108 protein-coding genes, 1 other RNA gene and 1 pseudogene (2 of these 110 cut by a window edge) are annotated in these 115343 nt (G+C 40.8%); 40 read left to right on the top strand and 70 right to left on the bottom strand.

Annotated elements, in window-relative coordinates; all coding sequences use genetic code 11:
* From CJ305_RS05505 to CJ305_RS05485, 5 genes are all read right to left on the bottom strand, one after another.
* A protein-coding gene (locus tag CJ305_RS05505; protein WP_223248806.1) for a DUF2157 domain-containing protein crosses the window boundary here: on the bottom strand, window positions 1–192 show its 5' end (the start). 744 nt of this gene lie to the left of the window's left edge; only the first 192 of its 936 coding nucleotides appear in the window; its start codon is at window positions 190–192; its stop codon lies off the left edge, out of view.
* Between the two features lie 103 nt (window positions 193–295).
* On the bottom strand, window positions 296–1276 hold the full coding sequence (locus CJ305_RS05500; protein WP_099645242.1) for a S41 family peptidase: 981 nt from the start codon (window positions 1274–1276) through the stop codon (window positions 296–298).
* Window positions 1277–1438: 162 nt separating this feature from the next.
* Complete coding sequence (locus CJ305_RS05495) at window positions 1439–2086, bottom strand: hypothetical protein (RefSeq protein WP_099645241.1); 648 nt, start codon at window positions 2084–2086, stop codon at window positions 1439–1441.
* Between the two features lie 162 nt (window positions 2087–2248).
* A complete protein-coding gene (locus CJ305_RS05490) occupies window positions 2249–2626 on the bottom strand; it encodes a hypothetical protein (protein ID WP_099645240.1) in 378 nt (125 codons plus the stop codon).
* A 94-nt stretch (window positions 2627–2720) separates the two neighbouring features.
* Window positions 2721–3284 (bottom strand): OmpH/Skp family outer membrane protein, encoded by a 564-nt coding sequence (locus CJ305_RS05485; protein ID WP_099645239.1) that lies wholly within the window; start codon window positions 3282–3284, stop codon window positions 2721–2723.
* Between the two features lie 116 nt (window positions 3285–3400).
* On the opposite strand from CJ305_RS05485, the gene CJ305_RS05480 reads away from it, so the two are divergent.
* Window positions 3401–4408, top strand: coding sequence for a hypothetical protein (locus CJ305_RS05480; RefSeq protein WP_189319394.1), 1008 nt, complete (start codon window positions 3401–3403; stop codon window positions 4406–4408).
* 86 nt (window positions 4409–4494) lie between these two features.
* Here CJ305_RS05480 and CJ305_RS05475 read toward each other — a convergent pair whose 3' ends face one another.
* From CJ305_RS05475 to CJ305_RS05465, 3 genes are all read right to left on the bottom strand, one after another.
* Window positions 4495–5217, bottom strand: a complete 723-nt coding sequence (locus CJ305_RS05475; protein WP_099645238.1) for a Two component regulator three Y domain protein — start codon at window positions 5215–5217, stop codon at window positions 4495–4497.
* A 394-nt stretch (window positions 5218–5611) separates the two neighbouring features.
* Window positions 5612–6343, bottom strand: a complete 732-nt coding sequence (locus tag CJ305_RS05470) for a hypothetical protein (protein WP_143469351.1) — start codon at window positions 6341–6343, stop codon at window positions 5612–5614.
* 172 nt (window positions 6344–6515) lie between these two features.
* Entirely contained in the window at window positions 6516–7184 is a 669-nt protein-coding gene (locus CJ305_RS05465; RefSeq protein WP_099645236.1) for an alpha/beta hydrolase, read from the bottom strand.
* Between the two features lie 102 nt (window positions 7185–7286).
* Here CJ305_RS05465 and CJ305_RS05460 point away from each other — a divergent pair, with 102 nt between their 5' ends.
* The 8 genes from CJ305_RS05460 to CJ305_RS05425 all read left to right on the top strand — a co-directional run bounded on the left by CJ305_RS05460 (window position 7287) and on the right by CJ305_RS05425 (window position 15109).
* Complete coding sequence (locus CJ305_RS05460; RefSeq protein ID WP_099645466.1) at window positions 7287–7712, top strand: PaaI family thioesterase; 426 nt, start codon at window positions 7287–7289, stop codon at window positions 7710–7712.
* Between the two features lies 1 nt (window position 7713).
* Window positions 7714–8829, top strand: a complete 1116-nt coding sequence (locus CJ305_RS05455) for a chorismate-binding protein (RefSeq protein WP_099645235.1) — start codon at window positions 7714–7716, stop codon at window positions 8827–8829.
* Between the two features lie 106 nt (window positions 8830–8935).
* A complete protein-coding gene (menD, locus tag CJ305_RS05450) occupies window positions 8936–10651 on the top strand; it encodes a 2-succinyl-5-enolpyruvyl-6-hydroxy-3-cyclohexene-1-carboxylic-acid synthase (RefSeq protein WP_099645234.1) in 1716 nt (571 codons plus the stop codon).
* Between the two features lie 74 nt (window positions 10652–10725).
* A complete protein-coding gene (locus tag CJ305_RS05445; RefSeq protein WP_099645233.1) occupies window positions 10726–11067 on the top strand; it encodes a DUF2853 family protein in 342 nt (113 codons plus the stop codon).
* Window positions 11068–11194: 127 nt separating this feature from the next.
* Window positions 11195–12031, top strand: a complete 837-nt coding sequence (locus CJ305_RS05440; RefSeq protein ID WP_099645232.1) for a CvfB family protein — start codon at window positions 11195–11197, stop codon at window positions 12029–12031.
* 137 nt (window positions 12032–12168) lie between these two features.
* Window positions 12169–13008, top strand: a complete 840-nt coding sequence (locus CJ305_RS05435; protein ID WP_099645231.1) for a 1,4-dihydroxy-2-naphthoyl-CoA synthase — start codon at window positions 12169–12171, stop codon at window positions 13006–13008.
* A 54-nt stretch (window positions 13009–13062) separates the two neighbouring features.
* A complete protein-coding gene (locus CJ305_RS05430) occupies window positions 13063–13584 on the top strand; it encodes a PH domain-containing protein (protein WP_099645230.1) in 522 nt (173 codons plus the stop codon).
* On the top strand, window positions 13577–15109 hold the full coding sequence (locus CJ305_RS05425) for a PH domain-containing protein (RefSeq protein ID WP_099645229.1): 1533 nt from the start codon (window positions 13577–13579) through the stop codon (window positions 15107–15109). Before CJ305_RS05430 ends, CJ305_RS05425 begins: the two co-directional genes overlap by 8 nt.
* Window positions 15110–15113: 4 nt before the next feature.
* Here the strand turns inward: CJ305_RS05425 and CJ305_RS05420 are convergent, their stop codons facing one another.
* The 6 genes from CJ305_RS05420 to CJ305_RS05395 all read right to left on the bottom strand — a co-directional run bounded on the left by CJ305_RS05420 (window position 15114) and on the right by CJ305_RS05395 (window position 26698).
* The gene (locus CJ305_RS05420) at window positions 15114–17525 is read right to left on the bottom strand and encodes an alpha-ketoacid dehydrogenase subunit alpha/beta (RefSeq protein ID WP_099645228.1); all 2412 of its coding nucleotides are present in this window, start codon (window positions 17523–17525) and stop codon (window positions 15114–15116) included.
* A 218-nt stretch (window positions 17526–17743) separates the two neighbouring features.
* A complete protein-coding gene (locus CJ305_RS05415) occupies window positions 17744–20587 on the bottom strand; it encodes a gluzincin family metallopeptidase (RefSeq protein WP_099645227.1) in 2844 nt (947 codons plus the stop codon).
* 96 nt (window positions 20588–20683) lie between these two features.
* On the bottom strand, window positions 20684–21373 hold the full coding sequence (locus CJ305_RS05410; RefSeq protein WP_099645226.1) for an LOG family protein: 690 nt from the start codon (window positions 21371–21373) through the stop codon (window positions 20684–20686).
* 28 nt (window positions 21374–21401) lie between these two features.
* On the bottom strand, window positions 21402–24233 hold the full coding sequence (gene uvrA, locus CJ305_RS05405) for an excinuclease ABC subunit UvrA (RefSeq protein WP_099645225.1): 2832 nt from the start codon (window positions 24231–24233) through the stop codon (window positions 21402–21404).
* A gap of 105 nt (window positions 24234–24338) precedes the next feature.
* Complete coding sequence (locus CJ305_RS05400; RefSeq protein ID WP_099645224.1) at window positions 24339–25415, bottom strand: DNA topoisomerase IB; 1077 nt, start codon at window positions 25413–25415, stop codon at window positions 24339–24341.
* Between the two features lie 197 nt (window positions 25416–25612).
* Window positions 25613–26698 (bottom strand): M42 family metallopeptidase, encoded by a 1086-nt coding sequence (locus CJ305_RS05395; RefSeq protein ID WP_449543896.1) that lies wholly within the window; start codon window positions 26696–26698, stop codon window positions 25613–25615.
* Between the two features lie 76 nt (window positions 26699–26774).
* Here CJ305_RS05395 and CJ305_RS05390 point away from each other — a divergent pair, with 76 nt between their 5' ends.
* The 11 genes from CJ305_RS05390 to CJ305_RS05345 all read left to right on the top strand — a co-directional run bounded on the left by CJ305_RS05390 (window position 26775) and on the right by CJ305_RS05345 (window position 35451).
* Entirely contained in the window at window positions 26775–27503 is a 729-nt protein-coding gene (locus CJ305_RS05390) for a DUF4294 domain-containing protein (RefSeq protein WP_099645465.1), read from the top strand.
* Window positions 27503–27655, top strand: coding sequence for a hypothetical protein (locus tag CJ305_RS19435; RefSeq protein WP_189319393.1), 153 nt, complete (start codon window positions 27503–27505; stop codon window positions 27653–27655). Before CJ305_RS05390 ends, CJ305_RS19435 begins: the two co-directional genes overlap by 1 nt.
* Before the next feature lie 111 nt (window positions 27656–27766).
* Window positions 27767–28306, top strand: coding sequence for a bifunctional pyr operon transcriptional regulator/uracil phosphoribosyltransferase PyrR (gene pyrR, locus CJ305_RS05385; protein ID WP_099645222.1), 540 nt, complete (start codon window positions 27767–27769; stop codon window positions 28304–28306).
* Window positions 28307–28331: 25 nt separating this feature from the next.
* Window positions 28332–29264: an aspartate carbamoyltransferase catalytic subunit gene (locus CJ305_RS05380; RefSeq protein WP_099645221.1), complete on the top strand. Its 933-nt coding sequence runs from the start codon at window positions 28332–28334 to the stop codon at window positions 29262–29264.
* The gene (locus tag CJ305_RS05375) at window positions 29261–29596 is read left to right on the top strand and encodes a ribonuclease Z (protein WP_099645220.1); all 336 of its coding nucleotides are present in this window, start codon (window positions 29261–29263) and stop codon (window positions 29594–29596) included. The genes CJ305_RS05380 and CJ305_RS05375 overlap by 4 nt, the downstream gene beginning before the upstream one ends.
* A gap of 76 nt (window positions 29597–29672) precedes the next feature.
* Window positions 29673–30587: a ribonuclease Z gene (locus tag CJ305_RS05370; protein ID WP_099645219.1), complete on the top strand. Its 915-nt coding sequence runs from the start codon at window positions 29673–29675 to the stop codon at window positions 30585–30587.
* A gap of 120 nt (window positions 30588–30707) precedes the next feature.
* Entirely contained in the window at window positions 30708–31352 is a 645-nt protein-coding gene (pdxH, locus tag CJ305_RS05365; RefSeq protein WP_099645218.1) for a pyridoxamine 5'-phosphate oxidase, read from the top strand.
* A gap of 11 nt (window positions 31353–31363) precedes the next feature.
* Window positions 31364–31849, top strand: a complete 486-nt coding sequence (locus CJ305_RS05360; protein ID WP_099645217.1) for a SixA phosphatase family protein — start codon at window positions 31364–31366, stop codon at window positions 31847–31849.
* Window positions 31850–31866: 17 nt separating this feature from the next.
* On the top strand, window positions 31867–33933 hold the full coding sequence (gene ppk1, locus CJ305_RS05355; protein WP_223248804.1) for a polyphosphate kinase 1: 2067 nt from the start codon (window positions 31867–31869) through the stop codon (window positions 33931–33933).
* A 3-nt stretch (window positions 33934–33936) separates the two neighbouring features.
* Complete coding sequence (locus CJ305_RS05350; protein ID WP_099645215.1) at window positions 33937–34836, top strand: Ppx/GppA phosphatase family protein; 900 nt, start codon at window positions 33937–33939, stop codon at window positions 34834–34836.
* Window positions 34837–34908: 72 nt separating this feature from the next.
* Complete coding sequence (locus CJ305_RS05345; RefSeq protein WP_099645214.1) at window positions 34909–35451, top strand: porin family protein; 543 nt, start codon at window positions 34909–34911, stop codon at window positions 35449–35451.
* Window positions 35452–35518: 67 nt separating this feature from the next.
* On the opposite strand, the gene miaE is transcribed toward CJ305_RS05345, so the two are convergent.
* Complete coding sequence (miaE, locus tag CJ305_RS05340; RefSeq protein WP_099645213.1) at window positions 35519–36100, bottom strand: MiaE family protein; 582 nt, start codon at window positions 36098–36100, stop codon at window positions 35519–35521.
* A pseudogene (locus tag CJ305_RS05335) lies at window positions 36100–37850 on the bottom strand (DNA polymerase III subunit gamma/tau). Before CJ305_RS05335 ends, miaE begins: the two are co-directional and overlap by 1 nt.
* 174 nt (window positions 37851–38024) lie before the next feature.
* Between CJ305_RS05335 and rnpB the strand changes: the two are divergent.
* Window positions 38025–38344: RNase P RNA component class A (gene rnpB, locus CJ305_RS05330), an RNA gene on the top strand.
* On the opposite strand, the gene CJ305_RS05325 is transcribed toward rnpB, so the two are convergent.
* Genes CJ305_RS05325 through CJ305_RS05310 form a run of 4 tightly spaced genes read right to left on the bottom strand, consistent with a single transcriptional unit; the run spans window position 38343 to window position 40742 of the window.
* The gene (locus tag CJ305_RS05325; RefSeq protein WP_099645212.1) at window positions 38343–38726 is read right to left on the bottom strand and encodes a hypothetical protein; all 384 of its coding nucleotides are present in this window, start codon (window positions 38724–38726) and stop codon (window positions 38343–38345) included. The genes rnpB and CJ305_RS05325 overlap by 2 nt on opposite strands.
* A gap of 17 nt (window positions 38727–38743) precedes the next feature.
* Window positions 38744–39301, bottom strand: a complete 558-nt coding sequence (rsmD, locus tag CJ305_RS05320) for a 16S rRNA (guanine(966)-N(2))-methyltransferase RsmD (protein WP_099645211.1) — start codon at window positions 39299–39301, stop codon at window positions 38744–38746.
* 3 nt (window positions 39302–39304) lie between these two features.
* Window positions 39305–40102, bottom strand: coding sequence for a DUF3822 family protein (locus tag CJ305_RS05315; protein WP_099645210.1), 798 nt, complete (start codon window positions 40100–40102; stop codon window positions 39305–39307).
* Window positions 40089–40742: a hypothetical protein gene (locus tag CJ305_RS05310; protein WP_099645209.1), complete on the bottom strand. Its 654-nt coding sequence runs from the start codon at window positions 40740–40742 to the stop codon at window positions 40089–40091. Before CJ305_RS05310 ends, CJ305_RS05315 begins: the two co-directional genes overlap by 14 nt.
* 116 nt (window positions 40743–40858) lie before the next feature.
* Here CJ305_RS05310 and CJ305_RS05305 point away from each other — a divergent pair, with 116 nt between their 5' ends.
* From CJ305_RS05305 to CJ305_RS05285, 5 genes are all read left to right on the top strand, one after another.
* Entirely contained in the window at window positions 40859–42292 is a 1434-nt protein-coding gene (locus CJ305_RS05305; protein WP_099645208.1) for an ATP-dependent DNA helicase, read from the top strand.
* Between the two features lie 3 nt (window positions 42293–42295).
* Window positions 42296–42859 carry a DUF4126 domain-containing protein gene (locus tag CJ305_RS05300; RefSeq protein ID WP_099645207.1) on the top strand — a complete coding sequence of 188 codons (564 nt, stop codon included), beginning with the start codon at window positions 42296–42298 and terminating at the stop codon, window positions 42857–42859.
* 13 nt (window positions 42860–42872) lie between these two features.
* Window positions 42873–43628, top strand: a complete 756-nt coding sequence (gene kdsB / locus CJ305_RS05295) for a 3-deoxy-manno-octulosonate cytidylyltransferase (protein ID WP_223248803.1) — start codon at window positions 42873–42875, stop codon at window positions 43626–43628.
* The gene (locus CJ305_RS05290) at window positions 43625–44161 is read left to right on the top strand and encodes a 1-acyl-sn-glycerol-3-phosphate acyltransferase (protein WP_099645206.1); all 537 of its coding nucleotides are present in this window, start codon (window positions 43625–43627) and stop codon (window positions 44159–44161) included. Before kdsB ends, CJ305_RS05290 begins: the two co-directional genes overlap by 4 nt.
* A gap of 146 nt (window positions 44162–44307) precedes the next feature.
* Window positions 44308–45324 (top strand): hypothetical protein, encoded by a 1017-nt coding sequence (locus CJ305_RS05285; RefSeq protein ID WP_099645205.1) that lies wholly within the window; start codon window positions 44308–44310, stop codon window positions 45322–45324.
* A 144-nt stretch (window positions 45325–45468) separates the two neighbouring features.
* On the opposite strand, the gene CJ305_RS05280 is transcribed toward CJ305_RS05285, so the two are convergent.
* From CJ305_RS05280 to rlmD, 19 genes are all read right to left on the bottom strand, one after another.
* The gene (locus tag CJ305_RS05280; RefSeq protein WP_099645204.1) at window positions 45469–46095 is read right to left on the bottom strand and encodes a class I SAM-dependent methyltransferase; all 627 of its coding nucleotides are present in this window, start codon (window positions 46093–46095) and stop codon (window positions 45469–45471) included.
* A gap of 12 nt (window positions 46096–46107) precedes the next feature.
* Window positions 46108–48312: a DUF349 domain-containing protein gene (locus CJ305_RS05275; RefSeq protein ID WP_223248802.1), complete on the bottom strand. Its 2205-nt coding sequence runs from the start codon at window positions 48310–48312 to the stop codon at window positions 46108–46110.
* A gap of 265 nt (window positions 48313–48577) precedes the next feature.
* Window positions 48578–49339, bottom strand: a complete 762-nt coding sequence (locus CJ305_RS05270; RefSeq protein WP_223248801.1) for a shikimate dehydrogenase family protein — start codon at window positions 49337–49339, stop codon at window positions 48578–48580.
* 46 nt (window positions 49340–49385) lie between these two features.
* Window positions 49386–50402, bottom strand: a complete 1017-nt coding sequence (locus CJ305_RS05265) for a DUF368 domain-containing protein (protein WP_099645203.1) — start codon at window positions 50400–50402, stop codon at window positions 49386–49388.
* A complete protein-coding gene (locus CJ305_RS05260; protein ID WP_099645202.1) occupies window positions 50392–51372 on the bottom strand; it encodes a DUF368 domain-containing protein in 981 nt (326 codons plus the stop codon). Before CJ305_RS05260 ends, CJ305_RS05265 begins: the two co-directional genes overlap by 11 nt.
* Window positions 51373–51473: 101 nt before the next feature.
* Window positions 51474–52883 carry a tetratricopeptide repeat protein gene (locus tag CJ305_RS05255; protein ID WP_099645201.1) on the bottom strand — a complete coding sequence of 470 codons (1410 nt, stop codon included), beginning with the start codon at window positions 52881–52883 and terminating at the stop codon, window positions 51474–51476.
* A 116-nt stretch (window positions 52884–52999) separates the two neighbouring features.
* Window positions 53000–54190: an aspartate aminotransferase family protein gene (locus CJ305_RS05250; protein WP_099645200.1), complete on the bottom strand. Its 1191-nt coding sequence runs from the start codon at window positions 54188–54190 to the stop codon at window positions 53000–53002.
* Window positions 54180–56015, bottom strand: coding sequence for an OstA-like protein (locus CJ305_RS05245; RefSeq protein WP_099645199.1), 1836 nt, complete (start codon window positions 56013–56015; stop codon window positions 54180–54182). The genes CJ305_RS05250 and CJ305_RS05245 overlap by 11 nt, the downstream gene beginning before the upstream one ends.
* 90 nt (window positions 56016–56105) lie before the next feature.
* Window positions 56106–56681: a CYTH domain-containing protein gene (locus CJ305_RS05240; RefSeq protein ID WP_099645198.1), complete on the bottom strand. Its 576-nt coding sequence runs from the start codon at window positions 56679–56681 to the stop codon at window positions 56106–56108.
* A gap of 51 nt (window positions 56682–56732) precedes the next feature.
* Window positions 56733–57776 (bottom strand): zinc-binding metallopeptidase family protein, encoded by a 1044-nt coding sequence (locus CJ305_RS05235; protein ID WP_099645197.1) that lies wholly within the window; start codon window positions 57774–57776, stop codon window positions 56733–56735.
* A gap of 133 nt (window positions 57777–57909) precedes the next feature.
* On the bottom strand, window positions 57910–59181 hold the full coding sequence (locus tag CJ305_RS05230) for an adenylosuccinate synthase (RefSeq protein ID WP_099645196.1): 1272 nt from the start codon (window positions 59179–59181) through the stop codon (window positions 57910–57912).
* A complete protein-coding gene (locus CJ305_RS05225; RefSeq protein WP_099645461.1) occupies window positions 59182–59670 on the bottom strand; it encodes a Fur family transcriptional regulator in 489 nt (162 codons plus the stop codon).
* Between the two features lie 24 nt (window positions 59671–59694).
* Entirely contained in the window at window positions 59695–61911 is a 2217-nt protein-coding gene (locus CJ305_RS05220; RefSeq protein WP_099645195.1) for a RelA/SpoT family protein, read from the bottom strand.
* An 82-nt stretch (window positions 61912–61993) separates the two neighbouring features.
* Window positions 61994–63226 (bottom strand): M48 family metallopeptidase, encoded by a 1233-nt coding sequence (locus tag CJ305_RS05215; RefSeq protein ID WP_099645194.1) that lies wholly within the window; start codon window positions 63224–63226, stop codon window positions 61994–61996.
* A 12-nt stretch (window positions 63227–63238) separates the two neighbouring features.
* Window positions 63239–64045: a TrmH family RNA methyltransferase gene (locus CJ305_RS05210; RefSeq protein ID WP_099645193.1), complete on the bottom strand. Its 807-nt coding sequence runs from the start codon at window positions 64043–64045 to the stop codon at window positions 63239–63241.
* A 34-nt stretch (window positions 64046–64079) separates the two neighbouring features.
* Window positions 64080–64988: a CPBP family intramembrane glutamic endopeptidase gene (locus tag CJ305_RS05205; RefSeq protein WP_099645192.1), complete on the bottom strand. Its 909-nt coding sequence runs from the start codon at window positions 64986–64988 to the stop codon at window positions 64080–64082.
* 12 nt (window positions 64989–65000) lie between these two features.
* Window positions 65001–65744, bottom strand: coding sequence for a DUF6048 family protein (locus tag CJ305_RS05200; RefSeq protein WP_099645191.1), 744 nt, complete (start codon window positions 65742–65744; stop codon window positions 65001–65003).
* Entirely contained in the window at window positions 65710–66204 is a 495-nt protein-coding gene (locus CJ305_RS05195; protein WP_099645190.1) for a DUF6452 family protein, read from the bottom strand. Before CJ305_RS05195 ends, CJ305_RS05200 begins: the two co-directional genes overlap by 35 nt.
* Window positions 66204–67616: a 23S rRNA (uracil(1939)-C(5))-methyltransferase RlmD gene (gene rlmD / locus CJ305_RS05190; RefSeq protein ID WP_099645189.1), complete on the bottom strand. Its 1413-nt coding sequence runs from the start codon at window positions 67614–67616 to the stop codon at window positions 66204–66206. The genes CJ305_RS05195 and rlmD overlap by 1 nt, the downstream gene beginning before the upstream one ends.
* A 244-nt stretch (window positions 67617–67860) precedes the next feature.
* Between rlmD and rocD the strand changes: the two genes are divergently transcribed.
* Window positions 67861–69141: an ornithine--oxo-acid transaminase gene (rocD, locus tag CJ305_RS05185; RefSeq protein ID WP_099645188.1), complete on the top strand. Its 1281-nt coding sequence runs from the start codon at window positions 67861–67863 to the stop codon at window positions 69139–69141.
* 68 nt (window positions 69142–69209) lie between these two features.
* Here the strand turns inward: rocD and CJ305_RS05180 are convergent, their stop codons facing one another.
* Window positions 69210–69692, bottom strand: coding sequence for an FKBP-type peptidyl-prolyl cis-trans isomerase (locus tag CJ305_RS05180; RefSeq protein WP_099645187.1), 483 nt, complete (start codon window positions 69690–69692; stop codon window positions 69210–69212).
* Window positions 69693–69790: 98 nt separating this feature from the next.
* Window positions 69791–71041, bottom strand: a complete 1251-nt coding sequence (pepT, locus tag CJ305_RS05175; RefSeq protein WP_394340042.1) for a peptidase T — start codon at window positions 71039–71041, stop codon at window positions 69791–69793.
* 125 nt (window positions 71042–71166) lie between these two features.
* Here pepT and CJ305_RS05170 point away from each other — a divergent pair, with 125 nt between their 5' ends.
* The 4 genes from CJ305_RS05170 (at window position 71167) to CJ305_RS05155 (ending at window position 78156) form a co-directional block, all read left to right on the top strand.
* Window positions 71167–74046 carry a TonB-dependent receptor gene (locus CJ305_RS05170; protein ID WP_099645186.1) on the top strand — a complete coding sequence of 960 codons (2880 nt, stop codon included), beginning with the start codon at window positions 71167–71169 and terminating at the stop codon, window positions 74044–74046.
* A gap of 120 nt (window positions 74047–74166) precedes the next feature.
* Window positions 74167–75183: a quinone-dependent dihydroorotate dehydrogenase gene (locus CJ305_RS05165; protein ID WP_099645185.1), complete on the top strand. Its 1017-nt coding sequence runs from the start codon at window positions 74167–74169 to the stop codon at window positions 75181–75183.
* A 239-nt stretch (window positions 75184–75422) separates the two neighbouring features.
* Window positions 75423–77201 (top strand): ATP-binding protein, encoded by a 1779-nt coding sequence (locus CJ305_RS05160; RefSeq protein WP_189319392.1) that lies wholly within the window; start codon window positions 75423–75425, stop codon window positions 77199–77201.
* An 88-nt stretch (window positions 77202–77289) separates the two neighbouring features.
* A complete protein-coding gene (locus CJ305_RS05155) occupies window positions 77290–78156 on the top strand; it encodes a hydroxymethylglutaryl-CoA lyase (protein ID WP_099645183.1) in 867 nt (288 codons plus the stop codon).
* Between the two features lie 93 nt (window positions 78157–78249).
* On the opposite strand, the gene CJ305_RS05150 is transcribed toward CJ305_RS05155, so the two are convergent.
* From CJ305_RS05150 to CJ305_RS05135, 4 genes are all read right to left on the bottom strand, one after another.
* A complete protein-coding gene (locus CJ305_RS05150) occupies window positions 78250–80709 on the bottom strand; it encodes a TonB-dependent receptor (RefSeq protein ID WP_099645182.1) in 2460 nt (819 codons plus the stop codon).
* Complete coding sequence (locus CJ305_RS05145; protein WP_099645181.1) at window positions 80687–82036, bottom strand: HTTM domain-containing protein; 1350 nt, start codon at window positions 82034–82036, stop codon at window positions 80687–80689. The genes CJ305_RS05150 and CJ305_RS05145 overlap by 23 nt, the downstream gene beginning before the upstream one ends.
* On the bottom strand, window positions 82036–83160 hold the full coding sequence (locus CJ305_RS05140) for an imelysin family protein (RefSeq protein WP_099645180.1): 1125 nt from the start codon (window positions 83158–83160) through the stop codon (window positions 82036–82038). Before CJ305_RS05140 ends, CJ305_RS05145 begins: the two co-directional genes overlap by 1 nt.
* An 87-nt stretch (window positions 83161–83247) precedes the next feature.
* Window positions 83248–84468, bottom strand: a complete 1221-nt coding sequence (locus CJ305_RS05135; RefSeq protein WP_099645179.1) for a DUF4856 domain-containing protein — start codon at window positions 84466–84468, stop codon at window positions 83248–83250.
* 195 nt (window positions 84469–84663) lie between these two features.
* Between CJ305_RS05135 and guaB the strand changes: the two genes are divergently transcribed.
* A complete protein-coding gene (gene guaB / locus CJ305_RS05130; protein WP_099645178.1) occupies window positions 84664–86136 on the top strand; it encodes an IMP dehydrogenase in 1473 nt (490 codons plus the stop codon).
* A gap of 181 nt (window positions 86137–86317) precedes the next feature.
* Here guaB and CJ305_RS05125 read toward each other — a convergent pair whose 3' ends face one another.
* From CJ305_RS05125 to CJ305_RS05115, 3 genes are all read right to left on the bottom strand, one after another.
* Window positions 86318–86845 carry an OmpH/Skp family outer membrane protein gene (locus tag CJ305_RS05125; protein ID WP_099645177.1) on the bottom strand — a complete coding sequence of 176 codons (528 nt, stop codon included), beginning with the start codon at window positions 86843–86845 and terminating at the stop codon, window positions 86318–86320.
* A 164-nt stretch (window positions 86846–87009) separates the two neighbouring features.
* Window positions 87010–87243: a hypothetical protein gene (locus CJ305_RS05120; RefSeq protein WP_223248800.1), complete on the bottom strand. Its 234-nt coding sequence runs from the start codon at window positions 87241–87243 to the stop codon at window positions 87010–87012.
* A gap of 2 nt (window positions 87244–87245) precedes the next feature.
* Window positions 87246–87692 carry an SRPBCC family protein gene (locus CJ305_RS05115; RefSeq protein WP_099645175.1) on the bottom strand — a complete coding sequence of 149 codons (447 nt, stop codon included), beginning with the start codon at window positions 87690–87692 and terminating at the stop codon, window positions 87246–87248.
* A 294-nt stretch (window positions 87693–87986) separates the two neighbouring features.
* On the opposite strand from CJ305_RS05115, the gene CJ305_RS05110 reads away from it, so the two are divergent.
* The 5 genes from CJ305_RS05110 (at window position 87987) to CJ305_RS05090 (ending at window position 94745) form a co-directional block, all read left to right on the top strand.
* Window positions 87987–88853: a peptidylprolyl isomerase gene (locus CJ305_RS05110; protein WP_099645174.1), complete on the top strand. Its 867-nt coding sequence runs from the start codon at window positions 87987–87989 to the stop codon at window positions 88851–88853.
* Entirely contained in the window at window positions 88837–90261 is a 1425-nt protein-coding gene (locus tag CJ305_RS05105) for a peptidylprolyl isomerase (protein ID WP_317043992.1), read from the top strand. Before CJ305_RS05110 ends, CJ305_RS05105 begins: the two co-directional genes overlap by 17 nt.
* A 3-nt stretch (window positions 90262–90264) precedes the next feature.
* Window positions 90265–91218, top strand: a complete 954-nt coding sequence (locus CJ305_RS05100) for an AAA family ATPase (protein WP_099645172.1) — start codon at window positions 90265–90267, stop codon at window positions 91216–91218.
* Window positions 91219–91465: 247 nt separating this feature from the next.
* Entirely contained in the window at window positions 91466–93730 is a 2265-nt protein-coding gene (locus tag CJ305_RS05095) for an aconitate hydratase (protein WP_099645171.1), read from the top strand.
* Window positions 93731–93848: 118 nt separating this feature from the next.
* Window positions 93849–94745, top strand: a complete 897-nt coding sequence (locus CJ305_RS05090) for an anti-sigma factor (RefSeq protein ID WP_099645170.1) — start codon at window positions 93849–93851, stop codon at window positions 94743–94745.
* Between the two features lie 66 nt (window positions 94746–94811).
* On the opposite strand, the gene CJ305_RS05085 is transcribed toward CJ305_RS05090, so the two are convergent.
* Window positions 94812–95546, bottom strand: coding sequence for an XRE family transcriptional regulator (locus tag CJ305_RS05085; protein ID WP_099645169.1), 735 nt, complete (start codon window positions 95544–95546; stop codon window positions 94812–94814).
* Window positions 95547–95988: 442 nt separating this feature from the next.
* On the opposite strand from CJ305_RS05085, the gene guaA reads away from it, so the two are divergent.
* The 3 genes from guaA (at window position 95989) to CJ305_RS05070 (ending at window position 99989) form a co-directional block, all read left to right on the top strand.
* Window positions 95989–97521, top strand: coding sequence for a glutamine-hydrolyzing GMP synthase (guaA, locus tag CJ305_RS05080; RefSeq protein ID WP_099645168.1), 1533 nt, complete (start codon window positions 95989–95991; stop codon window positions 97519–97521).
* 80 nt (window positions 97522–97601) lie between these two features.
* Window positions 97602–99581: a PBP1 and LysM peptidoglycan-binding domain-containing protein gene (locus CJ305_RS05075; protein WP_189319391.1), complete on the top strand. Its 1980-nt coding sequence runs from the start codon at window positions 97602–97604 to the stop codon at window positions 99579–99581.
* A 3-nt stretch (window positions 99582–99584) separates the two neighbouring features.
* Window positions 99585–99989, top strand: coding sequence for an OsmC family protein (locus tag CJ305_RS05070; protein WP_099645166.1), 405 nt, complete (start codon window positions 99585–99587; stop codon window positions 99987–99989).
* A gap of 177 nt (window positions 99990–100166) precedes the next feature.
* On the opposite strand, the gene rplT is transcribed toward CJ305_RS05070, so the two are convergent.
* The 21 genes from rplT to CJ305_RS04970 all read right to left on the bottom strand — a co-directional run.
* On the bottom strand, window positions 100167–100511 hold the full coding sequence (gene rplT, locus CJ305_RS05065) for a 50S ribosomal protein L20 (protein ID WP_099645165.1): 345 nt from the start codon (window positions 100509–100511) through the stop codon (window positions 100167–100169).
* 105 nt (window positions 100512–100616) lie between these two features.
* The gene (gene rpmI, locus CJ305_RS05060; protein WP_026753164.1) at window positions 100617–100814 is read right to left on the bottom strand and encodes a 50S ribosomal protein L35; all 198 of its coding nucleotides are present in this window, start codon (window positions 100812–100814) and stop codon (window positions 100617–100619) included.
* A 124-nt stretch (window positions 100815–100938) separates the two neighbouring features.
* Window positions 100939–101490 carry a translation initiation factor IF-3 gene (gene infC, locus CJ305_RS05055; RefSeq protein ID WP_099645164.1) on the bottom strand — a complete coding sequence of 184 codons (552 nt, stop codon included), beginning with the start codon at window positions 101488–101490 and terminating at the stop codon, window positions 100939–100941.
* Between the two features lie 22 nt (window positions 101491–101512).
* Window positions 101513–103459 (bottom strand): threonine--tRNA ligase, encoded by a 1947-nt coding sequence (thrS, locus tag CJ305_RS05050; protein WP_099645163.1) that lies wholly within the window; start codon window positions 103457–103459, stop codon window positions 101513–101515.
* Between the two features lie 189 nt (window positions 103460–103648).
* Window positions 103649–105217, bottom strand: a complete 1569-nt coding sequence (locus tag CJ305_RS05045; protein WP_099645162.1) for a carboxylesterase/lipase family protein — start codon at window positions 105215–105217, stop codon at window positions 103649–103651.
* A gap of 114 nt (window positions 105218–105331) precedes the next feature.
* Complete coding sequence (locus CJ305_RS05040; protein WP_099645161.1) at window positions 105332–105616, bottom strand: GNAT family N-acetyltransferase; 285 nt, start codon at window positions 105614–105616, stop codon at window positions 105332–105334.
* A gap of 4 nt (window positions 105617–105620) precedes the next feature.
* Window positions 105621–105827 (bottom strand): (4Fe-4S)-binding protein, encoded by a 207-nt coding sequence (locus CJ305_RS05035; protein ID WP_099645160.1) that lies wholly within the window; start codon window positions 105825–105827, stop codon window positions 105621–105623.
* A 96-nt stretch (window positions 105828–105923) separates the two neighbouring features.
* On the bottom strand, window positions 105924–106505 hold the full coding sequence (locus CJ305_RS05030; protein ID WP_099645159.1) for an RDD family protein: 582 nt from the start codon (window positions 106503–106505) through the stop codon (window positions 105924–105926).
* 11 nt (window positions 106506–106516) lie between these two features.
* A complete protein-coding gene (locus CJ305_RS05025; protein ID WP_099645158.1) occupies window positions 106517–107365 on the bottom strand; it encodes a hypothetical protein in 849 nt (282 codons plus the stop codon).
* Window positions 107366–107489: 124 nt separating this feature from the next.
* Window positions 107490–108179 (bottom strand): tetratricopeptide repeat protein, encoded by a 690-nt coding sequence (locus tag CJ305_RS05020; RefSeq protein WP_099645157.1) that lies wholly within the window; start codon window positions 108177–108179, stop codon window positions 107490–107492.
* A gap of 206 nt (window positions 108180–108385) precedes the next feature.
* A complete protein-coding gene (locus CJ305_RS05015; RefSeq protein WP_099645156.1) occupies window positions 108386–108967 on the bottom strand; it encodes an outer membrane beta-barrel protein in 582 nt (193 codons plus the stop codon).
* A gap of 45 nt (window positions 108968–109012) precedes the next feature.
* Window positions 109013–109567, bottom strand: coding sequence for a hypothetical protein (locus tag CJ305_RS05010; protein ID WP_099645155.1), 555 nt, complete (start codon window positions 109565–109567; stop codon window positions 109013–109015).
* 4 nt (window positions 109568–109571) lie between these two features.
* Window positions 109572–110297, bottom strand: coding sequence for a hypothetical protein (locus CJ305_RS05005; protein WP_099645154.1), 726 nt, complete (start codon window positions 110295–110297; stop codon window positions 109572–109574).
* A 4-nt stretch (window positions 110298–110301) separates the two neighbouring features.
* Window positions 110302–110568 carry a hypothetical protein gene (locus CJ305_RS05000; RefSeq protein ID WP_099645153.1) on the bottom strand — a complete coding sequence of 89 codons (267 nt, stop codon included), beginning with the start codon at window positions 110566–110568 and terminating at the stop codon, window positions 110302–110304.
* A 59-nt stretch (window positions 110569–110627) separates the two neighbouring features.
* The gene (locus CJ305_RS04995) at window positions 110628–111446 is read right to left on the bottom strand and encodes a hypothetical protein (RefSeq protein WP_099645152.1); all 819 of its coding nucleotides are present in this window, start codon (window positions 111444–111446) and stop codon (window positions 110628–110630) included.
* Between the two features lie 94 nt (window positions 111447–111540).
* Window positions 111541–111720, bottom strand: coding sequence for a hypothetical protein (locus CJ305_RS04990; RefSeq protein WP_099645151.1), 180 nt, complete (start codon window positions 111718–111720; stop codon window positions 111541–111543).
* A gap of 68 nt (window positions 111721–111788) precedes the next feature.
* The gene (locus CJ305_RS19430) at window positions 111789–111941 is read right to left on the bottom strand and encodes a TlpA family protein disulfide reductase (protein WP_189319390.1); all 153 of its coding nucleotides are present in this window, start codon (window positions 111939–111941) and stop codon (window positions 111789–111791) included.
* A 301-nt stretch (window positions 111942–112242) separates the two neighbouring features.
* A complete protein-coding gene (locus tag CJ305_RS04985; protein WP_099645150.1) occupies window positions 112243–113097 on the bottom strand; it encodes an SIR2 family NAD-dependent protein deacylase in 855 nt (284 codons plus the stop codon).
* On the bottom strand, window positions 113094–114134 hold the full coding sequence (locus CJ305_RS04980; RefSeq protein ID WP_099645149.1) for a ParA family protein: 1041 nt from the start codon (window positions 114132–114134) through the stop codon (window positions 113094–113096). The genes CJ305_RS04985 and CJ305_RS04980 overlap by 4 nt, the downstream gene beginning before the upstream one ends.
* A gap of 79 nt (window positions 114135–114213) precedes the next feature.
* Window positions 114214–114909 (bottom strand): hypothetical protein, encoded by a 696-nt coding sequence (locus CJ305_RS04975; RefSeq protein ID WP_099645148.1) that lies wholly within the window; start codon window positions 114907–114909, stop codon window positions 114214–114216.
* Between the two features lie 166 nt (window positions 114910–115075).
* Window positions 115076–115343 carry the final stretch of a DUF58 domain-containing protein gene (locus CJ305_RS04970; RefSeq protein WP_189319389.1) on the bottom strand. 1073 nt of this gene lie beyond the right edge of the window, so only the last 268 of its 1341 coding nucleotides appear in the window; its start codon lies beyond the right edge, outside the window; the stop codon is at window positions 115076–115078.

Here is a 115343-nt window from a genome sequence, read left to right as displayed (position 1 = left end):
TGCCCAATTGTAGGCAAAGAAGAAAATGACCCCAGTTAATGTAAAGCCTAACCCAAGGCTTATAAAAAAAACCTTAAGAAATTTTTGCCAGGATTTTTTGTTGCTGTAAACATGTTCGTCTAAAGCTTTAGCGACTTGCTTTTCAGAAATAGTGCTATTTCTATTTATGATGTGTATGTCTTTCCGGTTCACGATTAGAAATCATTTGTAAAAAAGGCGCTTTTTTCAAAAGATAGTTTGGAAGATAGTGAATTATGTATAGCGCATATATAATTTATACTAAGGTTTTTTTACATTAGTTGGATGACTCAAACCACTTTGATAATTCCATTTCTAGATCTGCTTCATTAGCAATTTCATATTGAGGTGTAATCCCTTTCCAATATTCTTTCTTTTTGTAGTCAGTCATTACACCAGAAGTAAGAATTAATACATCCCCATTTTTCAACGAAAAACTTTTATTTGACGTAGTATAACCAGCCGATTTATTTCCGATAAGCGAAACATTTGGATTACTCATTAAAGAGATTGCGGTTGCTTCTCCTGAACTCGCTGTATAGCGACTGATCAAAACAGCTATCTTTAAATCATTATTTTTTAACTGATAAGAAATAGGCTCCTCCACGAATTTTTTTGTTTGATTTGAAGAACCGTTAAATATTTGATCATTCTTTTTGCTCCATTCGATCAACTTATCATTTTCTGAGAAGTAACCTAGTACTTCGCTTTTTAGGAATGGTGTGAGTGAAATCAACATAGGCCACATATTACCACCTCGATTTTCTCTTAAATCAATAACCCAACCTTTTAATTCTTTAGAGTCTTGACTTTTGATATCGGCTATATTTTGGAGGATATAATTCTTTCCTTTCTCTAGTGTTGCTTTTTGATTTTTCCTTGAGTTAATAAATGTCTTAATGCTTAAATAGCCCAGGTTTTCTGGAATCTTGACAGGTTTTATTTTTTCATACGTGTGGGTTGAATTAAATTCTCCAACGATATATGACTTTGAAGTGTTATCGAAATAGTTTGTATGTTTTTCTCCATTTAAAGTTAAAGCTGTAATTACAGCAGAATCTTTAGATATAGTTGCGCTATTCCAGACTTTTTTCTCAAATGAATCCCAATCAATTGAATCCTTATGGATTGAATACTTTTTAAAATAGTTTATCATTTGCTTGATCGATTTTTCATCGTTTTTGCTCAATCCGGAATTTTGGAAATAAGCAGTTTGAATTGAAAATATCGATACCAATAAATACAGAATTACTTTCATGAATTGCAATATTTAAGCAGGGTAAGTTGCTTCGCTACCTAAACATACAAGTAGACAGCAATTTTGTTGGAAGCCTGAGGTATAATTATTTTCTGAAGTAGAGAGAAATAGAATTCGACCTTACGATTTTTATACGCAATTGCTTTACTATTACTAAAACAATTAAAATAGTATCTCCTTTGAGTTGACAACAATGGTTTTATCGTTGTTAAATTCAAATGTTACTCTAAAAATATAGGAATTGGCTTTTGTCTCTTTTTCATCAAAAGATATCAAAACGTATTCAGGAAAAGAATTAGCGTAACGTGTGCTAAATTCCTCAATGGTATGCTCGTACCTGGCAAAAGTGTGTTGACTAGTTAATTCGGGAGCTGGAATAAGCTTAACACGATCCGAATCGCTTTTTAATTTATAGAACTCTTCATCATTCTTTTTTATTTCGACCGAAATGTTTTCTATTTTATCGTAATAACTGATGATATATTCATAAATGTAGCCGTCATCCAGTTTTTCTATCGCTAGCTCAGAGAAATATTCTTTTAGCGTTTCACGGCTGCCGGATTTAAAATCAAAATAGATTAATATCTCATTCTTGTCTTCAAATTCATTTATGGGATTGGGTTTTATAACCGGAAAGTTGTCGGTGCTTTGATATTGAGTCGCATAAGCAATACTTATGGAATCGACAGTAACTCCCTTGTCAATTAGGGCCTGAATTTCAGGTGATGGAGCGGTTTCAAAACTATCATCATTTTTTTCATCACACGATAAGAAAAATAGGAAGGCAATAGCAAATAGTACGTTTTTCATAATAGAATCTTCTGTTTACATCTATAAGATCAAAAATTAACCAAATGGTTGCGTGTAATTCATGACTAACTTATCAGAAACACGTTTCCTGCTCAAAAACTTACTGAATTGAGCCGTATGCTACCAGAGCAAAAAAGAATAGGTTTACTTCGTAATTTAACCTTAATTAAGCTGTATATCGGTTATCACCAGCGTGTACTGCGCATCGTAAGTCTCCAGCTCTTCAAATGTCCAAACGTCATTGTCTATGGGCTGTTGCTGGTAAACTAAAACCAGTTCGCCCGAACTATCCTCAAGGTATAGTTGAATTTCATCGACAACAGAACCGGGAGAGACAAAGGTGTCTGAATTGGTATTTACAGCAATAAACTGGCTTTGGCCTACAGGGATCACCACCTCACCGGCAGTTTCAGAAGTGTATACCAGTTCTAGTGATGAACTGTTTTGAATGAAATATTCGGTTCTAAATATGGGATCTTCATCATCGCATTGCGTTGCCATAAGAAGGGGAGCCAAAAAAAGGAGTAGTACTTTTTTCATAATTTTTGTATTAATTATTTGATAACTAGATACTAAAATATTGAAAAGGTTGCGTGAATCTATTTTTCTGACTGCGAATAATTGGATTTTATATTTAACGCCCCGTTAGCGCCCGCTTTACGTCAGGCATCAGATCTTTACCTTTAGCCATTACCAAACCATTATCTTTTGACGAGTCTAACACATAGAGAAAGCCCAGATCTTCAGCGATTTTTGTAACCAGTTCGCGGGCTTTGATACGTATAGGACCGTAAAGCAGTTCTTTCTTTTCGGCGATTTGCTTCTCAATATTTTGTTGTGATTGTGCCAAATTGCGTTCCATCAGTTCCAACTCGCTTTTTCGCCTGGCGTCTTCTTCAGGGGACAGGGTAGGGGCTTCATCTTCATATTTTACAAAACGCGCCTGATATTCGCGGTAGGAGGTTTCAAAATTTTGCTGATAGGCTTGTCTGAGACGGCTGAGTTCAATCTCTGCCTGATTGTTTTCGGGCATTAGGGTATAAAGGGTTTCCATATCAATATGAGCTACCGTTCCCTGTGCAGAAGTCGCAGTAGACCCTAAAATTCCAAATAATAAAGCTATAAATAGGTTTTTCATAAAAAGTGTATTCAATTCAAAGCGATTAAGGTAAAAATACGGCTTATACTTTGATCTCATTAATAGACCGTTTTAAATCTCTGACGTTTCATAAAGTATACCATTTAACAAACTTTTCTTAAAAAAAGAGTCAGTGATAGGTCTTTTCGCAATTTTGTGGTCTAAACCTACGTATTATGCGATTACAATTATCCCTATTACTCGTTCTTGCAATTGGTGTAAGTTCACTTAAAGCCCAAAAGCTTGAATCTAAAGGATTCAAAGATTATTTTCCTATTGCTGAACGGCCCTTCTTAGCAGGAGGAAGTGGAAATAATGCCTATGAAAGTATTTTACTGGAGGCCAAACCCGTTGTGTATTATAGTATTTACAATGACATTCGCAGTGCTTTAAACCGGGATACAATTACCAATGGAGACGCGGTGTATTTAAGTATTCAGCCGCATTTACGTATCTATGACGAAAATTCAAAACCGGTTAAAACACCATCGTACAAATTTTTTATTGGATGGCAGTCTATCATTAAAACCGAAAACGACAATTTTCTTACCGCTGCACTAGAATCCGGGCATTACTCTAATGGTCAGAGCAAATCAGCATTCAGCACCGATTTTGCCGATAACAGCCCCGAAAGCAGGGCGCTATATGATGATATTACCGATGATACTGATCTTGCTGCCCTTCTGAATAGGGAATCCGGTAATTTTTCAACCAATCTTACGCGCCTATCTCTTAATTACCGCATCAATACCTTTGATGCGCGCAATTATATGCAAAAAGCGCATTCGTTTACACTTACGTATCAACTGTATCACAATCGGTTTTTGGGAGCTTTCAATTTTGGGGGTTATAATCCGGAGGATATTGATATTTATGGGAGGCATCAGGTGGAAGCCGGTTATGAATATACCGCTCACTTCAATAGCTGGCGCTATAGTGTGACCCAAAGGCTCTATTGGCATCCAGACGTACATCCTTCTGCAGATCCTTTTCGTTCTGAAACCAGTTTCTCTTTATATCCCTGGGATTCTGATTTTGGATTGATGGCGCGTTTTGTCTTTGGTTATGACGACTACAACTACCGCTTTGTAGATAGCTATCCCCGTTTTTCTGTAGGCTTCACCTGGGACTGGTTTACACCCTTTGTTATTAAACCGACTAAATTACAGGTTGAAGAAAACTAAAAGAGCTAAAAATAAGGAAGCCCGCACTTTCGTGACGGACTTTCTTGACCAACTTAAAACTAAATAATTATGATTTGGGGTATCGTTTATTCGTTTGAAGCGATAGTTGTTTTAGACTCAAATTTATTAAGTGCATAACCATCTGTATTGTTGTCAAAGTTATTTTGAGCTAAAGCGATAGACTTTAGATTAGGCATAGCATTTAAACCTTCTGGAAGAGCACCATACATTTCATTGTTTGAAAGATTAAGCTCTTTAAGATTTTGCAGTTTTAATACAGCCAAAGGCAACTCGCCGTTAATGTTATTGTCAAACAGATTTAATACCTGCAGATTACTTAAGTTTTCAAGTTTATCGCTTAAAGAACCACTTAAGTTATTGCTGGTAAGCATCAACTGCTCTAATTTATTTAACTGGTAGATAGATTCTGGTAATTTACCGTCAAGAAGATTACCGTTTAGAACAAGAACTTTAAGATTTTTAAGGTTTCCAATAGAAGAAGGGATAGTACCCTGTAATTTGTTGAAGAACATTTCTAAAGTAACAAGAGACTCTAAATTACCTAAAGACTCAGGTAACTGACCTCTCAAATTATTCATACTTAAATTAAGTCCAACTACAGTATTGTTTACAACACGTACGCCATACCAGGTAGACACATCAGCGTTAAGATCCCAAGTGTTATTCCACTCAGCACCGTTAGTTGCGTTGTATAAATCAATCAAAGCTTGTTTTTGAGAGTTATTAACCTCAGCAACAGCATTAAAGCTTAAGAAAGCGACTGCGATAAAAGTAATAATTGATTTCATATTGGACTTGTATTGTTGTTCTATAGCGTAAATATAATGCAGTTAAACCTTCAAATGCAAAAATATTCGTTGAAATACACAATTAGGAAGCAAAATCTTTACAATAGTTATATTTTACAAGTATTATTATATTGAAATTAGGAGTTTTTAGGTGTTTCATCTGGATTTTAACTTCGTCAAAATACACTAAAGAGTATTTCAAAATGATTTAATTAAAGAAAATTCCTACTTTAAAACTTTTCATTTACTGTGAAATAGGAATTGTCCTACTTTTTAATTTCCTCCTTTATATAATTGACCGTATTATAGTCTGAAAAGGGGTAAAAAAAAAGAGTCCGGCAACCACCCCGGACTCTCAACCAACTAAAAACTAACATGAAACAAAAAAACTAATCTAGTATGAAGCCATTATAACAGCGTCTGTTTGTTGAGGACGCTGATTAAGAAGTTTTTGAAATTCGCTTTGATTTTGAAAATTGTTATCGGTAAGAATCAATGTTTTGATTTCTGAAGCCTGTGCAAGGCTACTAGGTAATTTGCCCGTAAAATTATTTGCGGCTATGTTTACTTCCTTGAGTTCTTTAAGACGAAGCAGCGCCATTGGGAACTCACCGCTCAGGCAATTGTCAAAAACATTAAAAATTTGAAGTTTTCGTAATTTTAGAACATCACCGTGTATGGTACCGGTAAAATGATTGCTTGCCAGAAGTAAAACTTCAAGATTTGTATAGTCATATATATAATCCGGAAATTTTCCGTCAAAGTGATTTGAATTGAGCACCAAACGTCTCAGATTGTGAAGTTCACTCAACGATTGGGGTAATTCTCCTTCCAGTTGATTGAAGTATAATTCAAGAAAATACAGATTAGATAAATCTCCGAGACTTTCGGGTAAGCTACCTTTAAGATTATTACGACTCAGGTTAAGGCCTGTAACGCGATTGTTAGTAATCTGTACCCCATGCCATTGGGAAGGCTCGGCGGTAAGATCCCAGGTTATAAACCATTCGGGGCCATTGGTAGCGTGATAAAGTTCAATCAGGGCATCACGCTCAGCTTTGGGAATCTGAGCTTTCAGACTTAAGGCCATAAAAAAAGCCATAAGCATAAGTAGGTATCGGTTCATTCAAGTTGGGTGGGTTTGTTATGTTCCTCTAAGATACATACTTACATCTTTCATATGCAAATAAAATCGACAAAAGACACAATTTTTAACGAAATTATTCTTTCAGTAGTAAATGACATACCTACTCAGAGGCTTAATATCGGTCTAAAGCCGGTAGCTTTCCGGTATTCTGCTAGCGCTTGATGTTCTTCAACTTTTGTGTGATATCAATGAGTGTGGGCTCATGTACTTCGTGTGCACCTTCAAAATGTATAATCTCGGGGCCATTTGAAAAAATATGGTTAGCATAATCTACCTCATCACGTAGTCGTTCTTTGGTGATCAGGGGATCTTTTTTTCCGTAAACCAAAAAGGGATTATGCTTGCATAGGTTGGAAAAAGCATTTTCAGCAAACTCTCTGGGTATGCTTCCGGAATGTAAGATTATGTGGTCGAAGCAAATATTACGATGCTTTAGCCAACGCATCGCTACCGAAACTCCCTGAGAAAAACCCATAATAATAAGACGATTACCGGTTTTTAATTTCGGTTTTAATTCTTCCTCATATAAAGCATCAAGATACGCGTGATTATTGGTGATACCCAGTTTTCGATTTTCACGAGTGAGCCAGCACGCGCCAATATACGTGTAGCGTTTATCCTGATAGTACAAACTGGGAGCCTGTGGCGCAATGATATAGTTTTCCTCGGGATTAAGCTTTTCAAAATGTTCTATAAAATACCGACTCAAGTGACCCAAACCGTGAAAGACCACCCAAATATTCTCTGTTTTTTGAGTGAATTCGTTACGGGTTTGGTACGTGTTTGTAGTTCTATAGCTTAGTGATTTTTCTTCGTTCATCCTTAATGATTAAGTATCTTTACCTGCCTGTGCAAGTTAGTGAAATAGGCTTTTTATGAGCATTAAGAGCGCTTGTTAGGTTTTAATTATGAATTCAATGCTATGAATCAAGATACTAAAGAACAATTACTCAAAAAGGCCAATGCGATTTGCAGCAATACACTGATGGAAACATTGGAAATTACGTTTGTAGATTTAGGCAGTGATTATCTGGTTGCTAAAATGCCGGTTAGCCCAAAAGTGCATCAACCGGATGGTGTTTTGCACGGTGGTGCTTCGGTAGCCTTAGCCGAAAGCGTGGGAAGTGCTGCCAGCTATATGTTTTTGGACGCTGAAAACTTTATGATACGCGGCCTGGAGATTTCGGCTAATCACGTTAAAAGTATACGAACTGGTTTTGTATATGCCAAAGCCAGCATTTTGCATAAAGGCCGTACCACCCAGCTTTGGCAGATACGTATTACTAATCAAGAAGACCAGCTCATTTCGTTAGTCAAACTTACCACTATAGCATTACCCAAATCCTGATATGGACGCCTCATCGCTTTTTAATCAGTTGGATGAAGATTTTCTTCAAAACAGACCATTTGTAGCCTATCGCAAACCCGCTGCAGACTCCATTAATTACCTTGCCCAGCAGGATGATGAGCTGCAGGTTACAGCAGATTTTACCGAAAGCGGATTTGTTTTTGCACCATTTTCAGCTTCTGAACAGGCGGTTCTGATACCTGGGAAGCCTACAATCATTGCCTGTGATCAGTTAAAGGCCGAATTACCCGTCGACTCTTTAGAATTAGTAATTTCTGAAACCGAAAGGCAACAGCATTTGCAGCTGGTAGAACGTGCCGTGCAAGAGATCAACGAAAGTTCTCTGCAGAAAGTAGTGCTTTCGCGAAAGCAAATCGCCAAAATTTCAGATAGTTCTCCGGTTACCTTGTTTAATAGACTACTGAGTAAATATCCGGAAGCTTTTGTATATGTATGGCATCATCCTAAAGTAGGAACATGGATGGGTGCCACCCCGGAAACCTTATTGTCGCTAAACGGATATAAATTTGAAACCATGGCGCTTGCGGGTACGCAAAGATTTGAAGGTGATCTTAAGGTTAGCTGGGGTTTAAAAGAGCAGGAAGAGCAGGATTTAGTGACCCGGGATTTGATCTCAAGACTGAAAACTTTTGACCTGAAAAAACTGAATATTCAGGAACGCGAGACCTACAGAGCCGGCAGTTTATTGCATTTAAGAACCTGCATCACCGGAAGCTTCAATCGGGGATCGCTTGATCTCACACAACTTATTAGAGCTTTACATCCCACACCTGCCGTTTGCGGTTTGCCTCGCCTGGAAGCGCAATCCTTTATTCAGAATCACGAAGGCTATCCGCGTGGTTTTTACACGGGTTTCCTGGGCGAACTAAATATATTGGAAGATCAATCAAAAAACCGCAATCGCCGAAATGTAGAAAATCTTGCTTACAAAACCCTGAACCCGGTTACGCGTCTTTTTGTGAATTTACGTTGTATGCAGTATAAATCTGAGGCAAGTGAAATTTACGTGGGCGGCGGAATCACTAAAGATTCTATACCCGAGGATGAATGGCAGGAAACTGTAAATAAAGCACAAACTATTGCCAGTATTCTCTAGAGCTTTTGCTTTGTTGTAAATTTGTTATGGAATTATTCTGATCTTTTCAGAGGCGTTCAGAAAATTCTCATTGCCTTAAATTTTACCGGCAGATTAATCTGTTTATATGAATTACTCAAGTATACCTATTGCCCAGTCTGTAGTTTTATTATGCCTTGAAAAGGGCGTTGACCATGTGGTGATCTCACCGGGTTCGCGCAATGCCCCGCTAACGATTGGGTTTACTCAGCATCCCGATATTAAAACCTACAGTATTGTAGACGAACGAGCCGCAGGTTTTTTTGCTTTAGGTCTGGCGCAGCAACTACAAAAGCCAGTTGCGGTAGTTTGTACTTCGGGAAGCGCGGTACTCAACTATTATCCTGCGGTTTCTGAAGCATTTTACAGCGATATTCCGCTGGTGGTAATTTCGGCAGACCGCCCCATTGAGCGTATAGATATAGGCGATGGGCAAACTATAAGACAGCGTAATGTCTTTGAAAATCATATTCTGTATTCTGCAAATCTGTATTCGGAGTTTGTTACCGAATTCAGCATTGAAGACACCAAATTCAATCAAAAACAGCGCGAGGCGACCAAGCATAATCAACAGGAGATCAACAAGGCTCTAAATGAAGCTATAGTAAATCAGGGTCCGGTTCACATCAATGTACCTTTTTACGAACCCCTATACAATACCACCACAAAACGTCTGGTTGATCCTATTTTGGTTGATAAAGAAGTCAAAATTCAGGAATTGCAAGCCGAGCAGGTTAAGTCATTTACCGCAAAATGGAATGCCGCAAAGCGGAAAATTGTTTTGGTAGGTGTCTTGCAACCCAATACGATTGAGCAGGAGTTTTTAGACCGCCTTGGCTCAGATCCCAGTGTTTTGGTTTTTACCGAAACCACTTCAAACCTGGATCATCCTAACTTTTTTACACGGATTGATAACATCATCGGCTCGCTTGATGCAGACGGATTTACAGCCCTACAACCTGATATTCTGGTTACTTTAGGCGGAATGGTGATTTCTAAAAAGGTAAAGGCCTTTTTACGTAATTATCAACCTGAAGAGCACTGGCATGTAGATCCCAAAAAAGCCTACGACACTTATTTTTGTCTGAACAAGCATTTTAAGGTTCCGGTAAATCATTTCTGGGAACAGTTTTTAGCCCATACGCAACCTCAGGATAGCGATTATCAACACTATTGGCTTAAAATTCGGGAGCGTCGCGATCTGATGCATAAAAAATACATCAATGAGATGCCTTGGTGCGATTTTAAAGCTTTTGATCTCATTCTTTCTCAATTGCGTCCCAAGAGTTTATTGCAACTGGGTAACAGTTCTACGGTGCGCTATGTGCAGTTATTTGATATTGACAAAAGCTTAAAAGTATATTGCAATCGCGGTACCAGCGGTATTGACGGTAGTACGTCTACAGCTGTGGGCGCCGCGTTGGGAAGCGGTCTGCCCACTACTTTAATAACTGGAGACCTTAGTTTCTTCTACGACAGCAACGGTTTATGGAATCAATACATACCAAAGGATTTTAAGATCATACTCATAAACAACAGTGGGGGAGGGATTTTTAGAATATTGCCCGGGGATAAAACTTCAAACGCTTTTGAAACCTATTTTGAAACCACGCACGACCTCGATGCATCACACCTTTGTGCCATGTTTGGTCTTGATTACTTCTATGCAGATTCAGAAGACACTTTGGAAAATGCCCAGATGGCCTTTTATAACCAGACCGAAAAGCCCTGTTTGCTTGAAATCAAAACGCCCCGTACCGTGAATGATGAAGTTTTATTGGGTTACTTTGATTACCTGAGATAAGTGTTGGATTAGGTTTTTATTTTTCTGTATATTTAAAGACCTTAAACTTAATTAATTAAAAATTCCACATTCTTATGAGCAAAAGAGATGAAATGATCGCAAAATATGCGGCTGATTTAAAAGAAAAATTAAATCATAATGCCGATATGGACTTACTTACCAAAGTTACTATAGGCTGTGGTCCTTCAATTTATAATAAAGACTCTTCAACGATCTCTGCGGGTAGCGAAAGCGAACTGGAGACTGTAAAAAATAATTTCCTGATCAAAAAGTTAGGTCTTAAAGATAGTCCGCAACTTATGGAGGGTCTTCATAAGGTTCTTGATGACTATGGGAAATCAAACCGCAATAAGTACCGTGCTGTAGTATACTATTTATTGACTAAGCACTTTGGCAAAGAAGAAGTTTACAACTAAATCTCTTCGTAATAGAATAACGAGCCGTCCTTTTTGGACGGCTTTTTTAGTTTATATGGTTTTCGACAAAGCCGAAGGACTTTAATCCTTCGGTTTTTGCTAATTTTGAGCTCTTAAAAGAAGAACTATGCTGGCATTAGGAGAATACCACGATTTGATCATAGACCGCGATGTGAGTCCGGGTTTGTATTTGCGTGACGAAGAGGAAAACGAGGTGTTATTGCCCGGTAAATACGCGCCTGATGGTTTTCAGCTTGAAGATCAAATACGGGTTTTTGTTTATCTGGATAACGAAGAACGCCCGGTGGCTACGACCTTGTCTCCTTACATACACAAACAGGGTTTTGCCTACCTCGAGTGCACCGCAGTTACTAAAATTGGAGCTTTTGTAGACTGGGGTCTTGACAAGGAGTTGTTCGTACCTTTTTCAAATCAGGCTACCGAAATGAAGGAGGGTTCCTGGTACATTATTTACCTGTACCTTGATGAGCAAACAAACCGTTTGGTGGGTTCTTCAAAATTCAAGAATTTCCTAAGCAATGCCGAAGTCACTGTTGAAAAATTTGATAAGGTAGATTTACTGGTCTCTCATTTTTCAGAATTTGGCGCTCACGTGATTATTAATGAAAAGCACGAGGGACTCATTCATAAAAACACCATATTTGAAGATATTCGGGTCGGAGATCGTCTTCCGGGTTACATAAAGCGTGTACGGGAAGATAACAAGATTGATGTCCTGCTTCAGCCGGAAGGCTACAAAAGTGTAGAACCTAATGCACAGTTTATTTATGACGAACTTAAGCGCAACGGAGGCAGCCTGCCTGTGCACGACAAGAGTAGTCCCGAAGATATAAATGCCTATTTCGGTATTAGTAAAAAGTTATTTAAAAAGGCTATCGGTAGTCTCTATAAAGACCGGCAAATCGATATTACCGATACCGGTATTCGCCTAAAAAATCAATAAAACAACTTAATTTTCGTTTTGCGAAAGGAATAAACTTCCTCAGGATAAATCAGGAGGTATTCATAAAATAAAACTTTATTATTTTGTGTCCGGCTCAAGATTTTATTTGCTTTTGACGGAGCTAAAAAACTTCAACTATGCAGCAACCCGAGTGGAAAACGGTTAAAGAATACAGCGATATTACGTTTAAGAAATCAAATGGTGTAGCGCGTATTGCGTTTAACAGACCTGAAGTGCGCAACGCGTTCAGACCAAAGACTACTTCAGAACTGCTCGATGCTTTTCACATCGCGCAGGAAGATACTTCGGTTGGAGTGATTCTACTATCGGCTGAAGGTCCTTCGCCTAAAGACGGCGTTTATAGTTTTTGCAGCGGTGGCGATCAGAAGGCACGTGGAGATCAGGGTTATGTGGGTGAAGATGGATACCATCGCCTGAATATTCTTGATGTGCAGCGCCTCATACGTTTTATGCCAAAAGCGGTTATTGCCGTGGTTCCGGGCTGGGCGGTAGGAGGTGGGCACAGCCTGCACGTGGTTTGCGATTTAACGCTTGCCAGTAAAGAACACGCGATTTTCAAGCAGACCGATGCTGATGTGACCAGTTTTGATGGTGGTTATGGTTCTGCTTATTTGGCCAAAATGGTGGGGCAGAAGCGTGCTCGTGAGATCTTCTTTTTAGGGCGAAATTATTCGGCTCAGGAAGCCTATGAGATGGGGATGGTTAATGCCGTGATTCCGCACGACGAGCTGGAAGCTACCGCATACGAGTGGGCTCAGGAAATTCTGGCTAAATCGCCAACTTCCATTAAAATGCTCAAGTTTGCGATGAATCTTACCGATGACGGTATGGTGGGGCAGCAGGTTTTTGCCGGTGAAGCTACTCGACTGGCCTATATGACTGAAGAAGCAAAAGAAGGCCGCAACGCATTTCTCGAAAAGCGTAAGCCCAATTTTGATAAAAAATGGATTCCATAGACGGGAAATTGGTTTGTTTCCGGTATTTTTAGAGGGCATACTAAATTGTAATCTATGAATGTGACCTTTACAAATGCTCCGGTTGACCTCGACAGTCTTCCGGATTATCAGGAAATTGCCTACACCAAAGTTTCGGTTAAACGTCTTTATAAAGTGCTTTGCATTCAGGGTTTTTTACTCATATTGGCCTTAATAGGACTTTTTTTACTGCGAGAGGTTACAGACGTTCCGTATCTCATACCGGGACTTGGAGCCGGGATTCTGCTTCTTTTTCTGCTGTTAATGGCCTATCAGTATAAATTGCAGGGTACTTTGGGTTATGCTTTGCGGGAGCGGGACATCGCCTACAGACGCGGTTTTATTTTTGAGAAAATAACCATTATACCTTTTAACCGCATTCAGCATATATCAACTTCTGCAAGCGCCTTAGACCGAATTTTCAAAATCTCAAATCTCAACATATTTACCGCAGGAGGCTCAGGGAGTGATATCGATATTCCAGGCCTGACTCCTGAGTTGGCCGCGCGTTTAAAAGATAAGGTTGCCAATCATATTATTGACGAAAACGATGCCTAAAGCCTTTTCACAGCCTCAAACACAGTCTAAACTGGGTATTGTATTCATCTTCCTTGGGCAGTCTGTAAAGTTTGTGCGCATCTTTGGTGCGGCAGGGATCTATTTTATTTTAAAAGGTTTTGAGGCCGAAGCCAGGCTAGTGACTATTGCGCTTAGCATCTTATTCGGAGTTTTACTGCTTTTGCTGGGGTTTAGTTATGTGTCATTCCAGCGGTTTCGGTTTCACATTGATTATGTCAACCGGGAATTCATTTTGCAAAAGGGTGTATTTAATACCGAAGTAATCAGTCTTCCGTTTTCAAAAATTCAGCAGGTTTACTTTAAACGTTCACTGTTGCAGCGTCTTATTGGTGTTTACAGTGTCATTCTTGATACTGCCGGAAGCAGTGCGCAGGAAATCAACATTAAAGCCCTGTCTGAGTCTGAGGCCCGGGATTTACAGAAAATCCTAATGGAGGAAGTAGCCGCTGAAAAACAGGAGGAAACTACAGTACTCGAATCTACGCAGGAACAAAACTCCAGGGAAGATGCCGTTGCTGTACATAAGCTATCCGTAATCTCTTTGCTCAAGCTCGGTCTGACCAGCAACTACTTCAGAGGGGTTTGGCTCATTCTTATTTTTTTAGGTTCGATCTATCAACAGGCTGGCGATTTTCAATTAATAGAAGAGTCTCAGTACCAGGAAGGAATACGCGGTTATCTGGAGGCTTACAGTAAACCAGTGGAATTGTTAGTACTCACAGCACTGGTTTTTGTGGGCGTTTTTCTATTGGGGATTCTCATCTCAAGCATCGAGATTTTTATCAAGTATTTTGATCTCACGCTAAGGCAAACTAAAGATTCGTTAGAGCTGGAGATGGGACTGAAAACCAATACCAAAATCAGTCTAAAACCCAGAAGGGTCCAGTTGATGCGTATTGTGACTAATCCTGTTCAAAAACGATTGAATCTCAACGAGGCACAAATAGCCATTGCGAGTAGTCGTGATGATCTTCAAAAGTCACAAATCAGCATTCCGGGAATGCAACGTATGCAGCTTGAACGCGTAAAAAAATTCCTCTTTACCTACCGTATGCGCCCGGGAAGGGTATTTAAGCCGGCTTTTATTCTGTACATAAGGCTGATTATCACTGCCGGAATTCCACTACTTCTAACTGCAATTGTAGGATCTATTGTAGTGCCTAATTATATGGTAGAAATTGGGCTGGTACTAGTGATTATTTACGGCGGATTGGTTTTACCCTATCAATTCTTTTGGTACCGTGCATTATCCCTTGAAATCACACCCGAATTTGTAATAAAGCGCAAAGGCGTATGGACGCAAAAAACCGAAATTCTGGAGTTGTATAAACTACAGTCGGTAACGGTTAGCCAGCCTTTTTGGTACAAAAGTAGAGGATTATACAACTACACATTTCATACTGCCGGAGGAGATGTTTCCTTCCCGGTAACTACTTCAAAAATGCAGCGTTATATCAATTATGCGCTGTATCGGGTAGAGATTGATAAAAAAGCCTGGATGTAAAAGGTTATCGGATCGTTGGATATTTCTCCGGATTTACCTCGTGCATAATCTCATAGATTTTTTCAAAAATATCTTCTGCGGAAGGTTTAGAGAAGTAATCTCCATCTGTACCATAAGCAGGTCTGTGAGGTTTAGCGCTTAGTGTTTGCGGAGCACTATCCAGATGTCTAAAGGCTTTTTGCTCATCAAGAATATGCTGCAACAGGTAAGCTGAAGCACCACCCGGCATATCTTCGTCAACAACCAGAATGCGATTCGTCTTAGCGATACTTTTTACCGTATCGTGATTTAAATCGAAAGGCAGTAGCGATTGAGCATCTATAATTTCAACACTGATACCACTCGACTGAAGCTCTTTTGCAGCTTGCTCTACCAGTCTAAGCGTACTTCCATAAGAAACGACCGTAATATCAGAACCTTCTCTGATAAGTTCTACCTGACCAATGGGTGTTGTAAATTCTCCGAGGTTTGAAGGTAATTGTTCCTTTAGGCGATAGCCATTGAGACATTCAATAATTACAGCGGGTTCGTCGCTTTGCATCAGGGTATTGTAAAAACCTGCTGCTTTGGTCATATTTCGAGGCGTGAGGATGTAAACCCCGCGTAAAAGCCCCAGTAAAGCTCCCATTTGAGAACCACTATGCCAGATACCTTCCAGACGGTGACCTCGGGTACGTACAATAAGCGGAGCTGTTTGTTTACCGTGCGTACGGTATCTTAAAGTTGCCAGATCGTCACTAAGTGTGGCGATGGCGTATAAAATATAGTCAAGATATTGAATCTCAGCTATTGGACGAAGTCCGCGCAAGGCCATTCCAATTCCCTGACCTACAATAGTCGTTTCGCGAATACCGGCATCGGCTACGCGTAACTTCCCATATTTATTTTGTAAGCCCTCGAGCCCCTGATTTACGTCGCCAATGGTACCAGTATCCTCTCCAAAAACCAGACTTTCGGGATATTTGGTAAATAGGGCATCAAAATTATCGCGTAAAACAATACGTGCGTCAACCTTTAAAGCCTCGCTGTCATATTGTGGAGCAACCATAGGTACTTGAGTTGCCTTGTGGTCAAACTCATTATACACGTGACTGCTGTAATTAGCCTGTTCTTTAGAAATATAGGTGTTCACCCATTCTTTTAGATCCGTAATGCTTTCGCTTTGCTCCTGAGCCACAAATCGTAGTGCTTTTCTAGCTGCAGTAAGAACGTCAGACTTTAAGGCATCCTTTTCGTCAGCCAGGGTCTTCTTAATCGGATTTATAAATTGTCCGTTGGCACTTTCATTAACCAGAGCTTCAAGTAACTTTAAAACCTTCTTTTTTTCTTCTTTTATTGGGTTTAGGAACGCATCCCAGGCTTTACGTTTGCCTTCACGCACACTGCGTTTTATCTGCTTTTCCAGTTCCTGTAACTCATCATCTGTAGCGATCTGGTTATCAATCATCCATTCACGCATCTTCACATTACAGTCGTTCTCGCGTTCCCACTGTAAGCGGTCTTTACTCTTATAACGCTCGTGCGATCCGGATGTGGAGTGACCCTGAGGCTGTGTTAGTTCGGTAACATGCAGTAGGACAGGTACGTGCTCTTCGCGAGCGATTTTACCTGCCTGCTCGAAAGCATCAACGAGCGCCGGATAATCCCAGCCTTTAACGCGAATAATTTCAAAACCGGCTTCGGTTTCGGAACGTTGAAATCCACTCAGGATTTCAGATATATTTTCTTTGGTTGTCTGGTGCTTGGCGTGAACGGAAATACCATAATCATCATCCCAGATACTGATTACCATCGGAACCTGTAAAACTCCGGCAGCATTAATGGTTTCAAAAAACATCCCTTCAGAGGTACTGGCGTTACCAATAGTTCCCCAGGCGACTTCGTTTCCGCTTTGCGATAAACCTTCCTGATTGATACCTTCCACATTTCTAAAAATCTTGGAGGCCTGAGCCAGACCCAGTAGTCTGGGCATTTGGCCGGCAGTGGGAGAGATGTCGGCACTGCTGTTGTATTGTTCCAACAGGTTTTTAAGCTTTCCGTTTTCGTCAAGGCTGTGGGTTCCAAAATGCCCGCCCATTTGCTTTCCGGCACTCATAGGATCGCAATTGAGATCTGTATGAGCGTAAAGACCGGCAAAAAAGTTTTCGATTGTAAACTCATCTATCGCCATCATAAAGGTCTGGTCGCGGTAGTAACCTGATCGCCAGTCGCCTTTTTTAAAGGCCTTAGCCATGGCTAGCTGCGGTACTTCTTTACCATCGCCAAATATGCCAAACTTTGCTTTTCCGGTAAGTACCTCGCGACGTCCAAGCAGACTGCATTCTCTGCTGGTAACGGCAATTTTGTAATCATTGATTACAGTAGCTTTGAAGTCTTCAAAAGAAAGATCTGAAATAGGCTCTGGCGTTGTTTGCATATAGATGATGTCGTTTTTGTAAAAGTACAGAAAAATCCCACTACATACAATTCAATAATTTTTTAATAAAATGATAATTTTTTAATAAAAACCAATAAAAATGATTTTTCATCAATGTTAGTGGTGAAGCTGAACTTTTTAATGCGATAATGTAAATTCTAAGCCTTTTACGGAGGATGCGCTGTAATGATTTAATTAAAGTGCTTAAAAAGCGTGTTTTAATACCATTTTCGGGTGAAAAGTTTCAGCATTGTGCGCAGATCAAGTGTTACAATAAAACGAATCTTCTGATCGTAATTGGGTTGCGCAATTTCCCAACCCTTAGAAGAATAGACGGGAAAAAATAATTCGAAGTAATCTTCCACAAGTACCGTACGTATACCGCTATCGTATAAGAAACGTGCCGGATCGCGCTCATTTTTAACCAAACCAAAATCAACGTAACCGTGTATAAAACTCCATATTGTAGTACTGGCGTTTACCGATGTAAGCCATTGGTTTCCAAAAGGAGTATCTAATTTAGATTTAAAGCCTCCTTCTGCGATAATAAGTTGTTGACTGTAAATCCCGGTATCTTCAGAGCGTCCGTAATAATTATAACTGAAAAGATAGTCTGTAGGGCGGTCCAAAGCAAAGCTGAAATAATCCCCTTGCGAGCGGGTGTCATTATAGAGGAAGGTACCTCCAAAAAATCGAAGATCTAATTGGCGGTTGTTCAGGAATACTCTTCTGTATTTAGCAGTCACGGAGAATTTGCTAAACTTCTGAGAAAGCTCAAAATCTGCATTATAGGTTAAAGCATTAATTACTCCAGGGCTGCTGTTTGTGTATTGAACGTTAAATACACTGTAGTTGGGATCATCATTCTGAATTACATTAGATTCGTCGCGATACACATTTATATTTCTTACCGTCAGATATTGTCTGCGGTCTGATCTAAAATCGGCCTCCCGAAAGGCAAAAGTCAGAAATGGACTAAAGGTTTTGTACAGCGCATCGGGAGCATACGATGAAAGCGAGCCTCCCGCACCAAAACGAATAGCAAACAGATTACCTTCATCCAGATTCTGCGTATAACTGAAACCGGCACTTCCGGTTAGCTGATTGGATTTAAGGCCATACTGCGGCTCTATCTTATAACTAAAAGGTTTCTGCAGGATGGTTTTGTTATACATCTTGGCTCCCAGCTTGAGTCCATCGTAAAAGTTGTATTCTGCAACTGGCATAAAGAATACCTGGTTTTTAGCCGGGTCTTCCAGATCCTGAAAGAGCTTAAATTGAAAGGGTTTATTGACTCCTAAAAAAGGATTGACTTTTTTATAGTTATTCCGTCTGTTAAATTCAGGTATAAAACCTTCCTCATTTAAAACCACCCGATCTGCTCCTGGAGCATAGATCACAGTGTCTTTTTCTCCAACAAAAGGCTCAACCCAGGTTTCCGAAATCACACTGTCTTTATACATCGCGTAAACCGGCACGGGAACTTTGGCTTTGGTTTTATTGCGTACCTCGATGGCGATGGAGTCGCCACGCCGTTTTACCTCATTAAATTTAAAATCGATGGTTTTGCGTGTACTTACAAAATCATCAAAAAACCAATCCAGATTCTTGGGAGCTTTTTCACGCAGAATGGCTTCAAACACTTTAGAAGAGGTAAGCTTCAGTTTATTTTGGCTGTAAAAAGCATCAATACTCTCTTCTATAATTTGATCGGAGAGGTATTCTGAAAGGTAATTGAAGCCACTTCCGGCTTTATACGCGTTGGCAATATTCTTATTAAACTTTATCAGCGAATCGCTTGGTGTGGTGAGTGGCTGATCAAGATTCATACGTGCCATATGCAAATATAACAAATTGAATTGCTCGTTAAATTCCATCTCCGAAAGATGAAATTGTCTGGCTATCCAATATCGGTTTAAGGTGCCCACCACTTTAAGATTGGGATAAAAATGATCCATATACTGCATCATTGTATACATCTTAATGGCATCGGCTATCCAGCGGTCTTTACGCGGATTTATGTAGAGCGTACGATCTACATAATTATCTATGGTTGTCTTTAAAATCTTGAGTTCGTACTTGAAATCTTCGGGAAACGGACTCAGAAAATCGGGGAGCTGATTGAGACCGTAAACAGGATTGTCGCGATAGTCAATAACCGAAATCACCAATTTTTCAAACGGATAATCGCCTAATTTCTCGGTTAGAAAACCGGTAATCTTATCGATGATGATGGCTTCACGCTCCGGAATGACCTTTTTGTCTTTGATATTGGTAACTATTGTAAAGGCATCAGTCTCGGTAATATCGAATTCTGATTTTTTCCGCAGGTAAATCGTAGTATTGTTGCGGTTGTTCCCTTCAAGATGTACGGTTTTAAACTGGGCATTAGCCGAAAACTCTTCAGGCTGCATATCGAGCTCATTGATCAATTGAAAATCACTCTGAAACGAGAAGTCAATTGATAAATCGGTAGGGGCCATATACAGGTCATCCAGATTTTTATTGCTGTAGTACTGCCATTCTCCGTTATAAACGGCAGGTGCAATAAACCAATATTTTAAATTATAATCCCCGTTATTTAATACGCCATAACCCGTAAACCTGCTGTCAGGTACGCGTATGTTGTAGTGCATTTTGATTTTCTGAGACTCACCGGGCAACAGAGGCTTGTTCAGATTTACCCGAAGTATATCTTCAGCATCTGATAGTCTTTTGAATTTCAGGTTTCTGAAATTTTCATCAATGACATTGTTAATTTTTGATGAACCCCGGTCTTCCTCTGGGGCCAAATGAAACCTTCGGTCGTAATTTTCTTCAAAGCGCAGTCCGAGCTGGGAACGTTTGGAAGCAAAACTATTTGCCCAGTCGTTAAAATAAATAACATCCAGGGTGTCTGAAGAGGTATTGACAAAAGTAACGTCCTGCTGAATGATTAAAAGCCGGTTGTCCTCATCAAGTCGTACCGAAATATCCAGTCTGTTTTGAGCTATTCCAAATTCAGGTAGCACAAGCAACACCAGTAATAACGTCAAAGAAAACGCATTAAAGGATTTTTGCATAGAACAGAAGTTTGGGGTTATCAGAATAACAAATGAGTTTCAGATTATGTATCAATTAGTATACCTAACGCAAAAGAAACGGCTTTGGTTTTAAAATTAAAAGTTTGGACTCAGTTTATATTCCTTGTAGAAATTGTTAAGCACCTCAAGAACTTCATCTTCGGTATCCACTAAGTATAACAAATCAATGTCGCCAGGACTTATAGTTTCAAACGAATCGCGCAAGGTATTTTTAATCCAGTCAAAAAGCCCCTGCCAGTATTCGGTGCCTACCAAAATGATCGGGAAACGGTCAATCTTATGCGTCTGGATCAGGGTGATTGATTCAAACAATTCGTCAAGCGTACCAAAACCACCCGGCAGCACCACAAAGCCTTGCGAATACTTTACAAACATCACTTTACGCACAAAAAAGTAATCAAAGTCAATGCTTTTATCGCTGTCGATATAGGGATTATCGTGCTGCTCAAAGGGCAGATCAATGTTTAATCCTACCGAAGTTCCTCCGGCTAAGTGAGCTCCTTTATTACCGGCTTCCATAATACCGGGACCGCCGCCGGTGATTACACCATAACCGTTTTCCACGATTTTTTCGGCGATAGCCACAGCCAGCTTGTAGTACTTTTGATCAGGTTTGGTACGTGCGCTACCAAAAATAGAAACACAAGGCCCAATACGGCTTAGTTTTTCAAACCCGCTTACAAACTCGCCCATAATTTTAAAGATGGCCCACGAGTCGTTTGTTTTTATTTCATTCCAGCCTTTTGGCTTACTTTCATTTCTCATAATTAGGTATTCTCAATTTTAAAGCGGCTCAATTTAATTCATTTCGAAGGAATTTTGCCGTGTAGCTCTTCTTATCTTTTGCGACTTCTTCGGGCGTACCGCTGGCGACGAGCTGTCCGCCGTTTTTTCCGCCCTCATAACCAATATCGATAATGTGGTCTGCCATTTTTATCACATCCATATTATGCTCGATGATAAGCATGGTATTGCCCTTATCGGTCAGTCTATTTAAAACATCCATCAGGATGCGTACATCTTCAAAATGCAGCCCTGTTGTGGGTTCGTCGAGAATGTAAAAGGTGTTTCCGGTATCTCGTTTAGACAGTTCGGTAGCCAGTTTGATGCGCTGTGCCTCACCACCGGAAAGCGTCGTAGACTGTTGTCCCAGCGAAATATATCCCAATCCAACATCCTGAATGGTTTTCAGTTTTCTAAAGATTTTAGGGATGTGTTCAAAAAACGGCACCGCTTCGTCAATGGTCATCTCCAGGACATCTGCAATACTTTTACCTTTATACCGAATCTCTAGCGTCTCGCGGTTGAAGCGTTTCCCCTGGCAGGTCTCACATTCCACGTAAACGTCGGGAAGAAAGTTCATTTCAATTACACGGAGTCCGCCACCTTTACAAGTTTCACAGCGTCCTCCTGCCACATTAAAGCTGAAACGTCCCGGTTTGTAACCACGTATTAACGACTCGGGGATTTTGGCGAATAAACTGCGTATTTCGCTAAAAACTCCGGTGTAGGTCGCCGGGTTAGAACGCGGGGTTCTACCTATGGGCGACTGGTTGATGTCTATCACTTTGTCACATTCATCAAGGCCTTTGATGCTTTTATACGGCTCCGGTTTTTTGACGCCGTTAAAGTAATGCGCATTCATAATAGGGTAGAGGGTCTCATTGATGAGCGTTGACTTGCCACTACCCGAAACACCGGTTACGACGATCATTTTGCCAAGAGGAAATTCAACATCTACCTTTTTTAGGTTGTTACCCGTAGCGCCTTTGAGCACAATTTTCTTACCGTTGCCCTTTCGTCTTTTCTCGGGAACAGCGATTTCCTTTTCGCCGTTTAAATACTGCGCGGTTAGTGTATGCTGTTTTAAAAGTTGTTTTGGAGTACCCTCGCTGATTATTTCACCACCGTGTTTACCCGCGAAAGGACCAATGTCAATTACATAATCGGCACGCTCAATCATATCTTTATCGTGTTCTACTACGATTATAGAGTTGCCAATATCCCGAAGCGAAACCAAAGAATTGATCAGCTTTTCATTATCGCGCTGATGTAAACCTATACTGGGCTCATCTAAGATGTACAATACACCCACGAGCTGCGAACCAATTTGCGTCGCCAGGCGTATGCGCTGCGCCTCACCGCCCGAAAGGGATTTGGAGCTACGATTTAGGGATAGATACGTAAGACCTACATCTACCAGAAACTGAATACGAGTATTGATTTCCTTTAAAATTTCAGTAGCAATTGCGGTTTGCTTTTCGCTTAAATGTTTGGGGAGTTCCAGAAACCAGTCTTTAAGCTCCAGAATATCCATATGCGCAAGCTCGGCTATATTTTTTTCGCGTACGCGGAAGTATAACGACTCTTTACGCAGTCGCGATCCTTCACACTCGGGGCAAACCACTTTTTCCATGTATTCTTTCGCCCAGCGTTTCAGGGATGCCGAATCATTCTTATGATAGGTGCTTTCTATAAAGTTAGCTACCCCTTCAAAATCAATTTTATAATTGCGGCTAACTCCCAGGGTTTTAGATTCTACGGTAAATTTTTCATTTCCGCCATACAGAATCATATCCATCGCCTCCTTTGGGATGTCTTTTATGGGATCAGTCAATTTAAAGTCGAAGCGCTGCGCGATGATCTCTAATTGTTTGAAAATCCAGTTGCTTTTTTGGTTTCCATGAGGGGCAAGGCCGCCACCCTTTATTGAAAGTTCAGGGTCCGGAATAATCTTATCTACATTCACCACGCGCAACGTACCAATACCATTACATTTTGGGCAGGCACCTTTGGGTGAATTGAAGGAAAAATTATTTGGTTCGGGGTTGGGATAAGATATTCCTGAAGTAGGACACATGAGGCTACGGCTGAAATAACGACCCTCATTGGTATCGTGATCAAGCACCATCATCACATCTTCCCCGTGATACATCGCGGTATTGATGGTTTCCAGGATGCGCTTGTCAATATCCTGATTGTCTTCGATTTTTAAACGGTCAATTACAATCTCAATATCGTGGGTTTTGTAGCGGTCAATTTTCATGCCCTTTACAATATCGCGCACTTCACCGTCTACACGAACTTTCACAAAGCCCTGTTTGGCGATTTGCTCAAAAAGTTCGCGATAATGACCTTTACGGCTGCGAATAACCGGTGCCAGCACATTGATGCGTTTGCCCTGATATTCGGTTTTGATAAGATCTTTTATTTGCTCATCGCTGTAGCTTACCATTTTCTCGCCGGTCTCGTAACTGTACGCGTCACTGGCGCGCGAGTAGAGCAGGCGTAAAAAGTCGTAAATCTCGGTTATGGTACCTACGGTAGAGCGCGGACTTTTACTGGTTGTTTTTTGCTCAATTGCAATAACGGGGGAGAGCCCCTGAATTTTATCAACATCAGGTCGCTCGAGTCCGCCTAAAAACTGGCGGGCGTATGCTGAGAATGTTTCGATATAGCGGCGTTGCCCTTCGGCATAAATGGTGTCAAAGGCCAGCGAACTCTTTCCACTGCCCGATAAACCGGTTATCACCACTAATTTTTCCCGCGGAATCTGTACATCGATATTTTTAAGATTATGGGCGCGGGCACCATAAACCTCAATATATTCTTGTGTTTCTGCCATTTTCTTTTTCAAGTGTGCAAAGGTACTGTAATTGCGTGAAATTTAGTAGTCAACCCCAAACGGACTTAGTAGAAATCCGTGTTACGAATAGGTTAAAAATGTAGTTTAAATAGAAACCTCGTAGTTGCTGAGCATTTCTGCAATAACCTGTTCGGTTTTAGAGAAATTTTTCCGGTTTCTGAGGGATTTGTCTTTGAGTTTTTCAAAAGATTTAGTGATGCTTCCATCCTGATAAGCTTCCGGAATTACCGGATGCACATAGTAGTCACGGCACACACTGCGGGTATTGCCTAATCCCTCTGCTGTAGCATCGTAAGCTGTGATCAGGTTTTTGGCGTTTTGCTTTTCGTCCTCGACGTAACCCAAATCTCTGAGTGATTCAAAAAAGATCTTGGTCGCCGCCCAGGTTCTGAAGTCTTTTGCCGAAAACAGGTCGCCGCTCAGCTCGTGAATGTACTCATTAACCATCCCGCTGTCGATGTGATCTTTGTTTCCGTTTTCGTCATAAAACTGAAACAACTCCCAGCCGGGTATGTCTTCACATTGATTGACCAGCTCAATGAGTTGCTCGTCAGTAATAGCGATGTCGTGCTCCTTTCCTTTTTTACCTACAAACTTAAAACGCATTCCGCTTTCAGTGGTTTTTACGTGCCGGGTGCGCAGGGTTGAAAGTCCGTAGGTCTCATTATGCTTGGCATAATAGGCGTTGCCCACGCGTATATGTGTTTCTTCCATAAGCCGAATGACCAGTGCAAGGACTTTACGCCGCGTCATTTCGGGATCATCAAGATCAGCATCAACCTGTTTACGCAGTTGGGGTAAAACATTGGCAAAAGCAGCGAGTTTTAAGAATTTCGTTTCGTTGCGCAACTTATTCCAGCTCTCGTGATAGAGGTAGACTTTACGGTCTTTTTCGTCACGACCTACCGCCTGTAAATGTCCGTTTTCAGGTTCTGAGATCAGTACATCCTGCCAGGCCGGCGGAATCACCAGCTTTTTTATACGCTGCAACAGCGGCTTTGACTTTATGGTAATATCATTTTTGCAATAGCGAAAACCCTTGCCGTGCTTTTTACGGCAAATGGTAAGGTGCTCATCGGTCACGTAAATGAGATTGGCAAGTTTGGCAGCCTCTTGCGGGCTGTCGAGAATCTCCTGAAGTGTATCTTGGGTAATGGTCATAACCCAAATATAGCATCAATTAAAGCCTTGTCTTACTAATGAAATGATAATAAAACCCGCTCTTCTGCCAAGAAACTGTGAAATAACTTTCAGTAAAATTGAAAGTTGAGGTCTGATCATTTAGGCTAAAAATGAAAATACCCAAAGCACGAGTTGTGACTTCGGGTATTAGCATTGATGGTTAGCGTAAGCCTAAGTTAGTCAAAATAACTAAAACTCTGACCGTCTTTAATTTTAAGTACGCTTTCATAAATCATCTTAATCACATTTTCCACATCATCGCGATGCACCATTTCTACTGTAGTATGCATATATCGTAGTGGTAAACTAATCAAGGCTGAAGGTACACCGCCGTTGCTGTATGCAAAAGCATCTGTATCTGTACCGGTGGCACGGCTACAGGCAGCACGTTGAAACGGAATATTTTTCTCTTCGGCAGTCTCAATAATCAGATCGCGCAGCTTCTGCTGAATTGCTGGTGCATAAGAAATAACAGGACCATCGCCTATAGCAGCGTGGCCGTTAGTTTTCTTCTCGATCATTGGGGTAGTGGTGTCGTGGGTCACATCGGTTACGATGGCCACGTTCGGTTTAATGGTCTGGGTAATCATTTCCGCTCCGCGAAGACCTATTTCTTCCTGTACCGAATTGACCACATAGAGGCCAAAATCTAATTTATTGCCGTTTTCTTTGATTAAACGGGCTACTTCAGCAATCATAAAGCCACCCATACGGTTATCTAGCGCGCGGCAAACAAATTTATTTTTATTGAGGATGGTGAACGTATCCGGGTAGGTAATCACACAACCTACGTGAACGCCCAATTCTTCTACTTCCTTTTTGGTTTTGCATCCGGTGTCGATGAAGATATTGTCCTGTTTTGGAGCTTTCTCATCGCTTTTGTCGCGGGTGTGAATTGCCGGCCAGCCAAAAACGCCTTTTACGATTCCGTTTTTAGTGTGAATGTTAACCAGCTTTGATGGGGCAATCTGATGATCGCTACCGCCGTTACGTATTACGTAGATCAAACCATCGTCTGTAATGTAGTTTACATACCAGGAGATTTCATCAGCGTGACCTTCAATCACCACTTTGTATTTTGCGTCCGGGTTGATAACACCTACCGCTGTACCGTAGTTATCGGTGATAAATGTGTCTACGTAGGGCTTCAGGTATTCCATCCATATTTTCTGGCCTTCCCACTCGTATCCGGTAGGAGCGGCGTTATTGAGATAGGATTCTAAAAAGTCGAGGGACTTATCGTTTAAAATGCTTTTTGACATAATTTCAATTTTGTACGAAAGTAAGAATATTCATGCCAAAAGCATAAAGCAATCTGAGCGATTGTGTACTTTTGGAATGGTTTTCGATCTAATTAGTGAAAAGGAAAATTTGAAGAATTCTATATACATACTTTTTCTGCTTTTAGGCCTTGTTACAAGTGCTCAGACGACACCTCCAGAAGTTGAAACCGATACGGTTGAACCGCTTTATTATTATGTGGAAGGTGACAGTATTGCACGCTCAGCGATCTTTCTGGATGATGTGGTGGTGCTTGCACGTTTGAAGTTTAGCGACAACGATGCCAGACGCAGGTATTTGATTTTAAGACGCAAAACCCGAAAAGTTTGGCCCTATGCAAAACTGGCAGGTGAACGACTGGTGGAGCTTAATGCCCGGCTGGATGCAATGAAATCTAAGCGTGACAAAAAGCGCTACACCAAGATTATTCAGCGGTATGTGGAAGATGAGTTTAAAGAAGAACTTAAGAAATTGACCCGCACCGAAGGTCAGATTTTAGTAAAATTGATGTACCGTCAAACCGGTCAGACTACTTTTGAGCTGATCAAAAACTACCGAAGTGGTTTAAAAGCATTTTTGCTAAATACAACGGCCAGCTTTTTTGATATTTCGCTTAAAGAAATCTACGATCCGGTTAATGTGGAAGAGGATTACCTCATTGAAGACATTTTACAACGATCTTTTCGCGATAAGATACTAGAGCCTCAGGATCCGGCGATTGAATTGAATTTTCTGGAGTTGACCAATAAATGGTATAAAGCTAAGCCGAAGCAAGGTATTGATTGATGAAGCGTATCTTAAAAGAGAACTGGCTTTATATCGTCGCAGCACTCATCACCTTGTTTGGCCTGATAACCGGCAAGTATTTCTTCCTGTTTTTCGTGATTCCATTCGGATTCAATTTCTTTAAAAGCGATAAAAAAGACAAAGATGCCTGAATTTAAAGTCTGAGCGCCATTTCTCACATTCCGTTTTTAAACTCGCCCAGGCGTTAAAATTTCAATAAAAAAATAAATACCTTTGCGCATCCAAACACCGTTGACCGTACTATGAGCCAGAAAACGCTGCTTAACGCAAAAGAAATCAATATCATTCTCAATCGTCTGGCCTGTCAACTCATTGAAAATCACAAAGATTTTAAACAAACCGTTCTTATAGGGATTCAGCCCCGGGGAATTTATGTTGCTGAGCGTATCAAGAAGCTTTTGGAGACCGAATATAAGATCGAAAGCATCAAACTGGGATATCTGGATATTACTTTCTTTAGAGATGACTTTAGAAGAGGGGATAAACCTCTGGAAGCTAATAAAACCCGTATCGATTTTGTGGTTGAAGATAAAAACGTGGTCTTTATTGATGACGTTTTATACACCGGCCGAAGCATCAATGCTGCGTTGACAGCAGTACAAAGTTTTGGCAGACCCAAAAATGTAGAACTGCTTACCCTGATAGACCGGCGTTTTAGCAGGCATTTGCCCATTCAACCCACATACAGAGGGCGGCAGGTTGATGCAATTAATGAAGAAAAAGTCCTTGTAAAATGGGTTGAAAACGGAGGCGAAGATGCGGTTTACCTGGTTAATAAATAATTTAAGCCTAAAGAGATAATTAAAAATGAGCGAGCTTAGTGTCAATCACTTATTGGGAATAAAGTACATCACAAAAGCAGATATTGATCTCATTTTTGAAACGGCAGATCATTTTAAAGAAGTGATTAACCGTCCGATTAAGAAAGTGCCTTCACTTCGGGACATCACCATTGCCAACCTCTTTTTTGAAAACAGTACCCGTACCAAGCTTTCTTTTGAACTCGCTGAAAAACGGCTGAGCGCAGATGTAATTAACTTTTCTGCGGGAGCTTCATCTGTGAAAAAGGGAGAAACACTTATAGATACCGTAAACAACATTTTGTCTATGAAAGTAGATATGGTTGTGATGCGGCATCCCAATCCCGGAGCCGGAGTATTTCTGTCTAAAAACATTAAGGCCAGTATCGTAAACGCCGGCGATGGTGCACATGAGCATCCCACTCAGGCGTTGCTTGATGCGTATTCCATAACTAAAAAACTGGGCGAGATTGCCGGTAAAAAAATCGTCATTGTAGGCGATGTTTTACACAGCAGGGTTGCGCTTTCCAACATTTTTGCACTACAGCATCTTGGAGCCGAAGTGAAAGTGTGCGGACCAAAAACCTTAATGCCTAAGTATATTGAATCACTTGGTGTCAAAGTAGAATTAAATCTGAGAAAAGCTCTGGAATGGTGCGATGTGGCAAATATGCTTCGTGTTCAAAACGAGCGGATGGATATCAGCTACTTTCCTTCAACCCGCGAATATACCCAGCAGTACGGTTTAGATAAAGAATTACTTGACTCACTCAACAAGGAAATCGTAGTAATGCACCCTGGACCCATTAACCGTGGTGTAGAGATCACCAGTGATGTGGCAGATAGCAGTCAGTCTATAATTCTCAATCAGGTTGAAAATGGTGTGGCGATACGTATGGCTGTCATCTACCTGTTGGCTTCAAAAATTAAACAACAATGATTGTAACCGAAAAAGATACCTACACCATTCTGGGGGATGAGGAGGACGGAATCAAAAGCTTTGCTTCCTTCTTAGAATTCATTATTCCTAAGGCTTATTCTGAAAAGAATCTGGTAATTGATTTGTTGAAGTATGAAAAATTAAGTCTGGAAGATTTGTTGCTATTCCTTCCTGTTTCTAATGAGCAGCGGGCGGCTAACAAGTCTTTTGTGATTGTAAATAAGGCTGTTCATATTGACCGTGTTCCTGAAGAAATTATGGTTGTGCCTACTTTGGGAGAGGCTAAAGATGTCATTGAGCTCGAAGAGATACAGCGTGATCTTGGCTTTTAATGCTGCGGGCTAGAGGTTTTCTTGTCAAACACCCCGCTTTACCTTAACTTACCTCAAAAATAAGTGCTATTTTTAGATGAAGCTTACCATTCTGGGCTGTTATGCAGCCACTCCACGTACGTTTACCAACCCCACTTCTCAGGTTCTTGAAATAAGAAACCATCTTTTTCTTATTGACTGTGGTGAGGGAACTCAGGTTGAGCTACGCCGGAACAAGGTCAAGTTTTCAAAAATCAAGCATATTTTTATTTCGCATTTACACGGCGACCATTTTTATGGTCTGGTAGGTTTGATCAGTACCTTCAGATTGCTTAACAGAGAGAAAGAACTGCACGTATACGGCCCAAAAGGAATTAAAAAAGCTATAACCCTTCAGTTGAAGCTGGCTAATTCCTGGACTAACTACCCACTTTATTTCCACGAACTTGAAAGTAAAGAATCTCAATTGTTGTTTGAGGACGAAAAGGTTTCCGTAGAAACCATTCCCTTAAAACACCGTATCTACGCCAACGGTTTTCTGTTCAAGGAAAAGCCGGGAGAACGTAAATTGAATATGAGCGCGGTCCTGAAGCGAAAAATAGATGTTGTGTATTACAAAAAGCTTAAACGCGGAATGGATATGACCCTCGAAGACGGAACGGTGATTCCTAATGAAGAACTTACTTTAGATCCCAAGCCTCCGCGTAGTTATGCTTTTTGCAGCGATACGATCTACAAACCCGATAACTTACCACAGCTGCAAGGCGTAACGGTGCTGTATCACGAGTCTACTTTTTTGGAAGCTCATGCTAAACTGGCTCTGCCAACAGGGCACTCTACCGCTATTGAAGCCGGTAAGATGGCCCGGGATGCCGGTGCTCAGCATTTGATTTTAGGCCATTACAGTACAAGATATCCTGATTTAACGCTGTTTGCAAATGAGGCAAAAACGGTTTTTGATAACGTACTGACAGCAGATGACGGGAAGGTTTTTGACTTCAGTGAAGACTAAAAACCGGAGTTTTAGCAGCAAATAAATCTAAAGATTATAATCCATTTTAATTTATTGTAAAAGATACCGTTCTGCTTTATAACTTTAGGGCATTAATGTAAATTGCCAGAAAATACAGTTATGGCCGAAGATTTAAGCGACTACAGGAAATCCTATGAATTTAGTGAGTTAACCCGCGAGCAAAGTGCTTCAAATCCTTTTGAGCAGTTTCAGAAATGGTTTGAAGAGGTTGAGCAGGCTAAGGGTATAGATGAGGTCAATGCAATGACCGTTTCTACAATAGGTCTTGACGGTTTTCCAAAAAACAGGGTTGTGCTTCTTAAGAGTTATGATGCTGATGGCTTTATTTTTTACACCAATTACGATAGTGAAAAGGGTAGAGCATTAGCCGCAAATCCCAATATTTGTCTGTCTTTTTTCTGGCCCAATCTGGAGCGCCAGGTGATCATAAAAGGAACTGCTTCACGTGTAGATGAGGAGACGTCAACACAGTATTTCCATTCCAGACCTGAAGGCAGTCAGCTGGGTGCCTGGGTTTCCCCGCAAAGCGCAATTATTCCGAATCGTAAATTTCTTGAGGAACGTCAGGAAAAATTTGAAGAAGAGTTTAAAAATCAGGAAATTCCTAAGCCTCCACACTGGGGAGGCTACCGGGTAGCCCCTAATTCATTTGAATTTTGGCAGGGCAGACCAAACAGGCTGCACGACAGATTATTGTATACGCTTTCAGAATCGGGTTGGGATTGCAATCGTCTGGCACCGTAAATTTTAGTATTATGAAAACAGTTTATCTGGTAAGGCACGCCAAGTCTTCCTGGGAATATGATCTTCAGGACCACGAGCGTCCGCTTAACGACCGCGGCTTGCACGATGCACCCTTGATGGGAGCATATATTCGTGAAAGGATCGAATTACCTCAGTTAGTACTCAGCAGCGATGCGGTACGGGCAAAAACCACAGCAGTTCTATATCTTAAAGAGCTGGGTATTCCTGAAGAGCAGTTAAAACTTGATCACCGTTTGTATGATTTTGGCGGTACAAAACTGGATAAAGTCATTAAATCCTGTGATGATTCGGTCGATCGCCTAATGGTTTTTGGCCACAATAATGCCTTAACCTATTGGGTAAACCGATATGGAGATCAGGAAATTGATAATGTATCAACCGCTGCCTTTACAGCAATTCAATTCAAGGTAACTAGCTGGGCTGACATCAGTAATGGTAAAACCATTCTCTATGTTAAACCGAAGCAACTTAAATAATGGATAACAAAATCAATATGTCAACGCTAGAAGCAGATGAATCCCGATATATTAACCGTGAAATCAGTTGGTTGCAGTTTAATGCCCGCGTATTGCAGGAAGCGGCAGACGAGACGGTACCGCTCATTGAGCGCCTGCGTTTTGTAGGGATCTTTTCAAATAATCTCGACGAATTTTTCAAAGTACGCTATGCAACTGTAAAGCGTATTGTTGAAGCTGGAAAAAAAGGTCGAAGGGCTCTAGGTGTCTATGCAGCAGATGAGTTGCTGGAGAAGATCACTAAAATTGTTATCAAACAGCAGGAAGAAAGCCTGAATATACTGGATGACATTCACCAGCGATTGAAGGATGAAGGAATTTATGTTATCAAGGAAAACGAAGTTCATTTCCCGGAACATTCTGAATACATCAAAACATTTTTTACCGAGAAGGTGAGTCCGGCGCTTGTAACTATTGTACTTCGCGATGATCTCGAACTGCCGCGTATACAGGATCTGGAAGCCTACCTGACCATCAAAATGCGGAAAAAAGGTGTAAGAAAGCCTATTTACGCTTTGGTGGAAATTCCAAGTGAGTTAGATCGCTTTGTAGTACTTCCACAGGTAGATGGTACCGATTATATTATGTTGCTTGATGATTTAATTCGGTACAATCTGGATTCGGTTTTCAGCATATTTGAGTACGACGATATTTCGGCACACATGATTAAAATTACACGTGATGCCGAGCTTGATTTGGAATCTGATCTGGGTAAAAGTTTTATCGAAAAGCTATCTAAAAGTGTAAAGGGCAGGGAAGATGCAGAGCCGGTACGTTTTGTCTACGACCAGACCATAGACGATGCTACGCTTCAGTTTTTATTGACCAAACTGGGCATTGAGCAGTCAGACAGTATTATACCGGGCGGGCGCTATCACAACCGAAAGGATTATATGGATTTTCCAAGCTTAGGCAGAACCGATTTGCTCTATGCCAAACAAAAACCCCTGCTCATAAACGGAATCAGTCTTAATGACAGTATGTTTAAACGCGTTGCAGAAAAAGACTTTTTGCAGTATACGCCCTATCATACGTTTGCTTATGTGATTAAATTCTTAAGGGAAGCCGCATTAGATCCAAAAGTAAAAACCATTAAAATTACCATTTACCGTCTAGCGAAGCTAAGTCACGTGGCCAGTGCGCTTATTAATGCCGCTAAGAACGGGAAGGAAGTGACCGTGCAAATTGAACTGCGCGCGCGTTTTGATGAAGAATCTAATATGCGCTACGCGAAACAGATGCAGGATGAAGGCGTAAAGCTCATTTTTGGTGTTCCAGGGCTCAAAGTGCATAGTAAGGTTTGTGTGATTGAACGCCAGGAAGGACCGCGTCTTAAGCGATACGGGTTTATTAGTACCGGAAATTTTAACGGGATGACCGCACGTATTTATACAGATTATACCCTGTTTACCGCTAATAAACAAATCTTAAAAGATTTGGCTAAGCTATTCAATTTCTTCGATACCAATTACATAGTAAACACCTATCAACACCTTATAATTTCGCCACACTACGCTCGTAACAGCTTTTATAAGCTCATTGAAACTGAGATTAAGAAGGTGAATAATGGGGGCAAAGGTTACATTAGGCTGAAGCTCAACAGTATGTCTAACTACGCCATAATAGATCGTTTGTATGCGGCCAGTCAGGCGGGAGTGAAAATTGATCTTATCATTCGTGGTGTTTGCTGTCTGATTCCCGGAGTTAAGGGGATGAGTGAGAATATCGAATTGATCAGCGTGGTAGATAAGTTTTTAGAACATCCCCGGGTCATGATTTTTGGTGAGGAAGGCGAGGAGAAGGTGTTTATTTCTTCTTCAGACTGGATGACCCGTAACCTAGACAACCGGGTTGAAGTTACGTGCCCAATTTATGATGAAGATATCAAGAAAGAAATCATTGAGACGTATACCATTTGCTGGAATGATAATGTAAAAGCACGTCAAATTACTGCGGCTCAGGATAACGCGTATCGTAAAAATGATGAGGCGCCGCTTAGATCTCAGTTTGCCACCTATGATTATTACCTCAATAAACTCAGTTAAGTTATGCTTCAGCTAAAAAAATACGGTGCAATTGATATAGGCTCTAATGCGATCCGTCTCCTGGTGGCAAATGTCATTGAGTCTGACGGTAATGATCCGGTTTTTAGAAAAAATTCGCTGGTACGGGTACCTATTCGTCTGGGGGCTGATGTTTTTAAAGAGAAGCGTATTTCCGAAGAAAATATTACCCGAATGATTGACACCATGGAAGCCTTTAAATTGCTCATGCGATCCCATAAAGTGTCTGAATACAGAGCCTGTGCGACCAGTGCTATGCGTGAAGCGGAAAATGGCGATGAGGTTGTCAAGATCATTAAAAAGAAGACAGGTGTTCACATTAACATCATAAATGGAAATGATGAGGCTGCGATTATTGCGAATACGGATTTACAATCCCTAATCACTACAGACCGATCGTATTTATACGTAGACGTAGGTGGGGGTAGTACCGAATTTACGCTGTATAGTGGAGGAGAAGTGGTTGCCTCCCGTTCCTTCAAATTGGGAACGGTTCGTATTTTGGAAGGTTTGGTAGGTCATACGATTTGGGAAGAGGTTGAAAACTGGATTAAGGAGGTAACTAAAGGACACACTAAAATTGACCTAATTGGATCAGGGGGTAACATCAATAAAATATTTAAACTCAGCGGAAAGAAAGAAGGAAAACCCTTAACCTATTTCTATATGGTTAGTTTCTATGAATTCCTACAATCGTATACTTACGAAGAGCGGGTAATTGAGTTGGGTCTTAATCTGGATCGCGCTGATGTAATCATCCCTGCTACAAGGATTTACCTCTCTGCAATGAAGTGGAGCCGGGCTAAAAATATCCACGTTCCAAAGATTGGATTGTCAGACGGCATCATAAAATCGCTCTACAACGATAAAAGACAGGTTGTTTAGTACGAAACTAAAATTTATATTAATATTGTTTCGCCCAACTTATTGACTTTCAATAAACTTAAAACTTTAATTATGAAAAGACTTTTACTTGGAATTGCATTCCTTTTTGCGGTGGGTACTTATGCCCAAAACGTAAGATATGGAGTAAAGACGGGCATTAATTTTTCAACACTTCAGGGAGATGATTTTGACAATGCATCGGGGCGTTATGGTTTTGCTGCTGGATTTTTTGCACAAATACCATTAGGAGAAACACTTAAATTTCAACCTGAACTGTTATACTCAGGCCAGGGAATAAAACCGAACTCATTGCCGGGTAGTGTTTATGCAGAGCGTGCAGAGTTAGATTACCTGCAACTTCCTTTGTTGTTAAGCTTTAATGCAGGGAAAGTATATTTTCAGGTAGGTCCTCAGGTAGGTTTAGGAATTTGGAACTCATTTAACAATGAGACTTATAAAAACTACGACATTTCAGGATTGGCTGGTATTGGTTATCAGATTATGGATGGCTTGTCGCTTGAAGCACGTTACAGTATGGGCTTTCTCGATGTAGTTAATGGTCCTGCTGAAGGCAAAAACAGCTATTTTGCAATTATGGCTGCTTACCGTCTGTAAAACGAAATTTACCTTATAAAACAAAAAGGAGCTGTTTAACAGCTCCTTTTTGTTTTATAAGATTTACTTACCCGTGTATGGTTTGATTCTTACCAAGATCTTTCATGATGTCGGCTTCATAAGAGAGTAAATCGTTCCACTTAGCGTTGACTTCTTCTTCGTTGCCATATTTACGTGCAAACTTTAAAAACATCGTATAGTGATTGGCTTCGCTCACCATAAGGTTGTGGTAAAAAGTACGCAGTTCAGGATCTTCTAATTCTTTAGATAAAAGTCTAAAACGCTCGCAGCTTCGCGCTTCTATGAGAGCTGCGTAAAGCAGGCGATGTACCAATTGGGTGGTTCTGCTTCCGCCTTTGGGGAAAAATTGCAACAATTTGTTTACATAGAGATCTTTACTATCGTGACCCAGGGTATTGCCGCGTGCAATAATTTTATCGTGTACCAGTTTAAAGTGACTAATTTCTTCTTTAACCAAAGCAATCATTTCCTGCACAAGCTCAGTGTATTCCGGAAATGAAACGATCAGGGAAATAGCTGTAGAGGCCGCTTTTTGCTCACAGAAAGCGTGGTCTGTGAGAATATCATCAATATTCATCTCTACGATATTGACCCATCTGGGGTCTGTGGGTAATTTAAGTCCTAACATTAGATATCGAGGTCAAAAGTTTTACGTAACAATTCTAAATCGGGATTCTTATCCTTTAATTTTTCATACTTCTCGCGGGTGGTGTACGCGTATTTCCGCTCTGCAGACTCATTTACAGTTATGGCAATAACAATGTCGTAATTGCGCAGTTTCCGCTTTAAAAATTCCAGAAGACCTCCCTGTGCACGTTCCAGTTCAATCTTCATGGTTTCATTAGGAAATTCCAGATGAATGGTGGTACCTTCAAGTGTTGGAGTGTCTGTTTCCAGATTTGAAGCCAGAATTTTTTCACCTTTCTTCTGAAGTCGGGCCACATATTCCTTCCAGGCAGCCTGCATAGCTATTTCGCTAAACGGTTCTCGTGGGAGTTTACTGGCGTCAACTTCTTCAACCGTTTGTTTTTCAAGAATTTCCTTTTTCCGCTTTAAACCTTTTAGTGAAAGACCGGATACCGGTTTTTTGGCTAAAATAGGAGCAGATGCCGGTTTAATCGGTTCAGTAGGCTGAGTCTGTTCAGCATTACTTTCTACCTCTTTTTCAATAACTGCCGAAGCAGCTAAAGGTTCTTGAACTTGTTTTTGAGAACTGGTTGAGGCTTCTGGCTTTTGTGGATTTGCCGGCCGCACCGGAACAGCGTTTTTAAAATAACGCGCCGGAATTATGAAATCAGAGGCTTTTTTTTTTCTCCATCAAAAGTGATAGAGGCAAGCTGCATCAGGCAAAGTTCAACCAGTAACCGAGGATTGCGGCTGGTGCGGTATTTTAAATCACATTCGTTAGCCTTGTCTAGCGCCTGCATTAGGAATGAGGCACTTGTTTTTTCAGCCTGCTCCTTATATTTTTTCTGAGTGCCTTCACCAACCTCAAGCAGCGGGATCGTAGCTGTGTTTTTACAAACCATCAGGTCTCTGAAGTGGGATGCAAGCCCAGCGATAAAATGATGCCCGTCAAAACCACGGGATAGGATCTCGTTGAAATTAAGTAAAAGCTGCGGGATGTTATTTTCAAGCAGTAAATCGGTAATCACAAAATAGGTGTCGTAATCGAGTACATTAAGATTCTCGGTCACAGCCGCACGGGTAAGATTATTTCCGCAAAAACTTACTACGCGGTCAAAGGTAGAAAGTGCATCGCGTAAAGCACCATCTGCCTTCTGAGCTATGATGTGTAGGGCTTCTTCTTCGGCAGTAATCCCCTCCTGTTTTGCGATATCCACAAGATGCTCTCGAATATCTTTAACCGTAATTCGCTTAAAGTCGAATATTTGACAACGCGATAAAATGGTAGGGATGATTTTATGCTTTTCAGTAGTTGCCAGGATGAAAATAGCATGCTTCGGCGGTTCTTCAAGGGTTTTCAGAAATGCATTAAACGCAGCTGAAGAAAGCATATGAACCTCGTCTATGATGTAAACCTTGTACTTGCCCACCTGGGGTGCAATACGTACCTGATCTATCAAATTACGGATATCATCTACCGAGTTGTTTGAGGCCGCATCGAGCTCAAAAATATTGAAGGCGTAGTCCTCATTTTCATCTACCTGCTCATCAGCTTCCTGATTGATTTTTTTGGCTAAAATACGGGCACAGGTGGTTTTACCTACACCACGTGGACCTGTAAAAAGTAGAGCCTGAGCAAGGTGATTGTTTTTTATAGCATTTTCAAGCGTATTGGTAATCGCCTGCTGGCCTACTACATCTTTAAATGTAGCTGGGCGGTACTTTCGGGCTGATACAATAAACTGTTCCACAAATGCTGTTTTGAATGATTACCATTTAAGAAAATGGACTTGTGGGCAAATATAAATATACCCCGGGCAATATGCATAAGTAAAGGCTATTTTTACTAATGTCTTATCAACAATCTGCGCAAAAACGGATGCTTTAATAAGCTTTCAGTTCTTAAATAAGACTTACTTTTGCGGCAAGCAGACCGCCTTATCGCTTCAGGTCTTTTTGGGCTCTGAGGAGGAAAGTCCGGACACCATAGGGAGGCATAGCGGCTAACGGCCGTCTGGCTTAGTTTAAGTCAAGGACCAGTGCAACAGAAAGGATGTACAGGTAATGCTGTAGTGAAATCAGGTAAACTCTATGCGGTGCAATGTCATGTAAACCGGCAATTAAGTGTTTCCCGCGCGATGCCGGAGGGTAGACAGATAGAGCTTTTGAGTAATCAAAAGTCCAGATAAATGATAAGGTATTACTTCGGTAAGAACAGAATCCGGCTTACAGGTCTGCTTTTTTTATTGTGCCTCAACAAAGGTGTTAGCCCAATCAATCGCTTCCTTTAATGTTCCAAAAATCCGTGTTTTTTTGGTCATGAAATTCTTTTCAAAATTTGCCGTTTGCATTTTTGAGGCTGTTTCTGTAACTAATGCAACTCCAATCATATTATCTATACCCGAACAGTTTAGATAATCGATAGGGTTTACGTTAAAATCGTATTTCCGATTTGAGATGTAGATGTAGGGTTTTGACCTCCCGTAGTATTCTTCTAAAATGAGCAGCACTTCATCAAACAACTCCCGAGTAAGATAACAGCCTTCCTTTACCTCAGAAATCACATAATTTTTAGAGCAGGTAAGTTTTGTGAAACTCAACTCATATTCTTTTATTGCTACAGCCATAAAGCAAGAACTGAAAATTAAATATCGTTATTGGTATCGGGGTTCTTGAAAAAACTAAAGGCACTACCGCCGTATTTTCGAAGTTCATTAAAGTTACGAATATTCTGTAAATCAGTGTGTTTACTATGTTCTAAAATTAATGAGCCTTCCGGTTTTAGTAAGTTATTATCGAAAACAAGATTTACGATTTCAATAAACTGGCTGTCTTCAAAATCATAAGGTGGATCTGCAACGATGATATCATACGAATTGCTTTCGCGACTTAGAAAGACGTAAACATCAGACTTAAAAGTTTCTATCGGCATTTCAAGCTCTGTGGCGGTCTTATTAATGTATTGTATACAACCGGAATGGACGTCAACTGCGGTAATGTGTTGAACCCCTCTGGATGCAAACTCATAACTGAGGTTACCGGTTCCTGAAAACAGGTCTAACACGCGTAACGTACTGAACTGGTATCGATTTCTAAGAATATTGAACAGGGATTCTTTAGCCATATCAGTAGTGGGTCTGACCGGTAGCTTTTTTGGAGCGATAAGACGTCTTCCTTTATGAATTCCGCTAATAATTCTCATAGTTTAAAGGTATTGCAGGTAGGTGTTCTTCAATAAATTAGACTCGATTGCTGTTTGTTCTATACCTACGTGTCTGATGTAGTCATAGATGAGTTTGTAAACTTCATCATTTTCGGTAATTGAACCCTTAAGAATAATAGGATTTATTTCCGGATCAAGTTGTAGTTGCTCGTAGCAATACAAGATGTAATAGACACAATCTGCCGCGTTTTCATAATTAAATCGATTATTCAGCAGTAACTGATCGTTTTTTCGGGCAATGAGTGCGATTGAAGTTTTCGAAACATGAACAAACACTTCCTTTACATTTTCAGAAGCATTAGTATCACTTAAAACCGATTTTAAGAAAACAGTCTGGCTGTGATAGAACGTAAACGTTCCAAAATGATCAAAGAAAAAGTTGTTGATGTTCGAGAATGGGATGTAAACATTAATAAGCTTAAGTGCTTCCAATTCATCATAAACCGTGAAATCAGTTTTTAGAATTTTGGTATTGAACTTAAGGTAATCTGCGAGATTGTTCTGATCAAAAAGATATTCCGGTACTATAGTAAAAAGTTCATTGTCGTAGACAACAACAACTTCCTGAAAGGTATTGTTGAGTTGAGGCAGGGTGCTAAAAACTTCTTTTATTTTAACCAGAGCCTGCTCGGGAGAATGGATGTGTTCAAAATGAAAACGCTCTGAATCAACCAATCTGGAGTCTGAAATAGTTTTGATACAAAAAGAAAATCCATCCAAGCTAACTTGGATGGATAGTTTATGATTTTCAGGATCTTGCAGATTTTTATTCATCAGCATCCCCGTAACTCTTAGGCCAGTTACCGGCTGTTTTAACTTCGGTCATAGAACCAACGGTAAGATAAGCTCCGTTTACACCTTCAACAGAAAGAACCTGCTTTTCTTTAGCTACATAATCTTTAGGTTGATCGGCAAGTAAAATATCTTTTGAAACTTTGGCTTCAAAAACAGGAATTGGCACGTCACTTTTAATAATAGTACCGGCGTCCATTTCAAATTTAGCGTCAGCAACAGGACCCGGAACATTCATCATGGTCTTATAACGATCAGTTCCCTGGAAAAGTGAATCTTTAACAGAACGGAAACCTAAAGTATCAATGATTGTGATTTCCTTACGTGTATCTACACGGTATCTTCTGGTAGCTTCTTCATCCAATACCAAAGTATCGCGACGTTCAGTTAGTGTGAATTCTGCAGTATCAATAAATTCAATCAATTGATCAAAATCTTTAGCAAACTTACCGGTAAGTTGTCTATATGCTAATTGAGACTTCTGGATGTCTTTTAGTTTATCTACCGCTTTTTGATAGCGAACAACTTTAAGATCATTAAACTTGACTTCGCCATAAACAGAGTCAAAAAGTAAATATCCCAATATTCCGATCACTACCCAAAGTACTAACTGAATTACTATTTTCATTCGATGTGTGGTTTTAAATTTAATTAAGGTTATAAGCAAATCTACAATTTTTTTTTAATCGCTAAAGGATATCAGCCTAAATTTCCTTAGTATCTTTACAATCAAGATAAGCATACATGAAGCTAGACGAGCACGCATTTTATAAGCTTTTACTTCAGGATTTTCCCTTTCAACCTACCGAAAAACAAAACCTACTGCTGATGCAGTTGAGTAACTTTTTGTTTGACAGCAAAAAGGATAATTTATTCGTTTTGAAGGGTTATGCCGGTACGGGTAAAACCACTCTTATAGGGACTGTGGTCAAAAATTTATGGCACATTCGTATGTCTTCCATACAGATGGCTCCTACCGGAAGGGCTGCTAAAGTTATTTCGAGCTATAGTGACAAACCCGCTCAGACCATTCACCGTAAAATTTATTATCCAAAAAAAGAGCGGGGAGGAGCTGTTTCATTCACCTTACAGCGCAACAAACATCGCAATACCTTATTCATAGTAGATGAAGCCTCAATGATTTCAGACAATGCATCAGAATCAAAGCTCTTTGAAAACGGATCGTTGCTGGATGACCTGATGCTTTACGTATATAGCGGTCACAATTGTAAGCTGCTTTTAATAGGTGATGAAGCGCAGCTGCCGCCTGTTAAGATGGAACTCAGTCCTGCTTTAGACACCCAAAATCTCGGACTTCAATTTAATAAGACCGTGAAAAGCATAGAACTTGACGAGGTCATGCGACAGGCAGAAACCAGTGGAATTTTAAAAAACGCCACGCGTATCCGGGAATTTATGAATGATGGGCTTTACGAGGATTTTCGGTTTGATTTAAGTGGTCAGGACGATGTGGTGCGACTCATTGATGGACACGAAATTATGGATGCTTTGGGCGACTCCTATCGGGAGTACGGGAATGAAGGTACAGCAATCATCGTACGTTCTAATAAGCGGGCCAATCTGTACAACCAGCAGATTCGGTCACGCATTTTGTTTAAGGAAGAAGAAGTGAGTGCCGGAGATTATTTTATGGTGGTTAAGAACAATTATTTTTGGCTTGATGCCAAAAGCGATGCCGGTTTCATTGCAAACGGAGATATCATTGAAATTCTTGAAATATTTAGCATTAAGGAACTGTATGGTTTCCGCTTTGCGGAAGTCAAGGTCAAGATGACCGATTATCCCAATCTCGCACCCTTTGAAACGGTTCTTTTGCTCGATACCCTTACTTCTGAAACTCCTTCGCTACCTTATGAAGATTCAAACAGGCTTTATCAGGAAGTGATGAAAGATTATGAAGAAGAAACTTCTAAGTACAAGAAGTTTATGAAGGTGAAAAACAACAAGTTTTTCAATGCCCTTCAGGTAAAATTCTCCTATGCCATTACCTGTCACAAGTCTCAGGGCGGGCAATGGGACACCATTATGGTCGAGCAGCCGTATTTGCGTGACGGTATGAATAAAGATTACCTGCGCTGGTTGTATACCGCTGTGACGCGTGCCCAGAAAAAACTGTATCTTATAGGTTTTAAAGATGATATGTTTTTAGACAGTTAATTTATGGAGATCATTCTTAGTATATGTCTCGGGATTGGTCTGGCCGCAGCTGCCGGTTTTAGAATATTCCTGCCCTTACTGGCTTTGAGTATTGCATCGTATTATGGCTGGGTTGATCTAAATGAAAACTGGTACTGGTTGGGTTCCTGGCAAACTTTAATCCTTTTAGGTTTCGCCACAGTACTAGAATTGTTGGCCTACTACATTCCCTGGTTTGATAATGCACTTGACACCATTGCTGTGCCTCTTGCCAGTGTTGCGGGTACGATTCTCTTTTTTGTAACGCTGGGTGATTTTGAGCCCTGGGTTTCGTGGTCTTTGGCAATTATTGGAGGAGGTGGAACCGCCGGCCTTATTGCCGGAACTACGGCAACGGCACGTGCAGCCTCAACCACAACCACTATGGGCTTTGCAAACCCGGTCTTTTCAACTATAGAGGCTATTTTTTCTACAATCCTGTCTATTCTTGCTCTTATATTTCCTATTCTTGCGCTCTTTTTGGTCGTCTATATTATATACCGATTGCTGCGCTTTTTTAAAAGAAGAAAGCAAAAAATCGGCTACTAAGCTTTAAGATTTAATGAATACAAAACTGAGAACCATTGCGATGATTCCTGCCCGCTACGAGGCAAGCAGATTTCCGGGTAAGCTAATGCAGGACCTGGAAGGCAAGCCGGTGATTTTACGTACGTATGAGGCTGCTAAAGCAACTGCACTTTTTGACGAGGTTTATGTTGTTACTGATAGTGAAGAGATCAGGAATGCTGTTGAGCAGGCTTCTGGTAAGGTTATTATGAGTATTGCAGAGCACAGTTGCGGCAGCGACCGTATTGCAGAGGCCGTACAGGATCTGGATATTGATATTGTTGTGAATGTACAGGGTGATGAGCCGTTTACAAATGCGGAAGATATGCACAATGTACTTCAGGTTTTTTATGAGGAAGGAGCAGAAGATATTGATCTGGCATCCCTGATGACTCCTATGCGCGCAGAAAGCGAAATTGAAAACCCCAATAATGTAAAGGTTATTGTTGATCAGCATAATTTTGCATTATACTTCTCCCGGGCGCCCATTCCATATCCCAGAGACCGGGATATTGAGGTAACCTATTATAAGCACAAGGGCATTTATGCTTTTAGAAAAGAGGCGGTGCTCGATTTTGCCAGATTACCTATGCGCAATCTGGAGGCTTCTGAGAAAATTGAAGCCATACGCTATCTCGAGTATGGTAAGCGCATTAAAATGGTACATTCAGACAGCCCTGCAATAGGTATTGATACGCCTCAGGATCTGGAAGAAGCTCGTAATATACTCCGAACAAAAAAACAACAATGAAGTTTATAGCAAAAACCATTTACCGCCTTTTGGGATGGAAGATAGTAGGCCGGTTCCCGAAGGAAGTACAAAAAATGGTTGTTATTGCTGCTCCTCATACCAGCTGGCATGATTTTTATATGGGATTGCTTTTTAGGAGTATTATAGATGTGAAAGTCAATTTTCTTGGAAAGAAGGAACTTTTTCGTCCACCTTTTGGCTGGTATTTCAAAAAAGTAGGAGGGACCCCATTAGACCGCACGCCGGGACAGAATAAGGTCACCTACATTGCTTCACTATTTAAAGAACGGGAAACATTTCGGCTGGCACTTTCACCGGAAGGTACCCGCAAAAAAGTAACCGAATGGAAAACCGGGTTTTACTTTATAGCTCTTGAAGCCGGTGTTCCTATTTTGCCTGTCACGATGGATTTTGGTCAAAAGCAGCATCATATAGGAGATCTGTTTTATCCAACCGGAAATCTTGAAGCCGATCTAAAAACGCTGCGTCAATTTTTTGATGGGGTTGTGGGTAAAGTTCCTGAAAACAGCTAGAAACCGGCTTATCCCAGGTCATTACTTCAGGCTCTACGAATTTTGACAAAGCTAAAATTCCGTTAAAATTGAAATTATAGAAAACCGCAATCCGAAGCCTATACGTAGATATTCAAAATTAAATGTTTAACAAACACCAATTAATTATGAATACTAAGAACATACTGGTTTTAGGAATGATAGGAATCTTCGCATTGACTTCATGTAGTGATGATGATTCAGATGACATGATGCAGGAAGAGGTTTCTGCAAATCTTTACGCGACAAGTCACGCAAATGGAGACGTTACCCGCTACAATCTTACTACAAATTCGGTTACAACAATAAGCACTTCGGCATCAGATGCTGAAGGTATTTATTACTCCCCAGATGATGACAGCTTTACCCTTGCATCAAGAGGAATGACCCAGACTTCCCTGCAGACGTATGTGGGTATTAGTGATATCATTACAGCTACAATAAATTTAACGGTTGATATTTCTAGCCAGCCGGTGCTGCAAAACCCTAGAGATCTTGCTGTAAATGGTAACTTTTATGTAGTCGCTGACAGTCAAAATGCAAATGCCGGTCGATTTTTTGTATTTGAAAAATCAAATGGTTCTTTGACACTAAGCAGAACAATTACTACTGATTTTTCGGTATGGGGAATTGAATTTATAGGTAATGACCTGTATGCGGTAGTTGATAACACCAATGAACTTGCTGTATTTACCAACTTTTTAAGCAGTAATACGGCAGATGCAACTGTAAGTGCTTCTAAGCGTATCGCTATTGAAGGAATAGGACGAACTCACGGAATTGCTTTTGATGGCGGAACGTTAATTATGAGTGATATCGCAGCGGCTTCAGGCCCTGGTGCAGATACCGATGGTGGATTTCACGTGATTACCAATTTTATGTCAAAATTTAATGCTGTGGCAAATGGCGGAACTTTAGCTGTAGGTCAACAGATACGCTATGCTGGTGCAGCTACTATGATGGGTAATCCCGTAAATGTGGAATACGACGCCGCATCTGATACGGTGTATGTAGCCGAACTGGCCAACGGTGGTGGTCGTGTTTTAGCTTTCGGAAACGTTTCAACCGCAGGTGGTGGTAATGCTACTCCGGCGATTAATAACAGTTTAAGCGGAGTTTCTTCCTTATATTTTTATAGAGGATAGAATGTGTTAAAATTCAAAGGAAAGCGGTCTTTAAGGGCCGCTTTTTTCATTTGGCATAGCCAAAGCCTAATATACTCAGATCCTTTCCTAGGTATCAAAAATTTGTTTAACACCGAATGCTGAATCCACTTACTATAAAATCGTTTACTTGATGAATTGAAAGAAGTTTTTATTGAATTTTAATTCCGAAAATTTAAAACGGGCTTTTATGAATTCTAGGGCTTCTGATGTGTAGAAGAAGCTGTGCGTAAAATCATTTTTATACCACCAGTGTTCAAAATCAAGTTCGGGTTTCAATAAGTTGGTTTTGCAATACAAACAGCCACCAGGATTTAGTAAATCAGCTAATTGCTGAAAGCTTTCACCTGGATTATGAAAATGCTCTATGACTTCGCAGCATATAATGTAGTCATAGGTTTGTTTGAGGGCCTCTTTATTGGGACTGAAAAATAAATCGTAAGCTGTTATACCATATCCCTTTTCCTGAAGCAGTTCGGTTAAAACGGGATTGGGACCCGAACCAAAATCCAGACCAGCTTCATCTACGGAATGATTACGCACTATGGCATCGAGCAATGGCTCTAAGAAATCAATGTATCCGCTGTTAGCTTTATCGTTTTGATGATGTTGATAGCGCTTTTGTTCTGCATTGGCGGAAGGTAAATATTCAGCATCTAAAAAAACCGATGCACAATGAGTACATCGGTTATAGTTTCTATTTTGAAAATTTCCGAAAAAATAAGCGGGATGTTTACACAGGGTGCAAACCATAAGACCGAAGGATTAATACAGTGTTTTTAGCTTTTTGAGTTTGGCCTTCCAGATTTCGAGGGTTTTCTTATGCTCAGCAATATTCTTGTGCACCTCTTTTACCATTGGATTGTCATCGGGAACATGCTGAAAGAAGCCCAAGTTATTTTCCAGCTGATTAATTTCGGCTTTTACTTCATCAATTTTCTTAGAGATAAAATACCGCTCTTTATTAAGTGCCTGATCACCGTCTTCATCTGCAATCGCAGCAACACGGTTGTCGTATTTGATCAACTCAGACTCTTTTCGGCTTAGATCAAGTTTTTTAAACAAACCATCAAGTACTTTGTTGAATTCCTGCTCGATATTCTTTTTAGAATGCGGCACGCGACCCGTGTCTTTCCACTCCTTGATAACAGCCTTTATGGTTTTAAGATCTTCTTCAGGCTTACCGCTCAGTTTAAGTTCTTTAACCTTCTCTAATAAAGCATTCTTTTCTTCAAGATTGGTTTTTTCTTCCTCAAGGATTTCCTTTTTCTCAGCGTGCAGTTTATCAAAGAAATGGTTGCAGGCTTTTTTAAAGCGCTTCCAGATCTTGTCGCTGTCTTTGCGTGGTACGTGTCCTATTTTCTTCCAATCTGCCTGAATTTTTTTCATCAGGTCTATGGTAGCTTTTATGTCTTCGTTATCCTTGTTTTCTTCAGCGATTTTAACAAGCTCCATTTTTTTCTCCAGATTGGCATATTGCTCTTTTTTCTGGTCTTTGTAAAAGCCGTTTTTAGCACGGTTAAATTCGCGGGTAGCTTTTTTAAAGGCTTTCCATGTAGGCTCATTTTCCTTGCGGGGAACTTTTCCTATCTTAAAGAAATCCTCACGAAGTTCATTTACCGTTTTCATTTGCTTTTGCCACTCTCTGTGGTTTGAAGCAGGATTTGCAACAACTTTTTCAATAGCTGCGATAACTTCCTGTTTCTTCTCCAGATTTTGCTCGTGGATCTTATCAATATTTTTAAAGTAATCCTGACGGGCATCGTGTATTTTACGCGTGGCAGCACTAAATTTTTCCCAGATTTCCTCACGGTATTCGCGGGAAACCGGTCCTACCTCTTCCTTCCAGATTTTGTGTAGCATCTGAAGCTCTTTAAAAGCGCGATTCACATCGGGCTCCTGAGTAAGTTCTTCAGCCTGCTCAATTAACTTGAGCTTTTTGTCCAGATTTTCCTTAAAATCCTTGTCTCTGAACTCCCGGTTTAAATGCAGAAAATCGTAAAAGTTCTCAATATGATGATGGTAATTATTCCATACGAGATTATAGCGATCCCGGGGAATATTACCGGCATTACGCCAGCGCTCCTGAATGTCTTTAAACTTTTCAAAAGTGGTGTTGATGCTGTCTTCGCCTCCTAATTCATTCTTGAGCTCTTTGAGTTCTTCAATAAGCGCATTGCGGGTCTCCAGATTGGCATTAAGGTCTTTGCGTAAATTTTGATAGTACTGATTGCGCTTATCGCGGTACTCAAAATACAGGGAGTTAAATTCTTTCTTAAGCGGACTGTAATACCTGAAATCTATAATATTGCCACCGTCTTCAAGAAAACGCTCCTTAGCCTCTTCCTGCTCATCTTCAAACTTTGATATAAAAGCTGCGCGTAATTCGGATACGTGCTCTTTTATAGCCTGTATTTTATGATTATTGAGGAGGTATTTAAATTCTTTGATGAGCTCTTCCTTACTCATCTTTTCGTAGTCTTTCTTAGGGATTGAATGACGCTCTGCAGCAGACTCGTCCTCGCTGTCTTCATTTAAGGCGTCTTCCAGGTCTTCCGGGCTATCATCTTCATCAGAATCGTCTTCGGCAATAAAATCTTCATCTTCTTCGCCGTCCTCGTTTTCCTTTTTTGCCTCTTTTACGGTATCAACAGATTCTGTAACCAGCTCCTCTTCTTTATTTTCTTTGGTCTCGGTCTTTTCAGTAGGAATTGATTTTTCAGACTCAGGGGATTGTGCTTCTTCAAGACTGGCATTGCCGGTATATTCCTCAACCTCTTTAGGCTCATCTACGTCTTTCGCATCCTGAATTACATCAATTGATTCGGTTACCAATTCCTCATCAGTACGCTCACTATTTTGATCTTCAACTTCTTTGACTTCCGATTTTACAGGTTGCTGTTCCTGTTTTTTATAGGTTTCAGAAGTATGCTTTTCGTTTTCCTTTGTGCTATTCTTTTCTTCAGACATCTGTTTCAATGTTAAGGTTCTTTCTGGTTTATTTTAAGCTAAATTGATTACTAAAGCATCAATTTTCAGCTCAGGAGCATTTATTTTTCGCTAAAGTGAGCGAAAGAATAAAGCCTGCGTTGGAATGCTAAAGATACCATTAACTGTGCAAACCACAAGTAATTCTGACCGCTAATCCCGGTAGGGAAGTGGTAGCTGGCAGCAGAACAATTACCGGTGTTAGTTAAGTAACGTGTAAAAGTTTAGTATGTTTTGAAGCGTAAAATTATTTCCAAATTCTCCAGGCAGCTTCGGCTTGTTGTTTTAACATACTATAGCCGTTTGTAGTGATTGCACCCTGTGCTTTTCCATTTTTAAGAAACTGGGTTTCTTCAGGATTGTAAACCAGATCGTATAATAAGTGTTTTGGGGTAAGCTGTCTGTAAGATAGTTTAGGACACTCGGTTACATTAGGATAAGTACCTAATGGAGTAGTATTAATGATCAGTGTGTATTTGTTGAGAATTGCCGGGGTTAAATCTTCGTAGGCTAATTGTCCTTTCTTAGGGTTTCGGGAGACGTATTTGAAGGAAATGTCCTCCAATTCCAATGTATAAGCGACGGCCTTTGAAGCACCGCCTGTTCCCAGAATTAAAGCGCATTTATGACTTTGCTGAGAAAGAAAGGGTGCGAGTGATTTTCTGAAGCCAATATAATCGGTATTATATCCTTTTAGCCTGCCGTTATTAAGTCGCTTAATCACATTGACCGCTCCTATTGCGCTGGCATGTTTGTTCATCTCGTCGAGATACGGAATGATGGTTTGTTTATAGGGAATGGTAACATTGAAGCCCAAACACTCGTCTTCACGATCCTGAAGTACCTTACGAACATCAGCAATATTCTGACAGTCAAAATTTACATACGAAGCGTCAATATCGTTTTTCTCAAATTTTTCGGTGAAATACTTCCTTGAAAAAGAATACTCAATGTTTTTACCAATGAGGCCAAATTTTAGCATAAGGGCTTGGGGTTCTTGTAACTGCATGCGAAAATATTAAAATATTTAAGTAAAGCTCGACAATTTTAAGAAATCATACACGGGTGTTTTCCCCGTATTTACTTAAAGCCATTACACTTATAATTCCTAACAATATAAACAGTGCAGCAGTTATATTATGAGTTGAAAATTCGTGCGGAATATAGCGGTCGTAGTTTTGCAAAATAGGATCACCTACACGATCGTATTGAATCTCCCCCAAAGCATCACGCTCAAAAATAGGAGTCTTCCAGGGCCAGACGACACCAAGTGAACCCGCGATGAAACCGATTATTCCGGCATTTGTTTCATTTTTAAAATGCTTAAGCAGATAGCCTAAAAAGTTGGAAAGCGTCACTAAACCCGTGACCGATCCCAAAGTAAACATGGCCAAAACCTTGAGCAGACGCACGCGATACGGATCATCAATAAATGAAAAATCAGCCTGAACCAAGTCTGATAGGGTATCGTAAAGCGCATTAACCGAATCGACCAGCAACAGTACATAGTTACCCAGTAAAATAAGAATAAACGAACCTGATAAACCCGGTAGCGTCATTCCTGAAACTCCAATAATTCCGCAGAAAAAGACAAAGATAAGGTTGTCGTTTTGTGTAGCCGGCTCAAGTAGGCTAATGCCAATACCGGTAATAACACCCAGCGACAAGATTAAAATATTCCGATTAGACCAGTCATCAAAATCTTTGGCGATGTAGTAAATACTCCCTATAATCATTCCGAAAAAAGCACTCCATACCTGAAGCGGGAAGTGGTCTATGGCCAGGTCTAGCACTTTAGAAACACTAAAATAACTGATGACCATTCCCAAAATAAGCAGACTGAGAAACCGGCCGTTAGTGTAGCGTACAAAACTGCGAAAACGCCCGCCAATCAATAGTTTAAAGGCATTTTTATTAACGCGCTGCAAAGAATAAATAAATTCTTCGTAAAAACCGGCTACATACGCCACAACACCTCCTGATACACCAGGTACCTTATTAGCCGCGCCCATAGCGAGACCTTTGAGCACCAACCAGATTTTATCAGAAAGGGAGCGGTGTTTAAATTCCATGCTCGTTTTTCGCTTTTGCAAATCGTTCAAGCAGAAAAATAGTCAAAAACCCGATAATCATTAGTACCACAACCAGTATAATCTGCGGATTGCCATCAAAATTTTGTGGCAAAATGCTTTTTTCAATAAGAGGAACCTCGTGTCCTTCAGAATTTACGCGATACGACAGGACTTCTTTCCAGGGCCAAACTTTATTCAAAGCACCAATCATAAAACCGGTAAGCAGAGCCAGAGTAAGGTTTTGAAAATTTTGGAATAGATAGGTAAGCACGCGTGAAAAGGCTTTCAGACCCACGACGCAGCCTAAAACGAATAAGAGGAGTTTAAGAGCGGCATCTTTAAGGGCTTCAAAGTCAAATTGTAAGATAGCATCCACAAAATTGCGAACGGTACCCAAAACAATAGAGTAAGAACCCAATAATAATAAGATAAAAGAACCCGAAATCCCCGGTAAAATCATCGCGATTATCGCTATGAAACCCGATAAAAATATAAACCAGTAACTGGCTTGTGTACTTAAAGGTTCAGCAATGGTAATGTAGTAGGATACGGCAATACCGATTATTCCGGCAATAAAAACACCAACGGTATACGAGCTTATTTGCTTTCCGATATAAACAATACTTGCCACGATCAGACCAAAGAAGAATCCCCAAAGTAAAAGAGGATGATGATCAAGCAGGTAGGTGATAAGTTTGGCTAAAGAAAGGATACTCACAAGAATCCCCAGAAAAAGAGCCCCCAGAAACTTTAAATTGTAAGTCTCAACCACTTTTGAGAAGCCTTCCTGTTTCCAGACCGTAAAGATCCCCAAATCCAGATTGTCAATGGTTTTAATGAGCTCTTCGTAAATACCAGCAATAAAGGCAATAGTTCCTCCTGAAACACCGGGTACTACATCTGCAGCTCCCATCGCCAGGCCTTTTAGAGTAATGACTGCATAATTAAGCAGTGATCTGTTTTGAGACATGGATTCTTGGTTAGGTCTCAAATGTACTAAAGAAATCTATAATGGGAAGGTAATCGCCAGGTGAAGTGTCGGCTAAAAATTAATCCTGAGACTTTAATCGCTTACTTACCCGATGAATTGCTTTTCGCGCGCTTTATTTTTTCTACTACAGATTTTTTAGCGTAAACAAACGGAAACAGTTCTTCTAAAATGATATCGTAATCAGACTCCAGACGCAGCCCGTTTTCTAAATGAAAATGACCTTTGTTCTCCTCATTTGTGGAAAAGTAAAGTCCGGCAAGGCGAAATTCAATCTGTGCAGAATCGGGATAAAACTCCACAGCTTCTAACAGATTAGCGATTGCAGCTTCATTTTCGCCAAGATTAATCAGAATATCACAACGGGTAAGCCAGGTTTCCAGCTCATAATTGCCCAGTTCGAGGCTCTTTCGGTATCCTCGTTCTGCTTCCTCGTAGAATTTAAGGCGGTTGTTTATTTTAGCATAACGTTTCCAGTATAGCACATTTTCACTATCAATGTTGATCGCTTTATTGATGTAATACAGCGCATTTTGATAGTCCATCTTGCGCGTGTAGAAATCGGTGATTGCAATCCAGCCTTTATCCAGTAACGGATCTTCTTTTACTGTTTTTAGAAAATATTTAATGGCCAGATCATCACAGGCCAATTTTTGATAACACTTACCCATTCGCAAATAAGCGAAAGAAGTAGGATCATCAAGCGTTAAGGTAATCTGGTAATTTTCAATAGCCTCGTTATACCGGCCCAATTTTTCTAGCACTTTTCCCTTTTCAAAATAAGCACCAATAAAGGTATCATCACTTATAATGGCAAATTCATACGCGGCCAGCGCTTTTTCGTATTCTTTTAAATCGAAATATTGTTTACCTACCTGATGCCAGGCTACTTCGCAATACGGATTTTTATCTAAAAACATATTGAGGTAGTCAATAGCTTCCTCGTGTTGCTCCAGAAAATCGAAGCAGTAAATCACATTGTATAAGGCTGAATAATCTTCTTCGTCAACCTCAAGACACTTCATAAAGTTGATTTTCGCATTTTGAAAATCGTCCAGAAACAGGTATTCCATTCCAATTAATGAATAGATATCTGCATCGTCTTCGGTGATTTCAAGCGCCATCTCCAGCAATTCGATAGCTTTTTGATGATCGTCGCGTTTGGAATAAATATTTGCCTTTTGAATAAAAACTTCTTCGTTTTGGGGTTCAAGCTCATAGAGCTCTGCTAACAAACGGTCTGCCTCATCAAGTTTATTTTCAAAAATGAGAATTTCAATTTTAAATAACTTGAGATTTGAAGAGGAGGGATGCTGATCCAGACCCAGTTTTACGGCTTTCTTAGCCAAAGCAATCTTACCATTCTCGAGATAATGGTTCACAATATTCTCAAATTCATCCGAATCGAAAAAAAGAACATGATTGGTCTTTAACATAGATTCAAAACGGGTGAGCGGGAAATTGTCTTCTTCGTGTTCTTGATTGAATTTCATACACGTTGCTTTTAAAATTTCTGCCTTTATAAATTTAACAAGGATAGCAGGCGTACCTTGGTGACCTGTATATTGTTGTTAACAAATTAATCAACAACCAGGCCTAAAGCTTATTTTCAGGTTAAGTTAGACGTGATTTTGTCTAAAACCTTTATTAAAGTACGACATCCTTTTTCAATTTCTTCCTTAGAAATTGTTAATGGTGGCGTAATGCGAATAGCGCGGGCTTCAAACAAAAGCCAAAATAAAATAAGGCCTTCATCCTGAGCCTGAAGAATGGCCTGAGAGGTGATTTCAGCTGATGGCGTTAGTGCTGCAAGCATAAGTCCTTTCCCGCGAATTTCTTCAATCAACGGGTGAACCAAAAGACTTCTGATTAGCTTTTCCTTTTCTAAAGCCTGCTGCATCAAATTTTCTTCTAAAATCGTTTTGGTAGTGGCTAAGGCCGCTGCCGCAATGACAGGATGCCCGCCAAAAGTGGTAATATGGCCCAGTTTGGGGTTGTTTGATAACAATTGCATATGCGCTGTAGATGCGGTAAAGGCGCCAATAGGCATACCGCCACCCATACCTTTGCCCATAACCACAATATCTGGAACCACACTGTAATTCTCAAAACCGAAAAATGTTCCCGTACGGCCGAAACCCGGCTGTATTTCGTCAAGTATAAGCAGGGCGCCTACTTCTTCACAGCGTTTTTTTACTGCCGAAAGCCAACCTGAAGCAGGCTCAATAAATCCCGCACCTCCCTGAATGGTTTCAAGCACCACCCCGGCTGTTTGGGAAGTGATCGCCTCTAGAGCATCAAAAGAGTTGTAGTCTATATGTTTTATTCCCCCCACTAAGGGTCTGAAGGGTGCAATGCGCTCTTCAAAATTCATAAGGCTCAGCGCCCCAAAGGTATTGCCGTGATAAGCCTGATTTGCTGAAATAATCTCCTGCCTGCCGGTGACGCGTCTTGCAAGTTTCATTGCGCCATCTATAGCTTCGGTACCGCTATTTACCAGATAGGTTTGTTCCAGCGGATCGGGGAGGAGTTCTGCAAGCAATCTGGTCAACTCAACCGCGGGACTTTGAGCATACTCCCCATAAACCATAACATGCAGGTATTTTTCGCTTTGCTCCCGTATCGCATTAATCACATTAGGATGCCCATGGCCAACACTGGTAGCCGAAACTCCGGCGACAAAATCCAGGTAGGCCTTGCCAACGGTATCATAGACATAAGAGCCCTTGGCGTGAGAAACCTCCATAGCCAGCGGATGCGGTGTGGTCTGTGCCTGATATTTCAGAAAATCAGCCTTCATGAGTACCGTTTATAGAGTCTTTGACTTTTTCCTTTGGCAACTCCCGCAGTTGCGGAGTATCGGTATTGTCCTCCTCCTCATCATTTGCGCCGGGTTGTAAAGTGGCTTTGTCATTAACAGGCACACCAATACCCGGGGCGTCTTCCTCCCGGTTTTTAAAGTCGGAAGGTTTGAGTCGCGATGCTCCAGGAATATCTAATTTCTCTTCGGGAATGCTGTTGTCAAAGAAATCCTCTTCGATTTCAGGCAGGGGAATTCCCTGAATCTTGGTTAGCGTAAAGGGAGCTTCTCCTTTAAAAATATCTTCTTTGGTCAGCAGGCGTTCGTCTCCGCGCCAATTGAGCCCGGGAAACTCGCGCTGATCCTTCGGGAATTTAGTCAGTGGAAAAACATCTCCGTCTACCTGCCGCCATTTGGTCACTTCAACAAGTGCATTTTCTTCCAGAATTGCGGTAATGGATGCCGATTTACTTTTGTCAACCCCCTGAAGCACGCCGTCCTCACCACGCATAAAATTGATGCTTTCCGCATTTTTTACAATATCAATCTGATGCAGGGCATTGTCTTTAAAAGTACCAAAAAGCGTAACCCCCTTTACCTGATTATATCCTAACCTATCAGGTTGATCATATAAAGGAATGGTATCCTGCTGCGCCAGAAAGGCATTTTCAAACACGCGAAGCGAATCGAGTTGCTCGGTTTTGGTATTGCTTTTTAGATGAATGCTGTCACCGGTCATCTGGCTGAGACCGCTCCATAAAATGGGTTTGCCAATCATTTGGGTAAGGCCTGACTCCTGATTGATGTGTATTGAATCGCACTTACCGCTCAGGTCACTTTTAAACAAACGCACATTGTAATACCCTCGAACGATTCGTTTATCGGGAACTCCGGTCACCACAAGGCGGTCGCCGTGTACATAGACCGAATCCTGTTCCTGAACGGTAATCGCAACGGCTCTTTTGGTAATAAAAACCGAATCTTTCGCCTTATACACTTCGGCATAATGCCCTTTTATGATACTGCTGTTTGCTGTGTCAATTACCCGGATATTGTTTGTTGCCGAAGCAAAATTGGTAGGCCGGTCAAAGTAGAGACTGTCTCCAAAGACCGTCCGATTGTCATAATCAATACGCGAATTTTTTACAAAATACCCGTTATCATTGCGCGTATCGTAATAGCCTCGTTCGCAGTAAACCGTGCTGGTCTCGCTGGTAATGGTGGAAGGACCGTATAAATAAGCAACCCCACTTTCGGAATAAAAGTCAAGTTGTTCGCTGTCTATGACGTATTCCGGATTGGTGACTTTTACATTTTGAATAAACGAATATTTATCCTGATCTAAAAAATAGCGACCTATTTTACTGGTAATTACACTGGCTGTATCTCTAAGGGTACCACCGCTTCGGTAATAAGCCTGTTGTTTAATGCGGTCAAAGTAAAGGGTGTCTGTATCGAGGGTAGCTGTAGGCGTCTGTAGATTTACCTTCCCTGAAGCCCAGGCAAATTGCGTATCACCATTGTACTCGGCATAATTACTACGCATACTGATGGTGTCTCCCTGATTCATACGGACATTGCCAATGGCCCGTACAAAATTTTCATCTTTATAGTGAAAAGCCAGATCACACCACATCTCAATTCCTTCGTGAACGATGTATACCTGCTTGGTGTTTTTGTACATCACTAAAGCTCCCGGATATTTTTCTTCATCTATTTGTGAAATGTCTGAAGTGATATCCAGTTCTTTTCCTTCCTGTGCGAAAACCGAAAACGAAAGAAGAAAACTTGAGATTAAGAGGAATTGTCTTAGAAAACCGGGCATAGCGTATTTTGAGTTGCAAATATAACGGAAAAACCTCCGCCTGAAGTATGGCTTCTATCCAAAATTAGACCGTAAAACCTGATTTGAAAACTAAGCTCTTTTGGCACGAGCTTCTTTGATCATTTCGATATAGAAATCTTCAGTGAGTTGTTCTTTTGAAATCTGAAGTTGATCCAAAAGGCTGTAGAGTATTTCAAACAGGGAATCGGTTTCTGCCTTTTCAGGAGTTTGAGTTTCGATCTCAATAAACGAATCTTCTAATTCGTCAAAGCGTACCAAAGCGATTTCAACAGCTATTTCCTGATAGTACAAATTGAAAATTTCACAGTGCTTGGCATAATGAGCGGTTTTTACGTAACCCAGCTTAAATAGAATTTGTTCGGTATTGCCGTGATCAGTTACCAGAGTCTCATATTCGGGTTTTGAACGGGTGCGTCTTTCAAAGGCTGTATCTTTAAACGTAAGATAGTGCCTGGCTTCACCGGTATCGATAATGATTTTAGTACGCAGTCGAAACTCCTGATCTTCGCCTGTTAGCTGGTTATTTTTGTCGTAATACCGGTCATCATAGTCTAACCGCATTTGCGAATCTATCTTCAGTTTGAGGATTTCATTTCGGGTTTCCTGATAGTTCTTGAGGCGGGCAGTAAGTTCTACTTCGTACATAAATACATTTTGGGTGCATAAAATTAAAACTTTCGCCGTAAGGCTAAAAACCTATAATTGCACGACGTTGTGAATAAACTCGAGTTTTTGAATGACCGGTTCAGAAATCACAAAGGGATACAAATCTGCTTTACCCATGCTTCGGCTTAAGGAGTTTACGACATAGGTGAGTGGCAGGTAATGCTTGATGATTTTACGCATAGATACGCCTTCATAGGGATCAAAATCGCAGCTGATGTCGAGATTGTTATTTTTTTTCAGCTCGGGATCAATCTCAAGACCGAAATGATACGCAGTCTCCAGCATATCCATAATGTGTAAATAATGCGACCAGGTTTCTGCCCAGTCTTCCCAGGGGTGCATGGTAGCATACGAACTGATGTGACTCTCGCGCCAGTTGGCAGGTGGACCATCCTGATAATGCTTTTGCAAAGCCTCGCCATAATCTAAAGTGTCATCACCAAATAATTTTCTGAATTCACCAAGCACTTTTGGTTTTGGTTTAATGAGCGCATCCCAGTAAAAGTGTCCCACTTCATGCCTGAAATGGCCTAAAAGCGTACGGTAGCGTTCAGAAAGCTGTTCTTTTACATACTCGCGGTGTACGGCGTCTGCTTCCTGAATATTTAGTGTAATAAGACCGTTGGCGTGACCGGTTTTTACCGCGTTGGGATCGTTAGGATCTGATGCCAAAAAATCAAAGGTAAGATTCAACGTGTTGCCATCAATCGCAAATTTAACAGGCAGATTGAGACGATGCAGGTTGTAAAATAAGCGGCGCTTGGCGGCTTCGATCTTTTGCCAGTCGAGTTTATTCTCCGGAAAACTAAGATCTGGGATCATATGATTGGTGGCGCAGGCTTCGCAATACGTAGTGGGCGAATCTTCGGCTACCAACCAATTACAGGCATCCAATTGATAATTTGAGCAATATTTGAGATTTTTTGCGGTCTTGCCGGGTGTTTGCGCAGTCTCTGAAAAGGAAATCATTTCTTCGGCCTCAGGCAAATACCCAAGTTGATTACCACATTTTTCGCAGGACGTATTTTCAAAATACACCGGATTCTTACAATTAGAGCACTGAAAAATTTTCATAGTTGGTTGATTAAAAGCCTCGTAAATGTAGCCTTTAGCTTGTTAGGGTACTCCCAAAAGCCGCATAAAATCAAGCCAAAAAAAAAAGCCTGAACTCAGTATGTTCAGGCTTGTACTTTATGATTTAGCAGACCTATCTGTGAATGGTCTGGGTACGATCTGGTCCTACCGAAACAATTTTGATAGGAACATGAAGTTCTTTTTCCAGAAAATCAATGTAATCATTGAGTTCTTTTGGTAATTGTTCGTCTTCCTGCATTTTAGTCAGATCTTCTGCCCAGCCTTTCATTTCGGTATAAACAGGTTCTACATTTTCAGGCTCTATGTTGTATGGAAGGTGGTCAATAACTTCCCCTTTATATTTGTACTGGGTACAGATTTTAAGCGTGTCAAAACCACTCAAGACATCTCCTTTCATCATCATCAACTGCGTAACACCATTTACGCGTACCGCATATTTAAGCGCGACCAGATCTAACCAGCCACAACGACGTGGTCTACCGGTGGTGGCACCAAACTCATTACCCACACGGCCCATTGTCGCACCTACCTCGTCAAAAAGTTCAGTAGGGAAAGGACCTGATCCTACGCGCGTAGTATAGGCTTTAAAAATCCCGAATACTTCAGCGATTTGCCCCGGAGCAACTCCAAGACCTGTACAGGCTCCTGCAGCGGTGGTGTTTGACGAAGTTACATAAGGATACGTACCAAAGTCAATATCCAGCAAAGATCCCTGAGCACCTTCAGCTAAAATTGATTTTCCGGCTTGTTGTGCCTGATACAGATATTCTTCAGAATCGATAAAAGTAAGCGACTTCAATACTTCGACAGCTTTAAAGAATTCGGTTTCCAGTTCGTCAAGATTGTATTCAATCTTAGCGTCGTAGAAATCGATCATATCAATGTGCTTATCGCGTAAAGCGGTGTAACGATCTTTCCAGTCATCGAGTTCCAAATCTCCTACACGAATACCGTTACGCCCGGTTTTATCCATATAAGTAGGTCCAATTCCTTTAAGGGTTGAACCAATTTTGGCTTTGCCTTTTGAAGCTTCAGAAGCTGCATCAAGCAAGCGGTGCGTTGGTAAAATAAGATGCGCCTTACGGGAAATAAGAAGCTTTTCTTTGATATTGAGTTTAAACTTGGATAGGTTGTCTAGTTCCTTTTTGAAAATCACAGGATCTATAACTACGCCATTACCCACCAGGTTGATCGCGTTTTCGTGAAAAATCCCTGAAGGAATGGTGTGTAATACGTGTTTTATACCATCAAACTCTAAAGTATGTCCTGCGTTAGGACCTCCCTGAAAACGTGCGATGATATCGTAATTTTTAGTAAGTACGTCAACTATTTTGCCTTTTCCTTCATCTCCCCACTGGAGACCAAGTAGTAAATCTACTGCCATCTATGAATTGTTGTCTTCGGTTGTATTTTTTGTTGAATCTTCCGGTTTACGGTTACCGTAAAAATAAAGGGAGTGCTTGTTGATTTCGATATTGAAAACCTCTTCGATCGTTTTCTTGATCGACTGAATACGCGGATCACAGAATTCGATCACTTCACCGGTATCGGTTAAAATGACGTGGTCATGCTGCTTATCAAAATAGGATTTCTCGTATTGAGATTGATTTTGGCCAAACTGATGTTTGCGCACCAATCCGCAGGAAAGTAAAAGTTCAATCGTGTTGTACAGCGTTGCGCGGCTTACCCGATACTTTTTGTTTTTCATGCTGATATACAGCGTCTCGATATCAAAATGATCGTTGTAATTGTAAATCTCCTGCAGAATGGCATAACGCTCCGGAGTTTTGCGATGTCCATTCTCTTCAAGAAACTTGGTGAAGACGTTTTTAACGACTTCCTGATCTTTATTTATTGTTGCTTTAGGTACCATAATAGAGGGTGCAAATTTACGCAATTACAAGCGTATGACTTTATCGATACCGTTTATTTTTTTCAAGTTTTCCATCAGCCTGCGTAAATGCTCTTTGTTTTTAACAATAACCGTGATTTTTCCGTTAAAAACGCCATCATTTGTCGTAAAATTTAGATTGCGCATGTTCACGTGCATATGTTCTGAAATCTCACGGGTCACGTGATTTACCAGCCCAAGGGTGTCAATACCGGTAAGCTCAAGCTCCGCCTGAAAGTCCTGGGCAGAAGAATCTATCCATTTTGCCGGAATGATGCGATAGGCATAATTACTCTGCAGGGACAACGCGTTGGGGCAGTTTTGTTTATGAACCCGTATGCCTTCTGAAACGGTAGTAAAACCAAATACCTTGTCTCCCGGAATGGGATTACAACAGGGAGCAAGCGTGTAATCAAGCTTTTGCTCGTCTTTGCCAAAAACGAGCATATCAAACTTCTCGGTAATCTCGTCTTTGTCTACGTGCTCAGCAACCGGTGGTTTTCTGATTTTATTTTTAAAAAAACTGACAAAAGCATTGCTGCGTGAAGCAGCATACTCCTTAATCATCTTATTATCTATCGTACCTATTCCAACCCGGTAAAATAAATCGAGGCTGGTCTTAAGTTTAAAATAGATTACCATCTCGTTGATTACATTCTCATCAAGGGTAATTTTTTGAGAGCGCAATTTACGGGTGAGGATTACTTTGCCATCTTCAGCAATAGTTTTCTTCTCGTCTTTAAGGGATGATTTAATTTTAGCCCGGGCACGTGCCGTTGTGGCGTAATCTAGCCAGTTATTGTTGGGTCTTGCATGCTCGCTGGTAATGATTTCAACCTGATCACCGCTTTTGAGTTCGTGGCTCAGGGGTACAAGTTTCCCATTCACGCGTGCACCACGGGTGTGCATGCCTATTTCGGTATGTATGCTGAAAGCGAAATCAAGTGGCGTCGCAGCCTTTGGAAGGGATTTTAAATCTCCCTGAGGCGTAAATACAAAAATCTCTTTGTTGTACAGATTCAGCTTGAATTGCTCAACAAACTCAATAGCATTGGTCTCATTACCTTCAAGGGCTTCCTGAAGACGGTTTAACCACTGGTCGAGGGTACGATCTTCTTCGCTTTCTTCGGTGGTACCCTGCTTGTATTTATAGTGCGCGGCATAACCTTTTTCGGCGATCTCATTCATTCGGTCAGACCGAATTTGTACTTCGACCCATCGTCCTTTAAGACCCATAACGGTGATGTGCAGGGCCTCATAACCGGTTGATTTGGGTGACGAAATCCAGTCCCGTAGTCGGGTGGGATTAGGTCTAAAGTGATCGGTTATGATAGAATAAATCTTCCAGGCCAGAAATTTCTCATTTTCCGGGGTTGATTTATAAATGATACGAATCGCAAATTTGTCGTAAACCTGATCAAACGGAATGTTTTGCTTCAGCATTTTACGACGTATGCTGTAGATAGATTTTGGTCGGCCTTTAATATCGTAGTCTAAAACCTCTTTATCAAGCGATTGTTTAACCGCATTGGTAAACTCTTCAATGTACTGATCCTGCTGCTCTTTGGTCTCTTTCATCTTACGCGAAATGTCTTTAAACACTTCGGGCTCGGTGTATTTAAGGCCCAGATCTTCCAGTTCGGTTTTGATGTTATACAGACCGATTCTGTGAGCTAACGGAGCATAGATATACAGCGTTTCACTGGCGATTTTGACCTGTTTATCAGGCCGCATCGAGTCCATCGTCTGCATATTGTGCAAACGGTCTGCAATCTTGATGATGATTACCCTAACGTCGTCGTTTATGGTAAGCAACATTTTTCTGAAATTCTCAGCCTGCAACGAAACGTCTCTATGCTTCTTGAGATTGGAAATTTTGGTAAGACCGTCAACAATTCGGGCGACGGTAGGACCAAATAAATCTTCGAGATCGTCAAGGGTGTAAGAGGTGTCTTCAACCACATCGTGAAGCAACGCCGCAGCGATAGAAGTGGCGTCCATCCCAATCTCACTGGCGACAATGCGAGCCACGGCAAGCGGATGGAATACATAGGCTTCACCTGATTTACGGCGTTGATCTTTATGCGCGTCAACAGCCACCTCAAACGCTTTTCTGATCATTTTTTTATCATCATCAGAAAGGGTGCGATAGCTTATGCGCAGCAACTCTTTATATTGCCGGGTGAGCTCTTTGTTTTCTTCTTCTAATTCAACAGCAGTCATATTCTAAAAGTACAATTATATCGTAAAAAAGCAAGTGCATTTGCGACATCTCTTAGTCGAAAGATAAGCGGTTTTTTACAAACTAGGCTTTTAGATTTCGATACCGCTGAAGTAGGGTAGGGTGCGAGTAATGCAACTTTACATAAAGGGGGTGAGGAGTAAGGTTGCTCAGGCTGTTGCGCGATAATTTTTTTAATGAAGTGATGAGTGGCTGCGCCGCGTAGGTGTTTTTTGCAAAATCATCAGCCTGATATTCAAACTTTCGGGATAGTACGCTCATTAAAAATCCGGTAATTCCTGAAATGGGTGCGTATAAAATTCCGAAGGCGATAAGACCGGCGTGAAAACTGGGCTGCTCAACCCCGATAGCTAAAGAGAATACTTCCTGACTTACGAAAAGACCCAAAAGCCAAAGCGTAAAACCGGTAAGAAGCAACGACATAACTAAATTTATGACGATGTGATTTTTGCGGTAATGGCCCACCTCGTGCGCGAGTACAGCTACAATCTCTTCCTCTTCAAGATCGTTAATCAGGGTATCGTAAAGGGTTATACGTTTTTCTGATCCGAAGCCCGAAAAATAGGCATTGGCCTTTGTACTTCGTTTTGAACCGTCTATGACAAAAATATTGTTGAGTTTAAAGCCCACCGAGTTTGCGTAGTTTTCAATTTTATCGCGTAAACCACCAGCTCCTAACGGAGTTTGTTTGTTGAATAGGGGTACAATTAGCCTGGCGTAGAACATATTTGTTACCACAGCAAATACCGCAAAAAGAATCCAGGCATAGAGCCAAAAGAGATCACCGCTAATCTGGTAGAACCAAATCACCAAAGCCAGCAAGCCGCCACCCACCAAAATAGTCATCAGCAGGCCTTTCAATTTATCCATAAAAAACAGGGCAGGGGTCGATTTATTAAAACCGAAGCGCTCCTCGATCACGAAGGTTTTATAATACCCAAAGGGTGTGGTCAAAATATCAGAGCCCAGCATTATGATTCCAAAGAAAATAAGACCAACAACAATCTCATTAGTACTTACTGAACGGGCCAATTGATCTATAAAACCAAAACCATCAGCAAAGAAAAAGATCAGTGTCACCAGCAGCATAAAGCTTGATGTTAAAGCGGAAAAACGAGCATTTGCCTTTTTATAGTCCTGAGACTTGCGATAGCTTTCTTCATCATAAACATCGCTCAATTCCTCAGGAACGGGATCGTCAAAATGTTTTGCATTTAACCAATCTAGAAACTGGTCTACTACAAAACTAATAACGATAAAAGCGATGATGATGTAAAAAACAAATTGTGGGGTCATGGGTATCTAAAATTAGATGAAAAAGCCCCGTTGTCTTCGGGCTTCAAAAATGAGTATCGCTGCAGCTACCGAAACGTTCATGGAGTCGAGACTGCCCTGCATCGGGATAATGATATTTTGTTTTGATTCGACACGCCAGGTTTCTGAAAGTCCGTCAGCCTCAGTGCCCACTACAATGGCGCAGGCTTCGGTAAAGTCTTGCTTTTCATAGGAAATCGCTTCCTGTAAGATAGCCGCAAAAATGTTAATATTACTCTTTTTTAGGAAATTAATGATCTCTGAAGTACTTCCTGTTGCGATGGGAACGGTAAAGACGCCTCCCACACTAGAGCGTATGATGTTGGGATTGTATAGGTCTGTACGCGGATTAGCCAAAATAAAGGCATCGACACCGGCTGCATCTGCGGTACGCAATAAAGCGCCGATATTCCCCGGTTTTTCGGGCGCTTCAGCAATTAAAATCAAGGGATTTGCAGGTAATTGTAAATTCTTCAATTGATTGGTTTTCGCTTTCGCGGAAGCGATAATGCCTTCGGTTCCGGAGCGGTAGGCGATTTTACGGTAGACTTCCTCAGTCAGTTCAATTACTTCGGCCTTGCCAGAAAGTGCATCGAGTAAATCTTCCAGAAGCTGCGTTTCGACAATAGTTTTACAAAAAAACACGTGTTGAAAATTGTAACCTGCCTGTAAAGCGAGATTGATTTCGCGCATTCCTTCAATTAAAAACAAACCGCTTTTACGGCGCTCACGGGACTTTTCCTGTAGGCTTACAAGCTTTTTAATTGTAGGGTTTTGGGTGCTGCTGATGCTTTTATACATAAATGCAAAGATAGAAAACTAGCGATCAGACCGGCTATTCAATCTTCGAAGCTTTATGCAGGGTATAATGCTCTTCTAAAACTTCCAGAAGTGCTTCCCGGGAATAGCCCTCACCAGTCTTGCTATACAGTTTCAAATCAAGACGGTCATTATCGCGTACTTTAAGTGAATCTTTGGCATAAAAATGATCAATCAGCTCCTGAAGTTCATAGTTTTGGGCCTCCAGGCAAAGCAAGTTTCCTTCAGGGCTGCTGTCATACGTCATTCGGGTTGACCTATCGACTTCGAAGGCGATACCGGTGGTTTTAATAGAAACCTGCTCATCATCAACCAGTGATCTTTCCACATTGTGAAAAACCAAAAAAGAAAGCATAATCAGACTAAAATTATGCAGAAAATGACCTAAAAGTGCCCAAACAAACCCCAGCTTCAGTCTTAAGAAACTGAAAATTAAGCCCGCTACTAATTGTGGACCGGTAATAATAGGGGCCAGAACAAAAAATACCCAATCTACGTTTTCATAATTGCTTAAATGCACCAGGCCAAAAACGCTCGAAAACAGATAGACAATGACCCTCAGATGTTTTTTCCAAAAACCGGAAAAATCGGTTTTAAAAAGATAAGCAAGTCCGCGAAAGAGGTAATTACGCCTGTATTTAAGCGGAAACCTGAAAATAGTCTCCTCAATCAGCGGCGGCAAAATGGTCATGATTACAATCGCTTTCCAGAAAGGATACAAATCCTGATTCAGGAGGTTTTCATAATCTGCAGTAAGCGGCTCCAGAAAGCTGAGTAGGATGACAAAACCTATAGCCAGCAGTAAATCGTAGAAAATACCGCTAAAGAGAAACTTTAGTTTTTCCCAGAAAGAGACCGGAAGAACGGTGTCGTCTGGCTTGCTTATAAAACGGTTAATAATGCCTACCCTCGAAGCAAAACTCATAGACCTGGATTTCTATTTCTTAAAAATGGGAAGTAAATAACTTATAGAATATCCATAACCCGCGCCGTATACGTTGTCAAAGGTTATTTTGTTGAATCCCGGAGCATATAGGTTTGTGAAATCATCAGGTGCCTTTTGCGAAAGCATACGTTTCAGCTGCACATTCATACCCAGGTATAAGTTGTTGAGCACTTCTACCTGAATTCCCATTTGCAGCTCACCCCAGATCGCATTAAGCCCCGAATATTCTCTGGAAACCGTGCGTACATCGGGTTCAAAAAAGGTGACAGGATTGTAAATCGTGTACTGGTTTAAATCGGTTTTAAAGGAAGATACACCCACGTGAAGTCCTACGTAGATGAGGTTTGACATCCCCGCCCAGTTATTATAGGCGTTATAATTGATACCACCTTTAAGATACGTTCCTTGAATTTTTGCATCAAAAATGGCTTCGTCAAAGCTTTTGGTTTCACGGCCTATTTCTGCAGCGATGTAATACCGGTCTTTGATTCGAAAATCTCCAACCACAGCAGCGCCTTCATAATTGTCTTCTAAAAATGTGCGCAAGATTTTGCTCAGATCAATACCGGCACGCAGGCCGTACTTTTGGGTTGGGTTTTGGTCTACCAAAGTATCTGAAGCTCTGGTCTCCAGAGGTTCTTCAACCACAATTCCCTGATTTTCCTGAGCCAAAGCAGTGCTCAGGCTAAAGGAGCATAGACTAATGACTAATATATACCTGTGTAGTATCTTCATTTTCTACAGTTCTCAAGTTAATATTAATATCATCAATCCAGCGGGTTGCACCGGCATTGTTACGAATTTCAAGATTTGTAAAGATCACTCTGTACCCACAGGCTCTGCTGATGAAAACTTCCTGAGGAGTGTAAGTAAACGTCAGTTCGTCTACATCTTCAGGATCTTCTGCAGCGTCCGGGTTATCTGGATTTTTCTCAAAAAGCAGTACGGTAGCCGTAGTATCTGTGCGTAGCGGAACGTTTATGGTCGACGCATTACTATACGGAATCACTTTTGTGCGGTCTTTATTATAAATCGCAATATTGAGCGGTTTGCTTTCCAGCACATTATCGTTGCTCCTGAAACCAATGGTAAGGGTGGGAGTAGTGGGTGTACTTGCAGCACAAATATCATCCCGTTCACACGAGAAGGCGATAAGCGCAACCAGCAAGATCAATACGATTCCGTTTCTAAGCATTATTTAAGTTCTAGTAAAACAACATTTTCTACGTGATGCGTTTGTGGAAACATATCAACCGGCTGAACCTTTTTTATAGTGTAGTAAGGATCTAACAAAGCCAAATCACGAGCCTGAGTTGCACTGTTACAGCTTACATATACGATGCGCGGAGCTTTGATTTTAATAAGCTGCTCTACCACATCTTTATGCATTCCATCACGGGGAGGGTCTGTAATTACCACTTCGGGTTTGCCGTGTTGAGCCACAAAAGCTTCATTGAAGACATTTTTCATATCTCCCACATAGAACTCAACGTTTTCAATTCCGTTTAATTGCGCGTTTTCACGGGCAGCAGTAATGGCATCGGGTACGGCTTCAACCCCGATTACTTTTCCGGCTTTTTTGGCTACAAACTGAGCGATAGTCCCGGTCCCGGTGTACAGGTCAAAAACCGTCTCATTACCGGTAAGACCTGCAAAGTCGCGTGTGATTTTATACAGTTGGTACGCTTGTTCAGAATTGGTTTGATAGAAGGATTTGGCGTTGATTTTAAACTTCAGGCCTTCCATTTCTTCGAAAATATGATCCCTTCCGGCGTAGCAGATTACTTCCTGATCGTAAATGGTGTCGTTTCCTTTTTCGTTGATCACATAAAGGAGCGAGGTGATTTCCGGAAAGCTTTCTTTAAGATAATCAAGCACCAATTCACGGGATTCTTTTTCGTCAGCAAAAAACTGAATTAAAACCATCAGTTCACCCGTACTGGTTGTACGAATCATCAAGGTTCTCAAAAGGCCTTCCTGATTACGGGTATTAAAAAACGGAATGTTGTTTTTAGTAGCAAACTCTTTTACCCCGTTGCGAATGGCATTACTGGGGTTCCGCTGCAGCCAGCATTTATCAATATCTAGAATTTTATCCCACATTCCGGGAATGTGAAAGCCCAAAGCATTGCGATCTTCAATAATTTCATCGCTTTTTATTTGCTTTAGGGTGAGCCATTTGCTGTCGCTAAAGCTAAATTCCATTTTATTGCGGTAAAAATAGATGTCTTCACTGCCTGCGATTGGAGTAACCGGAGGAAGCTCCAGTTTCCCTAGTCTTCTGAGGTTATTTTCTACCTCGCGCTGCTTGTATTCAAGCTGAGCCTCGTACTGCATATTTTGCCATTTACAGCCTCCACAAGTACCAAAATGCTTACAAACCGGCTCTGTGCGTTTAGGAGATTCTTTATGAATGGCAATGGCAGAACCCTCGTAGTAGGCTTTGCGCTGCTTGGTAGTTTGTACATCAATAATATCGCCGGGCACTGCGTTGTTGATAAAAATAACGCGGCCGTCCGGGGCTTTTGCAATTGCTTTTCCCTTAGCGCCGGCATCGGTCACCGTCACGTTAGAAAAGACTTTTCTGGATTTCTTTCTTCTTGACACGCGGCAAAAATAGTATAATTATGATGATCTGCATCAAGCTTCAGCCCCGCATTTAAGGAAGCTTTAGCACTAAGTAAGCTAGAGAGTTACCGAATTTTTAATAAATTGCGAAAGCTTAAACAGGATGATTTCTCTCCTTTTAACAATGTTTTTAGTGATGTTTCTTCTGAAGTTATACTGAAATGTACTGAAGGCATTATCCAAGCAGGAATCATAGAATGCTTACCCTAAAATTTTTTACAACATGATTACTGAAGATCAACTCACTTCACAGGAAGCGATTGCCCTTGAAGAAAAACACGGCGCGCACAATTATCATCCGTTACCGGTGGTTTTAAGCCGGGGAGAAGGTGTTTTTGTGTGGGATGTAGAAGGTAAGAAGTATTATGACTTTTTATCTGCTTATTCTGCGGTAAACCAGGGACATTGCCATCCTGCCATCGTTGATGCGATGAACAAACAGGCACAAACGCTTACCCTGACTTCACGGGCTTTTCACAATGATATTCTGGGTCGCTATGAAGCTTTTGCGACAGATTATTTTAAGTTTGACAAGCTGCTGCCTATGAATACCGGGGCAGAGGCGGTTGAAACTGCGATTAAAATCGCACGTAAGTGGGCTTATGAGAAAAAAGGCGTGAAAGAACAGGATGCCCAAATTATTGTATGTGAAAATAATTTTCACGGAAGAACGACTACGATCATCTCTTTTTCTAATGATGAAGGTGCCCGTAAAAACTTTGGTCCTTACACCCCCGGATTTATAAAAATACCTTACGATGATCCCAAAGCTCTCGAACGTGCTTTGATCGAAAATAAAAATGTTGCCGGTTTTCTGGTTGAGCCCATTCAGGGAGAAGCTGGGGTGTATACGCCATCAGATGATTTTATGAAACAGGCTAAGGCGATTTGCGAAAAGCATAATGTGCTTTTTATCGCTGATGAAATTCAAACCGGAATCGCACGTACCGGTGCTTTACTGGCAGTTTGTGGTAATTGTACCTGTGAAGGACATTGCGAGCGTCAGGAAACCTATAGTCGTCCTGATATTTTAATATTAGGAAAAGCGCTTTCCGGAGGTGCCTACCCAGTATCTGCAGTACTGGCAGATGACGAAATAATGAATGTGATTCAACCCGGTCAGCACGGTTCTACCTTTGGGGGTAATCCGGTGGCGGGAGCGGTGGCAATGGCTGCCCTTAACGTGGTTAAAGACGAAAATCTAGCACAAAATGCCCGCAAATTGGGTGAATTATTTCGCGCTAAACTGAATGAGTATATTAAAGACAGTACTATTGTAAATCTGGTGCGTGGCCGCGGATTACTCAATGCGATTGTGATTAACGATACCGAAGACAGCAGTACAGCCTGGGATATCTGCGTAGCCTTAAAAGAAAATGGATTGCTAGCTAAACCTACTCACGGTAATATCATTCGTTTTGCACCTCCACTGGTGATGAACGAAGAGCAGCTTCTGGATTGTGTAGCAATTATTACGAAAACACTGGGTGATTTTGAAAAGTAGAAACCTGTTTTAAGATTAAATAAAAAAAGCGCCTCATAGGCGCTTTTTTTATTTAATATGCTTGGCAATTACTCAACGATTTCGATAAGTTCCACGTCAAAAATTAATGCGGTATTAGAGGGTATTCTTGCATTGCCAAAAGCACCGTAGGCTAATTTTGCAGGTAAAAATAAAGTGGCTTTTCCACCGGTTTTCATCAATCTGATGCCTTCACTAAAACCGGTAATAACATTGCTTAAATTGAATTCTGCCGGTGTTGTAGTCGTCTGGTCAAATACCGAATTATTCAGAAAATAACCTTTGTAATTTACCCTAACGGTTGAAGTAGCTGTGGGAGATTCTCCTGTTCCTTCCTCCGTAATGATATAATGCAGACCACTGGAAGTTGTCTGTGCGGTCAAATCATTAGCTTCTAAATAGGCTGCTATTTCTTCCTGGTTACGGGCAAATGCTTCGGCTTCGGTTTCTGTAGGTTGTGTGGGCCCTGCATCGTCACTTAATGAACAGGAAACAAATAAGCTGATAAACAGTAATCCTAAAAATGATTTCATAAAAAATTTAATTTTAAATAAGGTTGAACCGCATTCCGTCTATACCGGAATACTTAGCCTTTAGATACAAGCAGGTCAAAAAGGTTGCTTTTCAATCCTTATTTTTTTGCAGCCAATTCGGCTATTTTAATAATAACTTCAGTTGCTTTAAGCATACTTTCTACCGGAACATATTCAAATCTTCCGTGAAAATTATGTCCTCCCGCAAAGATATTAGGACAGGGAAGTCCCATAAATGAAAGTTGAGATCCGTCTGTGCCACCACGTATGGGTTTAATTATAGGTTCAACACCTACAGCTATCATAGCCTCTTCAGCCAGATCTACAATATGCATTACTTGTTCAATCTTTTCACGCATATTAAAATACTGATCTTTAATCGTGAGGGTAATCAGTTCCAGACCATACTGGCTGTTAATCTCTGTCGCAAGATTACTTAAAACTTCTTTTCGGGCCTCAAAATGCTCGCGATCGTGGTCTCGTATTATGTATTCAAGAACAGTTTCTTCCACATCACCTTTAATTCCGTTTAAATGAAAAAAACCTTCCCGATCTGAGGTGTGTTCAGGCGTTTCAAGTCTGGGTAAGGAGTTGATAAAGTCCTGTGCAATGTAGATGCTGTTAATCATTTTGCCCTTTGCATAGCCCGGATGTACGCTTTTTCCTTTTACAAATACCTTTACGCCTGCGGCATTGAAGTTTTCGTATTCCAGCTCACCAATTTCACTACCATCCATTGTATACGCCCAGTCTGCACCAAATTTCTTTACATCAAATTTATGTGCACCACGACCTATTTCCTCGTCTGGCGTGAAGCCTATACGAATAGGACCGTGCTCAATTTCAGGATGGTTTTTCAAATAGTTTACGGCCTCCATAATTTCAGTAATCCCCGCTTTATCATCGGCTCCCAGAAGGGTAGTTCCATCTGTGGTAATTAGCGTTTGGCCCTTATAATTTTCGAGTTCCTCAAAATCATCGGGACTTAAAACGACACCCTGCTCTTCGTTGAGAACGATGTCTTTCCCATCATATTCGCGAATAATCTGAGGTTTTACATCAGTTCCGCTAAAATCTGGGGTAGTATCGTAATGCGAAATGAACCCAATCACCGGGAGCTTTTTTGAACTGGTAGCGGGTAAGGTGGCCATAATGTACCCATTGTCATCAATTGTTGCATCGTCAAGACCAAAATCCAGAAGTTCCTGATGCAGTTTGCGAGCCAGGTCCCACTGTTTTTGCGTACTGGGAGTGTCAGAACTTTCGGGGTCACTCTGGGTGTCTATGGTTACATAACTGATAAAGCGATCAATGAGCGATTTTCTCTCTATTATAAATGTATTTTTCACACTATATTGGTCTTTTTGTTTATTTATTTCAAACGTTTACGTTAAAAAAATAGTTTTTTCTTAAAATTTCTTGAAAAAATAGCTACTTTAAACTCACTATTTCAAACTAACACAAAATTATAATTATGCAAAGAAACTTCACCATTACAGTTCTCTTTTCTTGCTTTATTTTATTTGTAGGATATGCACAGGATATTCAAGTATCCGGAACGGTTATAGATGACCAATCTACTCCGCTTCCTGGCGTGTCTGTTCAAGTGGAAGGTACAGACAAAGGAACCATCACAGATTTTGACGGAAACTACAGTATCGAAGTAACCAGCGGGGTCAATCTGGTTTTTTCTTTTGTAGGATTTGAAACCCAAACACTACGGGTAACAGGACCGGTACTTAATGTAACTATGACCTCGGGTGTAGCTCTGGATCAGGTTGTACTTATTGGTACCCGTAATCCAAGCCGAACAGCTGTAAACTCAGCAGTACCAGTAGACGTGCTGAGTGTTTCAGAAATTGCCGAAAGCTCACCGCAGATTACAGTAACCGAAATTTTGAATTATGCAGCACCTTCTTTTTCATCAAACCCACAAACCATTTCTGATGGAACCGATCACATTGCACCGGCTTCTTTACGAGGACTGGGACCTGATCAGGTTTTGGTATTAATAAATGGAAAAAGACGCCACAAAACGGCGCTGGTAAATACTAACGGTACTTTTGGTCGTGGCTCTGTAGGAACTGACTTATCCGCGATTCCAACCAATGCTATTGAGCGTATCGAAATCCTGAGAGACGGTGCCGCCGCCCAATATGGTTCTGATGCCATTGCAGGGGTGATCAATATTGTGCTTAAAAAAGCTACCAACCAGCTTGCTATAGATATGACTACAGGGGCAAACTTCACCAGTGAAAATTATGACGATAGTGTTGACGGCGAAAAAATTAATATTGGCGCTAATTACGGTTTGCCTATCGGCGAAAAGGGCGGATTTGTAAACTTTACGGGTAACTTCAACTTTAGAGGAGCCACAAACCGGATGCGTTCATTTAGCGGACAGATTTTTACAGGCTATAATTCAATTGAACGTGTAGCTAATAATGATGGTTTTGATCTTCTTGATTTACAAACCGATGTAGATGCAATCAAAGATTACGCTCAAAGTGCAGGATTACCGGCAGATGTACTTGCTCAGGTTAATGCAGCTAACAGCATCCCAGATTTGCGAACGGCGCTTAATTATGACAATACTGATACCGAGCTTGGTTTTAGAGGCCTTGATCGTAGCGATTTTAACATGCGAGTAGGTAATTCACAATTAAGAGGAGGTCAGTTTTTTGGAAACCTTGAAATCCCTTTAGGAGGAGAGGGTGATTTTAAACTGTATTCTTTCGGAGGACTCGGGTTTAAGAACGGTAATGCCGCCGGTTTTTACCGCTTACCTTTTCAATCCCGAAACGTGACTTCGGTTTATTTAAATGGTTTTTTACCGGAGATCAATTCAAATATAAAGGATAAAGCAGTTGCCGTAGGAATTCGTGGTAAAGTGGGAGAATGGAATGTGGACTTAAGCAACAATACGGGTATTAACGAATTTACGTATCGTATTAGTAATTCACTGAACGCTTCCTTGCTTAATTCAACGCCATTTGAAGCTGATGCGGGTGGTTACAGCTATCAGGAAAACACTTCAAACCTGGACGTAAGTCGTTTTTACGAAAATATTATGTCTGGTTTAAGTATTGCATTTGGTGCTGAATACCGTGTTGAGAATTACGACATCATTCCTGGTAAAGAGGTTTCTTATGCCCGTTATGATACTCAGGGAAATGTTTACGATCCTACCGATCCTAACAGTGTAGTTCCTGTAGACTTTTTTGGTAGCGGTCGTCCCGGAGGGATTCAGGTATTTCCGGGTTTTGCGCCGAACAACGTGGTAGATGCCTATCGAAACTCAGTTGCGGGATATCTGGATGTGGAAGCAGATTTTACCGATACCTTCCGTATGACCGGTGCTTTACGTTATGAGAATTTCTCGGATTTTGGCGGAACCTTAAATTTTAAATCTTCCTTTTTGTGGAAACTCAATGAAACCTTCAATCTCAGAGGTTCGGTACAGTCGGGCTTTAGAGCTCCATCGCTACACCAGATTTATTACAACTCTACATCTACCTTATTTGTAGATGGGGTTCCTCAGGAAGTTGGTATCTTCTCCAATACCTCCCGAGTTGCCCGTGTGCTCAACATAGCAGAGCTGAAAGAAGAAACCTCTCTGGGCTACACTGCCGGGTTTACGGCTAAAGTTCCAGATGCAAATCTTTCCTTTACAGTAGATGGTTACTTGATCAATATTGATGATCGCGTGGTTTTAACGGGTCAGTTTGGCCCCAATGGAGATCCCGAATTGCAGCGTTTATTCAGTCAGGCAAATGCCACACAGGCGGCGTTCTTTGTAAACTCTGTAGATACTCAGACTTCCGGTATTGATTTTGTTGCAGATCACAGTGCTAATTTGGGAACAGATCTTAGGTTAAAAAACACTCTTTCTTTTACACTGTCAAAAACAACCATTGAAAATATCAATATTCCGGGGCCGGTGCGGGATGCAGATCTTGCAGAAACCTATTTTGACCGAACCAGCGAGTTGTATATAGAGGCTGCTGTGCCTCGTACTAAAGGAAGTTTGACTAACAGTCTTTTTGTAGGTGATAAGTGGAATGTGTTTCTACGCAATACTTACTTTGGTGAAGTGGAAGAGGCAACCAATAATGTTGAACCAAATATTGATCGTATTTATTCCGGAAAAATAGTTACCGATTTAAGCGCGAGTTACCGCTTTTCAAAAGCGCTTAAATTTACCGTAGGGGCTAACAACCTGTTAGACGTCTATCCAGATATGGCAGACCCGGCATTTCAATCAGATGGGCGTTTTCTGTATTCCAGAAGATCTACACAGTTTGGTATAGATGGTCGATATCTGTTTGCCCGTATGAATATTGTATTAGACTAAAGTTTTTCAGAAACACCATTATTTAAGAAAGGCTCCTTTTTAGGGAGCCTTTTTTATATGTCTATTTCTTTTTGATTCTAAGAGAGGCACTGTATTTTTGAGCAGTTTTAGCACATACCTATGTACAAGTCAATCATTCGCCCCTTGCTTTTCAAATTTGACCCCGAAGCGGTGCATCATTTCAGTTTTAAAAGCATTGGCTTGATGCATAAACTGGGGGTTACCAAACTCCTTAAAAATCAGTTTCAGCTTGATGATCCGCGATTGGAACGGGAGGTTTTCGGTCTAAAATTTAAAAATCCGGTGGGGCTTGCAGCAGGTTTTGATAAAGATGCTAAACGCTATAAAGAACTTGCTGATTTTGGTTTTGGCTTTATTGAAATTGGTACACTTACCCCAAAACCCCAACCCGGAAATCCCAAAAAGCGACTATTCCGCCTTAAAAAAGATAGCGCCATCATTAACCGAATGGGATTTAATAATGGAGGAGTAGAGGCAGCCGTTGAACGCCTTAAATCAAATTCTGATGTTTTGATAGGGGGCAATATCGGTAAGAATAAAGTCACCCCTAATGCAGAAGCTTTTGAAGATTATAAAATCTGCTTTGAAGCGCTTTATGATTATGTAGATTATTACGTGGTTAATGTGAGCTCGCCAAACACACCTAATCTCAGAGAACTACAGGATAAAGAACCACTAACACAATTGCTTAGCGGACTTCAGAATCTAAACGCTAAAAAGCCAAAACAAAAACCCATTCTGCTAAAAATTGCACCAGATCTTACGGACTCCCAATTGCTCGATATTATTGACATTGTAAAAGAGACTCAAATTGCCGGAGTTATAGCCACAAATACCACCATAAGCCGTGACGGACTTCAATCTGAGGCAAAAGACGAAACCGGTGGATTAAGCGGTAAGCCTTTGACGCAGCGTTCAACAGCTGTTATTCGCTTCCTGGCTGAGAAGAGCGGAAAAGCTTTCCCTATTATTGGCGTAGGTGGAATTCATACTCCACAGGACGCCATAGATAAACTGGAGGCAGGAGCAAGTCTTGTTCAGCTTTACACTGGCTTTATTTATGAAGGTCCGGGACTTATTAAACGCATAAACCGCAAAATTTTACAGAAACTATAATAGCAGTTCTCGAAATTCGTTTAAATTTATAATTGCGAAAAGCGACCCCCTTTCATATTTATAATTACGTGAATTACAATTGTAACGCATATCTCAGTATTGCTATAGGAAGGGTATTTCTTTTTTTTACGCTCCTCATAAGTCTGTCAGCATTAGGGCAAACACGTCCTATAGATTCTCTTCTCCAAAAATTATCAGAAACTAAATCAGATTCGAGCCTGGTTCACATTCTCGAGCGTTTGAGTTACGAATATCTGTATTACAAGCCCGACTCGGCGTTGGTTTACATTGACGAGGCTCTCGAACTTTCTAAAAAGAACGAATATCAACTTGGTCTTGCCAAAACCTACAACCGCAAGGGAACTTATTATATCGTAAAATCCCAGTATCCTCAGGCTATTGAAGAGTTCCAAAAGGCTTTACCCTATTATAAACAAATAGCTGACAGCACGGGCATAAGTGAAAGTTTGGGAAATCTGGGTGTTTTAGACTTTTATCTTAGAGATTATGATGAGGCGCTTTATAATTTTCAGGAAGCCATTACATATCTCGATACAGTCGCTCAGTTTGAAACCTATACCAAGTATTTATCAAATTTAAGCGGGGTATATCGGGAGAAAAAGCAGTTAGACAGTGCGCTCTATTACGCTCGACGCTCTTTGAGCTATTCCGAAAAACTGGATGACAAACGCCTTTTGTCTGTTTCCTATTTCAATCTGGGTACGGCTTATTTTTTTCTGGAGGATTACGATAAGGCCATCTCTAATCTTGATGAGGCCATTAAACTGGATCGTATTCCGATTCAGTTTTCCATTTTGGCGAAATCCTACAAGTCTCTCAGTTATACGATTCTTGGAGATAAGAACAAGGCCGCGGCAGAATTAGAGGGTCTCGAGCAAAAGGCATTGGCTATAAATGATCAATATGTAACCTTGCGATTCTACGAAGCAAAGCAAAAGCTTTTGGAGACTGAAGGTCGCATAGCGGAAGCTTTAGAATATGCTCAGAAGTACATTAAACTTAATGATGAAATTCACAACAGAGAGCAAATCAATATCCTTCAGAATATTAAAGTAAAGTACGCGACCGAAGAGCGTATCTACGAAAATAGGTTGTTGAATCAGGAAGCCGATTTACGAAATCTGCAATTGCAAAATCAGCGTTATGCTATTTGGGCAGTAGCTATTTTGGTTTTTCTGTTTCTGATTTTATTCCTGATCCTGTATCAATTGTACAGCTATAAGTCTGACGCGAACAAGAAGTTGAAAGAGAAGCAGGAAATATTAAATGAAAACAACAGGAGTCTGGAGCTTATCAATACGCAAAAAGACAACCTTTTTTCAATAGTTGCACACGATGTGCGCAGTCCTATATCTTCCATTTTAAGCAGCACGCAATTTTTGAATAGTCATTTTGAAGAATTTACTATTGAAGAAATCAGACATTTGGCCAAAGGATTAGAAGATCAGGCCGAAACGCTTAATAGTTTAATTCAGGGCGTGCTAATATGGGCAAAATCTCAGATGAATGGTTTTGATTTCCACATACAGGAAGTTAAAGTAGATGAGCTTATTTCAGGAACTTTAAAAGCAGAAGAGACTGCCCTAAACCGAAAAAATCTTCAGATTTTTCAGAAAATCGAAAAGGATCGAATCATAAAAACCGATTATCAGGTTCTGCAGGTCATTGCCCGTAATTTTTTAAGTAATGCGATTAAATTTACTCCGGTAGGAGGAAACATCACTTTTGAACTCTTGGAAAAAGCCAATTTCTATCATTTCCGAGTCACCGATACCGGAAGAGGTATGACTTCTGAAGAAATCAAAAAAGTACTTGTTGATCAAAAGCGCTATTCGATTAAGGGTACAGAAAATGAGCCCGGAAATGGAATTGGGCTAATACTGTGTCAGGAGATCGCAACTAAAATTGGTGGCCGTCTGGAGGTCGAAAGCAGCCCTGGAGAGGGTTCAACCTTCGTGTATGTTTTCCCTAATAATTACCAGCCCGAGAAGAACTAAAACGGTATTTGAAGGCGTGTTTTTAATTGTATCTTTAACTTCCTTTTATTACGATAATCGATAATAAATGTCTTGAAGTAATTTTTCAATGAACTCAAAAATCAAAATCATAGAATGTCCACGTGATGCCATGCAGGGAATAAAAACTTTTATCCCTACCAAGCAAAAAGCACAGTACATACAATCTTTATTGCGTTGTGGTTTTGATACCATAGATTTTGGAAGTTTTGTCTCGCCCAAAGCCATCCCCCAGATGGTAGATACCGCTTCGGTTTTAGATCAGTTAGATTTGTCCCGTACGCAAACAAAACTTTTGGCCATCATCGCTAATTTACGTGGAGCGCAAGACGCGGTAAAACACAAGCAGATCGATTATTTGGGGTATCCTTTCAGTATTTCAGAGAACTTTCAAATGCGTAATACGCACAAAACTATAGCAGAATCTGTTGGCTTGCTTCAAGATATTCTTGATTTGGCTTACAAACACAATAAGCAGGTGGTTACGTATATTTCAATGGGTTTTGGTAATCCTTATGGCGATCCGTGGAGTGTGGAAATTGTAGGGGAGTGGACCGAAAAATTAGCAGAAATGGGTGTTTCCATCCTGTCGCTTTCAGATACTGTGGGAACTTCAGATGCTGAAACTATTGATTACCTGTTCAGCAATCTCATTCCTAAATATCCACATATAGAGTTTGGAGCGCATCTACACACCACGCCCAATAAGTGGTTTGAAAAAGTAGATGCTGCTTATAAGGCAGGCTGTCGCAGGTTTGACGGTGCCATACAGGGGTTTGGCGGTTGCCCGATGGCTAAAGATGAACTCACCGGCAATATGCCTACCGAAAAGATGCTTTCCTATTTCAATACGGTAAAGGAAGATAGTGGCATACGCCCCATGAGTTTTGAATCAGCGCACAACGAGGCTTCAAAAATCTTCCAGAACTACCATTAATTGGCACCGCCAAAAGATATAATTCCTCAAGGCATTCCTCGAAATTTTTAATTTATTGAATTAATGCCTCGCGTGCTTGCCCGAGGTCAATTCCTACAATTTAAATTGAAGCGTCGCATACCAGGTTCTAGGCTGACTCGGGATAATACCGGGCCCGGGATAACCGGTGGCTCTGCGTACAAAGTACGAGTTGTCTAGCAAGTTGTTAATACCGGTTTCTAAACGGAATTTCTTATAGGTATACGATAGCGAAAGATCCAGAATATCATAAGCCGGGATTTCTCCTATAATTCCTGAGGTATTGCTAAAATCACGTTCTGAGTTGGTGGCATCAGTAAATTGTTTGCTGAGGTAGGTGTACTGAAGGCTTCCCAAGAGGTTTTTAAAGCCAAAATTAATTCCGGTTTTTAGGTTTACATCCGGTATAAATTCTACTTGTTTGCCAGCTACATTAGGTTTTTCAGAAGCGGTATATTCTGATTGGGTCAGTGCTAAATTTCCAAAAAGTCTAAGGCTAAAATCCCGGTTGCTGCTAAAGGTGTCCCAGATGTTGTAATCCACAAAAGTTTCGACCCCATAAATGGAAGCATCCCCAATGTTACCCCTTCTTTGAACGACAAGTATATCACTCTCTTCCTCCAGAACTATACCCAGCCTGTCTTGATAGCGTAAATAGAACGCGCCTACGTCGTAGCTGAGTAAAGAACCTATTCTTCCTCGTGCACCCAAATCAAAAGTATAACCATCTTCGTCAGTAATACCTTCATCTATCTGAAATGTAGGGTTTACAATACGAATGTCATCAAAAGTAACTGACCGGTAATTTTGACTGATATTGCTGTAAAATTCCAGAGCCTTTGAAGGTTTATAGCTCGTACCCACACCGAGTAGAACAAATGTGCGTTCAAAATTTCTATCCTCTTCAATATCCTCATCCAGAATCACATTTCCGGCGTTATCGGTATTTATACGTTTAAAACTTCCTTGTGCACGTGTATTTATATATTCTAGTCTGGCACCCGGAGTTACACTGAATTTTTTACTCAGGTTGATTATGGTCTCGCTAAATGCCGCAAGATTAAGGTTCGGAAACGTATAGTCTGACTGACGCTCATAGTTCGGGAAATCAGCCGTGGCAAAGTTGAAATCAGCATCACTTGCCGTTGTTCCGGGACCTTGCTGGCTTTCGTTTCGGGATTGATAATATTTACTACCTACTAAAAACGTATGCTCTTTACCAAACAGGTTGTATCGTGTAAGAAATCGTGCTTCGGCTCCCCAGTTTTTAAAATCACCTACAATCAAATCGCGAGGCTCACTAAAATCATCAGGTTGATTCACCCGGTTTACCCGGAAACCAACTGTTTTCCGCGAAGCGTCAAGGGCAAATAACTGCAGGCTAAAATCCGTTTTTTCTGAAAAGGCGTGCTCCAAACGGAGGGCAAAAAGTTTCCAGTCTACGGCAAACCAGTTACGGCTGCGGTTGCTAAAGGTGGGGTCTTCTTCAAACTGTGAGTCGGTGAGTCCGCCTGCCTGCTGAGCCAGGTAATACAGGTAACTGCCTTCAAAAATCAGCTTGGTTTTATCGCCTATTTTTTGATCGAGATGCAAATAGGCGTTATAAGAATCAAAACCGGAGTTCGGTCGAAAACCGTCTCCTTTTTTGTAATTAAAATAGGCGTAGTAGCCCGTGTTGTCTACCGTGCCGCTCAGGCTGTTAAACGAGGTAAACAGATTATAGCTACCTAAAGTTTGCCTTGAAGTCCACTCCAGTTTTTTGTCGGGGTTGGGTTGTTTTAATTTGAAATTGATGAGACCGCCAAACTGCGTACCGTATTGCAGAGAGGCTGCACCGCGTACCACTTCGATACTTTCTAAAGCCTCGGCGGGTGGCGTGTAATAACTCTCGGGATAACCCAAAACATCTGCCGAAATATCGTAACCATTTTGACGCGTATTAAAATTAGCCGAACGGTTGGGATCCAGCCCACGTCCGCCGATGTTGAGCTGCAAACCGGCGTCGTTATTTTCGTAAATATTGAGACCTACCACCTGTGCGTAAATCTGCCGGGCAGTTCCTGAAGCTAAATTGGCAGTCAGGTTTTCTACCTGTACCACCTCGCTCTTTTTTCCGGCGTAAATGGCAGTTCCTTCTACGGGTTTGAGTTGTCGCAAAGCGAAAATTTTCCGTTTGCGGGCCGTGATCATCACCTCGTTCAGGTTTTCGCCCAAAGAATCGAGCGCAAAATCAAGACGTGTATCTGAAGAAAGCGTGATACTTTTTTCAGCCAGTTCAAAAGCGAGGGCAAACACATTTAGGGTATAACTTCCTTCAGACAATCCATTAAAGGTATACGTACCGCTTGCATCGGTTTCGACCTTTCGGCCAATTTCAAGACAAAATACTTCGGCATTGGAGATAGGCTCTCCGGTATTTGCGGCAGTCAGGGTGCCGGTAAGATTGTACTGCGTTTGTTGCGCCTGTGCAGTTTTCGCGAATGCGAAAAAAACAATTAGCAAAGCGAAAAATTTAAAGTCCTTGTATGGTATCATCAAAAGGGAGTATAAACGTTTTGGGCTTAAACGAGCGCGGCTCATCAAGCAAATTTACATTAGGGTCTATAAATGGCTGACTCAGTCTGCCGTTGAGTGCAACATAACTTTCTACATATACCGCCAGGCTTTTATGTCCCTGCGCCGAAAAATGGTCTGCAAGATACTGCGCGTATTCGAGAATAAAGTCGGGCTGAGTGCTCATTTGCTTTTCCTGAAAAGGCGTCAAAAAATCGCTGTTATCCACGTAGAAATTTTTGCCCGTTTGCTCATCAACCACCTTAAATTGGGCATAGCCTGCCTTTTCCATCAGCATTACCCGCCACGAAAAGCGATAACCTTCTTCGGTCCAGAAGAGTTCGCCGGGATAGGCGAGGTAGCGCCAGGGCAGCAGCAGCTGAATCACAAAAAATGCAGCAACTGCCATAAGTGCCGGTTTCGAACTCATTTTTGAAACCCGGACTGTCGTTGCAAGAGTTTTTAGGCGGAAGGATCTTCTCAGGAAATGGATGATTTTTTGATGGAAACCGGCGTCAAAGAAAATCAGCGCGCTTACAATCATAATGTATGGAAACATCCCAATAGGGAATAACACCCGGGTAAGCAAGTGGAAAATGACTACCAACACAAAACCCAGTTTACGCGTGGGTTTGTACAGCAATAAAAACGGAATGCTGAGATCGTAGATCGCTCCAAACCAACTGAAGCTGTAATGTACCCACTCTTGCTGCATTAGGTTTCCTAAAAGCGGTAAATCGTATTTGGAAGGCAACCAAATCTTAAGTGGCATCGCCCGTAGAAGCCAGTCGCTGTTCAGTTTTGCAAGGCCGGCATAAAAATAAACGATACCCAACAGCAGTTTGATGCTGTCTATATTCCACTTCGGGATGTGGGTAAATGCTTGTTTTCTACGGTACGAATCCAGAGAAAAATAGGCGCTACCCTCTAAAAATAGCATTAAAAATGCCAGGCAGCTGATGAAATAATAGTGATTGAGGTAGGTGGTTTTATCCATCAGCTCAATATAGGTAAAGCTCAGAAAGAACAGGAGTACAGACCATTTGTAGCGATAGCCCAGCGCAATACCCAGAGCAGCAAGGGCGCAAATGCCAAAAATCACGTAGGTAAAGTTGCCTAAAGGCTGTACCCAGCTAAAGCCGTAATAGGTAAAGTGAAAATCGGGCTCAAGGTAGAGTTTCTCAATCCAGCCGTTGCTCCAAAATCGGATAATGCTCAACAGCATCATCACACCAAACAAAATACGAAAGACCGCTAATGGAGCGGCCTCTGTATTTTTAGTAAGATATTTGGAGATTGACTTTTGCATTAATCGCCGTCTGCATCTACATAATCGACACTGATGTCAAGTGCCTGCAACATATCGATCTTCATCAAAATCGTATTTCGCTGTAGCTCATTGTAAGTTTCTAACAAGGCATCGTTGTTGGTCTCAATCTGCACCACAAAACTACTGTTTAAGGTGTTAGCTTTAGCCCGTGCGGCGTCAAACTGGACATTGATAAGACCACTAAGATCACTACCGTTTTTAATGGTATTTAGATAATCGAGATAGGCTTTGAAAGAAGCTCCGGTGGCCGAACCCTTGTAGGCTTTCCCGTTGAAGAAATTCTGGGTTGCATTTAGGGCTTCAAGCAACAACGCTTTAGATAAGTCTTCCTTATAATAAGCTTCTACTGTTTGCGGTAGTACCTCATTTGAAAAAATTCCGGCAGGAATCCCCACTTTTCCGGCTCTTAAAAGCTTTTCGTAATAAAAAATGTAATCGTTAGCCAGTTTATCAACAGAACCAGAAGCCGAAGACGATGTGTTGCTCACAAAGCTTCCGCGGAAACTGTTTTTCCAATCGGCCAGTACCGTTGTGGTTAACTGTTCGATACTTCCTGTTATGTCGCTTAGGTACTTCTTATAATTTTCAGCGTTTGCATCTGTGGTATAAAAAGCAAGGACTTCGGCGTCGCTATCTCCCAATCCAAAAAGCAAGTAATCAAGCGCCGGGAAACCCTGTGCATCAACTGCAGAAGGTAGCGCCAGGTCGTAATTTCCACTTTCTACAGCCGAAGTGATTTCGGTAGCATTGGTAGGGTAGGTGTTCAGCCTGTAACTGTAACGTACCTCTTCGGCTTTGCCTATATCAAACAGTTCAACATTTTGAAACGAAAAATAAGCAGATTCCCAGGCTGTGCGCAGTGTACCAAGCGTACTGGTATCCGGAGTCGCAACAAAAGCGGCTGCAGCAGCATTCAAGGCTTTAGCTTCAACATCAAAGGCCTCGTAAGACGGAATGATGATATTATCTGCCCAGTTCACGAGCATCGCACCGCGGTCAAACTGATCGGTCTGTCCCTGCCCGGAGTCATCTGTGCTGTCTGAGGTACAACTCATCAAGCTGACCAGAGTAATTAGGGTTAGAATGGAAATAATTTTTTTCATCTTTTCTTTTTTTCTTTTTCTAATCTATGCCCATTTATGGGCTTTCATTTTTTTGGATTGCAAAGATACTTTAAAGCGTGTAAATCACTAGTCTACACTTGCAGCTTGAGCTACGGTAAAATCAAATTCTGCTGCAATACTTTCTGAAATAGCGTCAATGGTATCTGCGGTAAGATCCCATAAGCCGTTGGCCCCATCGCCCATAAGCTGGCCTAATAAACCGGTTACTTCAACAGCACTTAAATAAGGAGCGTCAGTTTGTGGATTACGGGTAAATTGTAAGCTGTATATAAATCCATAAGCCTCAGACAGACCGTGGAACGCTCCGGTTTGATTCCCCGCTTCGATTTTCGTTTTGGCCTGTTGCAGGTAGTAGATGCCACGTACCGCGATAGCTTTAGAAACTTCGGCGCGAATGATTGCTGCCTGCTCGTCACGGGTAACATAGTCACCGGCCACGATAGCGGCACGACCGGTTTTAAAAGCGTCAAAAATCGTTTCAGCAATGGTATTAAAATCAGCATCATCATTTACGCGACCCACATATTCATTTAAGAATCCATCATCTTCACCAATGGTTGCATTGGGATTTGTAGGATCCTGAGAAGCACCGTAAATGTAACCGTAAGCCTCATCCCATTTGTGTTCCATCGTGGTGTAATTTGAACCTTCTGCGGTAACGCCTGCCGAGTTATTTGCGCGGTTGTCACCTTCATCAAGAACAGCTACGCTTAGGTAGTTATTCAGCATTTGATCAGTCATCAGCGCTCCAAGAAGTCCTTTGGCAAAAGCCTGATTGTATTCTAATCCGGTAGCAGACACGTAACGGGTACGGGTTCCGTCTGCGATTTGACCGGCAGTTCCTGCAATCGCTACTACATTTTGATTCGGGAATACTTCTGAAACCTGCTTGGCGATATAATCGTCAAAGGTACTTTTGATAGCCTGACTCTGTACAGCATTGGTATTGTAATAGTCTACAGAAGCAGCAACTTTACTTCGTACATTTTTATCTGAAGCATTAAGCGCTGCATCTTCAAAATCAGCATCCCCGGCAGTATGCGTAAATTGTGCCATTATGGAAGCTTCAGTCGCATTGTCAAAATCGAGCAGACTTGAAGAAATGGCTTCAGCCATCGCGATACGCGTGGTTTGTCCATTGAAATCAACCGTAGAATTACCTTCACGAGTAAACGTATAATTCTGAGGAACCTCTAAAACAGGGTTTGTTGTATCCGCATCATCGTCTGATGAGCACGAGCTTAAAATCACGGTTGCGGTTAGTAAGATGGAAAGCGGTTTGAACATTATTAATCTTATTTAGACTGAATATTGATAATTTTATTCCGGCAAAAATAACAGCCACAAGCAAACCTTCCAAATTTATTTAGACTTATTTCAAATAAAAATAGTGCAATCGTATTCAATTTTTATTAAATGCCCACAGTGCTTGAGGTTTGAGAATTTAGCAGTATATTTGCACGCAATTAAATCCTAATTGCAATGACTGCTCACGAAACAAAAATCTTAGGAGAAGGTCTTACTTACGACGACGTACTCCTGGTCCCTGCTTACTCTGAAGTACTTCCCCGCGAAGTCAGTATTCAGTCAAAATTCACCCGCAACATCACATTAAACGTACCTATCGTTTCCGCTGCAATGGATACGGTTACCGAGTCGCGCATGGCTATTGCCATTGCCCGGGAAGGGGGTATAGGTGTGTTGCACAAAAACATGACAATCGAGCAGCAGGCAGTTAAGGTGCGCCGCGTTAAACGTGCAGAAAGTGGGATGATCATAGATCCTGTTACCTTAAAGCGTGATGCGTTTGTAAAAGATGCCAAGCGTCTTATGGCCGAACACAGCATTGGGGGAATTCCCATTATTGATGATGAGGGTCGTCTGGTAGGAATTGTTACCAATCGCGATCTGCGTTTTGAAAAAGACGACAAGCGTCCTATTGTAGAAGTCATGACTTCCGAAAATCTGGTAACCACAGCTGAAGGTACCTCTTTAGGACAGGCTGAAGTTATTCTACAGGAAAACAAAATCGAAAAATTACCCGTGGTAACCGATGATAATAAATTGATCGGTTTAATCACGTTTAGAGATATTACAAAACTTACCCAAAAACCTATTGCAAATAAAGATACCTACGGAAGGTTGCGCGTTGCAGCTGCTGTTGGTGTGACTGCAGACGCGGTGCAGCGGGTAGAGGCTTTGGTTAATGCCGGAGTAGACGCCGTGGTCATTGATACGGCTCACGGGCATACTCAGGGTGTTGTAAAAGTGCTTAAAGCGGTTAAAGATAAATTTCCCGAGCTTGACGTTGTGGTGGGTAATATCGCTACGGCAGAAGCTGCAAAATATTTGGTTGAAGCCGGTGCAGATGCTGTAAAGGTTGGTATAGGACCCGGTTCTATTTGTACCACACGGGTGGTCGCCGGTGTAGGTTTCCCACAGTTTAGCGCTGTACTTGAAGTTGGAGCCGCTCTTAAAGGTACTGGTGTGCCTGTAATTGCAGATGGAGGTATTCGCTATACCGGGGACATTCCTAAAGCAATTGCAGCCGGTGCAGACTGCGTGATGTTAGGTTCGTTGCTTGCAGGAACCAAAGAATCTCCCGGAGAAACCATAATCTATGAAGGCCGAAAATATAAAACCTATCGCGGTATGGGTTCTGTGGAAGCTATGAAAACCGGTTCTAAAGACCGTTATTTTCAGGATGTGGAAGATGATATCAAAAAACTGGTGCCGGAAGGTATCGTAGGTCGCGTACCTTATAAAGGTGAACTTTACGAAAGCGTACATCAGTTTATCGGCGGACTCAGAGCCGGTATGGGATATTGTGGTGCAAAAGATATCGCAACGCTTAAAGAAAACGGTCGCTTTGTTAAGATTACCGCCAGTGGTATTCATGAGAGCCATCCGCACGATGTAACAATTACTAAAGAATCTCCTAACTACAGCAGATAATTTATATCGGTCTATAACTAAAAAAATCCGCCTCAAATCACGAGGCGGATTTTTTATTGGTACTGCCAAAAATAGGATACATCGAGGCTTACCTTTTGGTAATATACTTCAGTCGAATCTGAATGCAAGACATAAAAAAAGACCGCTTTTGCGGTCTTTTATATTTTTGATAATCGGAAAACTACTGTCCTCCGGTTTCTTCTCCTGATTTAAGTGTGACTCCAAGTTTTTTAGCCACGTCATCAGTAATATCTAATGCAGGGTCAAAATAAGCAACACCGGCGTTAAGCGTAAGTACCTGAGTATAGTTTTGCTCACGTGCAACAGCGTCAAGGGCCTGACCAACTTTTTGATAAAGCGGCTGCATCAATTCGTTTTGCTTGATTTGAATTAATCCCTGAGAATTTTGTCTGAAGCGTTGAATATCCTGCTCCATTCCTACAATCTCCTCCTGCTTCTTTTTCTTATCATCTTCAGTAGCAGTAGCCTCTACTTTTTGATAAGCTTCCACGGCAGCCTGGTATTTACTAACTAATTCTTTAAACTGTCGGTCAAGATCAGCGCCATAAGCTTCCAGATCTTTTTGTACCTGAGCCACTTCATCAAGACTGGCAATAACCAGATCACTGTCTATGGTACCTACTTTGGACTGAGCCATTGCGCTCAGACTCACAAAAAATACTACCAGAGGTAAAATAAATTTTTTCATTCTTTTGTTTTTGTGCCTTTTCAGGCGTTTTTGTTTCTAATAATCAGGGCTTTTTAAAAAACCATCGGCAAAGATAAAAAAGCGCGCTACCTGTCAAAGTTTTTTCTTAGTAATAAATGCGCATTCAATTCTTTAGAGGCTTCTTTGTATGCCCATTACATTTTTTAATCGATATACTCTCCGCGATGTGGGCGAAGCGCATCCCGTACTGCCGGCATGTTTTCTTTCTCTACCACAAAAAATGCCAAACTATATAAAGGACTCTGTTTTTCTACTCCCGTTGCATGTTCATTCAGGCCATTTGCAGATGCGTATTCTTTTAGGTGTTTTACGTGGTGTTCGGCAATTTGATGGGCATCAGCACCTCTAAAATCCCAAATCAGTTTTATTTTATCCATAATTAAGCTGTTGTTCCGTTTTCTGCGAAAGCTTTAAAGGCTTTCATATATTTTAAAGATTGTTTTTCGAAGCTTTTGGGAAATAAAAGACCTACCAGTTTCATCCCTAAACCTTCAAATTTAAACGTACTATCAGACTCCCAGATTGTTTTTCCGTCTTTTGTAGCCCTGAAGCGGTTGTGTTGCTCATTATAAACGCCCTTTGTGGTATACGATGCCACAAGCTCGTGAGGCATATTGGTCTTTAATATGGTTTCAATCAGCGTCATTTTACGCGAACCAAAATCGTACTTCAAACACGTTTTAGCGCCTTCTTCCCCAAATTTTCCTGAAATCACAGTAGCTTCAACAAGGCCTTCCTGCCATTTCTTAAGGTTTTCGAGGCTATCCATTTTAGACACGGTATCTGCCAGAGGGAGATCAATGAGAATTTTATGTGAATAGTTCATAGTCCTGATTTTTAAATTGCAAATGTAAGTTTTAGTAATTTGCTGATTCGGGATCAATTGTTTTTAACAGCAGTTTTAGACTCAAAGAACTTCCGTCATATCACTGGTTTTATGTGAATTTGTTCTTTAAATGGAGTTTGTTTTGTAATATAAATTAGCCCGCAGACTGCAATGCTGCGTTTCTACAGATATTGTTTAATTTTGCCAAATTAAAAATTATGCAACAGCAACTTTTCTTATCGGTCTTTAGGAAGAATCAAAGCTGTCAAAAAAGACCCGGACTTGCTTAAGACTATGAGATATCGTTTTGCATTAGTTATTTTGGGATTGATTATCGCTGGTTTTTCAAATTCCTGCGAGTATTTTCAAACCACAAAACCGGTAGGGGAGCCTGTCGCCCGTGTAGGAGACGAGTATTTGTACCAAAGTGACATTGACGAGTTGATCGTGCCGGGAATGAGTAAGGAAGACAGCACGCTGGTAGTGTCGAGCTTTATTACGCGCTGGGCAACTCAAAAGCTGCTGATGAAAGGTGCTAAGCTTAATATTTCGGTTGAGGAGCAGCAGCGTTTAGAAGATCTTGTGGCCCAGTATAAATCAGATTTGTATGCTCAGGCTTATAAAGATGCTTTGGTGGCGCGTAATATGGACAGTACGGTGACTGATGCTGAAGCCATTGCTTTTTATGAGAAAAACACCGAAAATTTTAAACTGAATGAAGAATTGCTGAAGTTGCGCTATATTCAGTTGAATGAAAATGACTATAATATTGAAACGATAAAAAGTAAATTCATTCGTTTTAATGCTGACGACCGCCGCTATCTTGATTCGATTGCCGTGCAGTTTAAGGCACATTATTTGAACGACTCCACGTGGATACGTCTGGATAAAGTGGTTGCAACCGTCCCTCCTGTAAACCTGGAGAACAGCGACCGGCTTTTAAATAAAACCGATTTTATTCAGCTGCGTGATTCATTAGGGCTATATTTGATCGCCGTAAAAGACCGTCTTAAACGCAATCAGGAAGCCCCTTTAGAGTATGTAAAACCTACGGTTAAGCAAATTTTACTGAATCGTAGAAAACTGGAATTGATTAAAGAGTTAGAAAAGGATATAACGAAAGATGCAATTAAAAATAAACAATTTGAAATCTATAATTAACGGAGCATTTAGTTTGCTTGTTTGTCTTGCCGCAGGTTCGGTGAGCGCGCAGGAAATCATCAATACCGAAGTAGAAGAGGAAGTAGCACAGGCTACTGACAAACCGCTAACTACCGGAACCACATTTAAAGTAGATGGTGTTGCGGCGGTTGTGGGAGAGTATGTTATTCTTGAAAGTGACATTGATCAGGCCATCGAATCCCTGAAACAGCAAAAGGTAGAAACTCAGGATTTATCAAACTGCAAGGTTCTCGATAAACTGATGGAAGACAAGCTTTATGCGCATCACGCGGTTATTGACAGTGTAAGTATTTCTGAAGATCAGGTGCGCTCGTACACCCAGCAGCAAATTGATTATTTCATCAATCAGTTGGGTTCTGAAGAAAAAGTATTGCGTTTTTACCGTAAGGAAAAGATGTCTGATTTGCGTAAAGACCTTTTTGAGTTAAACCGCAATCAGGAACTTGCCAAAGCGATGCAGCAAAAAATTGTTGAGGAGATCGAAGTAACTCCTGAAGAGATACGCGAGTACTACAAACAATTGGAACAGGATGGTTTACCACAGTTTGGAGTAGAACTTGAGATTTCAAAAATTCAAATCATTCCGGAAGTTCCACAGGAAGAAAAAGACAAAGTGATAGAGCAGCTTAACGGCTATCGCAATGATATAGTAGAAAACGGAAGCAGTTTTGCAACCAAAGCCGTTTTATGGTCTGAAGATGAATCAACCCGTGGAGACGGTGGTCTTATCCGTGATGTAGACCGAAAGTCTCAGTTTGTAAAAGAATTTAGAGATGTGGCGTTCAGTCTTCAGGAAGGTGAAGTGAGTAAGCCTTTTGAGACTGAATTTGGTTACCACATTATAAAGGTTGAAAAAATACGCGGTCAAAAAATTGATTTGAGACACATTTTGCGTATCCCAAAGGTTACTTCTGAGGCCGAAGCTGCAGCAAAAGAGAAAATAGACAAAATTAAGTCGCGTATCGAAGCCGGTGAAATTACCTTTGAAGAGGCAGCCAAAGAATTTTCTGATGAAAAGGAAACTGCCAGCGACGGGGGGATAATGATTAACCCGGTTACTCAGGATCGTATGTTTGAATTGAAAAACCTGCCGACTGAATTGTATCCTAAAGTTCAGAATCTAAAAGAAGGAGAGGTTTCCATTCCTTTTAACAATCCTACGCGTACCGGCAAAACCCGTTACGAGATTTATACCGTATCTGATCGTATTGAAGAACACGAAGCTGATTTTGTGATCGACTACGTGAAAATTAAAAACTTCGCGTTGCAGGCTAAACAAATCAAGGCTATCGAAAAGTGGCAGAATGAAAAAATTGCGGAGACCTATATCAAGTTAAACGGCGATTACAGATCTTGCGATTACACTAGTAACTGGAAAAAGAATTAATATATGTCTGACGCCAAGGCAATCGACTCTCTTGTACATCGCTTTAAAGATCTTAAAAAGGAAATTGGCCGTGTAATCATCGGTCAGGATGAAGTTGTTGAGCAAATAATCATATCTATTTTTTCAGGGGGTCACGCGCTGTTGATTGGGGTTCCCGGTCTGGCGAAGACCTTAATGGTTAATACGATTGCTCAGGCTTTGGGTCTTGATTTTAAACGAATTCAGTTTACACCAGACCTGATGCCGAGCGACATTGTGGGTTCAGAGATTTTAGATGAAAACCGAACCTTTAAATTTTTAAAGGGACCGGTTTTCTCAAACATTATTCTTGCAGACGAGATCAACCGTACTCCGCCTAAAACTCAGGCGGCGTTGCTTGAGGCGATGCAGGAAAAAGCGGTGACCGTTGCCGGTAAGCAATACAAGCTTGATGCTCCGTATTTTGTTTTGGCAACCCAAAACCCCATTGAACAGGAGGGAACCTACCCTTTGCCCGAAGCACAGCTTGACCGCTTTATGTTTGCCATAAATCTGGTATATCCCACCTATGAAGAAGAAGTAGCCATCGTAAAGTCAACTACCGCAGATCAGACTACTTCTGTAAGCCCGTTATTCAAAGCGAATGAAATTATAGACTATCAGCATCTTATACGCCGTATACCTGTAGCAGACAATGTGGTGGAATATGCGGTAAGACTGGTTGGTAAAACAAGACCGGGTGCAGCCGATGCGCCGCAACTGGTAAAAGATTATATCGACTGGGGAGCTGGTCCGCGCGCTTCTCAAAATTTAATTCTTGCTGCCAAAACTCATGCTGCGATGCATGGAAAATATTCTCCCGATATCGAAAACGTGCAGGCCGTGGCTCAGGGAATTTTAGGGCATCGTCTGATTAAGAATTACAAGGCAGAAGCCGAAGGTTTGACGCTTCAGGAGATTATAAAAGCGCTTCTTTAACTAATATAGAGCCGCTCTAAATAAAGCCGTTTTTCAGACTTTTTGAGAAGTTAATCATCTCATTAACAAGTATTGAAAATCAATCAGCGAAATCGATTTATTTTTTAGTAAATCGAAACGAATACGGGCAATTACATAAAAACAGGTTATCTGCTTAGAGGCTTCCTATTTTGAGGGGTTTTTCGTAATTTTCGCACGCTCTCGGGCAGACACGAAATTCAATTTTATATTAAACTAAACTTTAGATATGGCATTTGATATCGATATGATCAAATCGGTTTACAGTAAAATCGCTGAGCGCGTAGATGCGGCTCGCGAAGTTACCGGCAAACCTTTAACTCTGGCAGAAAAAATATTGTATTCTCACTTATGGGATGGTAAAACAGATAAAGCCTTCGTAAGGGGTAAAGACTATGTAGATTTTGCTCCAGATCGTATCGCTTGTCAGGATGCGACTGCCCAGATGGCCTTGTTGCAGTTTATGCAGGCGGGTAAGAAAAATGTAGCGGTGCCTACCACTGTACATTGTGATCACCTGATTCAGGCAAAACAGGGAGCGCAAAAAGATTTAAAGCGTGCTAACGAGACCAGTAATGAGGTATTTGATTTCTTGGAGTCTGTCTCTAACAAATACGGTATCGGTTTTTGGAAACCGGGTGCAGGTATTATTCACCAGGTTGTTTTGGAAAACTATGCATTTCCGGGTGGAATGATGATAGGTACAGACAGTCACACGGTAAATGCCGGTGGTTTGGGAATGGTAGCTATCGGAGTAGGTGGTGCTGACGCGGTTGATGTAATGGCAGGTATGCCGTGGGAACTTAAATTCCCGAAACTAATCGGGGTTAAATTAACCGGTGAACTTAACGGCTGGACGGCTTCAAAAGACGTTATCCTAAAAGTGGCCGGTATTCTGACTGTTAAAGGTGGAACCGGAGCTATTGTTGAATATTTTGGCCCGGGTGCCCGCAATCTTTCTGCAACCGGTAAAGGAACCATTTGTAATATGGGTGCCGAAATTGGTGCAACAACTTCTACTTTTGGTTACGATGAGTCTATGGAGCGTTTCTTACGTGCTACAGACCGTGCCGATGTTGCTGATGCAGCAAACGAAATTAAAGAATACCTTACCGGTGACGACGAGGTGTATGCAAATCCTGAGCAATACTTTGACCAGGTTATCGAAATCAATCTTTCGGAATTGCGTCCACACCTTAATGGGCCGTTTACTCCAGACTTAGCTACTCCGGTAGGTGAATTGGGTAAAAAAGCAAAAGAGAACGACTGGCCAATTAAAGTAGACTGGGGTCTTATCGGTTCGTGTACCAACTCTTCGTATGAAGATTTATCACGTGCTGCTTCTATTGCCCAGCAGGCTATCGATAAAAAATTAAAACCGAAGTCTGACTTTGGTATAAACCCGGGGTCTGAACAAATACGTTTTACCGCTGAGCGTGATGGTTTACTGGAGGTTTTTGAAAATCTTGGTGCTACCATATTTACCAATGCCTGCGGACCATGTATAGGTCAGTGGGACCGTAGCGACCGTAAAGGGGACGAGAAGAACACCATTGTACACTCGTTTAACCGAAACTTCTCTAAACGTGCGGATGGAAACCCAAATACCCACGCCTTTGTAGGTTCACCGGAAATGGTTGCAGCAATCGCGATTTCAGGAAAATTGGATTTTGATCCGATGAACGATACGCTGATCAACGAAGATGGTCAGGAAGTAAAACTTGATGAGCCACAAGGCCTTGAGTTACCTCCAAAAGGTTTTGCCGTTGATGAAAACGGATACCTTGCGCCAACTGAAGATGGTAGTTCTGTAGATGTAAAAGTAGCTTCAGATAGCGAACGTTTGCAATTATTGACTCCGTTTGAGCCTATTCAGGATAGCGAACTTAAAAATGTGAAATTGTTGATTAAAGCATTTGGAAAATGTACAACTGACCACATTTCTATGGCCGGACCTTGGTTACGTTACCGCGGTCACCTGGACAATATTTCAAATAACTGTCTGATAGGGGCTGTAAATGCATACAATAAGAAAACAAACTTTGTTAAGAGTCAGTTGACCGGTGAGTATGGCGGAGTGCCAGATACGCAACGCGAATACAAGGCGAAAGGAATCAAGACCATCGTTGTGGGAGATCACAACTACGGGGAAGGTTCTTCACGTGAACACGCTGCGATGGAGCCTCGTCATCTTGGGGTTGCTGCGGTATTGGTAAAATCATTTGCACGTATTCACGAAACCAACCTGAAGAAACAGGGTATGCTTGCGCTGACTTTTGTAAACGAGAATGATTACGATTTGATTCAGGAAGATGATACCTTCAGCTTTGTAGATATCGAAAAATTTGCTCCTGATACTCCATTAACCATTGAGGTTACTCATGCTGATGGAAGCAAGGACACTATTAAAGCAAATCATACTTATAACGATGCACAGATTACCTGGTATCGTGAGGGCTCTGCCTTAAATCTGATTAAGAAGCAGAACGCCTAGTTACTTTGCTAAATCTTTATTAAAACCAGACTACTTTCGGGTAGTTTGGTTTTTTTATTGAAATTTTTAAGCGCTCTTTGCGTTAACAAAGCAGAACAACTTAAATTAAAAACTACTTATGAAAAAATTAAACCTTATCGCTTTACTTGCCGCCGGTCTTTTGGCAGCCTGTTCAGGAAGTGATGATACTATTGATCGTACAACTGTGACTCTTGAGTCGGTTACTCGTCTTGAGCAACTACCCGCTGATGCTGAGTATCAGGTTTGGCTGGTTTCGGGAGGTGAAAACATTTCACTGGGACGTTTCAGGAGTTTACGTGCAAATCAGCAGTTTTCAGCCCTAACCGGACAAGTTGACAACGCATCAGGCATTAAGATTAGTATTGAAGCGGGTAATGACCCTTCTCCTGAGATTAGTAACACGGTAATTCTTTCCGGTACCTTTAACGGGAACTCTGCAGACTTATCGATTGATGGTTCTTTAGGAAGTTTCTCAAATGCATCGGGTGTGTTTACCTTATGGACACCAACAGATGATAATGTAAATAACAACCAGAATGGTGTTTGGTTTTTAAGGCCGAATAGTGGTAATCCTCAGGCTGGTCTAAATTTACCAACATTGCCGGAAGGTTGGAGATATGAAGGATGGGTTGAGACCAGAAACGCTTCAAATCAAACAGTTTTGCTTAGCACAGGTAAATTTAGAGCTCCCACAGGTAAAGACAGTTCTCCTGCTTTTAGTGGCACTGATAATGAAGCCCCTTTATTTCCGGGTGAAGATTTTGTGAACATGACTATTCTTTCGGTTGAGGGCTTTGGTTTCAATAACCCACCAGATTTAAGATCTAAAAAGATATTTATTTCGGTTGAACCTTTCCCGGATTTCGATGATCGTAACCCATTTGTAGTTCAACCGTTAGTTAATCCTGCTGCAGGTAATGGTTTGTATCCGGAGACTCAGGGGATGGATCTGAATACGCTTTCCTTCCCAAGAGCTGTTGTTTCCAGACAATAATCTCGAAAACATAAAGCATAAAAAACCCGGCAAGTTGCCGGGTTTTTTATTTAATCAAGAGTTGAACTAAACCAGTTTATTGATTTTTTCGATGAGTTTACTCATATCACTCTGTAGTTTATCTACCTGACTTTCCAGATGCTTAACCCGGTTGTTGGCATCCATATCGATCACATTCAGAGAACTGGTAATTTTACCACGTACAATAAGTATTTCGAGTATGTTGTCAAGTTCGTATGAAATGCTTTCGTACTTGCTGTTGTCGCTAATTAAGATTACAGCGTTATTTGATAAGTCTTTTTTAATACGTTTTGTAAGAACTGATTTTGGAGTAACGATTACCGCAACAGAGCCATCTAAAATTTCGGTAAGATCGTCTATGTGCTGTGTGATTAAAATGTCACCGTGCATTAGGGTAGGCATCATACTATCGCCTTCAACTTCAAAGAGTTTTTGACCTTCAACAGGCTCATAACCGGGTAGCTTAAACATCGCAAGCGTAGAAAGCCATTGCTCGTTATCTCTGTTCTCAATAAAGCCCGCGCGAGCCTCAACACCTATAAGAGGTACAAAACCGTTTGAAATATTGATCATAACCGAATTGTGGGAACCTTTTAAGATGCGATCAGTAGGAACACTGTACAGACGGCTCAAAGTAAGTAAATGATCGGTCGTGATAGAATTTTGACCATTTTCAATGAGCGAGTAGGCTCCCTGGGTAATACCCAGTTCAGCAGCTACTTTCTTCTGCGACAATGCAGCCTGCTCCCGAAGGGATTTAAGTTGTTTAGATATAGACATTTAAGTTAGCTTAGGGACTATTGAGTTATATTTTAACAAATATAGTTTTTTTAATTGGAAGTATTGTTTATAGTTATATTTTTACACATTTATTCTCTTTAAATGAATTATTAGGCTACGGTTTTGCTTTTTTCGGTATTATTAGGCTTAAATACTGAGCTATTCGCAGTGTAACTGAATAATCTTTATTGATTTTACACCATTATCTTCTTCCATTTTTGTTTAAATAACGCTAAAAATCCATTTTAGAAGCTTTTTTTTTACCTGTAATACGGATATACGGTTATTTTCTGCCGATAACGAGCATTGGAATTCACAAGCCCGGTGATCATCGTTTTCATTACCCTATTGAGTTCAGGCAATTCTTTCGGCTGTGTAAATCTTCTTAAAATTTGACCGCATTTTCAGACTTTCAGATTAGATAGAAATACTATTTTTGCCTATGCAAAATAACGTACTCATTCTAGACTTTGGTTCGCAGTACACCCAATTGATTGCAAGACGCATCAGGGAACTCAATATTTTCTGCGAAATTAAACCCTACAACAAATTACCTGAAGATTTAAGCAGCTACAAAGCCGTTATACTTTCGGGATCACCCAGTTCTGTACGAGCAGAAGACGCTCCGCACCCGGATCTGTCGCAAATACGCGGTAAGAAACCGATGCTCGGTGTCTGTTACGGAGCGCAATACCTGGCTCACTTTCACGGAGGTGAAGTAGGGCAGTCCAATACCCGTGAATACGGGAGGGCTAACCTCTCTTCTGTAAAAGAAAATGAGGCCTTTTTTGAGGGTGTTGAAGCCGGTAGTCAGGTTTGGATGAGCCATAGCGATACCATAAAAAAATTACCCACCGGAGCTGTAAAATTAGCCAGCACCCACGATGTGGAATATGCAGCTTATCGCATTGAAGGCGAAGAAACCTACGCGATCCAGTTTCACCCTGAAGTATACCACTCGACAGATGGTAAGCGTATACTGGAAAATTTTCTGGTAAACATCGCCGGAGTCGCTCAAAGCTGGACGCCTGATAGTTTTGTTGACACTACAGTAGACCAGTTGAAGAAAAAGCTGGGCGATGATAAGGTGATTCTAGGTCTATCAGGAGGTGTAGACAGTTCAGTTGCTGCAATGTTGTTGCACAAGGCTATTGGCGAAAATCTGCATTGCATTTTCGTGAATAACGGCCTGCTTCGAAAAAACGAATTTACAGACGTACTCAAGCAGTATGAGGGAATGGGATTAAACGTAAAAGGGGTAGATGCCTCTAAACGCTTTCTGGATGCCCTCGCCGGTAAGAGTGATCCCGAAGAAAAACGCAAAACCATCGGTCGTGTGTTTATTGAGGTATTTGACGATGAAGCCCATCAGGTAGAAAACGCAAAATGGCTGGCTCAGGGAACTATTTATCCAGACGTTATCGAGTCGGTTTCTGCTACCGGAGGTCCTTCGGCAACCATTAAATCACACCATAATGTAGGTGGTCTGCCTGATTTTATGAAACTACAGGTTGTCGAGCCTTTGCGCATGCTGTTTAAAGACGAAGTACGCCGTGTGGGTGCCAGTATGGATATGAACCCTGCGCTGTTAGGGAGACATCCCTTCCCGGGGCCCGGTCTTGCCATTCGTATTCTGGGCGATATCACTGCCGAGAAAGTGCGCATTTTGCAGGAAGTAGACGCGATATTTATAAACGGCCTTCGCGATTGGGGACTTTATGACCAGGTATGGCAGGCAGGAGCAATGCTGTTGCCGGTAGATTCGGTAGGTGTGATGGGTGATGAGCGTACGTATGAGAAGTGTGTGGCATTACGTGCTGTTGAGAGTACAGACGGGATGACTGCAGACTGGGTTAATCTGCCTTATAACTTTCTTCAAAAAGTTTCTAATGATATAATAAATAAAGTTAAGGGCGTTAATAGAGTAGTCTATGATATCAGTTCAAAACCGCCTGCAACTATTGAGTGGGAATAATTTGATGTAAACCGCGTTTACAGCTCCTAAAAAATTTAGGTATGGTATTGGTACTGTTCTTTAGAAATAATTTGAAAATAATGAGAAACTTAAGTGTTCTGTTTCTATTGCTGTTTTTGGTTTACAGCTGTTCCAGTTTAGGTCAGAAAACCTATTCAAGTCACCGCGTACAGGAAGGGGAGACCATTTCGGCAATTGCCAATAAATACAATGTCACCGTTTACGAGATCTATCGGTTGAATCCGGAAGCTAAAAACCGGGTCTACCCGGGGCTGGTTTTGATACTACCGGGAGGGAAGTCTGAACCTGGCGCTTCTGAAGTTAGCGCAGATGGTAAATTTATTTTGCATACCGTTGCTAAAGGCGAAACCTTATACAAGTTGTCTAAAAAGTACGAAGTTTCAGAAACCGACATCAAGCGCTATAACAAGCATTTATATGCTGCCGAATTGCGCAGTGGTGAGGTTGTAAAAATACCAAACACCAGTACGCAAAGTGAGGCTGCAGAGGAAACAGGCAAACCCGCAGTAACCAACCGGAAGCATATTGTCAAGCCCAAAGAAACCAAATACGGTCTGGCAGCGATGTACGGTATTACCATTGAGGAGCTCGAAACGATGAATCCTGAAATTAAGGACGGACTAAAAATAGGAGCGATTTTAAATGTTCCAGATAAGTCGTATTCAAATGATGCGGTTCTTGAAGATGATACCTACGCGTTTTATGAAGTAAAGCCAAAAGAAACCCTTTTCAGTCTTACCCGGCGTTGGGATATGACCGAAGAGCAATTACTCCGCTTAAACCCGGTGCTTAAGGAAGGTCTCAAAAACGGAATGATTCTTAAATTACCGAAAGGCAAACTCACTGACGAAGTAAGCCTTGATGTAAGTGGTGGTGCGGTAAAACTTTCTGATAACCTTACCAATCTCAGTACTAAGAATGTCGCGGTAATGCTGCCTTTCAACCTGGGTAAAACCCAGACAGATACCAGCGATATCGCAAGACAGGTATTGAAGCGTGATCGGGTAATGAATATCGCCTTAGACTTTTACAGTGGGGTTCTTATGGCTGTAGATTCCGCGAAGGCGTTTGGGATATCAACTAACCTACACGTGTATGATACACAGTACAATCGTGCTGATGGTCAGGCGACAAATGATCGTAAAATAGAATCGATCATTCGCAACAACAATTTTGATAAGATGAATGTGGTCATTGGTCCCTTGCTTACCTCAAACGTGGAGAAGACCAGTCGTCTGCTTCGTGAGCGTGCGATTCCGGTGGTTTCTCCAATTGTTCCCGAGATCGATATGCAGGCTAACCTGTTTCAATCTAGACCGGCAGATAAGATTTTAAAAGAACAAATGCTCCGCTTTATCAAGCAGGAGGGAAGAGGTAAGAATATCGTAGTTATTGCAGATGGTAAAAATCAGGCTTCTAAAAACCAAATATTGGCCTTGTATCCGGATGCTAAGGTAGTTTTTCCGAAAGGAGAGAACGGAGCCGGTTATGTGAGTGCTTCAAATCTTGCTTCTAAATTGTCTGCAACTATTGAAAACTGGGTAATTCTGGAAAGCAACGATATCGCGCTGATCAGTAATGTAACCACAAGTCTTTCCACCCAGTTGGGAAGTAAGAAAATCACCTTACTTACAACTGATAAAGGTTCGGCTTATGAAAGTGATGATGTTTCAAACATAACATTGATGAAACTCAATTTTCATTTCCCATCTGTAGACCGGGCCTATACCGAGGGTCGGCTTTCCTTCATCAATGCCTATAAAGCCAAGTACGGTTATGTGCCCAGCAGCTATGCGGTAAGAGGCTATGATCTTACTTTTGATACGCTCCTTCGTCTTGCTGCTGCAGAAAGCTTATATGCTGCCGCAGATGCCGGGTATAGCACACAGTACGTAGAGAATAAATTTCATTATATACAGGACCCTGTTTCTTCAGGATACTATAACAATTCAGCCTATATCTTAAAGTTTGGTGAAGACCTGGAAGAGATTGTGGTTGAGATCCCTGAAAACACTACCAATACGTATTTAAAGGATTAATCTATGACAAGTAAAGTAGTTTATCTGGGTGATTTGCGCACTTCGTGTGAGCACTTAAAATCAGGCAATACTTTTATTACCGACGCTCCTGTTGATAATAACGGAAAGGGAGAAGCTTTCTCACCTACAGACACCGTAGCTACTGCCTTAGCCAGTTGTATGCTTACTGTTATGGGGATTAAGGCCAATCAGATGGAAGCGTCAGATTTAAAAGGTTCAATAGCTGAAGTCACCAAGATTATGGCTGCAGAGCCACGCCGTATTTCGCGTATTGAGGTAAAATTAACTTTGTATGGCATAGCCGAAGAAAAACAGCGCAGAATCCTGGAAAACACAGCAAGAACCTGTCCTGTTCTGCAAAGCCTGCATCCCGATATGGAAAAAGTGGTTTTCTTTGACTGGAAATAAAATTAAATGTATACGGTTTAGAAAGTGGGTGTAACCGTTTAAGTAACCGCGATTGACTTATCAAACACACTAAACCTACAAAAAATTATAGCCTTTGGCGCAGCCAATAAAAAACCCGGTCGATTGACCGGGTTTTTTGTTCTAAGCGGAGTATTGTTAATTAATTAGGCGTTAGCCCTATTTTACTTTATTTACGATTGCTTCAAAAGCTTCCGGGTGATTCATCGCTAAATCTGCTAATACCTTACGGTTAAGTTCGATGTTTGCAGCTTTAACTTTACCCATAAACTGAGAATAAGACATACCGTGCATACGGGCACCTGCATTAATACGGGCAATCCATAACGAACGGAAGTTTCTCTTCTTTTGACGACGGTCACGGTATGCATAAAGCATAGCCTTTTCTACCGCGTTTTTAGCAACGGTGTAGACGTTTTTACGTCTTCCAAAGTAACCTTTGGCCTGCTTCATTACCTTTTTTCTTCGGGCTCTAGAAGCAACTGAATTTACTGATCTTGGCATAATTTAATTGTTTTTGTAGCAGGCGAACCTTACGGTCACTTTCAAAACGTATTACCGTTTTGCCCAACTCCAGGGTTTATAAAATAGTTTGAACCGGTTACGTGCTTATTTAAGACGTAACATAATTTTTACGTTATTCTCGTCCGCTTTGTGTACCAAAGTATCGTGAGTTAACGCAAGCTTACGTTTCTTAGACTTTTTAGTCAAGATGTGACTCTTAAACGCATGCTTTCTTTTGATTTTACCAGTTCCGGTAAGCTTGAAACGCTTCTTAGCACTGGATTTTGTTTTCATTTTAGGCATAATTCCTAGTTTATTTAATTATTCCGCTTATTGTCTTTGATTCTGTAGCAAAGCGAATTTACTATCAAAATCAATCCCGGCCTTTAAAAAAGGTCGGGATTTAAATTTATAAAGGGCCGTTAGGCTATTTTGTCTTTTTAGGAGCCATAAACATAATCATACGTTTACCTTCTAATTTTGGCATTTGCTCCACTTTACCAAAATCTTCAAGATCCTGAGCTAACCTCAATAATAAGATCTGACCCTGATCTTTATAGATGATTGATCGTCCTTTAAAGAATACGTAAGCTTTTAATTTTGCTCCTTCTTCAAGAAACTTCTGCGCGTGCTTTTTCTTAAATTCATAATCGTGATCATCGGTATTCGGACCAAAACGAATTTCCTTTACAACAACTTTAGAAGCTTTAGCTTTGATGGCTTTTTCACGCTTCTTTTGCTCGTAAACAAATTTCTTATAATCCATCACCTTACATACCGGTGGTTCGGCATTTGGTGAGATTTCAACCAGGTCAAGCTCCTGCTCCTGAGCAATTTCTAATGCTTTGCTGGTTGGATAAATACCCATCTCTACATTATCCCCTACGAGACGTACCTCACGGGCACGAATCTTTTGGTTGATATTGTGTTGGTCTTGTTTTTGGACTCTTGCCGGTCCTCTTGATCTTTTTCTACGTATTGCTATGGCTATAAAATTTTAATTAAACTTCGAATTTTTTTAGTGTTTTGCTGATTTCGGACTCAATAACGGCAGAAAAATCTGCCACTGACATCGTTCCTAAATCTTCACCACCATGTTTACGTACAGAAACCGTACCATCTTTGGCTTCTTTCTCACCAATTATGAGCATATAGGGCACTTTTTGCATTTCGGCCTCCCGAATCTTGCGTCCCATAGTTTCTCCACGGTCGTCAATGGTAGCGCGAATTTCGTGATTTTCTAATAATTCTAAAACATTTTGAGCGTATTTCTCATAATTCTCGCTGAGCGTGAGTACGATGGCTTGTTGCGGCATTAGCCAAAGCGGGAAATTACCTCCCGTATGCTCTAGTAAAATGGCCACAAAACGCTCCATACTGCCAAAGGGTGCACGGTGTATCATAACCGGGCGGTGTTCCTCATTATCACTGCCTTTGTAGCTGAGTTCAAAACGTTCAGGCAGGTTGTAATCTACCTGAATGGTTCCCAGCTGCCAGCTTCTTCCCAGGGCATCTTTCACCATAAAGTCTAGCTTAGGCCCGTAGAATGCGGCTTCGCCGGTTTCAATAACGTAATTAAGGCCTTTGGTCTTAGCGGCATTGATAATCGCGTTTTCGGCCTTTTCCCAGTTGGCATCAGAGCCGATGTACTTTTCTTTATTCTCCGGATCGCGTAACGATACCTGTGCGGTAAAGTTTTCAAAGCCCAGAGAACCAAACACATAGAGTACCAGGTCAATCACTTTCATAAACTCCTCATCCAGCTGATCTGGAGTACAGAAAATGTGCGCATCATCCTGAGTAAACCCACGTACACGTGTAAGACCGTGCAGTTCACCACTTTGCTCATAGCGGTATACGGTACCAAACTCAGCAAAACGTTTCGGTAAATCGCGATAGCTCCACTGCTGTGAGTTGTAAATTTCGCAGTGATGCGGGCAATTCATAGGTTTTAAGAGGAATTCTTCCCCTTCAGCCGGAGTGGTAATGGGTTGAAAACTGTCTTCCCCGTATTTGGCATAATGCCCGGAGGTCACGTATAATTCTTTTTGCCCGATGTGTGGAGAAACCACCATTTCGTAGCCGGCTTTTTTCTGCGCAGCTTTTAAAAAGTTTTCGAGACGCTCCCGCAAAGCGGCACCTTTAGGCAGCCATAATGGCAGTCCCTGACCTACTTTCTGCGAAAATGTGAACAGCTGAAGTTCTTTACCCAACTTGCGATGGTCCCGTTTTTTAGCTTCTTCAAGCAATTCCAGGTATTCTTTTAGATCTTTTTGCTTGGGGAATGAGATTCCGTAAACCCGGGTAAGCTGCGGCTTGTTCTCATCACCACGCCAGTAAGCACCGGCAACACTCATCAGTTTAACCGCCTTTACAAAAGCCGTGTTGGGCAGGTGACCGCCGCGGCACAAATCGGTAAAGGTATCGTGATCGCAAAAAGTGATACTTCCGTCTTCAAGGTTTTCTATCAATTCAACCTTGTAGGGATTATTCTGTTTTTTATAGAAATCAAGCGCATCGGCTTTAGAAACACTACGCATGCTAAACTCGTGCTTGCCGCGCGCGATTTCGAGCATTTTGTCTTCAATCTTTTTAAAGTCGTTTTCGCTTAGCGAACGATCTCCCAGATCAACATCATAATAAAAGCCCTTTTCAATGGCGGGACCAATGGTCAGTTTGACTCCCGGATACAATTCTTCAAGCGCCTGCGCGAGAATGTGTGCCGAAGAGTGCCAAAAGGCTTTTTTTCCTTCCTCATCGTTCCAGGTAAAAAGAACCAGCGATCCATCCTCGGTTAGGGGAGTGGTGATTTCAACGGTTTGCCCGTTGTATTTGGCAGAAATCACGTTGCGCGCAAGCCCTGCACTGATGCTGTTTGCCACGTCAAAAGGAGTGACGCCGCTTTCAAATTCTTTTACACTGCCGTCTGGCAAAGTAACCTGGATCATAGTACAAAATTTAAGGCAGCAAAGATAAGGGCTTTCGGGCGAAAAACGGATGCCTGTTTTTAAAAATTAAAAAGGTCTGAATGGCCGTTATTTTAGTTTATGAAAATCTCAATAAGATACAGCAATATAGTCTAAACAGAAACGAGCCCTATGAAGAGCTCGTTTCGTATTGGCGGAATGCTAGATTTCCTATTCCAGTGGTCTGATGAAATTCATCAATTCCCGGTCGTGGTTGTATACGATTTTGCATTCGTTATCAAAGTACATCGTAGCTCCGTTTTCTGCAGTATAGGGCTCCCAAGCCGGAAGTACACCTTCAACATTTGGGTTTGCGGTTTTTACAAAGTTGATCCAGGCCGAACTCATCTTATCTGCCAGTTCCCAGGCTTCTTCTGATTCTCCGGTCCAATCGGGTCTGAGATCAACCGTATTAAAGGCCAGCGGAATGTCTAAACCGTGAAACGAACCTTTGGAGTAATCCTCCACCGGACTTTTCCAGGTGAGTATATAAGCATATACCGGCGCGCTTGATTCTTCGGCTCTGGCGTCTGCGGTACGGATGGTAAAGGGGCGAAAGGTCTTATCAATAGAAAGCAAATCCTGCGGGGTAAAATCAGGGTAGGCATTGGCGTAGAGTTCAACGTATTTGTCCGTGCGGTCGCCGTATTGCTGAGCTAAGGTGTCTTTGGCCTGTTCTAAAGTAAGAGTTTTATTGCCGTAAGCGACCGGCATAATTTCATTTAAGGTAGAACCGATCATCACCGGAATGTCTTTGGAGATATCTGCAAAACCGGGACTAAACGGCTGCTGTAGTAATACATCGCCATCAGCTGAAGGAGCGAAGCCAAACATACCTGAGGACCCCGGAGTTCGGGCGCCCCCCATTTCGGCTACGGCTTCATTACCCCCCTTAACCAGTGCCTTGTAATCTAGCGTGTCAAGTTTTTGTAGTTCCTCAGGTCTGATGTTCAGTTTTTCCAAAACTTTGGCTGCCAGTGCCTGAGATTTTTCTTTGGTCATTGAATTGATTAGCGTACCGCTCTGAATGATGGCTTTATTAAATAGGCCTTTCGCCGCAGGCATACACATCAGGGTGCCCACTTTTCCGCCGCCACCTGATTCGCCCACAATGGTTACATCTGCGGGATCTCCGCCAAAATTGGCAATGTTATTTTTAGTCCATTCTAAAGCCTTCACGATATCGAGCATACCTACGTTGGCCGAATTTTCGTATGCATCTCCATAAGCCGAAAGATCCAGAAAGCCCAGAATATTCAGGCGGTGATTTACCGAAACTACAACGATATCGCCTTTTTTAGCCAGAGCTTCGCCATAGGTCATGGGATCGTTGCTTGCACCCACAAAGAAGCCGCCACCGTGCAGCCACACCATCACCGGACGTTTTTTACCGTCGTTGATGCCGCGGCTCCATACGTTTAAGCTATACAGTTCTTTCTCACTTTGTACCGAATCAGGATACCAGGGCACCACCTGCCGGGCTACCGGTCCAAACTCGGTGGTTTCGCGTACCTCTTCCCAGGCCTCAGGATCCTGCGGAGGCATAAAACGCTCGGCCTGAGCATAAGGAATGCCTTTGTAGGCATAAACGCTGTCGTTTAAGCTTCCTTTAATTTCGCCGTTAGTGGTTTGTACAACCAGACTTTGTTCTTTCGGTTTCTCGGTTTCCGTTTTACAGGCAGTTAAACCGAATCCTGCTGCCAGGATGCAAAAAATAATTTTAATCGATTTTGATTTCATAATGTGTTTCTGGTAAATGAATTAAGTAGTGTTAAATTAACACTAAAAAATCAGATACCCACATTCCGGCAATCGTAATGTATGTTTTCCAACAAATCATGTTTTTGAAGGCGGTTAATAACGCACATCTGCAAGATTCTTGTCTTTGTCGAATTGAGCTTTGGCAAAGGGGCAGAGGGGCAGAATTTTTACTTCTTGTTCCCGGGCGAAAGCGACTGCCTGTTCCAGTAGTTTTTTACCAAAACCTTTGCCGTTAAAGCCTTCTTCAATACCGGTGTGATCAATGATAAATTTGCCGGTTCCGGCCCAGGTGTAGGTCATTTCTCCAGCAAAAACAGCGTCCTCGTAAATGACAAAGCGGCCTTTGCGCTCGTTTTGTTCGTGTTCTACTCTGGTCATCGTTTTAGTTTTTGATGCTCAAGGCTCCGGAAGGACACCGGGCAACCTGACTAATTAACTCTTGTGAAGTGGCATTTTCGGGTTTGATCCAGGGTTTTTCTTTGGGGTTGTACACCTGCGGAAGGGTTTTTACGCAAACGCCGGAGTGGATGCATTTTTCAGGTTGCCACAGGATGGTGACGTCGCCGTTGGTATAGGTTTTAGATGCCATAACGCGATTTTTTAAGTAAGGATTAGACTGCTTTAAATTAGCACTAAAAACCGAGTTTTTTGGTTTTTGAGAGTTAATGGTTTTTCCTTACCGGGTTTAATTCAGGTTAGGAAATAGCAGGCTGAATACATAAAAGTAAATGCTTCCAATAATTACGATCAAAACGAAATTCTTTTTCAGGCTTATGTTTTTATAGTCTTTCCTAAAGCTGCTCAATTTTTCCTGTGGAGCTCTGACAACTTTGGTATGCGCTATTAAATCTCCGATGCGTATCTGCAGATTAATAAGGGAAACAAGCACTTCTATTGGCCAAATTAGAATGATAGGCATATTTCGTATAAAACATTGCAGCTCTGATGCTGGTTCCAAGGTTTTAACGTCAATTACCTGATAACCCAATAGCCGTTTTCCTGCACTTTTAGCCCTAAAAAAGTCTTTGTTGAGATATACAAATCCCAAAAAAAAGAAAGCGTGCACAGGTCTTAAAAAGGGGAGGTGCAGAATACCATTTAAAATTAAAAATGTTATCAGGAAGACAGGAATCAATATAATTACAGACATGATACAATGATCAAGAAACATACTGGCGATTCGGTGAAATTTCAGACTAATCCCGGCTAGCTGCTTAACTTCTTTATGCAGAAGTCCATTGTATTTAATTTCCTCAGGATTGTTCACAGCTTCAGACCTTAATAGTATTCAATATCAAAGAGTAGGGTAGTTCCCGAATAATCAGCGTTAACCCTAATGGGATAATTGTCAGTATCATAAGAATAGACCATGGTGGTAGTGTCGGCGCCTGATTTGCGTATAGATGTTATGTTATTTTTCGTGTACGGAAAATTATATCCCTCAAATCCCCCAATGTAAATCCCATCAAATTCCCAGAAGAACTCTATAAATCGCTCGATGTATATAGATTGAAGCTGCCCGTAAAAGGGATTTACGTTGTTGTCGTATTCCAAAGTGTATTCAGCAAGAAGCTCGTCTGTATTATCATAGGATTTTGCTGAAATCAAATTATCGTTAGCATCGTAGCCAAAGTTTGTATAGTTATCACTTTCTATAAGTTTGACAACCAATCCATCAGCATTTAATTCTAAAACAGCCTGAGCATTGGTGTCTCCTTCTAGCTGACCACTCAGAGTTGCTGTATTGCCATCGTAGGTAATGATCACATTTTCAGTATTTGCGGTATATGCGGAAAGAAGCCCATTTGAATTGTAGGTGTAGGTATACGTGTCACGGTAGGTTGACGAACCTGTTTCGCTATAATCCCAGTTTGTAAGTTTATTATCTGAATTGTACGAAAAATCAGAACTGTAATCAAAGCTGCTGTAACTACCTCTGATACCTGAAATAAGATCATCAATATTATAGGTATAAGAAACCTGCCGGGTATCTGAAATCTTCTCACTTTTCACCAGTTTGTTTGTCGCAGTTTCAGGTTCTGGATTAGCAGAATCATCATCTGAAGAGCAGGAAAGTAGTATTAAGCTAAGAGAAATTAGGGTCAGGATTATTTTTGATTTATTCATAGTTAAAATTTCAGTAGCAGGATCTATTTGAATGTGTCAATTAATGATTGTAGTGGGCTAGTCGTATTAGTGTTCTTTAAGATTAGTAGTGAAATGAAAGGTTACTGCTTTCATATACTGTCAATTAATTTTTATCCAGCAATGCCGCTTCCTTAAATAATATGGCGACTGAGGTTATAGGCTCAATACCTTGATTAATTATACTATTATAGCTTTGTACAGCCAATTCATATTCGCTTTTTAAATCGTAGGTAAGGGCTAAAAAGAAGTTTGCCATAAGATGATTTGACTTCTTTTTTAAACAATTCTGAAAGAGTTGCAGGGCGCTATCGTGATGGCCTATAAACAGTTCATTTATACCCACTAGTAAAATTTCGTCAGGCGAAGCATTACCATTTGTATAGGCTTCTTGCAAATCTTCAAGTTTAGATTGAGTCACACCTTTTATGGAATTACTTACCAAGACATTTTTCAGCTCCTTTACAAATCTATAATACGAATCGCAGGTTTCAATTAAAGGCTTTTGGACTTCATTAAAAAGCTTCTTACCGTAGTCATATCCTACTTCATAACTTGTTTTTGATCCAATATCGGAAGTATCAATTTCCTGAACAACAATTTTCTCCATAAGACTTTTGTATTTGTCTTTAGTAAAATCAAAACATTCTTTCAAGTTTTCAACTTTAAAACCCGTTTCTTCCGGTATGTTATCAAAGCAGGCACAAACCTCAGTAATTAGTTCCTGTCGTGCTGATTGCGCATCGAGAAATTGAAAGAAAAAAACGGTAAGGAGAAGTAAAAACTTTGCTTTCATTTGAAGTTTATTAAATTTATTAATTGGGGGTCTTGTCTGGTATTAGTTGCTTTTTTTACACTTTGTTTTGCAAGTTTACTAAATCCCGAAGCCTCATTACGTAAAGAATTTCTCAAGCTTGTGTAAGTTTTGGTATTTTCCCTTGATATAGGAGTATCGATTATTAAATTCTAACAATATTGCACTTAAAATGAGTTGTAGGTATTTTAAATTTTTAGTCCAATTCCAATCTTCAATAAATTCACATTTCTGTTGAATTTTATGTCAGGAACATCGTCAACATTCAGCCTTGTAAAATCATATTGAACCTGGGCGAAAATTTTATCACTAATATCGTAAGCAACCCCAAAATTGAATCCAATACCACTTAATTTTTCTGATTCACCAGACAGGTCCATGCCATTGTTAGAACCTGATAATTGAAAATTCATAAACGTGTAACCTAAACCTAGAAAGGGGTGAAACTTATCAATCGTTTCCAGATCAAGTTCAGTAAAAATTTTAGTTTGAATGATATACGTTGTCATTAAATAGTCTTGACGAAAACCATTCTGATTTGAGTTATCGATTAAAACGCTTCCATTAAGGCTAACACCAATTTTTACGGGATTTACTTCTGCAAATCTGTATTTCAACCCAAGGTCTATTATTCCGTAGGAGTCTTTACCTAAAAAATTGTCGTCAATGATTATTGGATAGTTGGCCTCAACGCTAAATTTTGAGTTTTGAGAAAAGACACTATTTAAAGTAAATAGTACTAAAAATCCAAATAGTAATCCGTGTTGCATAGTTCAATTTTAAATAGAATTTTGATTTAAGTATTTTACCAGTTTTTACCTCTTAAAAACAAGAGTCGTACTACCGGCTACGGTATAATCTGCAGAGCTGGACGCTGATTCATCGGTTTTGAGTACCAGTTTGTTATCGGTAAGTTCTACAATGTCGGTTGTTAGTGTATACGATCCTTCTTCGTTGGGTTCATTATCATAAACTCTGGTAATCAGATTGCCACCTTCTATACTCCAGGTACCAATAAATACCCCTTCCTGTTGATTTTGATTGGAATTTATGACATAGCTAAAGCTACTGGTCTCATTTTGAGGGGTTGTTTCTGCTACATTTACGGTATAGCTTCCGCTTGTGTTTATAACCTGAGGTTCCTCTGTAAACTCAATACTGTAATTATAATCGCTGCCGGTTTCCTTAGTTGAAATTCCGCTTTGTGATACCTCGTAAGACCCACTGTGGCTGACCAGGGTCCAATTTCCCAGGATTTCTGTTTCATAATTTACCGAATTCCCGGTGTCAGCATCATCAGTACTGCACGACTTGAGAAATACTGTAAGTACCAGGACAAAAAGGCTGATTGTGATGTGTTTTAATTTCATGTTTCTATTTTTCAATTAAGTCTTTGAGGTTATAAGCGATCTTTTCGATTTTTATTTGGTTATCGCCCTTTAAGTCGTTTATGGTGACAATGAGTTCTTCAATTGGTTTAGAAGTTAATGGAAGTGTTTTCAGGTTACCATTATAGTTGAAAACAAGGGGAGATACAAGGTCTGAAGTTGTAAAGCTGCAATTTTCTGCAAAAAAGTCAATGGAACAAAGCAGTTTGTCTTTTTGAAAAACCTTTAGATCAAAAACAGGATGGTAGTTATTAGTGAAGCTTACCCGAATCGATTGCCCTTTAATATCTGTATCTGCAAACTTAACAGCTATGTCTTCGATTGGGTTTTCATCCCTAAAAAGTAGTATCAGTTTCTGATTCTCATATTTATAAAACCCATAATTTTGATAACTAACCTCTGAAATTCGAAGCCCACATATTGCCTTGCCCTCTTTTGTTATACTAATGACGTTAGTACTGTCGGGATAGCTTACTTTCCCTGAAACTTCAAGTAATACGCGCTGGTCAGCTAACAACATTATGATTTTACCATCTGCGGTTTCATATGTTTTCAAGATATCATTGCTTTGGCAGAAGTTGATTTGACTGCAAAGCAGTATAAAATAAAGGATACAGGTTTTGAGCAGACCGGGCTTGATGAACATAGAAGGTGTATCGAAGACTGGCATAAGCCGGTATTCAAAATTAAAATGAGTAGTTTCCTTGATCATAACACTATTTCATCTTTAGGCTTAGACCCAGTTTTTCCATTTTTTGAGCCTGCTCACCGGTCAATTGCGTTTCAGTCTCTGAGATAACATACTCCAGATGCTCAAATGCGCAAGTATATTCCCGGTGCTCTAAAAAATCTGAGATAATCAATTCGGCGTCTTGAATTCCGAGGCTTTTGGTATTCTTATTTGAATAGTTAGCTTTCCAATCATCCGTTAAAATCTCTTTGGTTAATTCTTTGATTTTGGTTTTGAGTGAATCAGCAAACATGAATTTTATATTTAAAGGTCCAGAGGGGAACTCTCAGCCCTACCAAAACCAATCTGTATTTATCTATTATAAATTTTATCCCAGGCTTTTTTACTCATAATCAATAAAGTTTCCTTTTGTAAATCAAATACCGAGACCGCTTTCTTACTCATCACAATATGTTGATTCCATTCCACATAATTTTTATAGAGTAATAAGGTGCAGATGTCAGTTGATGATATATGCTTCGTTACAATATGGGAATGCATTGTTGTAAGTATTTTTTCCGGATTCTCAGAGGATGCGTACGGAATTTGTAACATACTTTTGTGTATGCGCTCCTTCTTTACAAATTCATTGGTTTTAGTATAGTTTAGTTTGTAGTCGTTACCAATGAGCACTACACCATTGGTTTGAGGTCCGGTAAGCACAAATACGCTTCTCTGATTTTGATCGATAAGCGGTATAAAATTTAATGAGGTGTTTTCGTAGAAACTAAAAAAACCATCTTCATTTAAGGCAGCTTGATCTTTGGCATCCTGCCTTATTGTAATCAGGTCTTTTTCCAAATTAGTTGCCAATGGATTGAGCGTATCTACTTTAATAGGCTGTGGTTTCGGCAGGCTGTCAAACTCATATCTTACAAGAATCTCTTCAGGATTAAAGCGGCTGAAAAATATCGTGTTGATTTTGTGTTCATCGGTCTCATAAGACAGGTATCCTCCAACAGAGTCTATTTTCGTTTTAAATCGAGCTAAAAGGTCATCGGTGCCATACCAGGAGCCCTTTTCTAATCTAAATAGTAACTTACCTTCTTTTAAAATTTCGTCAGCTTCTTTACTCTGGCTATAGGTGAGGGTACTTAGAAGAAATACTACGAAAAAGAGCACTTTATGCATGATAGTGAATTTAAATATTTTTGAACTGAGCTGCTTCTAACTATAGATACACAGAATTACTTATATCAAGCCGTTATTTATTTCTGGATCAGGGTTAATCCAATATTGGACTTATGAACTCAGCTAATTTCTTTTCGTTAATTTTATTTACTTCATCCCAGGTCATATTAGCAGAAGGAAATGCTGAGCCGCGAATTAAATCAATAATTTTTTTGTTTTTGTCAATAAGATAAGCTGCCGGGTAGTCAAGCTTATTATTAAATCCACTAATCACAATTGAAGACTTATCAATTGGTTCATTTTCAGAGGGTATTAAATAAATACGCTTATCGTAATTACTAGCTATTTTTTTAAGTCCTTTTTCTTGTTCCCAAAAAGAACAAAAAGTTCTAATTCACCATCGTACTTTTTGGCCAGTTTATTCAGCGTCGGGATTTCACCCCAAAAGGGAGGACACCAGGTTGCTGAAGTCAGTAATAAAATGGGTTTGTCCATTTTATTGGTACTTAGAATCTCATTTTTAATTGTTTTAAAATTATAGTTAGACAGATATTTTCCTTTTATACATTCTTCTTAATTGTTCAAAGAGCTTTTTTGCTTTTTCGTTTTCCTTATCGGCCCAGGCTTGATTGATCTGCTTGTTAATATCCTCTACGCAAGTGTCAACAACATCTTTGTAATAGGTTTTAGTCTCGGTTTGAGCATAAAACGAAATGGTAAAGGTTAATGATAAAAAAAGTGAAATAAGCTTTATAATCTTTAAAAAAATGGGTTTGTATTAGAGATAGTAAGCGTTTTAGTGGTCATATGTTGCTCTGTAACTCAAAACCTCATCTTTTAAGTCATTTATCCCCTCGTTTAGAGTTTTGTAGTCACCTGAAGGGAACTCAATAAATTCTAAATTATAACTTCTTTTATACGATTCTTTAATTGCTGGATTTAAATCATCACCTGTTACTATATAGTGGGGGTGAGCACTTCTAGCTGAAATACTAGAGTTTTCAAGGATTAATTGTATATCAGGATCACTAAGTGAATACCCAAGGAATAAAATTGTATGGGTTAGAAATAGGGCTTCAAGCACTTTAAAAAAGTTACCGTGATCCTGTTTTTCCCTGAAATACTGAGAACGTGATAGAACAATTTTTGATGGATCAGAAACACAGCCGTGAATTTTTAAAATTAATCTAACAGGAGATCTTAAATCTGAAACAATATGATCTTCGTAGTATTTGCATATGTTATAACCGTCAATAGCAGACCCCTGTCGGCAGTATTTGTCATAAATGTCATCATAATTTGTAGTCACAACAATTTTAGGATCAATGTCTAATACAGATTCATGTATAGATGATTCTTTGTATCTAGGTCTTACAAGTTCTTCACGAATGTATGCTGAAAAATCAGCAGCAGGGACTCCGTGCAAAATTACTTCAGCAGCATCTAAATATTTTTCTGAGTTTATTAGATTGTCCACCGTAGTTTTATCACCTGTGGTCATCTTTGCTTTTAAGTCCTGTAGAAATTTATTCCACGTTGCGGGCGATTTAGTTCCATCAGCAGATATGGAACCAGCGGAAGCTCCTGACCCAATAAAAATAATGCATCTTCGAGATGCTAATTCGGCTGTAAGTGCTTTAGGCCAGTTCATGAATTGGGATTTAAATTGTATAAAATATTATTTGCAATAGAATCTATAATTTCTTCGTATTCAGCTTGTTGTTTGAATTGTGTGCCAACTAGTCCATCTGATGATTTGAGTTTCAGGATTGGAGATGATACTGATTGAGCCAATGGAATTAAACTATACAAATGCTTAACATCGCCAAGCTTCAAGTCATCTGAATTTAAATTCGTGGCGACAAATTGATTGAGTGATCTCGAAATCTCATCAGGAATCATGTTTATTATTTCTTCAAACGCTTTTGTTGGCCTTCTTACACCTTCTTTACTTTTCGTTATATATTGTTGGGAAGTGTAACCTATATATCCTTTTGCAATGGCTGGACTTAAAGCTATCTCGTATTGTTCTAGCCTGCCCGGGGTTCTATTTTGTGTTAACTCTAAAGAATTTGTATAGATTTTCATCCAAGAACTAAGCCAAGCAGATATGTTTCTAACTCCAAGGATGCTGAAAATATCGGTACCCATTGGTGTTATAAAATGTTGACAACCAATAAGGATACTTCTGTTTATAGAGCCGAGACTAGGGCCAAGATCAAAAAAAATGAAATCATACTGTCCTTTTAATTTGTCAACCAGGCTTTTATTCCAATTTGTTTTACGAATTCCTCCTAAGTCCCCCCCTTTTAACTCATGCCAAGCCGATCCTAGGCGGTCTTCGATAATAGAAAAAGTTGGATGACCAGGAATTAAATCCACATTAAATCTATTGGTGGATTTATTAATTGGTACGATAGTGTCGATTATTGAAGAGTCTCCGTCTTCAATTGGTTGTAAAACATCACTAATAGTTGTAATATTTTTATAATTTTCAGAATTATTGTCCCAGTATAAATCAGTTGCAAATTCTGAACCCATTATAAGTTGAGTAGCATTGCACTGGGGATCACAATCTACCACCAAAACCTTTTTGTTATGGTAATCGGCTAAATAATTAGCCAAATTACAGGTAAGGGTGGTTTTTCCCACTCCTCCTTTATTATTAAACATTGAAATTGTTTTCATATAGGTCGTATTTCTTTAGATTCTTCTAATAAATGTGAATTATGGGTTAAAAGCTTTAATTTCCGCTTTCTTATTAGCGTTAGCAATTTTCATTGGATTCGGAGTTAGTCAAATCCGCCGTAATAACAGTTACATCGTTGCCACTAATTTTTTCTTTTGCTGCTCTCATATCTTTCTCGGTTTTATTATTAAAGATGTCTATCAAATCACTCCAAAAAACAATCAATGACATTAGAAAATTGGCAAAATCAGATAGTGTTTTTACACTAATTGGTTTGTCAATTAATTTTAAGTTCTCAAAATAGGCTTCAAAATTTTCATCGTAATGAGCTCCGGCCTTATTTCTGAATGTTGCTATTATTTTATCGTATTTATGCTCTTTCTTAAGCTTCCTTAAATTTTGAGTAATTACTTTATATCTATGTTCCAATTGTGGAAAGTCAGATTTTATTAAACTATGTATTTCCTTCTGATGTTTTCCAAAGGTTTTTACTGATTCGTAAATAACAACAAATCCGTTTTTTAAATAAAATTTTCTTTCCCAATGAGTGTCACAATCAACAAGTCCTCTTAAAGATGAAGCTATATCAAGAAAACAAGAGGTGAAAAAGCATATAAATTTTATATGTTTAATAACTTCTTCAATACTAGATTGTGCAACACTTGTATTCCCCTTAACTGCACCACTTTCTAAAAAGCCCAGTAATTGGTAGGATTCAGTCAATTCATTTTCATAGTGTTTGATATGAAAAAGGATGTCTTTGCTAGTATACATTTTAGGGAGCGTGAAAATTAATAGAATTAATTATATAAACTTACCAAACGAATTATTATATCCATTTGAAAGCATTAGTAAACAGATACTTATAACATTATAACCGTAAATATAACTATCCCCGCCAACTTCCCCTTACGGAAATCCTCATTCTAACCTAAAAACCTTATAAAATCCCCCGGGCTTTGATCTCCAGGTATTTGTTGATGGTGTTTACGGTAAGGTCTTCGGGTTTGGTAAGTACGGTTTGTATGCCATGGCGTTCCAGTTCTTTAACCATACGTTTTTTCTCATAGTCCATTTTCTGGGCGATGGTCTTGTGGTAAATCTCAGGGGTGTTTGCGGCCTTTTTAGCGATCAGTTCGGTAAGCTCGGTGTTTTCAAAAAAGATCACGACCAGTACGTGCTTTTGAGCCAGGCCTTTGAGGTAGGGG

This window comes from Leeuwenhoekiella nanhaiensis, from assembly GCF_002744755.1.
GTDB lineage: Bacteria > Bacteroidota > Bacteroidia > Flavobacteriales > Flavobacteriaceae > Leeuwenhoekiella > Leeuwenhoekiella nanhaiensis.
The sequence above is the reverse complement of the archived record's forward strand: the minus strand, read 5'-3'. Positions and strand labels throughout refer to the sequence as shown.

Excerpts from the sequence above, each read along its gene's own strand:
- CJ305_RS05490 (WP_099645240.1), bottom strand. The coding sequence starts at position 2,626 with ATGAAAAAAGTACTACTCCTTTTTTTGGCTCCCCTTCTTATGGCAACG.
- CJ305_RS05440 (WP_099645232.1), top strand. The coding sequence starts at position 11,195 with ATGCTGGCATTAGGAGAATACCACGATTTGATCATAGACCGCGATGTG.
- CJ305_RS05095 (WP_099645171.1), top strand. The coding sequence starts at position 91,466 with ATGGCATTTGATATCGATATGATCAAATCGGTTTACAGTAAAATCGCT.
- CJ305_RS05265 (WP_099645203.1), bottom strand. The coding sequence starts at position 50,402 with ATGGAATTTAAACACCGCTCCCTTTCTGATAAAATCTGGTTGGTGCTC.
- CJ305_RS05090 (WP_099645170.1), top strand. The coding sequence starts at position 93,849 with ATGAAAAAATTAAACCTTATCGCTTTACTTGCCGCCGGTCTTTTGGCA.
- CJ305_RS05115 (WP_099645175.1), bottom strand. The coding sequence starts at position 87,692 with ATGAACTATTCACATAAAATTCTCATTGATCTCCCTCTGGCAGATACC.
- ppk1 (WP_223248804.1), top strand. The coding sequence starts at position 31,867 with ATGTCAACGCTAGAAGCAGATGAATCCCGATATATTAACCGTGAAATC.
- rpmI (WP_026753164.1), bottom strand. The coding sequence starts at position 100,814 with ATGCCTAAAATGAAAACAAAATCCAGTGCTAAGAAGCGTTTCAAGCTT.
- CJ305_RS05075 (WP_189319391.1), top strand. The coding sequence starts at position 97,602 with ATGAGAAACTTAAGTGTTCTGTTTCTATTGCTGTTTTTGGTTTACAGC.
- CJ305_RS05460 (WP_099645466.1), top strand. The coding sequence starts at position 7,287 with ATGAATCAAGATACTAAAGAACAATTACTCAAAAAGGCCAATGCGATT.
- guaB (WP_099645178.1), top strand. The coding sequence starts at position 84,664 with ATGACTGCTCACGAAACAAAAATCTTAGGAGAAGGTCTTACTTACGAC.
- CJ305_RS05205 (WP_099645192.1), bottom strand. The coding sequence starts at position 64,988 with ATGAGTTTTGCTTCGAGGGTAGGCATTATTAACCGTTTTATAAGCAAG.
- CJ305_RS19435 (WP_189319393.1), top strand. The coding sequence starts at position 27,503 with ATGAAGCGTATCTTAAAAGAGAACTGGCTTTATATCGTCGCAGCACTC.
- CJ305_RS05040 (WP_099645161.1), bottom strand. The coding sequence starts at position 105,616 with ATGACCAGAGTAGAACACGAACAAAACGAGCGCAAAGGCCGCTTTGTC.
- CJ305_RS05155 (WP_099645183.1), top strand. The coding sequence starts at position 77,290 with ATGAACTCAAAAATCAAAATCATAGAATGTCCACGTGATGCCATGCAG.
- CJ305_RS05140 (WP_099645180.1), bottom strand. The coding sequence starts at position 83,160 with ATGAAAAAAATTATTTCCATTCTAACCCTAATTACTCTGGTCAGCTTG.
- CJ305_RS05375 (WP_099645220.1), top strand. The coding sequence starts at position 29,261 with ATGATTGTAACCGAAAAAGATACCTACACCATTCTGGGGGATGAGGAG.
- CJ305_RS05425 (WP_099645229.1), top strand. The coding sequence starts at position 13,577 with ATGCCTAAAGCCTTTTCACAGCCTCAAACACAGTCTAAACTGGGTATT.
- menD (WP_099645234.1), top strand. The coding sequence starts at position 8,936 with ATGAATTACTCAAGTATACCTATTGCCCAGTCTGTAGTTTTATTATGC.
- CJ305_RS05455 (WP_099645235.1), top strand. The coding sequence starts at position 7,714 with ATGGACGCCTCATCGCTTTTTAATCAGTTGGATGAAGATTTTCTTCAA.
- CJ305_RS05010 (WP_099645155.1), bottom strand. The coding sequence starts at position 109,567 with ATGAAATTAAAACACATCACAATCAGCCTTTTTGTCCTGGTACTTACA.
- CJ305_RS19430 (WP_189319390.1), bottom strand. The coding sequence starts at position 111,941 with ATGGACAAACCCATTTTATTACTGACTTCAGCAACCTGGTGTCCTCCC.
- CJ305_RS05215 (WP_099645194.1), bottom strand. The coding sequence starts at position 63,226 with ATGACCCCACAATTTGTTTTTTACATCATCATCGCTTTTATCGTTATT.
- CJ305_RS05085 (WP_099645169.1), bottom strand. The coding sequence starts at position 95,546 with ATGTCTATATCTAAACAACTTAAATCCCTTCGGGAGCAGGCTGCATTG.
- CJ305_RS05395 (WP_449543896.1), bottom strand. The coding sequence starts at position 26,698 with ATGTCAAAAAGCATTTTAAACGATAAGTCCCTCGACTTTTTAGAATCC.
- rsmD (WP_099645211.1), bottom strand. The coding sequence starts at position 39,301 with ATGAGAATTATTAGCGGAATTCATAAAGGAAGACGTCTTATCGCTCCA.
- CJ305_RS05135 (WP_099645179.1), bottom strand. The coding sequence starts at position 84,468 with ATGTTCAAACCGCTTTCCATCTTACTAACCGCAACCGTGATTTTAAGC.
- CJ305_RS05250 (WP_099645200.1), bottom strand. The coding sequence starts at position 54,190 with ATGAAGGCTGATTTTCTGAAATATCAGGCACAGACCACACCGCATCCG.
- CJ305_RS05200 (WP_099645191.1), bottom strand. The coding sequence starts at position 65,744 with ATGAAGATACTACACAGGTATATATTAGTCATTAGTCTATGCTCCTTT.
- CJ305_RS05110 (WP_099645174.1), top strand. The coding sequence starts at position 87,987 with ATGAGATATCGTTTTGCATTAGTTATTTTGGGATTGATTATCGCTGGT.
- CJ305_RS05445 (WP_099645233.1), top strand. The coding sequence starts at position 10,726 with ATGAGCAAAAGAGATGAAATGATCGCAAAATATGCGGCTGATTTAAAA.
- rocD (WP_099645188.1), top strand. The coding sequence starts at position 67,861 with ATGATTACTGAAGATCAACTCACTTCACAGGAAGCGATTGCCCTTGAA.
- CJ305_RS05325 (WP_099645212.1), bottom strand. The coding sequence starts at position 38,726 with ATGGCTGTAGCAATAAAAGAATATGAGTTGAGTTTCACAAAACTTACC.
- CJ305_RS05230 (WP_099645196.1), bottom strand. The coding sequence starts at position 59,181 with ATGGCAGTAGATTTACTACTTGGTCTCCAGTGGGGAGATGAAGGAAAA.
- CJ305_RS05150 (WP_099645182.1), bottom strand. The coding sequence starts at position 80,709 with ATGATACCATACAAGGACTTTAAATTTTTCGCTTTGCTAATTGTTTTT.
- CJ305_RS05485 (WP_099645239.1), bottom strand. The coding sequence starts at position 3,284 with ATGAGATCAAAGTATAAGCCGTATTTTTACCTTAATCGCTTTGAATTG.
- CJ305_RS05235 (WP_099645197.1), bottom strand. The coding sequence starts at position 57,776 with ATGAAAATTTTTCAGTGCTCTAATTGTAAGAATCCGGTGTATTTTGAA.
- miaE (WP_099645213.1), bottom strand. The coding sequence starts at position 36,100 with ATGTTAGGACTTAAATTACCCACAGACCCCAGATGGGTCAATATCGTA.
- rplT (WP_099645165.1), bottom strand. The coding sequence starts at position 100,511 with ATGCCAAGATCAGTAAATTCAGTTGCTTCTAGAGCCCGAAGAAAAAAG.
- CJ305_RS05145 (WP_099645181.1), bottom strand. The coding sequence starts at position 82,036 with ATGCAAAAGTCAATCTCCAAATATCTTACTAAAAATACAGAGGCCGCT.
- CJ305_RS05435 (WP_099645231.1), top strand. The coding sequence starts at position 12,169 with ATGCAGCAACCCGAGTGGAAAACGGTTAAAGAATACAGCGATATTACG.
- pdxH (WP_099645218.1), top strand. The coding sequence starts at position 30,708 with ATGGCCGAAGATTTAAGCGACTACAGGAAATCCTATGAATTTAGTGAG.
- CJ305_RS05300 (WP_099645207.1), top strand. The coding sequence starts at position 42,296 with ATGGAGATCATTCTTAGTATATGTCTCGGGATTGGTCTGGCCGCAGCT.
- kdsB (WP_223248803.1), top strand. The coding sequence starts at position 42,873 with ATGAATACAAAACTGAGAACCATTGCGATGATTCCTGCCCGCTACGAG.
- CJ305_RS05165 (WP_099645185.1), top strand. The coding sequence starts at position 74,167 with ATGTACAAGTCAATCATTCGCCCCTTGCTTTTCAAATTTGACCCCGAA.
- CJ305_RS05100 (WP_099645172.1), top strand. The coding sequence starts at position 90,265 with ATGTCTGACGCCAAGGCAATCGACTCTCTTGTACATCGCTTTAAAGAT.
- guaA (WP_099645168.1), top strand. The coding sequence starts at position 95,989 with ATGCAAAATAACGTACTCATTCTAGACTTTGGTTCGCAGTACACCCAA.
- CJ305_RS05180 (WP_099645187.1), bottom strand. The coding sequence starts at position 69,692 with ATGAAATCATTTTTAGGATTACTGTTTATCAGCTTATTTGTTTCCTGT.
- CJ305_RS04995 (WP_099645152.1), bottom strand. The coding sequence starts at position 111,446 with ATGCATAAAGTGCTCTTTTTCGTAGTATTTCTTCTAAGTACCCTCACC.
- CJ305_RS05070 (WP_099645166.1), top strand. The coding sequence starts at position 99,585 with ATGACAAGTAAAGTAGTTTATCTGGGTGATTTGCGCACTTCGTGTGAG.
- CJ305_RS05025 (WP_099645158.1), bottom strand. The coding sequence starts at position 107,365 with ATGAATAAATCAAAAATAATCCTGACCCTAATTTCTCTTAGCTTAATA.
- CJ305_RS05045 (WP_099645162.1), bottom strand. The coding sequence starts at position 105,217 with ATGAAATCAAAATCGATTAAAATTATTTTTTGCATCCTGGCAGCAGGA.
- CJ305_RS05410 (WP_099645226.1), bottom strand. The coding sequence starts at position 21,373 with ATGAGAAATGAAAGTAAGCCAAAAGGCTGGAATGAAATAAAAACAAAC.
- CJ305_RS05430 (WP_099645230.1), top strand. The coding sequence starts at position 13,063 with ATGAATGTGACCTTTACAAATGCTCCGGTTGACCTCGACAGTCTTCCG.
- CJ305_RS05290 (WP_099645206.1), top strand. The coding sequence starts at position 43,625 with ATGAAGTTTATAGCAAAAACCATTTACCGCCTTTTGGGATGGAAGATA.
- CJ305_RS05005 (WP_099645154.1), bottom strand. The coding sequence starts at position 110,297 with ATGATCAAGGAAACTACTCATTTTAATTTTGAATACCGGCTTATGCCA.
- CJ305_RS05245 (WP_099645199.1), bottom strand. The coding sequence starts at position 56,015 with ATGCCCGGTTTTCTAAGACAATTCCTCTTAATCTCAAGTTTTCTTCTT.
- CJ305_RS05020 (WP_099645157.1), bottom strand. The coding sequence starts at position 108,179 with ATGAAAGCAAAGTTTTTACTTCTCCTTACCGTTTTTTTCTTTCAATTT.
- CJ305_RS05170 (WP_099645186.1), top strand. The coding sequence starts at position 71,167 with ATGCAAAGAAACTTCACCATTACAGTTCTCTTTTCTTGCTTTATTTTA.
- CJ305_RS05000 (WP_099645153.1), bottom strand. The coding sequence starts at position 110,568 with ATGTTTGCTGATTCACTCAAAACCAAAATCAAAGAATTAACCAAAGAG.
- CJ305_RS05310 (WP_099645209.1), bottom strand. The coding sequence starts at position 40,742 with ATGAAAATAGTAATTCAGTTAGTACTTTGGGTAGTGATCGGAATATTG.
- CJ305_RS05465 (WP_099645236.1), bottom strand. The coding sequence starts at position 7,184 with ATGAACGAAGAAAAATCACTAAGCTATAGAACTACAAACACGTACCAA.
- CJ305_RS04985 (WP_099645150.1), bottom strand. The coding sequence starts at position 113,097 with ATGAACTGGCCTAAAGCACTTACAGCCGAATTAGCATCTCGAAGATGC.
- CJ305_RS05475 (WP_099645238.1), bottom strand. The coding sequence starts at position 5,217 with ATGAAATCAATTATTACTTTTATCGCAGTCGCTTTCTTAAGCTTTAAT.
- CJ305_RS05415 (WP_099645227.1), bottom strand. The coding sequence starts at position 20,587 with ATGCAAAAATCCTTTAATGCGTTTTCTTTGACGTTATTACTGGTGTTG.
- CJ305_RS04975 (WP_099645148.1), bottom strand. The coding sequence starts at position 114,909 with ATGTATACTAGCAAAGACATCCTTTTTCATATCAAACACTATGAAAAT.
- CJ305_RS05360 (WP_099645217.1), top strand. The coding sequence starts at position 31,364 with ATGAAAACAGTTTATCTGGTAAGGCACGCCAAGTCTTCCTGGGAATAT.
- CJ305_RS05260 (WP_099645202.1), bottom strand. The coding sequence starts at position 51,372 with ATGTCTCAAAACAGATCACTGCTTAATTATGCAGTCATTACTCTAAAA.
- uvrA (WP_099645225.1), bottom strand. The coding sequence starts at position 24,233 with ATGGCAGAAACACAAGAATATATTGAGGTTTATGGTGCCCGCGCCCAT.
- CJ305_RS05280 (WP_099645204.1), bottom strand. The coding sequence starts at position 46,095 with ATGGTTTGCACCCTGTGTAAACATCCCGCTTATTTTTTCGGAAATTTT.
- CJ305_RS05305 (WP_099645208.1), top strand. The coding sequence starts at position 40,859 with ATGAAGCTAGACGAGCACGCATTTTATAAGCTTTTACTTCAGGATTTT.
- CJ305_RS05120 (WP_223248800.1), bottom strand. The coding sequence starts at position 87,243 with ATGGATAAAATAAAACTGATTTGGGATTTTAGAGGTGCTGATGCCCAT.
- CJ305_RS05255 (WP_099645201.1), bottom strand. The coding sequence starts at position 52,883 with ATGAAATTCAATCAAGAACACGAAGAAGACAATTTCCCGCTCACCCGT.
- CJ305_RS05285 (WP_099645205.1), top strand. The coding sequence starts at position 44,308 with ATGAATACTAAGAACATACTGGTTTTAGGAATGATAGGAATCTTCGCA.
- CJ305_RS04980 (WP_099645149.1), bottom strand. The coding sequence starts at position 114,134 with ATGAAAACAATTTCAATGTTTAATAATAAAGGAGGAGTGGGAAAAACC.
- CJ305_RS05240 (WP_099645198.1), bottom strand. The coding sequence starts at position 56,681 with ATGTACGAAGTAGAACTTACTGCCCGCCTCAAGAACTATCAGGAAACC.
- CJ305_RS05400 (WP_099645224.1), bottom strand. The coding sequence starts at position 25,415 with ATGACCATTACCCAAGATACACTTCAGGAGATTCTCGACAGCCCGCAA.
- CJ305_RS05420 (WP_099645228.1), bottom strand. The coding sequence starts at position 17,525 with ATGCAAACAACGCCAGAGCCTATTTCAGATCTTTCTTTTGAAGACTTC.
- CJ305_RS05370 (WP_099645219.1), top strand. The coding sequence starts at position 29,673 with ATGAAGCTTACCATTCTGGGCTGTTATGCAGCCACTCCACGTACGTTT.
- CJ305_RS05270 (WP_223248801.1), bottom strand. The coding sequence starts at position 49,339 with ATGCAGTTACAAGAACCCCAAGCCCTTATGCTAAAATTTGGCCTCATT.
- CJ305_RS05345 (WP_099645214.1), top strand. The coding sequence starts at position 34,909 with ATGAAAAGACTTTTACTTGGAATTGCATTCCTTTTTGCGGTGGGTACT.
- pyrR (WP_099645222.1), top strand. The coding sequence starts at position 27,767 with ATGAGCCAGAAAACGCTGCTTAACGCAAAAGAAATCAATATCATTCTC.
- CJ305_RS05275 (WP_223248802.1), bottom strand. The coding sequence starts at position 48,312 with ATGTCTGAAGAAAAGAATAGCACAAAGGAAAACGAAAAGCATACTTCT.
- CJ305_RS05125 (WP_099645177.1), bottom strand. The coding sequence starts at position 86,845 with ATGAAAAAATTTATTTTACCTCTGGTAGTATTTTTTGTGAGTCTGAGC.
- CJ305_RS05350 (WP_099645215.1), top strand. The coding sequence starts at position 33,937 with ATGCTTCAGCTAAAAAAATACGGTGCAATTGATATAGGCTCTAATGCG.
- CJ305_RS05315 (WP_099645210.1), bottom strand. The coding sequence starts at position 40,102 with ATGCTGATGAATAAAAATCTGCAAGATCCTGAAAATCATAAACTATCC.
- CJ305_RS05480 (WP_189319394.1), top strand. The coding sequence starts at position 3,401 with ATGCGATTACAATTATCCCTATTACTCGTTCTTGCAATTGGTGTAAGT.
- CJ305_RS05195 (WP_099645190.1), bottom strand. The coding sequence starts at position 66,204 with ATGCTTAGAAACGGAATCGTATTGATCTTGCTGGTTGCGCTTATCGCC.
- CJ305_RS05015 (WP_099645156.1), bottom strand. The coding sequence starts at position 108,967 with ATGCAACACGGATTACTATTTGGATTTTTAGTACTATTTACTTTAAAT.
- CJ305_RS05495 (WP_099645241.1), bottom strand. The coding sequence starts at position 2,086 with ATGAAAAACGTACTATTTGCTATTGCCTTCCTATTTTTCTTATCGTGT.
- CJ305_RS05500 (WP_099645242.1), bottom strand. The coding sequence starts at position 1,276 with ATGAAAGTAATTCTGTATTTATTGGTATCGATATTTTCAATTCAAACT.
- CJ305_RS05220 (WP_099645195.1), bottom strand. The coding sequence starts at position 61,911 with ATGACTGCTGTTGAATTAGAAGAAGAAAACAAAGAGCTCACCCGGCAA.
- CJ305_RS05225 (WP_099645461.1), bottom strand. The coding sequence starts at position 59,670 with ATGGTACCTAAAGCAACAATAAATAAAGATCAGGAAGTCGTTAAAAAC.
- CJ305_RS05210 (WP_099645193.1), bottom strand. The coding sequence starts at position 64,045 with ATGTATAAAAGCATCAGCAGCACCCAAAACCCTACAATTAAAAAGCTT.
- CJ305_RS05380 (WP_099645221.1), top strand. The coding sequence starts at position 28,332 with ATGAGCGAGCTTAGTGTCAATCACTTATTGGGAATAAAGTACATCACA.
- CJ305_RS05035 (WP_099645160.1), bottom strand. The coding sequence starts at position 105,827 with ATGGCATCTAAAACCTATACCAACGGCGACGTCACCATCCTGTGGCAA.
- CJ305_RS05390 (WP_099645465.1), top strand. The coding sequence starts at position 26,775 with ATGGTTTTCGATCTAATTAGTGAAAAGGAAAATTTGAAGAATTCTATA.
- CJ305_RS05470 (WP_143469351.1), bottom strand. The coding sequence starts at position 6,343 with ATGAACCGATACCTACTTATGCTTATGGCTTTTTTTATGGCCTTAAGT.
- thrS (WP_099645163.1), bottom strand. The coding sequence starts at position 103,459 with ATGATCCAGGTTACTTTGCCAGACGGCAGTGTAAAAGAATTTGAAAGC.